The organism is Micromonospora sp. AMSO12t (assembly GCF_008806585.1).
GTDB lineage: Bacteria > Actinomycetota > Actinomycetes > Mycobacteriales > Micromonosporaceae > Micromonospora > Micromonospora reichwaldensis.
Genome location: NZ_WAAS01000001.1, coordinates 1 through 115,343, shown reverse-complemented (window position 1 = coordinate 115,343; position 115,343 = coordinate 1). Strand labels below are relative to the sequence as shown.

Sequence of the window (115,343 nt, the reverse complement as noted above, 5' to 3'; positions counted from 1 at the left end):
GCGGACCAGCCAGGCCTCGGTGATGTGGGTGAACATGGCCTCGGCCGCGCCGTCCGGGTCGTGCGCGGCGATGCGCTCGTAGATGCGCCGGTGGCCGCGGTTGGACGCCACGCACAGGGAGCGTTCGGTCCGGCCCATGTAGCGGGCGGTGTTGATGACTGGCTCTCCAGCGCCTGTACGACACCGCGAGCGATGCGGTTCCCGGACGCCTGCATGACCGTCGCTGATCGGTCGGCGATGAAGGTGCTCCAGTGGGCGCCCGGACTGCGATTGAGCATCAGGGAGCGCCACGGGCTGATTGTGTTTCCGCGGATCCACAAGGCGTCTTCAAGGTGGCAAAGGAAGGGCTTGTCCGGCTGCCGGTCGAGTGGTCGGTGATGCCCTGGTCCGGTTACGGGGAAATCCATGGACCATGACCCGCGATACCGTGAGCGCCGTGCGGACAGCGGTCGACTTCCAGGGAGTCGTGTGATGACGATGCGGGTGAAAGCCGTCCTGCTGGACCTGGACGGCACTCTGCTGGACCACAAGGGTGCCGCGGAGAAGGCGTTCCTCGCCGCCTGCCTGCAATGGCTTCCCGACCTCGACGAGGAGGCGCGGTACGAGGCTCACACGGAGTGGCAGCGGCTGGAGGCCGTCCACATGCGGGCGTACTTGGACAAGACAATGACCTTCCAGGAACAACGGCGGGCTAGGCTCCGCGGTGTGCTGTCCGCCTACGGCCGAGAAACCGGAGCCGTGAGCGACGACCAAGCCGATGACCTCTTCACGCTCTACCTGCGCCACTATGAGAATTCCTGGGCAGCGTATAGCGACGTCCCGGAGGTGATGCGTTTCCTCGGCGGGGCACCCGCCGGTGTGGCGGTGTTGAGCAACGGCGATCGCGCGCAGCAGGAAGCTAAACTGGCCTCGCTCCGTCTCCCCTCGACGCCACCGCTGTTCACGCCCTCCGACGTCAGTGCTTCGAAGCCGAATCCCACAAGCTTCCTCGGCGCCTGCGAGCGGATGGGCTGGGAACCCTCCGAGGTTCTGTACGTCGGTGACGATCTTCAGGGCGATGCCTTAGCCGCCGCCGCCGCGGGATTACGGGGATGCTGGCTGGACCGGCAGCAGACGTACGGGGCCGCGGCGCCCGAGGGCATCCTTCGCGTACACAGCCTGTTCGACCTTGCGACGGCCGACCTCTTCGACCGGAGCGCGGCCTAGCTGTGCTGTCCAGGGACGTGGCGGAGCAGTACCCGAAGTCGAGATGAAAGTGCTCCGGTTCGCCTCTGTCGGGGGCGGGCCGGCACTAAGGCGTGTTTCGTAAGAGGTTGTCTCACGTGGCAAGTCTCGCGAGCTTCTTGTAGCAGGTCAGGGCGGTGGCCATGGCCAGGCCTCGGCTCTGCCGGTCGTTGCGGACCACGTACGGGATCTTGAGACCACGAGTAGCCCATGGCAGGCTCATGCCGCATGATTGATGATTTCGCGAAAGCCAACCTGCACGGGAGACTGCGGCGGGACCGCAAGGCGCTGCTCTGGAAACTCGACGGCTTGTCCGAATACGACGCCCGCCGACCTTTGACAGCGACCGGGACCAACCTCCTCGGCCTGGTCAAACACGTGGCCACCGTCGAGGCCAGGTACTTCGGCGAGGTCTTCGACCGCCCTTCCCCGGAACCGCTGCCCCGGTGGCAGGACTCCAACGGCAGCGATCTGTGGGCGACCGAGGACGAGACCCGCGATCAGATCATCGCGTTCTACCGGCGCATGTGGGAACACTCGGACGCGACGATCACCGCGCTTCCCCTCGACGCCCCCGGCCACGTGCCGTGGTGGCCGGAGCCTTATGCCGACACGAACCTGTTCGCCATCATGGTCCATGTCCTCGGCGAGTCCATCCGGCATGCCGGGCACGCCGATATCCTGCGCGAGGGCCTCGACGGCCGGACCGGGTTGCGCGCCGAACACGAGAACCAGATCGACGAGGAAGCCCGTGCAGCCTACTGCGCGAAGATCGAGCAGGCCGCCAGGTCGGCTGACGAGGCGGCATGACCTGACCGACGGGCAGTGGGCTGTTCTGGCTCCGCTGCTGCCTCCCGCGCCAAAAACAGGTCGTCCGCTGAAGTGGGAGAAACGACAGCTCATTGATGGATCCGGTGGCGGATCCGCATCGGCGCCCCATGGCGGGATGTCCCGGCTGAGTCCGCGCCGTGGCCCACCGTCTACGGCCTGTTCCGCCGGTGGCAGCGGGACGGGACCTGAGGACAAGATCCTGTCGGCGTTGCAGACCGCGGGCGATGCGCAGGGCCGGATCGGTTGGACAGTGAGCGTGGACTCGATGACCAGCCGCGCCCACCAACACGCCGCCAGCGCACGCATCGACGGGCATCTGCAGAAGGAACCGCCAGGTGGCGTGCACGACGAGCCGGCCGATCATGCGCTGGGCCGCTCGCGGGGCGGGCTGACCACCTAGACTCACCTGGCTCGCGAGCAGGGGCAGAAGGTGCGCGATCCCGGCGAAGTCGCTGACGCTGAACCTCAACGGCCTGACCTTCCAGGGGTTGTGGCAGGGGAGCACGGCGCTGGCGAACGGTGCCGACCACACCGTCTCCGGCAACACGCTCACGCTCACCCCGGCCGCGCTCACCCGGCTGGCCGGCAACCGGGCGTACGGCGTCAACGCCAGCATCGAGGCCCGCTTCTCGGCGGGCGTGCCGTGGCGGATCGACGTCGTCACCTCCGACCCGCCGACCCAGGCTGCCGCGACGGGGACGACGCAGTCGTTCGCCGTCCCGACCCAGTTCCGCGGCGACCAACTGCCGCCATGGAGGCGAAGTACGCCGACGGCAGTCCCGCCGGACCGGCGGACTGGACCCCGTACGAGGAGTTCTGGCAGCACTTCCAGCCCGACTACGCCGCGTCGACGATCCTTCTCAAGCCCGAGTTCTTCGCCGAGGTCGACGATGGCGCCGTCACCCTCACGTTCCACTTCTGGAGCGGCGCGCGGACCACGTACCGCATCACCAAGACCGGCACCACGGTGACCGGCAGCACCCCCTGACGTCCGGCGGCGCCGCGGCCGGGCACGCCGCGGCGCCGCCGCCATCCTCATGACGCTCGTCGTGGCGATCTTCATCGGCGGCCTCATCCCACTCTCATCGTCGCTTCCGCCCTCGGTGACCACGCCCGCTGGCCGGCGGCGCGACGGAGTGCCCAGCCGCCCGCCGTCGTGCCCGCGTCAGCGAGGCTTTCGCCGGCGTGCGGCAACAGGCGGCGGGGTTGCCCGGACCGGGCCGGACTCGGTCGTGCTCACGTCGGCAGCGAGCTGATGGGCGGCAACCCGGTGCGGGAACCCGGGGACCGACAACTCCCTCGTTGCCAAACAGGCAGTTATGGCTGATCATGGCCTTGATCACTCGTCGACCGCTGGCAGCGGCTCCTTCCAGCCCTCGGGTTCGACCTCTTCGTGATGTCGGAGCCAAGGAGGAACCGAGTCCTTCCACTCCGTCGACAGCCACCTTCGACCAGGCGACCCGTTCCCGGTCGCTGTCAACTCCTGCACGCCGATCACCGCTTGCTGCGCCAGTTGGAGGCAGACCATGCCCTGCTCCTGTCAGCCTGGACGGCCGACGCCGAGCCGCTCCTGCCACGGCACGCCGCACCACCTGCGCGTCGCGACCAGGGCAGGGGGCGCCTGATGGGCTCCACCGGCCCGGTGTTCCTTTCCGACCCCGCCGCGGACTACCTGAGGGCGGTCGGAGCCGGCAAGCTGCCGGCCGACCTGCCAGCCGATCACGCGGTCGCGGTGCTGGGGCCGGAACTCGCGGCGCGGACCTTCCCGCGCCCGATGTTCGTCGCGGAGCGTGAGATCGCTTCGTTCTACGCCGACTTCGAGGTGTTGCTCGATGTCGTCGGCAGACTGCCCGATCTTCTCGCGGGCGGCAGCCTGGCCGCGTTCGGCGCGCTGACCGACGCGCCGGCGGCGATCCGCCCGATGCTCGTCGACACCGACCTGCCACGCCTCGTCCGGTACGGCCGCGCCGACCTGATCCACGACGGCACCGGCTTCAAGGTGATCGAGCTGGGTTTGAGCACCGCGGTCGGCGGGGTGCGGCGGGCACCTCTGGCTGCCGCGATCCTGGCCGACCCACGATTCAGTTCCTTCGCCGAGCGCCACGGACTACGTCACCTCGATTCCGTCACCGGCCTGGTCGACGTGTTGGACGCAGCGGCGCCGGAGCAGGAAGCCGGCAGGCCTGGCGAGCTCAGGGAGGTGCTGATGGTCGAGGCGACCGGCGCACTCGCGGAGTGGGCCGCCGCATGGCAGCCGATGGCCGAGCGGATCGAGACGCGCCCCTTCCGGACTCGGCTGGCAGAAATCGCCGATCTGTCGAAACCCGACGGGACCATCGCCGACGGTGTCGCCGGAGCCAGCGCGATCCTGCGGCTGTTCAACCTGGAGGAACTCGCCGCCGAGCCGGAACCGGCGATCGCCTGGCGGCGGCTGCACCCCGCAGCGGACGACACCATGCCGCCGGTGGTCACCGTACCGGCGCATGACGTGTTCAACAGCAAGTCCTGCCTCGCCCTGGTGCAGCTGCCCGCGGTGCAGGGCGCGCTGACCGAGGCCGAACGCGCTGCGTTGCGCCGGATCCTGCCCCAGGCGACCCGCATCGACGCGTCGTACGACCTGACCGGTCTGATCCGCGACAGGTCCGACAACATCCTCAAACCGACCACGCTGGCCCGGGGGGAGGGCACGGTGGCCGGCTGGACGGTTGACGACACGACGTGGCGCGCCGCGCTCACCACGGCGGCCAGGGACGGCAGGTACATCGTGCAGCGGCGGGTGGTGCCCCGGATCGAACCGGGCTACGACGAGCAGGGCGGCCCGGTGCGAGACTGGCACGCGGTGTGGGGGCTGCACTACGGACCGGCCGGGCTCACCGGTCTCACCTCCCGACTGGTCAGGGACCCGAGCACCGTCATCCGCGGCACCACCGAACGAGGCACCCTGCTCGCGCCGGTGCTCCTCAACTCCGGCTCTCAACCGCCGAGCGGTGACCGCCGTGGGACAGCCACCGCTGGAAGCTGACTCCCGCCGTTGTCGGGCCGCTGGCCGAGGCGCTGTCCGACGAGGACAGGGCCGGAGCGGCGGCGCTGGGCGTCCTCACGAGCGCTCGCTCCGGACGACGCCCTCCTGTTCGGCGATGAGCTCACAGACGTCCGCGACAGTCGGATTGCGGAAGAAGTCACGGAGCCTCAGGTCGACCGCCAATTCGACGTTGATCCTCGTCACGACCTCAGCCGCGAGCAGCGAGTGGCCACCGACGTCGAAGAAGTCGTCCGTCACCGAAACGGTATCGATGTCGAGACACTCGGCGAACAGGGCGCACATCGACTCCTCCAGCGACTTCCGCGCAAGTTGGTCCATGGGCATCAGATTCTCCAGAAGAAGTAGAAGGGACAAACTCGGACTCTGCCCGGCTGCTCGCCGCTGAGGCCACCACGCGGGCGGGCAGTCACCGAAGAGAAACGCACTCCACCCTGCCCGCTGAAGACATCGCCTTCCCGTTCACCATGCTCCGGACGGCCGAACTCAGCGCGCGAACCTCTTCTGCAGCAGTCCCGCACAGGCCGTCCGGTCGGTCTTGCCGCGATCGTTCACCGGAAGGCCGTCCAAGGCCGCGATGCGCGTAGGGATCATGTAGTCGGGCAGGTGGGGGCGAAGCAGTTTGCGTAGTTCACGTCCTGACGGAACGTCACCGGTGCAGGCGGCGGCGAGCTCGAGTTGCCCGTCCAGGTGCGCGACCGCGTGGACGATCGCGTCATCGACTCCTGCCCACATTCGCATGGCGCTTTCTATCTCGGGTAGCTCAATCCGGTATCCACGGATCTTGACCTGGTGGTCCAGGCGACCCAGGTGAACGAGGATTCCATTTTCGAGGGCGATCCGGTCGCCGGTGCGGTACCACGCCTCAGGCCCTGGTTCGGGGCGGTCGGACCCGGGTTGAGGAAGGGCGGGTTCGATGAACCGTCCCTCGTTGTCCTTGGCGTCGTGATAGCCGTGGAACCGCTGGGAGCCCCGCACCTGCAGCTCGCCGGATTCTGGATCGATCTGAAAGTCCAGATGCGGGTACACCGCGCCGATCGGCACTGTTCCGTTGGATGTCGCCGGCCAGGCGCCGCGTTCCTTCGGTAGGCGATATGACGTCATCGCAACCGTGAGCTCGGTCGGCCCGTAGAGGTTCTCCAACGTGCTGTTCGGCGCCGCCTCGGCCCATGCCTGCGCCTGGTTGAGCGTGAGCTGCTCCCCGCAGAACAGGCTCCAGCGCAGCGACGGCATGCATCCCGGAGACAGCAGCCGCGCTCGGGTGGCCATGGAAACCAGAGAGGGTACGCAGAACCAGTGCGTCAACCGGTGCTTGTTGACGAACTCGACCGGATCGTAGAGGTCGTCGGCCGACGGCACCACCAGAGCGGCACCGGATCCCCAGGTGACGAACATGTCGAAGACCGACAGGTCGAACGTCAGGCTGAACATCTGCGAGTGTCGGCAGCCTGGTTCCATCCCGTAGCGGGCGACGTTGAGATCGATGAACGGGTCCACGTTGCCGTGCCTGATCGGCACGCCCTTGGGCTGGCCCGTCGAGCCCGAGGTGAACAGCAGATAGGCGAGGTCGTCAGGATTGCCCGTCCAGTCGGGAAGGCTGTCCCGCGATGCCGATCCGGCAGTGGTGTCCGATGCCGACGGCGATTCGACGCGTACGACACGGGCCGGGAGCGCGTCCAGGAGTGCGGCGTCCGCCGTGTCGTCGGCGACGACGAAGTCCAGGCCGGCCGAGCGGGCGACCACGGCCAGGCGATCGGCAGGATGGGCAGGGTCGAGCGGCACGACGACACCGCCGATCCGCAGCCCCGCGAGGTAGGCCGCGTAGGTCTCGACGGTACGCGTGGACAGCAGGCCGATTCGCGGCCGGTCGACGCCCTCGGCGAGCAGGCGGTGGCCGATGCTGCGGGAGATCCCGTCGAGCTCGGCATAGCTGAACTGCCGTCCGTCGGCGATCAGCGCGGGCTCGTCTGGATACTTCTCGACGCTCCGGATGAACCAGTCATGCAGCATACGTTTCCTCCGGATCAGCTCCCTGGGTTGCCGAATCAACCACAGTCGGCGCAAAGTCGAAATCCTGCTCGCCCGGCGGCTCAAGGAAGTAGTTGATGTCCGCCATCAGTAGTCGCATCCGGTCGTGATCGGTGACCGTGAGCCACCGGTCATCGAGCAGGCTGCGGTTTCGACGCATGACGTCCTCGGAGAAGGGAAGCCCACCCGCGTCCAGATAGCGGACCGCGCCGGCACGATCCCGACACGGCATGACGTTCGACCTCGCGTGCCTGCTCGCGCTGAAGGGAACGTCCAGGGAGCCGCGTTCGAATGCCGAGGAGATTGCCAGTGGAAGATTGGCGGCGCCGAGCAGTGGACCCACGATCTCATCCACCTCGCGCTCGATCCAGTGTTGCTCCTCCTCCAGGGCGTCCTCGTCGAGCCGGATGGCGCGGACGAATGGGGCGTTCGCGATCCGTGCGAGGCGCATGCCATGAACGTTCGCCGAGGCGTCCGGGATGCCGTAACCCTCCTGGATCGTCTTCGTGACCACCTTCGCCGCGCCGCCGAGCCTCGCGGTCAGGGCTCCCGCGAATATGAGTTGCTCGGCACGGGCGCGGCTCTTCGGAAAGACACCCATGAACTCGTGGAGCACCGGATGGACGTCGACTGACGAGGGTAGGTAGCGGCTCGCGAGAGACCGGATCGCGCGCAGCGCGGCCACATCCTGCACCAGGTTGCCGGCCTGCGGATACGCGATCGACACGCAGGTCACTCCGGCACGGGTGGCCATGACCGCTTCCAACACGCTGATCGCGAGACTGACCGACGGCGGCACGAGCACGCCGGTGAGGCTGCCGAACAGTTCACGGTCGACGACCACGCCCGCCTGAGCCAGCTCGCCGCACCTCGCGTCGATCTCCGCGTACGCGTCCAACGAGGCCGCGAGCGGCACGTCCTTGCAGTACGGCAGGTTGTACGAAATCCCGCCGCCCTCGAAGGACGTTATTCCTGACGCGATCGTGGTTTCGAACAGTCGGTGCGGCAACGGAGAGCCATGGCGTACCTCCAGCGGGGCCGAGACCGCCTGGTTGAGGTCGCGTCCGCGCCGCCAACCATGCGTCACCAACGGGTAGCCGTTCATTTCCTCAGGGGCGTTGGACAACGACGACAGCGCCCTGTCGAACTGGTTGAGCCGCGTGTAGGAGTCGATCGTCAGACTCAGGATGTCGGGGTGGGCGCCTTCTTCGAGGGCGAGCAGCAGGGCGCGCATCTGCTCATGACCGCCGACACCGCATCGCGGCTGAACCGCCACCAGGCCCTGGGCCTGCGCCGCCCTCAGGACATCGGAGACAGTGGGCTTGTCCAGCCCTTTGATGAAGCCGATCGAATCGGCAGCCGATGGAAGCTCATCGGTGTCCATCGGCTGTCTCCTCGATGCGTGGCGCACCCGAGAATGCGGTCACCTCGCCGTCGGGTCGCCCCCGGAGTTGGTCGAGCACCGTGGGGATCGTGGACGGGTCGCGGAGGATGTGATCCACCCCCAGGGCGTAGAGGGCCGCCTCTTGGCTGATGTCGTCGGTCACGGCCACCGACAGGTTGCCCCCGACGATCACCGGGCAGGTGATCGCGCCGCGTTCCTTCGCCGCTGGCAGGTCGGCGAGATCCTGTCGTGCGTGTCCGTTGAGGCTGCCGACGAGCACCGCCTCCGCTTCAGGCCACCGGAGAAGTGCATCGCACATATCGGACACCGTCGTGCAGGCGCCGAGGTTCACCACGTTGAAGCCGCGGGACCTGAGCAAATAGGCTATGAGGTGGTTCGCGACGACGTGGGAATCGCTGGCCGCGACGCACAGGATGACGGTTCGCCTGCCGGGGCGGTAATCGCTTCTCATTCCTGACCGATTTCTATGTATCGAGGGGTCGACCGGTGCATCCGGCTGATTCGAGTCGAACATCGGTGCTGGACGGCAGCACCAAGCTCTATGGCCGTCTACGAGGGGTGGCGCTCCTCCACCAGCTGCACCCCCGAGAGCTGTGCTTTCGGGTCCCGCGCTCCGGCGGTGAGTAGCTGACGGAAGTGCAGAACCAACTCCTGTATCGCATCGCGGTCGAATATCTCGGTAGCGAACTCGGCGCGCAACGACCATCGTGTCGGCGAAACGGGGATCACCTCGACCATCAGGTCAAGCTTGGCAGTTCCGTTGTGAATGGACAGTTGTCGGACCTCCGTGCCGGCGAAGGTTACGGGGGCAGGCGTGACCGATTGAAGTGCGAAGGCGACCTGCGTGAAGGGCTGGCGGCTCCGGTCGCGGGGAGGGCTGAGCTCCTGCACGAGCCGAACGAAAGGCACGTCCGAGTTGCTGAACGCGCCGAGCGCCGATTGCCTCACCCGCTCCATCATCTCCACGAACGTCGGCGCGCCGCCGGTATGGACGCGCAGGACGACCGTGTTCATCAGGAGCCCCACGAGAGACTCCGTACCGGGATGATGGCGGCCCGCGACCGGCACGATCATCGCCACGTCGTCCTGGTCGGCGTATCGTGCCAGCAGTTCCTGGAACGCCGCGGCGACCGCCATGAAGAGCGTGCAGCCGTGATCCTCAGCCGTCGCACGGAGTTGGCCCATGAGGGGACCGGGCAGGTCGACCTCGACCCGATCGCCGCTCACCGGTCGCTGTTTCGGGCGCGGCCTGTCGGTGGGCAGGTCGAAGGGGACGTAGCCGGCGAGGGCTGAACGCCAGTAGTCCAGCTGGCGCGCCAGCCGTTCGCCGCTGAGCCATCGCTGGTACGACGCCGCGAACTCGGAGTACGTGACGTCGAGCGTCAGCAGTCGTGCCGGCCGTGATTCCACGATGCTGTCGTAGAGCTCGCTCAGCTCCTTGGTGAGGACACCGATCGACCAGTCGTCGCAGATGATGTGGTGCAGGCAGAACAGCAGAACATGCCTGTCAGGGCGAAGCCGAACCAGGCTGCCGCGCAGTAGGGGTGCGCGTTCGAGGTCGAAGGGTGTCCGCGCCACCAGGCGCATCTGCGCCTCCAGCACCGCTGGGTCATTCCCCGTCGCATCGACCTCGTCGAGGCTGACGCTCACGTCGGGATGCACCCGCAGGGTGGAGACGCCACGGCTTTCCGGGAAGGACGTGCGCAACACCTCGTGCCGGCTCACCAGGAGGTGCAACGCCTGGTTCAGCGCGGCCACGTCTATCTGCCCCGTGAGCTCGTACGCCAGGGGAACGTTGTATATCGGTAGTTCGGGATACACCTGGTGCAGGAGCCACTGACCGCTTTGGGTGGGGGACAGGCCGCCGGCCGGCTGGCCTGCCGAATCCTCGGCGGCGACGGCCGGCTGGGCGGGGCTTTCCACCCTTGTCGCCCGCGCCGCCAGTGCTGACAGGACCGGATGGGCAAAGATGTCATCCAACCCGATCCGGACATGCTCCGCCGATTCCAGAAGGTGGACCACGCGCATCGCCGCGAGGGAATCGCCACCAAGCGCGAAGAAGTCGTCTGCGGACTCCACCACGTCCACCCCGAGCACCGTCTGCCACGCCCGCGCAATCCGCTGCTCGTCGACACTGAGGGGGGCGGGTTCGTCGCCGACGCGGTCGGCGTGATCGGCAACCGCCTTTACGTCGATCTTGCCGTTCGGCGTGAGCCGCATCTTCTCCACGATGACGATGCTGGCCGGCACCATGTACGACGGCAGCGCGGCGGCGCACATCTCCTGGAGGTGTCGAGCGGTGACCGGTTCCACCAGCGGGCGAGGCTGCACGTGGGCCACCAGGCGACGCCGTCCGTCCGGACGACCGACCACGCCTACGACGGCCCGATCCACCCCCGGGTGGGTGTGCAGTACGTTCTCCACGTCACCGAGTTCGATCCGATGCCCGTTCACCTTCACCTGACGGTCCCGGCGCCCGACGATCTCCAGCGTCCCGTCCGCGCGGTATCGTCCGAGGTCCCCCGTCCGGTACAGGCGGGCGCCAGGGCGGCCGCCGAGGTGGTCGGGCACGAAGCGCTTAGCGGTGAGACCCGGGGACCTCACGTAGCCGCGGCCGACCCCGGAACCACCGAACACCACTTCGCCGACGACCCCGTACGGGACCGGTTGAAGATTCTCGTCGAGCACGTAGACGTCGATGTTGGGGTTGGGGCGCCCCAGAGGCGTGGTGCCTCGACCGCCTGCGGCGGCAACTGCGGTCGCATCCACGCAGCAACCGCCGACGGTGACCTCCGTGGCGCCGTACTGGCTCAGCACCGTCAGCCCCGCTGCCCGGGCCGCGAGGGACCTGACGACCTCCAGTCGCAGCGGTTCACCGCCGACGAACAGCGTCCTGGTGGCCAGTCCTCCGCCCCGCAGTCGAAGCTGCCCTTCGAGGACTTCGAGGTGCGACGGGGTGAGCCGGACGAAGTCGAAGTCGGCGTCGCCGGTGAGCGCGTCGACCACCTTGTCGATCCTCGCGCCGTCGGGCAGCAACACCACCTCCGCGCCCCTCATGAGGGGTACGAAGATGCACGGCACGGTGAAGTCGAAGCTCAGTCGGCTATGCACCAGGGTGCCCTGCCGATGGCCCGTGGGCAGCACGGAATCAGCCCACAGCAGGTAGTTCACGGCACTTCGGTGCTCGATCATCGAGCCTTTCGGCGTGCCGGTGGAGCCGGAGGTGAAGATGACGTACGCCAGATTGCGTGGGGCGGCGAGGGACTCCGGTCGGTCGCTCGGTTGTGCCCGCAGCTCGGTGGCATGCCGATCGACGTCCAGAACGGGAAGACCAGTCGGCACCAGAAGGTCAGCGGTGTCGGCATCCGTGATGGTCAGGCTGACACCGGCGGCCGCGAGAGTGGTCGCCGTCCGCTCCAGAGGCTGATCGCGGTCCTGCGGTACGTATGCTGCGCCAGCCTTGAGGATCGCCAGGATCGCGACGATCACTCTCGGCTCCCGCCCCAGGAGGATGCCTACCCGGCATTCCGGCCCGATCCCGCGCTGACGGAGCAGCCGAGCGAGTTTGTTGGCCTCACGCTCCAGCTCCCCATAGGTAAGCGTGGATTCACCACACGAGACCGCGAGGGCGTCCGGCACCTGATCCGCCTGCCTCTCGAACAGCTCGTGCAGGCACAGGTCGGGCGTACTGGCTGCCCTGCCCCGGCCCCACTGGCGGGTGATCGTGGCGGTCTCGTCGGACGTCAGCAGGGTGAGAAGACGAGCAGGGGTGTGCGGATCAGCGTATGCGCTGCCCAGGAGAGTCATCAGGTGAGTGACCATGCGGCGGGTGGTGTCGCGGTCGAACAATTCGGGGTCGTAGCTGAGCCGACCGTCGAGACCGGCGGAGGTCGCGGTCATCGTCAGTCTGATCTCCGCCCGGAAGGTGCTCCCATCGGCCACGGGAGACTCCAACGGCTCGCCGTGGACCGTCGTCCCCTCGCCGTACCAGGCAAACACCGCGCGTGCCGTCTGGGTCCGAGATCCGGCTCGGTGTCCGCCGTCGCCCGGTTGTTCTGCCGGATTGCCACGGAGGCACCCGAGCTCGGAGGCGTTTGCTCTGGCCAACGCGTCGAACCCCAGTGGCCCGGGATCGCCGCACTCGACGACGGTGCCTGGCTCCGTGGTGTGCTCGTGCGCCCTGGCTGACCCGACGGGCACACCCATGACACCCATGACGAATCGTCTCTGCCCGCTGTACCGGTGCAGCAGCAGGCGCCATGCGGTCTGGAGAACCACCCACCTGTCGGTCCCGACCCGACCAGCCAATGCGTCGACCTGTTCGGCCATGACTCCGGTGATGGCGAATGGCTCGTCCGCCCTACGGCTACCGGCAGCACGAGTACGCGGCCGGTCGGTTGGCAGTTCGAGGAGTGATTCGTCTCCTGGAACCCGGTCGGCTAACTCGGGCGATTGCTCAGTCACGGCCGCTCCTGTGGCAGAGATGGGTTGCGTTCTCTCCTCTGGCGTGGCGTGAAAGGAGAGGGATTGACCAGCAGGAGGAGGGATAACGGAGAGTGGGCAAGGGCGGGGGACGTGAGCCGCGCGGGGAGTGAATGCCGGGCCGGCAGCCCGCTCTAGACGCCACCAGGTCTGCAGGCATCAGCTGAGACCACCCATGCTGACCGTCTGGTCGAGGCCGCCGTCAGGATGGTCTGGAGGGCCACCCCACCCGGGATACCACGGACGGCCGAAGGTAAGACGTCGTGCATGCTTCGGCTCCTTGGGGGCAGCGCATAGACAGAGAATTAGTGATACTGTTGCGGAGCGGAATCGAGCGGCCACACGTCTGACGGTGTGCCTTCCGGCCCCTTGCGTCTGAAGACGGACAGATGCATGAATGGCTCCAGCCCTCGTGTGGATGGATGCCCGGGGAAAGGTATGCTGACCCGACGGCTTTCGCCGCGAGTAGGCGAGCGTTCATGTGATCGCAGCAAACAACCTCAAAAAATCAACTCACCATAAGGTGAGCGCCGCATCCGACTGCATGTATTAGTAGTCGGATGCCGCTTTACCATGTATTGCCCTCCTGGTGGGGGATCCTACGCACAGCGAGTGGATCAAAGCAACACCTTCGATCCTCACTTAGGGGTCGGTGGGCGGTGGGCACGCCGCAGGTCGACGCCGGCCTCACCAGGGCCGTCGCCGCGGCCCCCTCACCCTGTCCGTCGCCGTGACGACGACGGCGTCCTGCGCGGCGTCCTCGGCGACGGCACCCAGAGAATCTGCCGATCGCCACCGGTCTCACCATCGGGAAACTGGACCTTCTCGTCCGCAACGGCGAGGCGCCTCCGGTCGGCCGCAGAGCGAAGATGGCGAACTTCACCGGAGCAGAGCCGCGGAACGTTTCGGAGCGCCGCCCGGCGGTCCCGCCGCCCTGAGGTGGGCAGCGGCAGCAAGCTACCGAGGCCAGAAGCACTCATCCGCACATCGGCACGACCGTGCACTGCGCCGGGCGGCAGCCAACGCGCGGACAACGGCAGATCCGGATGCCGGAACACGGCGGCTTCAGGCATCCTCTCTGGGTGGATGCCAGCGGGGCCAGGATCGTTCTGGTGGATGATCTGCGTTCCTTCGTGGACGGCCGCAGTGCGGGAGTGGCCCGTAGCAGTGCGGCTGGGGTTCAGCTCCTCGACCGGTACCGGGGGCAGCGGTTGGACGAGTTGTGGCTGGACCATGACCTGGGCGGGGACGACACGATCTGGCCGGTCGTGGAGGTGCTGGAACGGGCCGCCTTCGAGGATCGCCGGTTCGACATCGGTGTCGTCTACGTCCACTCCGCCAACCCGGCTGGTGCCACGAAGATCGTCCAGGTTCTGCGGCGTTGGGGCTACCAGGTCCACGTCGCGTCGGGCTCGACGGACGTCGGCTATCTCGACGGGACCGCCAGCGCGAGCTGACCGGTCTGGGTGAACTCCGATCGGGTCATCGTTGTCGGCGACTTGATTACGGCATGCCTGCCCTTCGGCAACCCACCAGCTCGTTGGGACGCCGTGCGGCGATCGGATTGCGGCATGACAGTGCGTTGTCATGGCGCCCTGCCAGCATTTCCCGAACCCGTTCAGAACCGTCACTGTCAATCGGGCGCGTCAATCAGCCTGGCGAAGGAGACCACTTCGCACCGTGTCCAAGGGCTGTCGCTCGATGGCATGTGCAGTGGTGGTCCTCACGCGACGTTCCCGCCATGACGGCGTCGCGGCGCTGCTGGCCGGGCGCACCGATGGTGAACTGGCAGCGTTGTTGCGGGCCGCGTCACTCAAGGGCGTGGGCGTGGGCGGCAGCTCTTCGATCGCCGACGTCGACGGCGTGCCCGTGTTCGTCAAGCGGGTCCCGATCACCGACCGGGAGCTGGCTCATCCACACAGCACAGCGAACCTGTTCGGCATGCCAGTCCATTGGCAATACGGCATGTACCGCCTGGCTGGCCCGGGCTTCGGCGCGTGGCGCGAACTGGCCGCGAACCAGAGCGTCACTGAGGGCGTCCTCGCCGGCGAGGCGGAATCGTTCCCGTTGCTGCACCACTGGCGGGTGCTGCCCGGCCGCCCGCCGGTCGCGGCCGAGCACCTCGACATCGACGCCGTCGTCGCCCAGTTCGGCGGTAACCAGGCCGTGCGTGTGCGCTTTGAAGCGCTGGCGGGCGCCACCGCGAGCCTCGTGCTGTTCCTCGAACATCTCCCCGACGAGCTGCCTCGCTGGCTGAGCGACCCGGTCGGCAGAGCCGCGGCGGTCGAGCGGCAGCTGTTCGAGATGGTGGCGTTCCTGCGTAACCGCGAGATACTGCACTTGGACGGACACTTCGGCAACATCCGGGCCGACGAAGAGCGGCTTTACCTCGTCGACTTCGGGCTCGCCACCTCGCCGCGCTTCGACCTGTCGGACGCCGAGCGCGACTTCGCTGCCCGCAATGCCGGTCATGATGCCGACTATGCTTCCATGCGGCTGGTGAACTGGTTGGTCACCTCAGTATGCGGGGTGCCCGTGCCGGTCGGCAGCGGTCCCGTTGCACGCGACCAGTTTGTGCGCCGATGCGCGGCCGGCGATATCCCACCGGACCTGCCGCCGCCCATAGGGGAAATCATCGCCAGACATGCCCCCGCCGCCGCCCGGATGAACGACTTCTGCTGGCGCTTGTTCGACGGCGACCTTCAGGCCGAGTATCCCGGCAACGAGAATACAGTCCAGATCATTGCGGATCGGGCAGGTTGAGCAAGGGAACTAGGCACTCACATCGGCATGAGCGAGCACCGCGTCGGGTCGTGGAGGCGCGTCCGGCTGAGAGGGCTCGCGCGCACAGACGGGCCCCAACGCCTGGCTAGGATCCGTCAAGGCTGGCTGATCTTCAGCCGAGCGGGATAGCGCCGATAAGGCACATCCACGGTTAAGTATCGGTTTGTGTCGATTGCTGCGCATGAACCAAACCCAACGGCGCAGCAGGTCATCGTCGATGCCGTAGGCCGACTGGTGTGGGCCTCACCGGCACTACCGGGCTCGGCGCGCGACCTCACCGCCGCCCGCATTCACGGCATCACCGACGCGCTGACCAGCGCAGACGTGATGACCTTCGCCGACAAGGGCTACCAGGGCGCTCGCGGCAGCGTGCGCACACCCTTCAAGCGGCGACGCTTCCGACCGAAGCTGTCACGCCGACAGAAGGCGGTCAACCGGACACACGCACGCAACCGTGCTCGTGGCGAACGCGCCATCGCCACGCTCAAGACCTGGAAGATCCTGTCCAAGCTGCGCTGCTGCCCACGCCGCGCCACCGCCATCGTGCAGGCCATCCTCGTCCTGCACCACGTCGAAGCCAACCGCTACGCAGGATGAACATGGTTCATTCATGATGGTCATTGTTGCGCACTGTGATACTCATACAACCCTGCGCACTTCACGCTGTCAGGGATCGCAGAGACTAGGAGTCTGTCATGCTCGTCCCGACCATGCGGCGATCGGCGGCCCGAGCCGCCGTGATCCTGCTGGCCACGGCAGCGGCCACGGCCGTAATCGCCGGCCCGGCCTCGGCCCACCCGGCCCTGACCATCTCCGCCAGCCCCACCACCGTCACCGCCGGATCGACCGTCACTCTGACGATCACCGGAACCTCGAACGGCAACTACACCAACGCCCGCATCGAGGTTTCCGCCGGCTCCGGCACCGCCGGCACCACCGGCACGCTCACCTCGTTCACGTCTGGCCCCACCTGCGGCTCGGGCATCCCGTCCACACCCACCTGCTCAGAGATCACCAACAAGTACAAGCTCTACCCGATCAATCTCACCAACAACCAGGCGTTTTCCTACACCATCACCTTCACAGTCGACTCCGCCACAACGGCGGGCACGTTCAAGGGCAACGCCCAGTTCTACACCTCCAGCAACAGCACCATTGGCCTGACCACCGGCCCCACCATCACCGTCAACCCCGCCACGTCCGACCTGATCCTCACCAAGGGGCCTGTCAACCGCAGCGGCAACCAGCTCAATTTCAACTGGACCAGCGCCAACGTGGGACCGGTCGCCAGCACCAACCCGAACGTCTTCTCGGGCAGCGCCGACCCAGCCGGCTTCGCCAGCCAGGTCTCCAGTGCCTGCACCAGCGGTTTCGTCTCCGGACAGTCCTTCTCCTGCGGCCTGAACTTCGTCATTCCCGCAGGCGCGACCAACCAGCCAGGAAACGCCTTCTTCAACGTCAACCTGCTCGCGCTCGGCACCTACACGGTGTCCATCAGCCTGATCCCGGCCAACGAAGCCAACCCCGCCGACAACACCATCAGCTGGAACTGCACCGTGCTGACCGGTCTCATCATCACCTGCACCTGATCCCCGGATCCAACCCGCCATGGTTGCCCACGTAACCGAAGCGGCCACGTGGGCAACCATGGCCGGACCATGAGCTATCTTCCATCCTGCGTAGCGGCCCGCTTCGACGTGATGCACGACCAGGATGGCCTGCACGATCGCGGTGGCTTGGTGGGGGCAGCAGCGCAACTTGGTCAGGATTCTCCAGGTCTTGAGCGTGGCGATGGCCCGTTCGCCGCGAGCGCGGCCGGGCGTACGCGATCGGCAGAGGGCTGCCGGAGCGTCCGGCGACACCGGTCGAGGGTCCACGCGGGGATCCGCCGGCGATGCCAGGCGGCGGGATCGATCGGCTGGGCCGGCCGTGATCTGCGCGGTGCCCCCGACCGGCTCCGGATCGCCGAAGACCGCGTCGGCCTGGTCCTCGGCGCACCCGCTGTGTGTGACGCCGCTGGATCACTTCCATGTTGTCCCGGCACTGGCCGAGGACGTCCACGCCACCGGCCGGTCGGCGGTTTCCACGGCCCGTGCCGTTCGGGCAGATCCCGCCCCGGCGACCCGTCGCCGGGCTCCGCCCGCCGACCGCGAGGTCGGCTCGATCCGTCGTTGGTGACGGAGTGTAATCGATCTTGTGGGCGCTGGAGTGGCCCGCGGCGCGCAGGTGCCTGGTGATCTCGCTCGGCGACCGGGGCTGAGCTGCGAAGCCGTCGGCGTGTCCCAGCAGTCGGACGACTTCGAAGATGAAAGTGCTTCTTGATTCATTCGTAACATGCAGCTCACATTGTGGTGCTTGACACAGCCCGCGGCTGACACCATCATTGGAAACAACCAAGCGCTTGCTAGGTTCTGGGGAGGGGTGGCACCTCATTCCCGGCCGGAGCCTCGTGGGCGCGCGGCAGCCACCGGTCGGCCGTCCGGGCCGGCCGACCGACTTCGACGCGAGACGCACAACTACCTATCACTGACGACCGGCAAGGCAGGGATAGAAGTGGCCGTATCAAGAAGTGGCACCACCGGTCTGGCGACGGGCCTGGTTGCCCTGTTGCTGGCCGTCACCGGCTGTGGTGGAGGCGGCGGCAACGACAAGCCCACCGATGGGACCGCCTCCGGGTCCCCCATCATCATCGGGATGGACGAGGACAGCACCGGTCCGGGCGCGTCCTACAGCACGATCGCCGGCGAGACGATCCGGCTGGCCGTGCAGGACGTCAACGACAAGGGCGGGGTCCTCGGCCGTCCGCTACGCCTGGTCGTCGAGAACGACGAGAGCGATCCGACCAAGGTTCCCGCGGTGCTGCAGAAGCTCGCCGGACAGGGTGCCAAGGCACTGCTGCTGCAGAGCGGCAGCGCGGCGATCATGCAGGCCAAGTCGACGCTGACCCAGCTCGGGTTGCCGGCGATCGCACCGACCGGCGTCACCGCCACGCTGGTCGAGCCGCCCAACAACGAGCTGATCTACATGCTCGCCAACACCACCGCCGACTGGGCCGACGTCTACTGCGGCGCGTTCAAGGCGGCGAACATCAGCAAGCTGGGCGTGTTGACCGACGACACCACCACCATCGCCGCGCTCAACAAGTCGCTGCTGGGCGGGCTCGGCTGCGTCACGGTGGTGGCCACCGAGAAGGGCGCCGCCAACGCCTCCGACCTCTCCGCCCAGGTGGCCCGGCTGAAGAACGCCAACCCGGACGCCGTGCTGGTGACGAGCGTCGGCGGCGCCTTCGAGGTGCTCGCCCAGAACACCCTGGCCCGGCAGTTCTCCGGCAAGCCGCGGTTCTCGCTGGCGTCGATCGGCAACCAGCCCTCCTCCTGGAAACTGGCCAACGCCGGTGCGCTGGAGGGCCTGATCTTCATGGGCTCGATCAACCAGGAGAACCCCCGCACCAAGGCGCTCACCGAGCTGCTCAAGAAGAAGCACGGCAAGGACTACGAGGTCACCGCGTACGACGCGCAGGCCTGGGACTCGGTGCAGCTGCTGAAGCTGGCCATCGAGAAGGCCGGCAGCCCGGACGACCCGGCGAAGCTGAACACCGCGATCCAGAGCCTCACCGGCTACTCGGCCAGCTTCGGACAGCCGAACTTCACCCTGTCGTTCTCGGCGACGAAGCATCTCGGCGCGGATGGCCTGTGCGGGCTCTCCCTGATCGAGTTCGGTGCCGACAACAAGCCGAAGGGCCCCTGGTCCACCTTCCAGCCGCCCTGTTCCGGTTGATCCGGTGGAGGGGGCCGGCCGTCGAGGCCGGTCTCCTCCCGCCGTTCCCGAGGGAGTGACGATGACAGATCCCCAGCTCTGGCTCTCCGCGGTGGAGATGGGCTGTTTCTTCGGCATGCTGGCCCTGGCCTACTACCTTGTCCAGGTCGGTGCCGGTTTCTTCAACTTCGCCATCGGCCCGTACGCGATGATGGGCGGCCTCTGCACGAGTTGGCTGGTCATCGAGTACGACCTCGGCGTCTGGTCGGCCGCCGGCATAGCGGTGGCGGTCACCCTGCTGCTCGCGGCCGTCACCGAGCTGGGCGTCGTCCGGCCGGTGCAGCGGCGCAGCGGCGGCGGTGAGCTTCCCGCCCTGGTCGCGGTGGCCGCTGTGCTCTTCGCCATCCAGCAGTTCGCCGGGTACCTCTTCGGCCACCCGACGTTGCCGGGGCAGAACCTGGCCACCTTCGAACCGGTCACGGTCGGCGAGATCGTGGTCCAGCCCAGCTCGTTCCTGCTGATCGGCGTGACGCTGTTCGCCTTCGGCCTGGTCGCGGTCTGGATCAGATCAACCCGGACCGGCCGGATGTTGCGGGCGGTCGGGGACAGCAAACAGGCGGCGTCCCTGCTCGGCCTGCCGGTCAACCGGATCCGGCTGATCGCCTTCCTGCTGGCGGGCTTCCTCGCCGCGCTGGCCGGGCTGCTCTTCGCCCCCAAGGCCGGCGTGCACTCGCTCTCGGGACTGCACTGGTCGCTGTCCGGCTTCCTCGCCGTCGTGATCGGCGGCACGGGTTCGGTCTGGGCGCCTCTCTTCGGCGGGATGCTGCTCGGCCTGGCCGAGGTCTTCCTGCCCTATTACTTCGGGGGCCAGTCACACGTGTACGGGATGCTCCTGATCGCCCTGCTCTTCTTCGCCTTCCGTCCCCAGGGACTCTTCGTCCGGATGGTGCGCGCATGACCGGCACGGCGGCGCCTCGCATCGAGGGCCCGCCGAGGCGCCGCGACATCCGTCAGGTGCCCGGCATCGGCGGGCTCGCCCTCGGCGTCGCCGCGGCGGTGCTGATCCTGGCCTGGGTGGGCTCCGACGGCTACCGGCAGACGCTCGTCACCGCCAGTGTCACGTACGCGCTGATCGCCCTCGGCATGTACGTGCCGTACCTGATGGCGGGCTCGCTGTCGATGGCCTACAGCGCGTACGCCGGCATCGGTGGGTACGCCGTCGGCCTGATCTCGACCCGTACCGACCTGCCACTCCTGCTGGCCTGGATCGCGGGCCCGATCGTGGCGGCGCTCATCGCGGTCCTGTTGGGGCTCGCCACCCGGCGGCTGTCCGGGTTCTTCCTCGCGGCGGTGACCCTGCTCTTCGGGATGGCGTTCACCGCGTTCCTCATCGACGGCGAGGGGATCACCGGCGGCTCCGCCGGCCTGGGCAACCTGCGTCCGCTGCACCTGTTCGGCTGGACGCCGAGCCACTACCAGGTGGTGGTCGGCTCGGTGGTGGTGGTCTGCGTCGTCGCCTTCCTGCTGGACCGGTTGCGCCTGTCGCCGTGGGGCGTGATCGTGCGGACGATGCGGGACGCTCCCCGGGCGGTGGAGGCGGCCGGTGTCCGCGTACCGATGATGAACCTGGTCGCGCTGGCGCTCGGCGCGGCGATCGCCGCGGTCGGCGGCGGCCTGTTCACCTACTCGGCCGGCAGCGTCACGCCCGATACCTTCACGCTGAACATCGTCTTCCTGGCGATCTTCATGCCGCTGATCGGCGGCTCCGGCACCCCCTGGGGCGCGGTCGCCGGCGCCGTGCTCGCCGTCCAGCTGACCTTGAACTTCCCGGCCGTGCAGGCCAGCGGCACGTTGCTGCTCGCGCTGGGCGTGCTGGTCATCATGCTGGTCGCGCCGAAGGGCGTGATCGGCTACGCCGACGAGCTGAGACGGCGCGCGATCGCGTTGCCACGGAGGGGGCGTACCGGTGGATGAGACGGAGCTGCTGGTCGGCCGCGGCCTGACCAAGCGGTACGGCGGGGTGACCGCGCTGGCGGAGGTGTCCTTCGAGCTGCGTCCGGGCGAGATCCTCGGCCTGGTCGGGCCGAACGGAGCCGGCAAGACGACCCTGGTGGACCTGATCTCCGGCGCGCAGGCGGCCACCGCCGGCGAGCTGCTGCTGCGCGGTCGCAAGCTCACCGGTCCGGCGTCCCGGCGGGCTCGGGTCGGCCTCGGGCGGACCTTCCAGTACCCGCAGCTGGCGCTGCACCTGAGCGTGCGGGACAACCTGCTGCTCGGCCGGCACGCGCGACGGCACGGCACGCCCTGGCAGATGCTGGTCGGCGCGTTCGCCGGCGCAATGCGCCCGGAGCGCCCCGCCGACCGGGAGGCCGTCAGGCAACTGGCGGGGGAACTGGGCATCGAGGGGCTCGACCGGATGGCGGGTGACCTCACGTTGGGCGAGCAACGCCTCGTCGAGGTCGGCCGGGCCCTGGGCCAGGATCCGGTGGTCCTGCTGCTCGACGAGCCCTTCGCCGGGTCGGACGCCCAGGGTGTCGCCGGCATCGCCGAGGTCATCCGGACCGTCCAGCGGCGGGGGCACGCGGTGATCCTGGTCGACCACAACGTGGACCTGGTCGCCCGGCTGGTCGACCGGGTGCTGCTGCTCGACCGGGGCCGGGTCGCCTTCGACGGTGCTCCGGGGGAGTGCCTGGCCAGCCCGGAGATGCAGCGGGTCTACTTCGGCGCGCACGACGCCGACGACGACGGTGCGGAGGACGAGGGTGGGGCCCGGGACGAGGCGCCGGCCGGTGCCGGCCCGGCCGGGACCGACGCCGCGGCCGTGCCCGGCAACCAGGTGCGACGACAGGGGAGGGTGGAGGATGTCCGCTCATGAGTTGCGGGTGGAGGGGCTGAGCGTCCGGTACGGGCACGCCAGCGCCCTCTCCGCCGCGACGGTGACGGTGCCGGGCGGCACCATCACCGCGCTGGTCGGGCCGAACGGCGCGGGCAAGAGCAGCCTGCTGCTCGCCGCCTACGGCTCGGTGCCCGCCACCGGTCAGGTCCTGCTGGACGGCACCGACGTCAGCCGGCTGCGGCCGGCGGCCCGGGCCCGGGCGGGGATCGCGATCGTCCCACAGGGGCGGCAGCTCTTTCCGCACCTCGACGTCGTCGACAATCTCCAGGTGATGGCGGAACTGCTGCACCTGCCGCGCAGCGTCGTGCAGGGCGCGCTGGACCGCTTCCCGATCCTGCAGACCCGCCGCCGCAGCCTGGTCGGGGTGCTCTCCGGCGGCGAGCAGCAGATGCTGGTGGTGGCGCGGGCGCTGATGGGCTCGCCCCGGGTGCTGCTGCTGGACGAGATGACGACCGGGCTGGCCCCGCTGATCGTGCAGGAGCTCGGCCGGACGGTGACCGCGCTGGCCGCCGAGGGCGTGGCGGTGTTGCTCGCCGAGCCGGCCCTGGGGGTGCTGCGCCGGATCGTCGACCGTGGCTACGTACTCGTCCGGGGCGAGGTGGTGGCCTGTGAGGAGGGGGGCGGCCGTGCGTTGGACGACGCGTACCGCGCCGCTATGGGTGTGCAACGTCCTCGCGAGCTGCGCCCGGCGAGCTGACTCTCGCCGGGCGGGCGCCGCCCACGGGCGGCCACCCGGGTGGCCGCCCGTGGGCGGCGAGCAGTTGGCCGGTGACGAACCGGGCCCGGTCGCTGGCCAGGGCCCGGTCACTGCCGAGCAAGGGATTGGTGGGCTGTCGGCATGGGGTTCAAGCTCGGCGTGATGCCGGTGCTGGGTGGGCGCGGCGCGGCCGACCCCGGCGTCACCGCGGCCTTCGTGCGGCGGATCGAGGAACTGGGCTGCGAGTCGGTCTGGGCGGTGGAGCACCTGGTGGTGCCGGACACCTACCGGTCCGACTATCCCTACGACCCGAGCGGCCGGATGGGGCTGGGGCCCGCCGACGACATCCCCGACCCGCTGGAGTGGTTGACCTTCGCGGCGGCGCACACCAGCCGGCTGGTGCTCGGCACGGCCATGCTGATCCTTCCCCTGCACCACCCCGTCGGCCTGGCCAAGAGGCTGGCCACGCTGGACGTGCTCAGCGGCGGCCGGTTGATAGCCGGGGTCGGCGTGGGCTGGCTCCGCGAGGAGTACGACGCGGTCGGGGTGCCGTTCACCGGGCGGGGCCGGCTCGCCGACGAGTATCTCGACGTGCTGCGCGCCCTCTGGACCGGCGCACCGGCCAGCCACCAGGGCTCTGCCGTGCGCTTCGACGCGGTGCACAGCGCGCCACGGCCCACCCGACCGGGCGGGGTCCCCATCATGGTCGGCGGGCACAGCGTCGCGGCGGTGCGCCGCGCCGCCCGCTTCGCCACCGACTTCTATCCCCTCGGCGTGGACGTGCCGGCCCTGGCCCGGCTGCTGGACCGGCTCCGCGCCGAGTGCGCGGCGCTCGGCCGGGATCCGGTCGAGGTCGCGGTGACCGTACGGGGCCCGGGGACCCGGGCGGAGGCGGACGCCCTGCGTGAGCTGGGCGTGGCGCGGGTGGTCATCCGGGCCGACCCCCGGGACCCGGAACTGCTCGCCACGACGATCGACAGGTACCGGCGCGAGATCCTGGGAGAGTGACGGCGGTGCGGGGCGCGGCGAACGCCGGACCGTTGCTATTCAACCAAGCGCTTGCTAGGTTCGTTTCATGGACTTCGCCTTTCCGGCCGGTGAGACGGTTGTCGTCACCGGCGCCGGCAGCGGGATCGGCCGGGCGACCGCGTTGCTGGCCGCCGCCGCCGGTCTGCGGGTGGCCGCGTGGGACGTCCAGGACCGGGCGGTCGCCGGAACGGCGGACGAGATCGTCGCCGGTGGTGGCGCCGCCCTCGCGCTGACCGTCGACGTGGCCGATCCCGCGGCGGTACGGGCGGCGCTCGCCGCCAGCGGCCCCGCCCGTTACCTGGTCAACAACGCCGGCCCGGCGAGCAGCACCGACCTCGACTTCGACCGGGCACTCGCGCTCACCGTGGGCAGCGTGCGGACGGTCACCGACGCGTGGCTCGCCGGCCGCCCCGGCGCCGGAGCGGCGGTCGTCAACGTCGCCTCGGTCGCCGGGAACCTGGTCGGCACCGATTCCGCCTGGTACTGCGCGGGAAAGGCGGCGATCGCCGGTTACACCCGACACCTGGCCACCCGGCTCGCCCCGGCGGTACGGGCCAACGCGGTCGCGCCGGGACTGATCGACACCCCCCGTACCGCCGGCTTCGCCGCCACCGACCTCGGCCGCGACCTCGTCGCCCGCAACCCGATGGGGCGCCCCGGCCGGCCGGAGGAGGTCGCCCACGCGGTGCTCTTCCTGCTCGCGCCGCTCGCCGGCTATCTCAACGGCGTTCTGCTGCCGGTCGACGGCGGCTGGACGGTCACTCAGTGAGGAAGAACCGATGCCGGAAGCTGTCATCGTCGCCGCGGCCCGTTCACCGATCGGTCGCGCCGGCAAGGGCTCACTGGTCGGGATGCGCGCCGACGACCTCGTCACCGAGATCACCGGGGCGGCCCTGGCGCAGGTCCCCGCGCTGGATCCGCGGACCCTGGACGACGTCCTGCTGGGCTGCGCCCAGCCGGCCGGCGAGCAGGGCTACAACCTGGCCCGGATACTCGCCCTGCGGCTAGGTCTGGACGAGGTGCCCGGCACCGTCGTGCAGCGCTACTGCGCGTCCTCGGTGCAGACCACCAGGATGGCCCTGCACGCGATCAGGGCGGGGGAGGGGCACGCCTTCGTCTCCGCCGGCGTGGAGATGGTCTCCCGCTACGACCGGGGGAAAGCCGACGGCATGCCCGGCACCCACCACCCCCGCTACGCCGCCGCCGAGCAGCGCACCGCCGCTCTGACCCAGGACGGCGGGCAGTGGTCCGACCCGCGCTCCGCCGGGCTGGAGCCCGACGTCTACATCGCCATGGGGCACACCGCCGAGAACGTGGCCCAGCACTGCGGGGTCAGCCGCCAGGAGCAGGACGAATTCGCCGTACGCAGCCAGAACCTGGCCGAGCGGGCGATCGCCGACGGCTTCTTCGCCGCCGACATCACGCCGGTCACCCTGCCCGACGGCACCGTGGTCGACCGCGACGACGGCCCGCGCGCCGGGGTCACCCTGGAGAAGGTCGCCGCCCTGAAGCCGGTCTTCCGTCCCGACGGCACCGTCACCGCCGCCAACTGCTGCCCGCTCAACGACGGCGCCGCCGCCCTGGTGGTGCTCAGTGACGTACGCGCCCGCGAGCTCGGCCTGACCCCGTTGGCGCGGGTGGTCTCCACCGGGGTCTCCGCGCTCAGCCCGGAGATCATGGGCCTCGGTCCCGTGCAGGCCAGCCGACGTGCGCTGGCCCACGCCGGGCTCGCCATCGGCGACATCGACCTGGTGGAGATGAACGAGGCGTTCGCGGCCCAGGTGATCCCGAGCTACCGGATGCTGGGGGTCGACCCCGACCGGCTCAACGTCCACGGCGGAGCGATCGCGCTCGGCCACCCGTTCGGCATGACCGGGGCCCGGATGACCACCACCCTGGTCAACGGGCTGCGGTTCCGGGACCGGCAGTTCGGCCTGGTGACCATGTGCACGGCGGGCGGTCAGGGCATGGCGCTGATCATCGAGCGGCTCTCCTGATGCCCGGCGTGCTGGCCGGCAAGGCGGTCGTCGTCACCGGCGCCGGTCGGGGGCTGGGTGAGGCGTACGCCAGGCTCGCCGCCGCCGAGGGCGCCTCGGTCGTGGTCAACGACGTCGACACGACGGTCGCCGCGTCGGTGGCCGCCTCGATCGGGGCGCTGGCCGACGACTCGGACATCGCCACCTGGGCCGGTGCCGGCCGGTTGATCGACACCTGCCGCCAGGCGTACGGACGGATCGACGGGTTGGTCAACAACGCCGGGCTGTTCCGGCTGGCGGACCCTCGCGAGCAGGACCCCGACGAGTTCCGCCGGGTGGTGGAGGTGAACCTGCTCGGCACCGCCCACTGCGGACTGCACGCGATCCGGGCGATGCTGGCGCAGGGCTCCGGTTCGGTGGTGAACGTGACCTCCGGCGCGCAGGCCGGCACGGCGGCGCTCGCCGCGTACGGTGCGAGCAAGGGCGGAGTCGCCTCACTGACCTGGTGCTGGGCGGCGGACCTGGCCGGCACCGGGGTGCGGGTCAACGCGGTCTCGCCCAACGCGCACACGCGGATGGCGGAGGCGTTCGAGCGCCACCTGGGCGACCGGGCGCGGGGGCAGAACGTGGGCAAGTCCGCGGCCAGCAACGCCCCGGCCGTCATCCATCTGCTTTCCGACGCGGCGGCCGGCGTCTCCGGTCAGGTCGTCCGGATCGACGGCGACGAGTTGTCGCTGGTGACGCCACCCAGGCAGGCCGCCAGCGTGCGGATGTCGCGGTGGACGGTCGCCGCGGTGGCCGACGCGTTCGCCGGCGACCTCGGCCGGCACCGTTAGTCGCCGTGCCCGGTCGGTCAGTTCCTGGCGCGGTTGGTCAGGCCGTCCAGGAAGAGCGAGGTGCAGTCCTCGGCGAGGCGGGAGGTGGGGTGGTCGGCGCTGGGCTTGAACCAGCGTACGGACAACCACACGGCGTCCCGCATCAGTCGATAGAGGATCTTCGGGTCGACGTCGGCGCGGAAGGTGCCCTCGGCGAGGCCGGCCTCGATGACGGTCAGCCAGGCGGTCTGCACCTCCCGGCCGGCGTTGCGGAGATAGTCGAACCGGTCGAACTGCAACAGGTAGTTGACGTCGTTCTGGTAGATCTCCGTGGCGTGCGGGTGTGCCTCGACGACCTCCAGCGAGGCCACGATCAGGTCGTGCAGGCGCTGGCGGGCGTCTGTCTCCTGTGCCAGGACCTGCGCGTAGCGCTGCTGGAGGTCCCGGAGGAAGGACGAGACGATCTCGTCGACCATCGACTCCTTGGAGTCGAAGTGGTGGTAGAGGCTGCCGGAGAGGATGCCGACGTCGTCGGCGATCTGCCGGACCGTGGTCGCCGCCACCCCCTTGCTGGCGAACAGGGCGGCGGCGCTGCCGAGGATCGCCTCGCGCCGGACTCCAGGCTCTCGCGCCATGTTTTCTCGCAGACAGACTCGACGGAACAGGGTCTTGGTCGTTGGACGTCGGAAGGGCTTCCCGCCGGACGGCCCCCGAGAGTGTACCGGCGGCATCGACGGGTCGGATCGCTCCGGATCCAGGGTAGCGTAACCAACCAAGCGCTTGGTAAGTTTTAGCGCGCGCGGCCCTGAACATCGAGTCGTGCTGATCCAGCCGATGCGGGTGGGCCGACCGCGGACGGCAGGGCGACCGGCGGCGAGAAGGCGGCGATGGCTGACGAGCGGATGACCGAGGACGACGCGCTCGACCTCCAGGCGGTGAACCGCATGACCGTGGACGCGACCCCACCGGCCCCGGCCGACGAGGAGGCGGGCCGCGGCGCCGGCCGACGGTGGTGCGGCGGACCGATGAGGGGCCGGTACGAGGGCAGGATCGCGCTGGTCACCGGCGCCGCCGCAGGGCTGGGCCGGGCCACCGCGCGCCGGTTGGCGGCCGAGGGCGCCCGGGTGGCCTGCCTGGATCTGCACGCCGACGACGCGGGCCTCGGCCCGGCCGGCCTGGCACTCGCCGGGGACGTCCGGGACGAGGCGGCGGTCGGCGAGGCGGTGGACCGGACCCTCGCGTGGGGCGGCGGCCTGGACCTGGTGGTGACCGCGGCGGGGGTGGCCTCCTTCGGCCACACCACCGACGTCCCGCTCGCCGAGTGGGAGCGGATGCTGGCGGTCAACCTGACCGGCACCTTCCTGACCGCGCGGGCGGCCTTGCCGCACCTGGGCGCGGCCCGTGGCGCGCTGGTCACGGTCTCGTCGCTGGCGGGGGTGCGGGGATACCGCTACAGCGCCGCGTACTCGGCGGCCAAGGGCGGGGTGGTCGCGTTGACCCGGGCGCTCGCCGTCGAGTACGCCCCGGCGGGGGTCAGGGTCACCTGCGTCTGCCCCGGCTCGATCGACACCGGGCTGACCCGGAACCTGGCGCCGGTGCCGGCCGCCGACCCGAGGCTGCTGGCGCACGGCCGGGCACTGGTCGACCCGCCGGTGTCCCAACCCGAGGAGATCGCGGGCGCGATCGCCTATCTCGGTTCACCGGAGGCACGGTTCGCCACCGGTGCGGTGCTACGAATGGACGGTGGGGCAGGTGTCTGAGTTCTCCGCGGCGACGATCGAGCAGTACCACGCCGACGGTTCCTGGGACGCCGAGACGATCGCCGACCTGGTGGCCCGCAACGCCGTAGCCGCACCGGAGGCCGTGGCCTTCCACGCCCCGGAGGGGACGCTGACCTGGCGGGAGTACGACGAGGCGGCGACCCGGCTGGCCGGCGCGTACGTGCTCGCCGGCCTGCCGCCGGAGCGACCGCTGGCCGTCCTGCTCACCGGGGGCGCGCTCACGCACGTCGCGTACCTGGCCGCGCAGCGGGCGGGGCTGGTCACGCTGGGGCTGGGGCCCCGGGCGGGTGATGCCGAGATCAGCCACCTGCTGCGGCACACCGAGGCCGTCGCGCTGGTCAGCCGGGCCGTGCACCGGGGCCGGCCCGGTCCGGAGATCGCCCACGCCACCGGCGCGCCCGCACACCTGGAACTGGATCTGGTCGGCGGGCAGCCGGTGCTGCGCCGCGACGGCGTCGACCTGCCGATGCCGTCGGTGCCCGCCGCCGTCGACCTGCTGGAGGGTCGTGGCCTCGGCCCGGACGACCTGTTCTTCCTCAACTCCACCTCGGGCACCACCGGGCGACCCAAGTGCGTGCGGCAGACCATGAACGTGCGCAAGTACTTCGCCGCGCTGGCCGCCGACGCCGGCGCGTTCGGTCCGGACGAGGTGGTGCTCAGCGCGCTGCCCGCCCCGTACGGCTTCGGTCTCTGGAGCGCCCACGTCGTGCCGGCCCGGTACCGGTTCCCCACCGTCCTGGCCGCCGAGTTCGACCCGGCCGGGACGCTGGAGCTGATCGAGCGCCACCGGGTGACCGTCCTGGCGGCCGTGACCAGCCAGTTCATCATGTTGCTGAACCACGAGTCGTTCGCCCGGCGGGACCTCTCCTCGCTGCGGGTCCTCTTCACCGGCGGCGAGCGGGTGCCGGCGCACCGGGCGATGGAGTTCGAGGAGCGCACCGGCTGTGCCGTGCTCCAGTTCTACGGGTCCAACGAGGCCGGGCCGATCTCGGTGACCCGGGTGGCCGACCCCCGCCCGGCGCGGTTGGGCACCGCCGGACGGCCGGTGCCGGCGATGCGGGTACGTCTGCTCGGCCCGGACGGGGAAGACGTGCCCGACGGCCCGGGCCAGGTGGCGGTGAACGGTCCCGGCTGCGCCCCCGGGTACTTCCGTGACGAGCCAGCCAACCGGCTGCTCTTCCGCCCCGACGGCTGGTTGCGCACCGGTGACCTGGGGCGGCTGGACGAGGACGGGTATCTGTCGATCACCGGGCGCACGGCGGACTTCATCATCCGTGGCGGGCACAACGTCAGCGCCCCGGTGGTGGAGGAGGCCGTCGGCGGACACCCCCGCGTGGCCCAGGTCGCTGCGCTCGGCATGCCGGACGAGGTGCTGGGGGAGCGGGTCTGCGCCTTCGTGGTGACCCGCGACGGCGGCGAGCTGACCCTCGACGAGCTGCGGGTCCACCTGGATGCGACGGGCGTGTCCAAGGTCAACTGGCCGGAGCGGCTGGTCGGGTTGCCCGCCCTGCCGCTGGGTGTCGGTGGCAAGGTCGACAAGGCGGCCCTGCGGGCCCTGCTCTGACCGTTTCGCGGGCGAGGGGCGGGCCTGGCCCGGGTCGGGCGGCCTCGGCGTTGCCTGCCCCTCTCGGCTTGCTCCCGGCCGGCGCAGGCCGGGGTGACTCAGGCTTTCGTGGCCCGGATCAGGGTCTGGGTGACCTGGCCGTTTCCGATGACGCGGCCGGCGACGGAGGCGGTCACGTCGAAGGTGATCCACCGGCCGGCCACGGTGGCGACGGTCGCCGCCACGTCGACCCGGTCACCGCTCAGCGCCGGGGCGCGGTGGTGCACCCCGATCCAGGTGCCCACGGAGGAGGCGCCGGGAGCGAGGCGGGGGCGCAGGATGCCGGCGGCGGTGTCCTCCAGGAGCCCGATCAGGGCGGGGGTGGACAGCACCGGTGGCGAACCGGGCACGTGGTCGGTGAGCATGCCGGCGCCGACCTCGAACGATCGGTCGATCCGGTCGCCGGGCGCGACGGCGGCGGTCAGTAGGTCGACCGTCTCCGGGGTTCGCCAGATCTGCATCCCGCCTCCTTGACACGTCTCGTCGTACGGCCACAGAATGCCATAAACAAGCGCTTGTTTGGTAGGGGTGACGATGCAGGTGAACGAGGTCGCGGCTCTCTTCCCACCCGGAACGGCCCCGGTCGCCGGCAGCGCCCACGAGCGCTACGTCGCGCAGCGGCTGGCCGAGGTGGGTCGGTGGGGCGACGACACCCTGGTCGACCGGGTACGCCGGCACGCCGGCCTGATCGGCGGGCGGGCCGCCTTCGTCGCGGGGGCCGACCGGGTCACCTGGCAGGGCCTCGACGACCTCTCCGACCGGCTGGCCGCGGTGCTGCTGCGGCACGGTCTCGCGCGCGGCGAGCGGGTCGGCGTACTGCTCCCGGACGGCGTCGCGGTGCACGTGGCCTATCTGGCCGCGCTGAAGGCGGGAGTGGTGGTGGTCGCCGTCGGGCCGCGCGCCGGCCGGCTGGAGGTGCGGCACCTGCTCACCACCAGCGGCGCCACCGCGCTGATCAGCCATGCCGAGCACCGGGGCACGCCGGTCGCCGGGCTGGTCGAGGGTCTGCCGCTGCGGGTCCGGCTGGAGCTGCCGGCGACCGTGACGGAGGCGGGCTGGCCCGGCCCGACCGACGCCGAGCGGGCGCTGATCGCCGAGCGGACCCTGGGCCTCGGCGACATCCACCTGCTCAACGGCACGTCCGGCACCACGGGCATGCCCAAGTGCGTGGTGCACAACCAGAACCGGTGGATGTACTACCACCAGCTCGCCGTCGAGGCCGGCGCGCTCACCGGTGACGACGTCTTCCTCACCCTGATCCCCGCCCCGTACGGCTTCGCCCAGTGGACGGCCAACTTCACCCCCACCCTGCTCGGCGCGCCGACGGTGGTGATGCCCCGGTTCGACGCCACCGGGGCGCTGGAGCTCATCGAGCGGGAACGGGTGACCGTGCTCTGCTGCGTGAGCACGCAGTTCATCATGATGCTGAACGCCGACCCGGGCCGCTACGACCTCAGCTCGCTGCGGTGCATGTTCACCGGCGGGGAGGCGGTGCCCTTCGAGCGGGCCGCCGAGTTCGAGCGCCGTACCGGTGCCCGCGTACTCCAGTTCTTCGGCTCGAACGAGACCGGGGCGCTGTCGCGTACCACGATGGACGACGACATCGACGCGCGGCTGCGGACGGCGGGCCGGGTGATCGACGAGATGAACGTCCGGCTGTTCGCGGAGGACGGCACCGACGTCACCGCCGCCGGCGGCCCCGGCCAGGCGGCCTGCGCCGGCCCGGCGACCTGCCTCGGCTACTTCGCCGACCCGGCGGCCAACGAACGCCTCTTCACCCCCGACGGGTGGATGCTGACCGGGGACATCTGCACCAGCGACGCGGACGGCTACCTGCGGGTGGTCGACCGCAAGCAGGACTTCATCATCCGGGGCGGCAAGAACGTCAGCGCGGCGGCGGTGGAGGACCAGGTCGGCTCGCACCCGGCGGTCGCCATGGTGGCGGCGGTGGCGGTGCCCGATCCGACGTACGGCGAGCGGGTGTGCGCGGTGGTGGTCCCGCGTCCCGGTGCCACGCTCGACCTGGACGGGTTGCGCGCGCACCTCGCCGACCGGGGTGTCAGCAAGGAGAACTGGCCGGAGCGGTTGGAGATCGTCGACGACCTGCCGCGTGGCTCCGGTGGCAAGATCGCCAAGGCCGAGCTCCGCGCCCGGCTCCGCGCCGGTTGACCCCGCCCGCCGTCACGAGGCGCTCCGCAGCGACTCCCGGATGCGCGACCGCTGCACCTGGCCGGTGGCGGGAGTGCGCGGGATGGCCGGCAGCACGACCACCCGGCGCGGCTGCTTGAAACCGGCCAGCCGACCGGCGACGTGGCCGCGTACCGTGCCGACGTCCGGCGGGGTGGCGCCGGGCGCCAGCACCAGGACCGCGCAGACGACCTCGCCCCAACGGTCGTCGGGCAGGCCGACCACGGCCACGTCGACGACGCCGGCCAGGCCGCGCAGGGCCGCCTCCACCTCGACCGGCGAGACCGACTCGCCCCCGGTCCGGATCACCTCCCGGACCCGGCCGGTGAGGTGCAGGTAGCCCTCCTCGTCCAGGCGGCCCAGGTCGCCCGATCGGTAGACGCCGTCCGGCAGAGCGGCCGCCGTCTCGGCGGGCAACCGGTGGTAGCCCGACATCAGCGCCGGGCCCGTGACCAGCACCTCGCCGACCTGTCCGACGCCCTCGGCGGCCACCCAGAGGGCGCCCGGGAAGGCCGGCCGGCCGACGCTGCCCGGCTTCCGGGCCAGGTCCGCGTCCGGCAGCGCGCTCATCCGACCGGCCTCGGTGGAGCCGTACAGGATGGTCGTGGTGGTGCCGGGCAACCGGTCCTTGATCCGCGCGACCAGATCGGCCGGCAGGGCCGAGGTGCCGGTGTCGGCGTGCCGCAGCGAGGAGAGGTCGGCCCGCCGGTGCTCGCTGTCGAGCAGCCGCTCCCACACCGCCGGGATGCAGTAGAGCGCGGCCGGCCGTTCGGTGCGGACCACGTCGATCAGCCGGGCCGCGTCGGCCCGGGGCACCAGGTGCACGGCCGTCCGGTTCTGCCACGCCTCCAGCACGTAGTGCCAGCCGCCGTAGTGGTAGAGCGGGAAGCTGCACAACACGCCGCCCGGGCCGCGGATCGCGGCGGTGAAGGTGCCGCCGCCCGGCGCGGCGCGCAGCCAGCTGGCCCGGTGGCTGACCAGCGCGCCCTTCGGCTGACCGGTGCTGCCGCTGGTGAGGTAGATGATGTGCGGGTCGGTGTCGGCCAGCCGGTCGGCGCCCGCCGGCGCGGTGGCCGCCGCCCGGGCGGTGAGCGCGTCGAGGTCGGCACCGGCGCCCGGTGCCCCGCCGAGGCCGGCCAGCGGTGCTCCCGCCGGCGCGTCCGTCCGGTCGCTGACCAGGAGGCGGGGCTCCAGGTAGTCGAGCACGGCCTCGGTCTCGACGGGGGAGAGGCCCGGATTGAGCGGTACGAAGACCGCCCCGAGGCGGGCGCAGGCGACGAAACCGTCGAGGGTACGCAGGGTCGGCGCCGCCGACCAGGCCACCCGGTCGCCGGCCCGCACCCCCAGCCCGGCGAGGGCGTTCGCCGTGCGGTTCGCCTGCCGGTCCAGCTCGCCGAAGGTGATCCGTCGGCCGCACAGGGTGGCCGCCACGGCGGTCGGGGTCATCCGGGCGGTCAGCCGGACGATCTCGCCGATCAGCAGGCTCACGGCTGCCCCCAGCCGGCGCCGAGCCGGACCTGGGCGGGGTTGATCGCGCCGTACCTCGTCTTGTCCCGGGTCATCCGCACCGCCTCCGGAATGGCCTCGATGCCGGTCAGTTGATGCGTCACCAGGGACTCCACGTCGACGTCGGAGCGGGCCACCAGGCGCAGGGCCTGGGTGAAGACGGTTCCGGAGGGGGAGTATCCGCCGGCGCCGGAACGGGGATGCAGCAGGGAGACCGCCCGCTCGCGGAGCAGGCCGAGGGGCGCCGGCGCGCCGTCGGGCAGCACCGAGACGCCGACCACCCGGCCACCCCGGCGGGCGCAGCGGGCGGCCAGCTCCAGGGTGTCCACGCCGGACAGGCCGTGCCCCGGTGACCCGCCCGCGGTTTCGACGACCACGTCCGCGCCGACGCCCCCGGTCGCCGCCAGGATCGCCGTCAGCACCGGATGGTCCCCCTCGGTGCCGTCCGTCGTCGCGTCGATGACGAGGTCGGCGCCGAACCGCCGGGCCAGGGCGAGCTTGGCCGGGCTCCGGCCGCTGACCGCGACGAGGCCGGCGTTGCCCCGGCGGGCGACCTGGACGGCGAGCAGGCCCATCACGCCGGCGCCGAGGACCAGGACGCTCTCGCCCGGCGCGACGGCGGCCAGGGCGTGGGCGTGCAGCGCCCCGGCGAGCGGCTGGATCGCCGCGCCCGCGGTGGCGCTCACCCCCGCGGGGATCGGCACCACGGCGCTCTCGGGTACGACCACCCGCTCGGCCAGCGCCCCCGGGCGGGTGAAGCCCAGAAACTCGGGCCGGACGCAGGCGTCGGCGCGGTCGTGTCGGCAGGCGGCACAGCGCCCGCAGGTCAGCGTCTCGACGGCGGTGACCCGGTCACCCGGCCGGTAGTTCCGGACCCCGGCGCCGACCGCGCCGACCACCCCGCAGAACTCGTGCCCCCCGAAGCGGACCGGGCCGTCCGCCAGCGCCTCGGCCAGCCGTCGGTGCAGGGCGATCGGCTCACCGGCGATCAGCATGCACTCGGTGACGCTCGGCTGTACGCACGAGACGTCGATCAGCACCTCACCGGGGCCGACCTCCGGATCGGGCACCTCGTCGACCCGGAGGTCGCCGAAGCCGTGCAGGACGGCGGCGCGCATCGTGCTCCTTCCGACGGGCGGGGGTCGGGACGGCCCTTGCCTTGCCGATTGAATTTTGTATCTAATATCCAAACAAGGTCAAGGACTCAGCTGGGGAGGACCGCATGGAGCGTGAACTCGTGGTCACCGGCGTCGGCGGTCAGGGCATCCAGCTACTCGCCAAGACCCTCGCGCTCGCCGCCACCCGCGAAGGGCGGTACGCCATGCTGACCGCCGACTACGGCGGCGAGATGCGCGGCGGCCCCTCCCGGGCCGGCGTGGTGATCGGCGACGCGCCGCTGCGGAGCCTGCCGGTGCTCGCCGCCGCCTGGTCGGCAATCGTCGTCCACCACCGGTTCAGCGAGCCGGCCCTGGCGCGGCTGCGCCCCGGCGGGCCGGCGGTGGTGAACGTGCCGCTCGTCGACCCGGCGAGCCTGCCCGAGACGACCGTGTACCCGGTGGACGCCAGCGCCGTGGCGAAGTCCGTCGACGCGCCCCAGGCGATCGGGTTCGTGCTGCTCGGGGCGTACAACGCGGTCGCCCGGGCGGTCGACCCCGAGGCGCTGGTCGAGGCGATGACCGAGCTGCTGCCGCCGTACCGCCGGCAGCACGCCCCGGCCAACGCCCGGGCGCTCGCCGCCGGCGCCGCCGTGCCCGCGGTGGCGGTCGGCGCCCCGGTGGGGGTGACGTCGTGACCCGGGAGTTGCTGGAGGGCAGCGCGGCCATCGCGGCGGCGGCGATCACCGCCGGCTGCCGCTTCTTCGCCGGCTACCCGATGTCGCCGTTCACCGGCCTGCTCGAGAGCATGTCGCGCGAGCTGCCGGCGGCCGGTGGGGTGTGCGTCAACGCCGAGAGCGAGATCGAAGGGGTCAACATGGTGCTCGGCGCGGCGGCGGCCGGCGCCCGGGCCGCCACGGGTTCCTGCGGCCAGGGGATCGCCCTGATGCAGGAGACGATCGCCGAGGCGGCGCTCAACCAGACCCCGTTCGTCGTCTTCAACATGGCCCGCAACCAGCAGGACTACTTCCAGTGCACGCGCGGCGGCGGCTGGGGGGACTACCGGACGATCACCCTCGCGCCGAAGGACGTCACCGAGGCGGTCGCGCACACCCAACTGAGTTTCCACCTCGCCGAGCTGTACCGCGCCCCGGTGATCCTGTACGGCGACCCCCTGATCGCCCAGACCCGCGTCTCGGTCACCGTGGCGCCCCAGGACCACGGGCCGCTGCCGGAGCGGGACTGGGTGCTCGACGGCACGGGCGGCGGCACCGGCCGGTCCCGCCAGGTCTGGACCTGGGCGATGGGCAAGGCGACCGACCCGGGCCCCGGCCCGGACCGGCACTGGCGGGCGGTGGCCGACAAGTTCGACGCCATCGCCGCCACCGAGGCCCGGTTCGAGCAGGCGCACGTCGAGGACGCCGAGACGGTGGTGGTGGCCTTCGGCACCGCGGCGCTCTTCGTCGAGTACGTGGTCGAGCAGCTGCGCGCCGAGGGACACCGGATCGGGTGGTTCCGGCCGGTGACCCTGTGGCCGTTCCCCGGGGACGCGTTGGCCGCCGCCACCACCGGGGCCCGCCGGGTGCTCGTGTTCGAACTCAACGCCGGGCAGATGCTCGACGACGTCCGCATCCACGCCGCCGACCGCTCGGCCGTCCGGTTCATCGGCGGAGTCAGCATCGCCGAGTCCGGCCTCGCCTACGGCGACCTGATGGACGCGCCGGCGATCCGGGACCGGATCCTCGCCGCACTCACCGGAGGTGCCTCCGCATGACCCGGGAACAGATCGTCATCGACACGTCGGGCCCGCCCTCGGTGCCCGCCCGCAAGGTGGCCGACCCACGACCGTCGCTGCTCCTCGGCGAGCACTCGCTCTGCCCGGGCTGCGGCGAGCCGGTCGCGCTGCGGCTGCTGCTGGAGGTCCTTCAGGAACTCGACATCGTGCAGCGGACCATCGGGGTGGTGGGGCACGGCTGCTACGGCAGCTTCGTACGGATCATGGACGTCGACGTGCTCCAGTGCCTGCACGGCCGGGCGCCCTCCTGCGCCACCGGTATCAAGCGGGTCCGGCCGGAGTGCGCCGTGTTCACCATGCAGGGCGACGGCGACATGGCCAACGAGGGGCTCCAGGAGGTCCTGCACGCCGCCGCCCGGGGCGAGAAGATCACCTGCGTCATGCTCAACAACGGCGTCTTCGGCGACACCGGCGGCCAGCTCACCGCGACCACCGTGCTCGGCCAGCGGACCAAGACCAGCCTGGCCGGTCGGGACGCGGAGGCGCACGGATACCCCATCCCGGTGGCCGATCTGGTCGCGGGGTTGCAGGGCAGCGCCTACGTCGCCCGGGGCGCGGTCTCCACCGCCGGTGGGGTGGCCCAGACGAAACGGATGCTGCGCCGCGCCTTCGAGACGCAGCTCTCCGGTGCCGGGTTCAGCCTGGTGGAGATCCTCACCATGTGCCCCACGGGATGGTTCGTGCCGGCCGGCGAGGGCCCTGGTTATCTTGGCGGGTCGCTGGAGCAGAGCTATCCACTCGGGGAGTTGGTCACATGACGGCACTGGTACGGGCGAAGGCGGGTGAGGCCGTCGCCGGACACATTCTCGGGCTGCTCTTCGACGGCACGCTGCGCAGCGGTGACCGGATCGACCTCGACAGCATCGCCACCACCCTCGACGTCAGCCGGGTCCCGGTCCGGGAGGGGCTGATGCAGTTGGAGCGCGACGGCCTGGTGAGCATGCCGCACTACCGGGGCGCGTTCGTCTCCGCCTTCGACGCGGGCACGGTCCGCGAGGCGTTCGAGCTGTACGGCATGCTGAGCGCGCTGACCAGCAGCCGGGCGGCCACGTCCGGCGACGCCGGGCTGCGCGAGACGCTCGACAAGCTCATCGAGGCGCTGGGCGGCTGCGACCAGGTGGACGAGTTCGAGCGGCTGGCCCGGGAGTTCCGCAAGGTGGTCAACCTCGCCGCCGCCGGGCCGCACCTCAGGGCGCTGCTGCGTACCTTCAGCGGTCTGGTGCCGGTCGCGGCCAGGTTCTCGATCGAGGACGCGATGGACGAGGAACGGGCCGCGTTGCGCCGCGAACACGCGGCGCTGACGGCCGGCGATCCCGAGGCCGCCGCCGAGGCGAGCCTCGACCACGTGTTGATGACGGCCGAGAACGCGGTGCGGGCGCTGCAACGACGCGGCGTCTTCGCGGCGGAGGCCGCGCCGCCCGCCACCGGGGACCGGGCCCGACTGCTCGGCATCGTGCGGGCCACGACCGGAGGAGTACGCCCGTGACGGCACCGGAGAACGCGACGAGAAGCAGCCGGGGCACCCTGGTCATCGACGTCGAGAGCTGCAAGGGTTGCGAGCTGTGCGTCATCGCCTGCCCGCCCGAGGTGCTCGTGATGTCCGACGAGGTCAACGAGATGGGCTACCGGTTTCCGGAGCTGACACCGGGCTGCACCGGCTGCACCGCGTGCCAGATGGTCTGCCCCGACTTCGTCTTCTCGGTCTACCGGCTGACGCCGGCCAGGACGGACGGGGGGCCGGACCGCGCCGCCCGATGACGCTGCCGTCTTCGCCGCCGAGCAGGACCCCGTGACGCCCATATCGGTCACCTCGCGGGAGCGGCGTCCAGGCTCAGTTGGTACCAGCGCTCGGCGGTGATCAGGTGCAGCACCGGACCGCGGCCGACCACCGTCACGCGAGCCGGAAGCGCAGCCCCGTCCGGTAGAACCAGCTGGTATTCGCCGACGACGCGCATCACCTCGCCATTCAGTTCGCCCACGACGAACCGGTCATGCTGCTGCCCGTATCCACCGAGGAGTCCGATCCGAGTGCCGGCAACTCGCGGACGCCCGGCGTCGAACCGCGTCTCGGTGGTTTGCCCGAAGTGTCGTCCGGCGGTGGGTCTGGCCGCAATAGTGTCGCGTGTCTGAATAAGTTTGACGGTGCCGAGTCGTCGTACCGGGCTGCCACGATGCAGACGTGGATGACGCTTTGAGGGTGCTGAGGCGAGAGTTCGAGTCCGTGGAGGGGAGCTTCCTGCTCCGACTGCGCTGTGAACTCGTCTGGGACCGGGCGGCGTTCAGCCGGTTGGAGCAGGCGATGCGGGTGGGCTGTGAGCAGTACGAGAGTCATGACGACCTGCCGCGCTGGGTGGCTGAGGGGTTCTACGAGGTCTCACACTTCGTGGCGGAGTGGACCGCGCACCCGAACTTCCCTCGGCCGCAGCCGGCGCAGTACTACCAGGATTGCCTGGAGCGGTTGCGGGATCTGACGGAGTGGTTCTTTCGCGGGTGGCATGCCTACCAGGAGCCGCACGTTTGGCGTGATCTCTAACGTCACGCGGAAGGGGTGCGCTGGGCCTTGACGAGAATCTGGTCGGTGGTCTTGGTCCAGCGGAACGGCTGGCAGCGCTCGTTGTAGCCGTCGATGAACGCGCGGATGGCAGCGATCAGGTCGTACAGAGGCCGGGTGCCGCTTATACAGCGGTACCCGGCCTCTGTGGATCTACTGCCTCTCCGAAGGAGAAGGTCAGCAGATGACGTTCACGTTGCGGTCTGCCGGTCCACCAGCAGTGGTGGCGATGGGGGCGTCGTCGAACACGTGGAGCACATCCCCCGTAGAGAGCCAGATGTGTCAATGGGTGCGGCCGCGAGGTGAAGCTAGCTCGCATCGATTTAGTGGGTCAAGGGGTCCTGTAAAAGGAATCCTGAAACTTCGATCGGCGATTAATTCAAGAACTCTTGAATAAGGCCTGTCCGTCACATATCGTGCACACTGTGGACGAACAGCAACCCAGGCGAGTGGCCCAGGTGGGGGTCTTGAAGTCCTTCTCCCACCCGCTGCGCCTGCGCCTGTACTACGCACTCGCCAAGCGCGGCTCGGCGACTGCTACGAGCCTGGCCAAGGATGTGGGAACCACTGCTCAGCTGGCCTTCTACCATCTCTCGCGGATGGCCGAGTTGGGTGTGCTCGAGGAGGACGACGCGGCCCCCGCCCGAGGCCGGGAGCGCTACTGGAAGCGATCAACCCAGGGCCTCTCCTTCACTGCCGACAGTCTCGGATCCGACACGGTGAGTGACATGGAGGTCCTGCACCGTGGCCAGGCTGGCATCCACTTCGAGCATCTGCAGGAGTTCTTCGCGAGCGGTCCGGACGCCGAGGACGAGTTCCGCGCCGCCGCGTTCGGCTCCGACATAGTCCTCAACCTGAGCCGCGCCGAGGTGGATCTCCTGCGCGAGCAACTCACCGAGGTGCTCCTGCGCTTTCGGGACAACAGCCGTCCGACCGACAGCGCTGCCCCTGCCGCTGAAGAGGCGACGCGCAGCATGTTCGTGTTCGTCCATGCCTTCCCAATGAGGTGACCTCATGACCGAGGCCACAAAGACTTCATCCGCCGTCGTCACGCCGAACCAACCGCGCTGGCGGCTGCTCTGCTGGCTGACCGCCGAGCCGGTCTCCCTCATCGGAGACCAGATCTTCTTCCTGGCGATCGCGTGGACCGCCGTACAGGAAGCAGGTCCAGCCGGCGCCGGTCTGGTCCTCGCCGCCGGCGCCGTGCCCCGCGCACTCTTCATGCTCCTGGGCGGGACGCTCGTCGACCGCCTCGGCCCTCGACGCGTCGCCCTCAGCAGCGACATCCTGCGTGCCCTGCTCATGCTCGCGGCCGCCGTGATCGCCGCCGCCGGTGCAACGATCCTCCTGCTCCTGGCTCTCGCACTGATTTTCGGCGTCATCGACGCACTTTTCTATCCCGCAACCAACGCCCTCGCCCCACTCGTCGTAGCCCATGACCAACTCGTCCGAGTCCAGAACCTGCGCGCACTCGGCACCCGCGCCGCCGTCCTGATCGGCGCTCCTCTCGGCGGCCTCCTCCTGGCGATCGGAGGCCCGTCCACCTCCTTCACCGTCAACGCGGCCACCTTCGCCGTGTCGGCCGCAGCCCTGACAGCCCTACGCATCCGCCCCGTTGTGGCTCAGCATCAAGACGGTGCCGGTGGCGTCGTCCGTCAGGCGATGCAAGGGCTCCGCTACGCCCTCGGCAAGCCCGTGATACGCAACCTGCTCCTACTGGTCGCGCTGCTTGAGTTCGCGGTAAACGGGGTCATCAACACCGCGTTTCCAGCCCTCGCCGCCGAACGACAGTGGGGAGCTCAAGGCCTCGGATGGCTGATGGCGGCCCTTGGCGCCGGCGCCGCAGCAGCTGCACTAGTCCTCGTGATCATCCGACGCCTACCTGCACCAGGGCTCGTCGTCGCCGGCGCCGCCTGCACCGGCGCCATCGTCATGAGCCTCTTCCCCGCCGCAGTCGACCTACCGGCCACCCTTACGCTCTCGGTTGCCCTCGGCGCGGTCGGCGGTGCCGTCGCCGGGATCGTCCTACCGATCATCCAAGCCGACACACCCCCCGACATTCTCGGCCGCACCATGAGCCTGTTCGCCCTCGCCACCGTTGGCGTGTCCCCACTGTCCATCGCAGCCGCCGCACTCATCACCGACCAGGCAGGGTTACGAACCGCGTTCCTCGCCGCCGCCGCCCTCGCACTCGCCGGCGCTGCCGCCTGCATTACCAGCGGACCCGTGCGCAACATAACCCTGAAGGCGACGGCACGAGCGACCTGACCAACAAGGTCATGTCGCACAGTCAACCAGGCCTCGCCGCCGTCCACCCGGCCCGTCTGACCGGGTTGCGCAGGCTGGAGTGCCGATGTCGGTGGCCGCTCTGTACCCGTCCTTGCATCTCAACCTGGGTGAGTGTTACCGGAAGCTCGGCGACCTCGGCCGTGCCCGCGAGTGCCTCCAGCGTGCGCAAGCGGGGATCGGCGCGCTTGGCGATGACGCGTACGCGCAGCTGATCAAGGGCGGTCTGGATCGGCTGGCGCAGGAGTTGACCTCCACGTAGGGGCACGCTGCCGAAGAGGGCTTCTGGTAGCCGGTCGTATCGCTGGGCGGCGAGGTGGCCCCGAGCGGCCAAGGAGCCCGAACATCTCAGACGGGTGGCCGCGCCGAGCGGGTGTGGTCAGTTTGGTGGAGAAGGCGGGTGGTCGGTCTTTGCACCCGACTGCGGGACACGGCCTGATCCCGCTGAGCAGCACCAGATCCGCCGCCTGACGCCGTTCGCCGAATGCAAGCCTCCGCAGCTCGCTAATCTCCTGGTGGATGCTTGTTCCGTCAGCTGGAAAGCGAAAGATTCTAATGGCAGAGGAAATCATCCGCGCGGCTGTTCACCCGGCGATCGGTGTGGCGCGGGTAGGCAACAGCGACAGTGAGTATTTCATCGGCCCGGAGATGCCGGATCCTCCGCCTCGTGAACCGGGCTTCTACCGGGACCGGTCCGGGGCGATCAAACGTCAGGCCGCCCGGTTCCGGGTGTACGGGTACAACGCCAAAGGCCAAGTGGTCAAGGAGATCCTTCCCCAGGAGGGCACGTCCCTGCGCTGGAGCGTCGAGCTGGCCAACAAGAAGGCCGCCTGGTACCAGTTCCGGCTGGCGATGGACATCCCCGAAGCCGAGCAGGCCAAGAACGCCGAGCTGCGCAACGCCGACGTGCCGCGCGCCGAGCGTGACCGGCTGGAGATCAAGCCCGGTCCCCGCGAGGTCAGTGGTGTCAATGTCAGCACCGGTGCTGTCTTCGACACGGGAAAGTTCATGGGCATCCCCGTCTATCTCGGCGAGCTGCACACCGATGAGGAAGGGCGGCTGCTGGTCCTCGGCGGCAAGGGTGCCGCCGCTCCGTACGACAAGAAGTACGAGACGCTGAAGTCGTATGCCAACAACGATGGTTGGCACGACGACGTCTCCGACGGACCCGTGACCGCGAAAGTGACCATCGACGGCCGCGAGATACCGGTGGATCCGGCATGGGTCATCGTCGGACCGCCCGACTACGCGCCCGGCGTCAAGAGCGTGCGCACGTTGTACGACCTGCTGTTCGACATGCACGTCGCCAGCGGTGTGCTGCCCTTTCCCGAGGTGTCGTTCCACGAGCACATCGCGCCCGTATTGCGCCGGATGACCGAGCTTCAATGGGTCAACCACGGGTTCGCCACCCGGTTCGGCTGGGGCGGGGCCGACTACTTTCTCGACGACTCCGTCATGGCCAAGCTCGCCCGTCCCGATCAGCAGTACGCGGAGCTGCGCACCCAGATCTACACGGCGCTGCGCCACATCGACCGGGACGGGATCTCCCCGGTGCCGTGGCCATGGATCTACGGCGACGCCATGTCGGTGCCGCCCCGCTCGGTGCGCCACCACGTGACGTTGTCACCCGCCCAGTACCGCATGTTCCGCTACTGGGCGGCGGGCAGGTTCGTGCCGGGCGACCCGCCCGCCTCCGGCAGGCAGTTCCGTGACGTGGCACTGGATCTGCAACCGGAGACGCTCGACCGCGCGGCGCTCGACTTCTGCCTGGCCGACGCGTTCCACCCGGGTTGCGAGGTGACCTGGCCCATCCGGCATCCGTCGATGTACCAGGGCCGCTTCCGCATCCGGCACCGGCCCAGCGGCTGGCAGGAGCCGTTCTACGGGCCCTGGCTGACCCCGCAGACCGCGATGGCGGTGGACGGCCCGCTGTACGCCCAGGCTCCCGGCGACCTCATCCGCTGGATGGCCGTGCCGTGGCAGACCGACACCTCTGAGTGCCGTTCCGGCTACGCCAGTCAGGAGGAGATGGGCTTCACCGCCGGGTTCGACCCGTACCTGCCGACGTGGTGGCCCGCGACCGTGCCCAACCATGTGCTCACCGAAGCCGACTACCGCACGGTCATGGACACGCACCAGGACATCGAGGTGCGGCGCAAGGCATTCGAGCAGCGGGCGGTGTGGTTCCGGGCGCTGCACGGCGACGATGAGCAGCAGCACAAGCAGATGGTGGAGGTCTGGTCCAAGCTCGGCATCGTGGAGACCCGCGACGGCCCTGACGACGGCACCTTTCCCGCTGTCATGCGGGTGGAGTCCACGCCACTGCTCGACCTCGACCAGGTGCCGTACACCCGAAACCTGATCGCCCTGCACGTGCCCGAGACGGCCGACGGTGCAGGGGTCTCCGATGACGAGGTCGGATACGTCATCGAGCAGAGCCCGTTCGACTCCGACGAGGTGCTGGTGGGCCGCTTCGACAAGGTCAGCCCGTACCGGGACCAGCGGTGAGCGAAGGCGGCCCGCCGCCCGATTCCTGGTACGACGTCGTGGTGGCCGGCGGCGGTCCCGCCGGTACCGCCGCCACCGCGGCCCTGGTCTGCGCCGGCCGATCGGTTCTGCTCGCCGACGCCGGCCACCGCACGCCGCGGGCCGGGCAGGCCCTGCCCGGGGCGGCCCGCCGCATGCTGAACGAGCTTGGCCTGCCCACTCCGGACGCGGCCGGCGGCCACCAACGGTGCCTGGCCAACCTTTCGGCCTGGGACTCGGAAACCCTTGCCCGTGTCGACACGATTCTCGACCCGTATGGGCACGGCTGGCACCTGGACCGGCCGCTCTACGACCGCCAACTACGCGCGGCCACCGTGGCCGCCGGAGCCCGGGCCCTCGACGACACACGGGTCGCCGAGGCCGTGCGCGAGCCGGGCGGTGCGTGGACTCTGCGGCTGCGCACCGCAACGGGGGCCCGTCGGGTCAGGTGCGCGTGGCTGGTCGAGGCGACCGGCCGGGCCGGGGCCATCGCCCGTCGCCACGGCGGCCACTACCAGACCACCGACCGGCTCATCGGCGTCGAAGTCCGAGTTCCCGCAGCCGATCCGGTCCCGGCCGCCTCGCTGGTCGAGGCGGCGCCCGACGGGTGGTGGTACGCCGCGCCCGCTCCGAACGGGCACCGGGTGCTCACCTACTTCACCGATGCCGATCTGGCGCCGGCGGACCTGCACCGGCCGGTCCGGTACCGGGCGCTGCTGGCCAGGCTCCACCATGTGACGGCTCCTGTTCAGGATGTCGGAGAATGGTCCCCACCGCGGCGGGTCGCCGCCCACAGCAGCCATCTCACCCTCCCGTACGGCGACGGGTGGATCGCCGCTGGTGACGCCGCCATCGCCCTCGACCCTCTCTCCAGCCAGGGCATCCTCACCGCCCTCTACGCCGGGCTCGTCGCCGGCCGAGCCATCGACCGGCACCTCCGCGGCGAGCGTGACGCCCTACCGGAGTACGCCGCGAACCTTGCCAGGATCCGGGCGGCGTACCGCCGCCACCACCGCGACGCGTACAAGAGGGAACAGCGGTGGACCTCGCGCCCCTTCTGGCGCCGGCGCCGGTAGTCATCTCCGCGGCCACGGTCTTCGGGCAGCACGCCGGTGCCGCATCCGCCTACCGGCAGCTCCTCCAGGCGGCCCCGCGACCCACTCAGCTTCGAGATCATGGAGGATCAATGGTGATCAAGCGCGAAACCGACACTGCCGACGCCGTGCCCAGCGCCATGTTCCCCTGGATCATCGACTGCGGCAGCTGGGGTGCCCGCCGGCCGAAGCCCCCTGGGGTGGTGCTGCTCGAAGGCACCACCCGGAAGATCATCCTTCACCACACCGGGGAGCCGGCGCACAACACCACCGACTTCTCCCGCGAGCGGGCGGTGAGGTTGGCAAAGGACATCCAACGATTTCACCAGGACGAGAGGGGCTGGTCCGACTCCGGGCAGCACTTCACGGTCAGCCGGGGTGGTCATGTGCTGGAAGGACGGGCGTGCAGCCTCGAGACGCTGGAGACCGGCCTGGCCCAGGTCAGATCGGCGCACTGTCCCGGCCGTAACCACGACTCGATCGGCATCGAGAACGAGGGTTTCTACATCGAGGAGACCCCGACGCAGAAGCTGTGGGACTCGCTGGTGCGGCTCTGCGTCACGATCTGCCGGCAATACCAGCTCAGAGCGCACCACATCTTCGGCCACTGGGACTTCCGCAACACGCAATGTCCCGGCATCGGCTTCTACCGCCAGTTCCCGCAGCTGCGCCGCGAGGTGGCGGCCCAGCTCGGCACACAGATCGGGGAGGTCCCGGAGCGCACCTGGCCCGACATCTACGAGGTCGCCGAGGGTACGCCCGTCGGGGGCCCGGTGGTCACCGTCGCCCAGTACCTCCTGCGCAACGCCGGTTACCCCGTCCCGCTGACGGATGGCGGGCAGTGGTCCCCCGAGATGACGTCAGCCATCAAGGACTGGCAGCACAGGCACGGTCTTGCGGTCTCGCCGGACGGGACCATGACCGCCGGAACCTGGGAGACCCTCGCTCCTGAGCTGGACCAGCACGCCACTGGCGATGTGGTCAGGGCGCTGCAAGGCATCCTCATCGCCAAGGGATACCTGGGGGTCGGCGTCGACGGCCAGTTCGACGATGCCACCGAGAGTGCCGTCAAGGACCTGCAGAAGCTGCACGGCCTGCCCGCCAACGGCGAAGTGGACACCAGGACGTGGTGCGTCGTCACTGGCGGCGTGATCCGCGAAGCCTTCAGGGACGCCCTTCATTCGTAGCGCCCATGCGACAGGAACCAGGTTGCCTGGTCTCCGCACCTGCGGCAGCCTTCGCGACGTGATCGAGACGCGTGTGCTCACCGAGGGCGATTGGAAGACCTGGCGGGATCTGCGGCTCGCCGCGCTGGCGGAGGCGCCGTATGCCTTCGGTTCCCAACTGGCGGATTGGCAGGGTGACGGCGACCGGGAGGAACGCTGGCGCGGTCGGCTGGCCATTCCCGGCTCATACAACGTCGTGGCGACGCTCGACGGGCATCCCGTCGGCATGGCCAGCGGGGTGCCGACCGATCAGGATCGCGTTGTCGAGCTGATCTCGATGTACGTGGCGCCGGTGGGACGTGGCCAGAGTGTGGGCGACCTCCTCGTGCGGGCGGTCGAGCAGTGGGCTCGGCTGGTTGGCGCGAGGACTCTGCGCCTGGCCGTGGCGGAGGGCAACAGGAACGCCTGGGCGCTCTACCGGCGCAACGGCTTCCGTGACACGGGTGAGCTCGGCGACCTCATGCCCGACGGTCTGCGTAGGGAGCACATCATGGCCAAGGGGCTCACCGCTTAGCGGACCGGTCCGACGGGTCGGTGCCGTCGCGCCGGCGGCGTCAGGGGATGAGCCGGTCGAGCAGCTCGAACCGCTCGTACGGCTGGTCGTAGTCGCCGAAGTGCCCGTCGTCGCGCACGATCTGGGTGCCGCCGAGCCGCTCGAACATGGCGCGCCCCTGCCGGTCGTCGCAGCCGTACGGATCCTCCCGGGAGTTGATGAAGTAGATGTCGCGTACGTGCGACCGGATCGCGGCCCAGTCGTAGCCCTGCTGGAGGACCGGTTCCTCCTCGGTGTTGGGCCGGGTGCAGTATCCGGCGACCAGGATCGCCTGGGCGACGGTCACGTCCACGTGTTCCAGGAGCGCGAGCAGGAGGGCCGCGCCGCCGGAGTGGCCCACGAGGACCGTGTCCTCGTCGAAGCTGTGCCCGTTGAGCACCTTCGGCAGGAACGTGGCGATCGGCTCGACGTTGATGCCCGGGTGGTGCGGCACCTCGACGGCGTATCCCCGGGCCGCGAGCCGCCCTGCCAGCCAGGGATACCAGCACGCGTCCGGGTTGCCGCCGGTCCCGTGGAAGATGATCGCGCTGCGCCCCACCGTGCCCCCTTCGGATCGACGTCCTGATCACATCACCTCTACCGCTGCGCTTCGAAGTGCTCCTTCATCGCGGGGTAGTAGTCGTCGAAGTCCGGCGCCGGCTGGCCGTCATGGGAGGCGGTCAACGCGTCCAGGTAGTACTCCCAACCGGGTCCGACCTCGCCGACGCCCTCCGTGCCGGTCAGGTGCTGCGTGAACCGGAGCTCGGTCACGCCCGCGCTTTCGACCAGCACCAGGTCCAGATGCCAGCTGCCGTGCTCGTCCACCGCGGAAACCGCCAGCCGGTGCGGCGGTTCGCACGCGTCGATGGTCATGTCCATCCAGGGCTCGCCCTCCTCGTACGCCATCTGGACCTTGATCGTGCGTCCGGGCGCGGCGTCGCCCTGCCACGGGCCGAACCAGCGTGCGGTGCGCGCCGGATCGGTGAGGCTGGCCCAGACGTCGGCCACGGGAGCGCGGAACGTGCGGGTCAGCACGAGGTCGTCGCCGATCAGTCGGCCGGTGGGTGTGGGGCTCATGCGGTCTCCTTCTCCGATGGGTGCCGCTTGGCGGCCGTCTGCCGCTCGCGGCGGGTGCGGTAGACCTCGGTCTCCAGCGCGTCGAGGCGGTGCTGCCAGCCGGACGGGCGCATCAGCCGTCCCAGCCACCCGGTCAGCTCGTCGAGCGGCGCGGTGACCAGCGTGTAGACACGCCTGCGTCCGTCGGCCGTGTCGCGCACCAGGCCGGCCTCGCGTAACACGCGCAGGTGACGGCTGACGGCCGGCCGGCTGATCACGAACCGGTCGGCGATCTGGCCGGCCGAGAGCGGTTCGTCGCGCAGCATCAGCAGGATCTCCCGCCGAACCGGGTCGGCGATCGCGGCAGCCACCTCGTCCACGCCGAAAGGGTAACCAGGTTGTTACGCTTTTGGCAACGTCGCGCCCGTGGGGGATCGGTTCACGCGTTGTCGAGCACGAACGCCCGCATGAGTTCGGCGCACTCCGCCGCGTGCGTCTCCAACAGGAGGTGGCCACCGTCGTAGATGTGCGCGTCCAGGCGCTCGAGAACGCGGTGGTAGGCGAGGACCTCGTCGACGTCGAAGTACGCGTCGTGCCGTCCCCACAGCACGAGCACCGGCGGCTGGTGAGCGCGGTGGTACTCGGCGAGCTCATCGAAGCGGGCGACGTGGTTGGCGTAGTCGGTGAACAGCGCGAACTGCGCGTCGACGTTGCCGGGCCGGCTCATGCGCTCCCAGTCGAGGTGCCACGACTCGGGGGCGTGCAGGGCGCGCAGCCGTTCGGGCAGCCCGGCCAGGTACTGGTCGCGGGTACCGGCGAAGTTCAACCAGTCCGGCAGGTCGGCGCGCTTGGCGTCGGTCGGGTCGGCCCAGTAGGCCCGGGCGCTGTCCCACTGCTCGCCGAGGCCGTCCTGGTGCGCGTTGCCGCTCTGCACGATCAGGCCGCGGATGCGGGTCGGGGCGCGGGTGGCCAGGTGGTATCCCACCGGCGCGCCGAAGTCGTGCAGATAGACGAAGAGGCGCTCGATCCCGAGCTGGTCGAGAAGGTTCTCGATCGTCCAGGAGAGGTTCTCGAACGTGTAGTCGTAGTCGTCGACGGTTGGCGACGAGGACATCCCGAAGCCGGGCAGATCCGGCGCGATCACGTGCGCGACGTCGGCGAGTGTGGGCATGACCTCGCGGAACGTGTGCGACGAGGAGGGGAATCCGTGCAGCAGCAGTACCGCCGGCTGGCCGGGGCGCCCGGCCTCGCGGAAGAACACTTCCAGTCCGTCGACGTCGGCCCGTCGATGGCGGACCTTCTGGACGGCCCGCATCGCCTCCTCCTCCCGGCTGCCCCGGCGAGGGGCAGCATGCCGACATCGGCTCTGAGCCTGGCGAGTGTGGTGCCGGTGGTCACCGTCGCGTCCGGCTACGGCCGCGAGGATCAGATGTACGCCCAACAGCAGCCGGACACCGACACCGCCCAGCCCATCGTGCCGGACCCGAACCGACGTTGCCCGGCCAACTCGACATCCGTCTCCGGTTCCGCCGCGATCCGCGCGGCCCGCGATCTCTAGCCGGGAGGCGCCGCGATGCCGAGGGCCCCGGTGAGCTCGACGATTCCGTCCCCGAACGGACCCGGGCGCTCCTCAAGTGCGCTCGCGAGTCGATCGGGGCCGGCGACGAGGCCCGCCTTCTCGGCCCATCGCAGCAGTCCGGCGGCGGCCTGGCTGTTGAGCGGCTCGAACCTGTCGTCGTCGTCGACGAGAGCCCGGACGACCTCCTCGTTGAGGTAGAACTCGACGGCCTCGCCGGCGGGGTCGGCCGCCGTGGCGAAGGCGCAGTCGCTGTCGAAGACCGACAGCGCGATGGCCGGTGCCGTCGTCTCCAGCGCGAGGTCGTTGGCCAGGTCGTCGACGCACGCCAGTTCGTCGAGCCGCGTGTCGCCGGTGCGGGCGATGATGACAAGACCGGAGTAGCCCACGATCATCCCTGCCGTTCGGTGAGGCGCTGGCTGGCGAGTGCCAGGGCGTCGGCGGCCAGCGAGTCGGGGCTGTGGTCGTGCCAGCCCGCGGTCTCGGCCGTGACCGCGTCCACGTCGCCGCGCTGAGCGTGCGCGTAGGCGCGGATGACGCCGCCACTCCAACTTCCGTCCGGCCAGCGGCCGGCCTTCCACCGCCCGGAGGCGAGCTGCTCGGCGCGGGCCCGGGCGGATCGGTCGCGGTCTGCCTCGATGGCGGCGAGCATCGCGTCGAAGTCGCCCAGCCAGCTCTTCATGCGGGGCAGGTTCTCCGCCAGCCAGGTCCGCACGATGGTGGCGGCGCGTTCCGCGTCGGCTTCCGTGGCCAGCGAGAACGTGTGGTCGGGCAGCTCCGCGGTGTCGTCGGTCGCCACCAGTCGGTGGTGCCAGACGCTGTGGTGCGGCATGGTGTCACGGCGCGGATCGTTCTCTCCGAAGTAGTACCGCAGGTGCGGGGCGAGCAGCACTCCGACGTTGATGAAGAATTCGACCTCTCCCCTCAGCGCGGTGGTGCGCTGGATGTCGAGGGCGATGCCGTTGCCATCCGGGTCGAAGTACCGGAAGACCGGCCCGCGGCGGATGAAGCCGGCGGCTGCCAGGTCGGCTTCGATGAGTTCGACGAACCGTCGTAGCAAGGCGTTCACGAGGCGGCACGGTACAGCGCGTCCCCGACAGGCCGCAGATCGTCGACCGACCTCCTGCACGCCGAGACCGGGACGAAGATCGACCTCGGCGCGATGCCCCCGGAGAGTGTTGCTCGATGCCGAGCAGCGTGGGCGCGGCTCACCGGACGTCGGACGTGCGTCGTCCACGGCAACCCAACAACCCTGGCAACGTCCGCATGACCGCGAGCAGGTCGCGCTGATCGACTGGGACGAGTCGTACGTCGACGTCCCCGACCTCGTGCTGCCCGGCAACGCCGCCGGCCTCGACGACGGCGCGCTCGACATCACCGGGCAGGCGTCGGCCGCCTGGGAAGCCGCCGTCGCTGGGACGACGAGTACGCGGTCAGGCGGCTCGCCGAGGTTCGAGCGGTCTGAGAACGCGTTCGAGGAGTGGGGTCATTGGCGGCCGAGTGCGCACAGTTCCACAGGGCGTGGACCGAAGAGGGATCGCCGAACGGCATGCGCCGGCAGCCCGACGAGCCGGGCTGTCCCACAGGCAGAGGCTGCGGCCACGGCGCAGCGATAGCCTGCCGTCATGGTGAGCGCCGAACTGGATGAGTTGATCGTCGTGGACGCCGAGTCGCTGCGGGCGTGGTTGTCGGCCAACCACGCCACGTCGCCCGGTGTCTGGCTCGCCCTGACCAGGAAGGGCGGCACGGTCACGACGCTGACCTGGCAGCAGGCGGTCGACGAGGCCCTGTGTTTCGGCTGGATCGATGGGCAGGCTCGTAAGCGGGATCAGGAGACCTCCTGGATCCGGTTCACCCCGCGCCGGCCTCGCAGTTCCTGGTCGCAACGCAACGTCGCCCACGTGGCGCGGCTGGAGGAGCAGGGGCGGATGCTGCCCTCCGGCCGGGCCGCGGTGGAAGCCGCGAAGGCGGACGGGCGGTGGGCGGCCGCCTACGCCCCGCCGTCGGAAGCCGAGGTGCCGGACGACCTCCTCGCCGCCATCGCTGCCGACCCCGCCGCCCAGGCCATGTTCGACGTACTCACCAAGACCAACCGGTTCGCTCTCATCCACCGTGTCAACGGGGTCAAACGGGCGCAGACCCGCGAGCGGAAGATCGGCGAGTTCGTCGCCATGCTGGCCCGTCACGAGACGATCTACCCGCAGAAGGCCAAGCCTCCGCCCACGCCGTGATCGGCATTTCATGATCATGGACACTGATCTGGCCACGAACGGTGCTGGGACGGGCTGGCGCCACGTGTCGGTCAGCTGGCGAGCTGGTCGCGGCGGCGGGTGAGGTAGGCCCGCTCCGCGACGCCGGACACCGCGACGAACCGCAGGATGAGCGCCAGCATCCACCATCTACGCACGTGTGACCCCCTGACCGGCTTGCACCAGCCCCATGTCGCGAAGGTGCCTGCTGTTGGATCGCTCCAACGCGACTGATGCGGAGTTCTCCAGCCGACCAGCCCTCGCTGTCACGGATACGAAGGGTGGGGATTCCGAGCAGGCCATGGGGTCACAGGCGCGACGCTGACGAACCACACAAGGCAGAAACTGCTCATGGTTACCGGTGGAGGCGGGGGTCACCCATTCCTGTCGGGCTATGCGACGGCCGGCCATCTGTTCGCCGAGCGGCTGCGCGCCCGCGCAGGCGAGGTTGCGATCGGCCGCAGGGTGGCTCGTCTGGCGCCGGGAGGGAGCTGGCAGGTGGGTCGAGGCGGCCCGGACGCCGTTCGAGTCCGACGCCAAGGCGGTGGTGGCCACGATGCGGGCCCGTGGCGACAGGGGCGACTACGAGGTCTCCGAATGGTCCTGATCGCGGGCCCCGCCGGGCCGTCCGCACCGCCTGCCGGGGCCAGGGTGCGGCCCTGGCCCCGGCAGGCGGTTAGGCGGAACTTTCGGGCGGGCTCATCTTGCCGGCCAGTTTGCGCAGGTCGTCGAGGAACACAGCCGGGAGTAGCGGCTTGCCGTCCTTGCCGATCGGCGACGGAGCCAGCGGCACCAGCAGGTCGACCAGCGGCGAATGCAACCAGAGCGCCATCACATACAGGGCGGACACGCGGAGCAGGCGCAGTTCGAAGCTCGCCGCCGCTACCTGGGGCAGCCGGTTGGCGATCTTCAGCGCCTTGTCGGTGGCGGCGACGAACGGCCCCTCGGTGAACTGCGCCACCTCGTGTGTGCCGTCCGGCTTCTCGGCGGTCTCGGCGCTGGCGATGAGCTGGCCGCCGTCGACGACCAGGAACCGCCAGCCGACCGGCTGCGCCTGGTCGAGGCCGCCGCCGGCGGTGACGACGTCCAGTCCGAGGGTGAAGACCTGGTGCGGGGTGTTCAGATCGAGGTTCTCCTTGCGGGCCTGGCGTAGGGCCTTGGTGGAGAATCGACCGCTGTCGGCGAGGGCGTTCAGCTTCGCGCGGACCTTGTCGGGTACGCCCTGCGGGTCGGGCATGTGCACCGGCATTCCGTAGCTCCTCAGGCCTGCGTCTTGTAGGTGTGGGTCCAGCTACCACTGCCCTGGTACCGGTTCCGGAAGGCCTCGTACGTCACGTCCGAGTCCCCGTACCACGGGTCCCCGACGCTCACGTACTCCACGCCGTCGGCGACGTAGCGTCCCCGTACCACGAGGATGTGCCCCCCGCCGCCGGCCCAGGCCGTGTTTATCGCGAACGGCCGGGACTTGGCCAACTCGGCTCCGACCTGGGCCGGGGTCAGCACGCCGACCAAGCGCTCACGAAGGTGCCCGACCCGCTGCATCGGCCCCTCCGGCCAGGAACCCTGGTTGCACGGCCAGTTCGCGCCGGCGTCGCCACAGCAGTTGTTCACCCCGCGCTCCGCGTTGACCAGCGAGCACTGGGTCCAGTTCGTGTTCGCGTTGTAGAACGCGGCGATGCTGACCGCGCTCGCCGCCCAGCACCACTGGGTCTGCACCTGGGGCTGCATGGCGAAGTTCAGCCGCTGGTCGACCATGTTGATGAAGAACTTCTCGTGCGACCCGCCGTTGGCGTTGTACTGACAGTTCACCGTGCCGCCACCGTTGCCGTTGTTGGCGGTGAACCCGGAAGCTTCCATACGCAGGTACACGTTCGGGAAGGCTGCCGACTCGAACGACATCGACCCGTCCGCCTGCGCCTTGGCCTTGAACCGCTCGTAGGCGCTGGGCGGGCTGCCGGCCGGGGTGAACTGGCAGTTCACCGTTCCGCCACCGTTGACGGTCTGCGAGGTGACACCGGTGCCGTCCATCCGCACGTACACGTTCGGAAAGAACACCGACTCGAACGAGTACGTGCCGTCAGTTTGCCTGCGGACCCTGAACCGCTCGAAGTCGCCGACCGGGGTGTACTGGCAGTTGACGTACCCACCGCCGGTGGAGGTGGCGGCGGTCACGCCACCACCGGCCAGTCGCAGGAACACGTTGGGAAATGCCGTCGACCGGATCGTCACCGGGGTGTCGTCGAGCGAGGCGAGGTCGGGCACGGACAAGGGCATGTAGCCTTTCTCCTTTCGATTGTGGTGTTCCCGGGCAGGGCGCATCCGCGTTCGGAGAGCACGGCAAAGGGCAACTCGTTCTTACTGTGGCGGCGGCCCGAATTGGCGCACGGGAGGCGAACAGATCCATTCGGATCTGCGCGCGGAAATGAGGCAACTTGCGGAGTGGAAGTGAGCCGATCGGTCCGATCCAGTATTCGTCACGCTCGGCATTCACGCAAGGTGCGCAACCAACTACCTCTCGTGATCGCGCGGGGTGCGGCCCGTGATGACCCGATTGAAGATAATGCTTGTTTCCGTCCTGGTGAGGCCCGGTGTCGCGTAATTTAGGTCAGTATTCGCCCTTGTTGGCGTGGGTTTCAAGGACCTCGACATTGACCCAACGGGTCTTGTCAAAATCTCGCTGGCGGGGTTGATCCAGGTGAGCCGGGCCGGGACGAGGTCCGGATCCGGGCGAAGCCTTCCTGCTGCGTCCCGCGCCGCCGTACCCAGCAGCCGCTGCATCGCCTGCGGATCGTCGTGACCCGCCCGTTCCGCGAGGGGCCAGCAGGTCTTGCGTTCTATGCCCGACAGCTGCCCTTCCACGAACTGCGCCGCCGCCGCGCGCGGCCCGGCCCGCACGAACCGGTCAGCAACACGTGTCACGGCCTCGTCCAGGATGACCCGCCACCCGGCGGGGTCTACGCTGCGGCACACGGCCGCCGCACGATCTTCGGTTGTCCTCAGGAGCCATCGATGATCAACGCGGTGGCCGTCTTCATGCCCGCGCCACGCCCAACGCCGGAGCCAAGTGACGTTGGAGTACCAAGCAGACCAGTGCTGGTGGAGCACTGGTGCGCCGCGACCGTGAACGAACGCCAGCTCCTGCTCGTCGAACTGCGGGTGTCGCGCGCTGGGCCGGTGAACGACGGCAAGGAGGAGTACGCCCTACCCGCCGTATCGCCGTCCCACAATGCCTCGATCGCCAAGACCGGCTCGATGAGCCGTGCCGCCGGCACGGGCGGTGGAAGGGAAGTCGTCGCCGTCCGGGGGGTCGGAACGCCATGCCCGACCGTACGGTCGGTAGTCGCGGGTGATGCTTCCAGTTAGCGCCATCGACGGAGCCTGGAATTCCGCTTGAAGGGGCCACGTGCAGACAGGCACTGTCCCGTGTCGGCTGACGAGGGGATGGGGCCGACCAAATCCCCTGACACCTTCCGAGTTTCCACGCGCCAATGGCACTCGTTCGTCTTGGCCGTGAGCCTGCCAGCAGTATCAATGGCCGTGGGTGGCCCCGGCCGGGGGGAAAGCTCCCACCATCGTCAGGGTGCCCAGGCGGGTGCTTCGGAGCCGGGTGCCGGGACGAACAAATGCGACCCGTATCAGACATAGCGCGCGAAATGCAGTCCCTTGCGAGGCATGAGGCGCGCGGCTAATCTCGCCCCATCGAAGACCGCGCATTGACACGAACTGCCGATTCACGCTCCGTTGCCTGCACGAGTTCGTAATCGCTCCACGGGGGAGTTGGGCTCATGTCTGCTGACGGCAAGCGTCGAATTCGTCCAGTGCCGCCGATCGCGCCTTCCTTGTGAATCGTCGCACCCACCACAGGTGACTGTCCTTCATTCGAGGCGGTCCGATCCGCAGGCGATGTCACGCGCCCCAGGGCGCGGATTCGGGTTGCAGTCCGGCCGTGCAACTCCGTAACGGGGGTCTTCAGTTGCAGCTCGTTCCCGAGGGCTCCGCCCTGATGTCAGGACGGTTGTCCAGCGGTCCGTCCCGGCAGGTGCATGACGAAATCCTCCGACCGCAGTTCGACTTCGACATGACTCACCTGCTTCCTCACTATCTCGCTGTGGAAGTGGTTCTCCTGCTCGAGTACGAGCGGATGGGAGTCATCACCGGCGATCAACGACGAGACATCGCGGACAGACTTTGCAGGATCGACGAGTCCACGCTCAGCGCGGACCCCGCCACCAACATGTCCGACACGTCGATGGCCATCGAGCAGTGGGTGCATGGTCAGTTGGTCGAGCCGGTCCCGGCCTGGCACGTCGACCGCAGTCGTAACGACTCTCAGGCGACCGCACACGCTCTCGCGGCACGCGAGTGGTTGGGTGGGGCGGCGGAGGACCTGCTGGGCCTCGGCGAGGCTGTCCATCGACTCGCCAACGGCACGACCGACCTGCTGATGCCGGGATACACCCACCTCCAGGCGGCCCAGGTGATCACTCCCGGCTTCTACCTGGCCGCCCTCTCCCAGCAGATTCTGCACAACCTGCGCCGTTGGCTCGCCACCTATGACGGCAACGACCTCTCACCGCTCGGCGCGGGCTCGATGGCCGGCCAACAGTTGCCCTGGGACCGTCACCGCATGGCGCACCTGCTCGGCTTCGCGGGACCGGTTCCGCACGCCCTGACCGCCGTGGCGTCCCGGTCGCTGGCCTTGGAGATGATGGCGGAATTCTCCATTCTGGGTGCCGAACTGAGCCGCTTCGTCACCGATCTCATGACCTGGGGCAGCAACGAGTACGCCTTCATCGACCTGCCTGACGAGCTTTCCGGCATCTCGGCGGCGATGCCGCAGAAGAAGAACTTCCCGATCCTGGAGCGGATCCGCGGAAAGCTGGCGCATCTCGGCGCCTTCGGTGTGGACATCGTCCTCGCCCAACGCTCGACGCCCTATTCCAACATGGTGGAGGTGTCCAAGGAGGCGACCGCGAACCTCCATGTCTCCGTCGCCACCACGCGGACGGCCCTGCGGCTCTTCTCGACCGTCGTCGACAACCTGCGTTTCCGGTCCGACCGGATGCGGGAAGCCTGCCGGCGGGAGTATCTGGGCGCGTTCGCACTGGCGAACGACCTGACCCTCAACGACGGGATCCCCTGGCGCGACTCCCAGATCGTCGTCGGGCAGTACATCGCCGCCGCCATTTCCGCCGACATCCCGCCCCATCCCGGAGACCCCGGGCTGTTGGTCGAGGTCGCCGGCCGGCACGGATACCAGGTCTCCGACGCCGCACGCGTGCTCGCCGACGCCTTCGACATCGAGAAGGCGATTCGTGGAAAGCGGTCGACGGGCTCGGTCAATCCGCAGGCGTTGGCCGACCTGCTCGCCAGCCAGGCGGACGAGTTCCGGCTCCTCCGGCAGCGGTGGGACGACCGTCGTGCGCGGCGAGGTTCCGCTCGGGCGCTGCTCGGGCGTCGATGAGCGTCGAATCGGGGGAAGAATGACGATCTTGAGCGGAGCAGCCCGGGTGGGCGCGAGCGACGTCGGCACCCACGGACGATCGGGGGCCAGCGCGTGATCTTCCAGAGTGTCGTCGACGCCATCGGGCACACGCCGTTGATCAGGCTGAGGATGGATGTCGACCCGCGCGTCGAGGTGTACGCCAAACTCGAACTCCAGAACCTCTTCGCGATGAAGGACCGGGTCGCCCGCTACGTGATCCTCGAGGCCAGACGGCTGGGCGTGCTCCGACCGGGCGCGCCGATCGTCGAGAGTTCCTCCGGCACGATGGCGCTGGGAGTCGCCCTCGTCGGCACCGCCCTGGGCCATCCGGTGCACGTCGTCACCGACCCCCGGATCGACCCCGTGACGCTCGCCAAGCTGCGCGCCCTGGGCTGCCAGGTGCACGTCGTCGACCGGATGTCCAGCCAGGGCTGGCAGGGTGCCCGCCTCGAACGGCTGCACGAGCTCCTCGAAGCCCTGCCGGGTGCGTTCTTTCCCGAGCAGTACCGCAATCCGGACAACCCGGGTGCGTACCGGTCCCTGGCCGGGGAGCTGCTGGGGGACCTCACCTCCTTCGACGTCCTGGTCGGGGCGGTCGGCACCGGTGGATCGCTGTGCGGCTCGGCCCGGGCGCTGCGACGCACGCTGCCCGAGCTGCGGGTGGTGGGGGTGGACTGCGTGGGCAGCGTGCTGTTCGGTCAGCCGGACGTGCCCACCAGGCTGCAGGGCGGGCTCGGCAACAGCCTCGAGCCCGCCAACCTGGACCGTCGCCAGATCGACGAGGTGCACTGGCTCAACGACCGGGAGGCGTTCGGCGCCACCCGTGACCTGGCCCGCGAGCAGCAGATCTTCGGCGGCAACACGTCGGGCTCGGTCTACCAGGTGTTGAAGGACGTGGCTCGCCGGGCGGAGCCGGGAACCCGGATCGTCGGCATCTTCCCCGATCGCGGCGACCGGTACGCGCAGACCGTCTACGACGACGGATGGGCCGCCGACCGCCTGCACGAGATGGACGCGGCGGACCGGCCGCGTCCGATCAGCCCCGGCGAGGTCGCCATGAGCTGGTCGCGGACGGACGACGTCCCGCGCACGGACGGCGAGCGGTACCTGTTGTTCCTGGAGGCGAACACGAGCGGGACCGGCGTGCTCGCCCTGAGCGTCGCACGACGGATGGGGCTGCGTCCGGTGCTGCTCACCGACCGTCCCGACCGTTACCCGGGGCTCGCCGACACCGACTGCGAGGTCCTCGTCTGCGAGACGCACGACCTGCCGGCCCTGCGCTCGCTCATCCAGGGCAGGTTCCGTCGTGAACAGCTCGCCGGGGTGACGACGACGAGCGACTTCTACACCGTGCTCGCCGCCGAACTGGCCGACTGGCTGGGACTGCCGGGCAACCCGCCGGCGGCCGTGGCCGCCTGTCGGAACAAGGCCCTGCTGCGGGAGGCGCTGCGGGACAGCGGGATCCGGCAACCCCGCTTCGTCGCGGTGACGGACCCGGCGCGGGCCGCTGCCGCGGTGCGCGAGGTCGGACTGCCGTGCGTGGTGAAGCCCGCGGACGACTCCGGATCCAACGCCGTGCTGCTCTGCGCCACCGTCGAGGAGGCGACCGCGCACGTGGCGGCGGTCCTGGCGATGCGCGTCAACGTCCGGGGCATGCCGACCGCCCGCTGCGCACTGGTCGAGGAGTACGTGCGGGGTGCCGAGTTCAGCGTCGAGGTGTTCGGCGAGAGCACTGGGAACCGCTGTCTCGGGATCACCGAGAAGCGGGTGACCGGCGGGCCGTACTTCGCGGAGCTCGGTCACGTCTTTCCCGCGGACCTGCCGGCGGATCAGGCGACCGAGATGGTGGATGCCGTCCTGCGGGCGCTCGCCACGGTCGGGATGTCACACGGGGCGACCCACACCGAGGTGCGCCTCACGCCGTCCGGCCCGGCCATCATCGAGATCAATCCCCGCCCGGCTGGCGGGATGATCCCCGAGCTCTACCGCCTCGCCACCGGCTCCGACCTGCTCGCCGCGCAGCTGGCCGCGGCCGTCGGGGGACCGACCCGGCTCTCCTCGACCACCCACGGGTACGCCGCGATCGAGTTCCTGGTGGCTTCCCGACCCGGGACGCTCCGGGGCACCGTGGGCGGGGCGGAGATCGAGCGCCTCGACGGCGTCGAACAGGTGACCGTGACGGCGTCCCCCGGCACCTCCGTGCGACCACCGCGAAACGGCTACGACCGCCTGGGGTACGTCATCGCCACGGGCTCCAGCAGAGCGGAGGTCGTCCGCCGGATCCGTACCGCCGTGGACCAGGTCCAGCTGCTGGTCGACGAGGACAGCCCGGACGCCGTCAGCGACGAAGCGTCCCTGGCCCCGGCCCACTGAGGGACGACCATGACGCACACCTCGCTCATCGCGGCCCTGTCGGCCTGGGCGGACACCCGAGCGGACGACCCCGCGCTGACCTTCGTCGACAGCGCCGGGGCGACGACCAGCACCACGTACGGGCAGCTCGACGAGGGCGCTCGTACCGTGGCCGGCCACCTGCGGTCGATCGCCGAACCGGGTGACCGGGCGCTGCTGCTCTTCCCACCCGGCCTCGACTACGTCACGGCCTTCCTCGGCTGCCTCTACGCCAACGTGGTCGCGGTGCCGCTCTACCCGCCGGGCCCCAACGCGCGCCTCGACCGCGTCACCACCGTCGTGCGCGACTGCGGAGCCACCCACGCGCTGACCACCGCGAAGCTGGTCGAAGCGCTGTCGGGGCTGGCGGCCGAGCCGGGCGGACCGGCGGTGCACCCGATCGAGGCGGTGCGGGCGCACGCCGCTCCGGTGGGCCCCCACCGGCCGGCGCCGGACGACCTCGCCTTCCTCCAGTACACCTCCGGATCGACGGGCGATCCCAAGGGGGTCATGGTCGGCCACGGCAACCTCACCGACAACCACCGGGCCATCGCGGCCGGCTTCGGGATCAACGCCGACGACGTGGTGCTCAGCTGGCTGCCGATGTACCACGACATGGGTCTCATCGGCACCACGTTGCTGCCGCTGTTCATGGGCGTACCGGCGGTCCTGCTCGACACGTTCGCGTTCGTCCGGAATCCGCTGCGGTGGCCGGCGGAGGTGTCCCGGTTCAGGGCGACCCTCTCCGGTGGACCCAACTTCGCCTATCAGCTCCTGGCGGACCGCTTCGACGCCGGGCTGCTCGACGGGATCGACCTCAGCTCGTGGCGGGTCGCCTTCAACGGCGCGGAGCCGGTGGACAGGCGGACGATGGACGCGTTCTCCGCCGCGTACGCGCCGCTCGGTTTCGACCGCCGCGCGTTCTATCCGTGCTACGGACTGGCGGAGGCGACGCTCTTCGTCAGCGGCCCCGAGGCGTCGGCCGGCTACCGCGCCGGCACCTTCGACCGGCACGCCCTCGAGACGGGCCGGCTGACCGGGGCGACCGGAGCAGCGGGGACGGACGCGGTCACGCTGGTCTCCTGCGGCACCCCGCCACCGGGTACGACGGTCGCCGTGCGCCGTGCGGACGGCGCACCCTGCGCGGCGGGCGAGGTCGGCGAGATCTGCGTGAGTTCCGGCGGGGTGGCCGCCGGGTACTGGGGCAGGTCCGACTCCGCCGCGACGTTCGCCGCCACCGTCGGCGGCCAGCAGGGGACGTTCCTGCGCACCGGGGACCTCGGCGCGATGTACGACGGCGAGCTCTACGTCGCGGGGCGCCAGAAGGATCTGATCATCCGCGCGGGTCGCAACTACCACCCGCACGACATCGAGGCCGTCGCCACCGCGGGCGACGAGCACCTGCGCCAGGGCGGCGCCGCGGCGTTCCAGCCGGAGACCGGCGACCAGCGGGTGGCACTGGTGGTCGAGGCCTCCCGCAGCGGGCTGGCGCGGCTGCTCGCGGACCCCGCGCTGCTCGCGTCGCTGACCGGCGGGCTGCGGCGTCGGGTGGCCACCGAGTGCGGGTTGGACCTCGACGACGTGGTCGTCGTCATGCCCGGCGCGATACCGAAGACCTCCAGCGGGAAGGTCCGCCGGCGTGCCACCAGGGAGCAGTTCGTCGGCGGGCGGCTCAAGCGCGTCGTGCCGGCGGTCCCGTCCGTGGCGCCCGAGCGGGCCGCCGCCGACACCCACCCCGGCGACCGGTCCACTGCGGTGGAACAGCTCGTCCGGCGGTACGCGAACCTCGAAGGGGCCGAGTGGGACCCGTCGCTGCCGCTGGCGGCGCTGGGACTCGGTTCGCTGCGACTGATCGAACTCAAGGCGGCGGTCGAGCGGTTGGTGGACGGCACCCTGGACACCGAGCTGTTCTTCGGCGACCGGTCGGTGGCCGAGCTGGTCGCCGCCGCCGCGAGCCCCGGCCCGGCCGCCGTGCCGCTGCCGGCGGAGACCGGCGCGGTGAGCCCCGCCTCGGCCGGCCAGGTCGAGCTGCACTTCTACGACGAGGTGTCCCGCGGCAACCGGGCGAACAGCCTGGCGATCGCCCTGCGCGTCTCCGGCCGCGTCGAGGAGGACCTGCTGCGGGCCGCGATCGACGAGTCCGTCGCTCGGCACCCCGCGCTGCGCACGACGCTCGGACCGCTCGGATCCGGCGTCCAGACCGTGCACGAGCAGGGCACGGTCGACTGGGAGTGCCGGGCCTTCCCGGACGGCCCCGACGAGGCGGTACGCGCCTACCTGCACGAGCGGGCCTACCGCCCCTTCGACCTGGTGAAGGGCCCGTTGGTGCGGGCCGGGGTGGCGTACCCGCCGGACGGCACGGTGCTTCTCGTGGCGTGTCATCACGCGGTCGTCGACCACTGGTCGCTTCAGCTCCTGCTCGCCGAGATCCTGCCCCGGATCACGGGCGGCGACGCCCCGCCGGTCACGGCGGGACCGGGCGCGGCGGACGCCACCGACTGGGCCCGGCTACAGCAGCAGGCGCGACTCGATCCCGACCGGCGCGACCGGGTCACGGCCCTGGCGGAGAGGTGGCGGCCACTGCGTGACCTCGTACTCTTTCCGCAACGACCTGCTGGCGGCGGGTCGGCACGACGACGGCCGGACCCGGACCGGCACCGGGCCGGCTGGATCGACTTCGAGGCCGACCCGGACGTCGTACGGACCCTCCACCGGCACGCGGCGCGGCGCGGCTTCACCCCGTTCGTCTCCCTGCTGGCCGCCTACGTTCAAGCCCTGCACGAGGTGACCGGCCAGCCCAGGATCGTGATCGGCGCGCCGCACCACGGGCGCACCGACCAGCGCTTCGCCGGCACCGTCGGCTACCTGGTCAACATGGTGCCCGTCCTCGGTGACCTGACCGACCGGCCCGATCCGTCGGCACTCGAGGAACGCCTGTGGCGGGAACTGCGGGCGGCGCTGTCGACGGCGGACGTGCCCTTCAGCGACCTGGTCCGGGCACTCGCCGCGGATCGGCACGGCCAGAATCCGCTCTTCCAGGCGACGTTGACGCTCCAGCAGCCGGTGGACGGCGGCGACGTCGGACTGTCCGTGCCCTGGAGCCGCCGGCGGCGACGGATCGGGTCCCACGACGTCGAGACGGTCGACGTGCCGCCCGTGGACGTCGCCTTCGCGACGAGCCTCTACGGCGCCCTCGACGCGGGCGGACTCGCGTTCCGCCTCGTCCACCAACGCACCCTCGTGTCCGCGGAGACGGCTGCCGAGGTGTGCCGGCGGTTCTCCGAGAACCTCGCCCGGCTGGTCCGACGGCCGTCCGCACCACTCGCTCACGACCCGGTTCGACTCAGCTAAGGCGGAGATGATGACTGCTTCCGATGGTGCCGTCGGTAATCTGGTGGAGTCGTTCGACGAGGTCGTCCGACGTGACCCGGACAGCATCGCGGTGTGCTGCGGCGACCGGCGGATGTCGTACGCCGAGGTGGCCGCCCGCTCGACGGCGCTCGCCGCGGCGATCAGGGCGCGGGTCGACGACCCGTCGCGTCCGGTGCTGCTGCTCCTGCCGCGTTCGGTGGACATGGTGGTCGCGAGCCTGGCCGTGCTGCGGGTCGGCGCGGCGTACGTGCCGGTCGACCCGTCCACCCCCGCCGCCCGGCTGAGAATGATCGTGGCGGACGCGGCGCCCTCGGTGGTGTTGACGACTTCCGAGCTGGCGGAGCTGCTGCCGCCGGACACCCCGGTGATGGGGCCGCAGGACGTCACGGAGGACCGCAGCGACGACACCGGCGGGCGGTGCCCCGCGGCGTGGGACACCCGCGCCTACGTGATCTACACCTCGGGCACCACCGGGCGGCCGAAGGGCGTGGAGGTCAGCCACGGCAACGTGCTGCGCCTGATCCGGGCCACCCAGCCGCAGTTCGGCTTCGGCGCCGGGGACGTCTGGACGATGTTCCACTCGTTCGCCTTCGACTTCTCCGTCTGGGAGATGTGGGGCGTGCTGCTGTCCGGTGGCCGGTTGGTCGTCGTGGGACAGGACGTCGCACGGGACCCGGTGGCCTTCCGGGCGTTGCTCGCCGACGAACAGGTGACGATGCTCAGCCAGACCCCCACCGCCTTCAACAGCCTGGTGGCGCACGAGGTCTCCCGGCCCGACAGGCTGCCGCTGAAGTGGGTGGTCTTCGGCGGCGAGGCGCTGCGCTTCGGTGACCTCCGGCCCTGGGTGGACAGGTACGGCGACCAGCAGCCGCAGCTGGTCAACATGTACGGCATCACGGAGACGACGGTCCACTCCTCGTACCGCAGGGTCCTGGCGGCCGATCTGACGAGCACGGCCAGCCTCATCGGCTGTCCGCTGGCGGACCTCGGTTTCCTGCTCTGGGACGAGCAGGGCCGGCCGGTGGCCCCGGGCCAGACCGGCGAGATCATCGTGACCGGACCGGGGGTGGCCACCGGATACCTGGGCCAGCCCGGAGCGACCGCTGAGCGGTTCCTCGACCTGACCGTCGACGGCAGGCCCGTGCGGGGATACCGGTCCGGTGACCTCGCGCGGCTGACCCCCGCCGGGGAGTACGAGTACCTGGGGCGGGCCGACGACCAGGTCAAGATCCGTGGGCACCGGGTCGAGCTCGGGGAGATCCACGCGGCGCTGAGCGCGGTACCCGGCGTCGAGCAGGTCGCGGTGACCGTCCGCCGGGCGCGCCCGCAGCGCAATCCGGTGGTGAAGCAGGAGGCGGTGTCCGGGCGGATCTCCTCGGTCCGCAGTCTCGTCCGGGCCGGGCAGCCGGCGTCGGGCGCCGGCAACGACCGGACGCAGATCGTCGCGTACGTGACCCACGACCCCGGCTGCGCGCTGGGCGAGATCCCGGAACTGCTGCGGGCGGGCCTGCCGTCGTACATGCTTCCGGCGTTCGTCGTCCCGGTGCCGGAGATCCCCGTGAACGCCAACGGGAAGGTCGACTTCACGCTCCTGCCCGCACCCACCCCGGCCAACCAGCTCCGGGCGCCGATGGCCACGGAGGCGGTCGCCGACGCCTCGACGGCGACGGTGGAACGGGCGATCTGCGCGCTGTTCGAGGAGGTGCTCGGCGTCGAGGGGGTGGGACCCGACGACTCCTTCTTCGGCATCGGCGGGGACTCCATCATCGCGGTGCAGCTGCGTGCGGCGGCGGCGAACCGCGGGATGACGCTGGACCTGGCCGACGTCTACGAGCTGAAGACGCCCCGTGCGCTGGCCGCGTACGCGGTCACCACGGACGAGTCGACCGACCCGCCGGTCGAGCCGTTCAGCCTCATCGACCCGGCGGACCGGGCGCACCTGCCGGCCGGCACGGTCGACGCCTACCCGTTGGCCACCCTCCAGGCCGGCGTGCTGTTCCACAGCGCGTACGCCGAGGGCGTCAACATGTACTGCGACATCTTCATGTTCCGGTTGCGCGCCAGGTTCGACCACGACGCCATGAGCCGCGCGCTCGCGCGGGTGACCGAGCGCCACGAGATCCTGCGGACGTCGTTCCACCTGTCCGGCTTCTCGCAACCGCTCCAGGTCGTCCACGCGCAGGCCCGGACCCCGCTGAACGTGACGGACCTGAGCCGGTTCGACGAGGACCGGCAGCTGGCCGAGTTCGAGGCCTGGCAACGTCGGGAGATGAGCAACCCGTACGACTGGGCGCAGCCGCCACTGGTGCGGTTCACGGCGCACCTGCTCGGCCCGGACGAGTTCATGTTCTCCATGAGCTTCCACGACACGATGTTCGACGGGTGGAGCGAGACGTCGCTGCTCGCGGAGATCCTCGTCGACTACTGGCAGGACCTGCAGGGCATCGCGTCGCACGACCGTGCCCTGCCCGTGCGCCGGTACGCCGACTTCATCGCCGAGGAACAGGCCGTGCTCCGCGACGAGGCGGTGCGGGAGTTCTGGCGGCAGGAACTGGCCGACGTCGAGCCGAGCCTGCTGCCCCGCCTCGCCCGGGGCTCCGGCGCCGTCCACGAGGGGCGGATGGGCTTCCTCAGCGTGGACCTCCCGGCGGAACTCTCCGACCGCCTGCACCAGCTCGCCGCCGCCTGCGGGGTGTCGGTCAAACACGTGGTGATGGCCGTCCAGGCGCGGGTGGTGATGGCGCTCACGGGACGCGACGACGTCGTGCTGGGCGTCGCCGCCAACGGGCGGATCGAGGAGGAGGGCGGCACCGAGGTCATCGGCCTGCACCTCAACCTCGTACCCTTCCGGTTCCGGCCGCGGGGTCGCACCTGGCGCGACCTGATCGCGGCGACCAGCGACAAGGAGCGGGAACTGCTGCCGGTGCGGCGCTTCCCGCACGCCGAGATGCTCCGTCTCGCCGGCGTGCCCGAGCTGACCGACATCATGTTCAACTACACCCACTTCCACGGCTACGAACGGCTCGCCCACGCCACCGGCATCGAGGTGGTCGACGGCTTCGGCTACATCCAGACGAACTTCACCCTGCGGGCCGAGTTCAACAAGGACCCGTTCAGTCGACTGCTCACGCTCGACCTCGAAGCGAACATGGAGCGGATCTCGGAGGACCAGCTCCACGAGGTGGCGGACATCTTCCTGCGGGCGCTGACCAGCGTCGTCGACCAGCCCGACGACGAGCCGACGCAGGTCGCGCTGCTCGGTGAGCAGCGGTACCGGGCGTTGGTGGAGATCTCGCGCGGGCCGGTCGAGCCGGCGACGGCCACGGGCTTCCTCGAACGGATGGCCCATTCGGTGCGGACGTTCCCCGACGAGGTGGCCGCCGTCTGCCGCGGCCGCGAGATCACCTACCGGGAGCTCGCCGCGCACGTCGAGCGGGCGGCCGGATGGTTGCGTGACCGGCAGGTGGGCCACGGCACCGTGGTCGGCCTGGCCAGCGGCCGGAACATCGACTACCTCGTCGTCACCCTCGCCATCCTCCGCCTCGGCGCGGTGTACCTGCCGCTGCCGCAGGGCCCGGCCGCACGCGTCGCCCGCATGGTCGGGCGGGCGGAGGCGAGGCTGGTGGTGTGCGACGAGACGCACCGCGCCGCGTTGGCCGCGATCGGTGAGGTCGAGCTGGTCGATCTGGCGGACGTCCTCGCCGCCGCCGGCACGCCGGCCGGGCTCGGCCCCGCACCGGGCGGTCGGGACAGCGCGTACGTCCTCTTCACCTCGGGATCCACGGGCGACCCCAAGGGCGCCCTGATCCGGCACGACGGCATGCTCAACCACATCGACGCCAAGATCCAGCAACTGGACCTGCGGCCCGGCGACCGGCTGGCCCAGGACGCCGCCGCCACCTTCGACATCTCCGTCTGGCAACTCCTCGCGCCGCTCGCCGTCGGCGCCACGACCGTGATCTACCCGGACGAGATCGGCCAGGACGCGGCGTCGCTGCTGCGGGCCGTGGCCGAGGACGGGGTCACCGTGCTGGAGGTGACGCCCTCCGTGCTCAACATCATGTGCGCCGAACTCGCGTTCTACGGCGTCGACGCGTTCCCCCCGTTCCGCCTGCGCTGGGTCGCCTCGCAGGCGGAGACCCTGACCCCGCAGTCCGCCAACACGTTCCGCCGGCTGCTGCCCGGGGTGGGACTGCTGAACATGTGGGGGGCGACCGAGACGTCCGACGACGTCCTGCACCACCTCGTCGCGGCGGACGTCGACGAGCGGGACGCCTCCGTCCCCCTCGGACGGCCCGCGCGCAACACCGCCCTGTACGTGCTGGACGGCGCCCGGGAGCCGGTGCCCACCGGCACGCCGGGTGAGCTGTACGCCGGCGGCGTCTGCGTCGGCGGCGGCTACGTCAACGACCCCGACCGGACCGCCGCGGTCTTCGTCGGCGACCCCTTCGCCGGCGACGGGGACGGGGACGGGGACGGGGACGGCATCATGTACCGCACCGGTGACCGTGGCCGCCGGTTGGCGGACGGCTCGGTGGAGTTTCTCGGCCGGACCGACAACCAGCTCAAGATCAGAGGGAACCGGGTCGAACTGGACGAGGTCAGTCGGGCCCTCGCCGGCGTCGAGGGCGTCCAGGAGAGCGTCGTGATCGTCCGGCAGTCCGCCGACGGCGGCAAGCAACTCGCGGGCTTCTTCGTACCGGAGGTGGTCTCCGGCGGCGCCGGCGGTGCGACTGAGGGCTCCCTGGTCCGCCGGGACCTGCGGCCCGAGGAGGTGCGCTCCGGGCTCAGCCAGGTCCTGCCACGCAACGCCATCCCGGACTTCCTCGTCCGCGTCGACCAGTTGCCGCGGACGAGCCACGGCAAGGTCGACACCCGCGCGCTGGCGGCGACGGCCCTGTCCCCGGTCGACGAACCGACCGAGGCGAGCTCCGCCCCGATGACCCCGACGGAGGAGGCCGTCGCCGAGATCTGGGCCTCCGTGCTCGCCGGTCGCCGGCCCGGGCCCCAGGTCAGCTTCTTCGACCTGGGCGGCCACTCCCTGCACGCGACGCAGGTCCTCGCCCGGCTGGGGGACCGCCTCGGGGTCCGCCTGCCGATCCGGGAGCTGTTCGAGAACCCGACGCTGCGGGGTTTCGCCGCCCGGGTCGAGGCGGCGCTGACCGACGACCGGGAGTCGGAGGTGCCGATCCCGGCGAGGCCCGCCGGCCTGCGGGAGTTCCCGCTGTCCATGGCGCAGTCGAGCCTCTGGTACCTCGACCAGATCGACTCCGACGGCGCCTACACCGACGGGTACCTCCTGCATCTGCGCGGTGACCTCGACGTGACGGCGCTGCGGGCGGCCGTCGACCGGCTCGTCGCGCGGCACGAGGTGTTGTCCAGCCGGATCGTCGAACGCGACGGCGTGCCGTTGCTGGTCGTGGACCCCGATGCGAAGCCGCGCCTGCGGGTCCGGGAGGTCACCGACGCGGTGGTCGCGGAGGGGGACACCGAGGCGATGCTGGAGTACGTCCGGCAGCGGGCGACGCGACGCATCGACCTCGGTGGCGTGCTGACCCGGGCCACCCTGTACCGCTTCGCCGACCGGGACCACGTGCTCGAATGGACGAGTCACCACGTGGTCACCGACGGCTGGTCCAACGAGCTGATCCTGCGGGAGATCGCGGAGTCGTACGCGGCCCACCGGGCGGGTCGGGAGGCGGACCTGGCCCCGCTCCCGATCCAGTACGGCGACTACTCCCGCTGGCAGCAGGACTACCTCGAATCGGCGCCGGCCCGACGCGACGGCGACTTCTGGCGGTCCTACCTGAAGGGCTACGACGGGGAACTCGCCCTCGCGACCGACCTGGAGCGGACCGAGGACCGCGCGCGGGCCGCGGGCCGGCGCCGCCGGGAGTGGGACGAGTCCTTCTCCGCCGAGGTGCGGGCGTTCGCGCAGCAGCACAACGTGACCCTCTTCATGGTCGTGCACGCCGTCAGCGCGGTGCTGATGGCCAAGCTCGCCCAGCAGTCGGACGTGGTGATCGGCGCGGCCGTCGCCGGTCGGCACCCGGCCGAGACGAGGGACCTCGTCGGCTTCTTCGCCAACACCGTGCCGTTCCGCTACCAGGTCGACCCGGAGCACAGCGCGCGGGCCGTCGTCGCATCGGTCCGGGACAGCGCCCTGAACGCCCTGGACCACCAGAGCCTGCCTTTGCAGAAGATCGTGGACCTCGTGGGAGCACCCCGTCGACCCGGGGTGAACCCCTTGGTGCAGGTCGTGGTCTCCGTCGCCCGGTCGATGCACGGTGTCGCCGCGCTGCCGGGCCTGGACACGAGCGTGACCCCGCTGGGCGCGCAGACGAGTCGCTTCGACCTGTTGCTGCACTTCACCGACGAGGACCGGATCGGGCTGACCATCGAGTACGACCGGTCGCTGTTCACCCCGGAGGCCGTCGACCGGCTGGCCGGGGCGGCCGACCGGCTGCTGAGGTTCTTCCTGGGCAGCCCGGACCGGCCGGTGGAGGAGGCGACGCTCGTCGACGACAAGGACCGCGGGGCGCTCGGGGAGATCTGGCGGGAGGCGAGCGGCCAGTCCCTGGAGATCGACCACCGCGCGACGGCGACGCTCATCGACTCCCCGCACTGGGGCGCGTACGTGTCGCGGGTCGAAGCGGCAGGGCTGATCGTCCCGCTGGTGCTCGCCCTGTGAGGACCAGCGGGACGAAACCTGGGGAGAGATGCTCATGACGTCGACCGATCGCGCGCTACGGCTGCGTCGGCGGCTCGCCGGACGCCGCGAGGTGTCCACACCGGAGGTCGGCCCGGCCGCCACCGCACCGGTCACCGCCGACAACCTCGTCGCCGCCTTCGACGAGGTCGTCGGACGGCACCCCGACCGGGTCGCCGTCCGCTGCGACCGGCAGGCCCTGACGTACCGGGAACTGGCCGCCGCCTCCCGGGCCCTGGCCGGCCGGATCGCGACTGTCGCGCCGCCCGGTCGGCCGGTCGGCGTGCTGCTGCCGCGCTCGGCGCGGATGATCGTGGCGGCGCTGGCGGTGCTCCGCACGGGGGCCGCGTACCTGCCGCTCGACCCGGAGGCGCCCGCCGTCCGTACCGGCACGATCGTCGGTGACGCGGCGCCGTCCCTCGTGATCACCACGGGTGCGCTGGCCGGCTCCCTGCCCGCGACGGCCGCGGCTGTCCTGCTCGACGCGCCGGACAACGGCGGGGAGCAGCCGGACCCGTCCGCCGCACCGGCCCGCCCGATCGCGCCCACCGACCGGGCGTACGTCATCCACACCTCGGGCACGACCGGCCGTCCCAAGGGCATCGAGGTCTCCCACGCCAACGTCCTGCGCCTGATCGGCACCACGCAGCCACTGTTCGGGTTCGGGCCGGGCGACGTGTGGACCATGGCCCACTCGTTCGCCTTCGACTTCTCGGTGTGGGAGATGTGGGGGGCGCTGCTCACCGGCGGGTGTGTGGTCGTCGTCGAGGGCGAGGTCATGCGGGACCCGGTGGCCCTGCGGCGCCTGCTGCGGGCGGAGCGGGTCACGATGCTCAGCCAGACGCCCACCGCCTTCAGTGCGCTGGCGGCCCAGGAGGACGAGTACGACGACCGGCTGCCGCTGCGGTGGGTGGTCTTCGGCGGTGAGGCGCTCCGGTTCGCGGACCTGCGGCCGTGGGTCGCCAAGTACGGCGACGCCGGGCCCGAACTGGTCAACATGTACGGGATCACCGAGACCACCGTCCACGCGTCGTACCGCCGGATCCTCGCCCCCGACCTCGCCGGCACGACCAGCCTGATCGGCGCGCCACTTCCCGACCTCGACTTCCTGCTGTGGGACGAGGACGACCAGCCGGTCGCCGACGGTGGGATCGGGCAGATCATCGTCACGGGCGCGGGCGTGGCCCTCGGATACCTGGGGCAGCCGGAACTCACCGCGCAGCGGTTCGTCACCGTCACCGACGCGCAGGGCCGGGCCGTACGCGGATACCGCTCCGGGGACCTCGCCCGGCGGACGCCCTCCGGCGAGTACGAGTACCACGGGCGCAACGACGACCAGGTCAAGATCCGCGGCTACCGCCTGGAGCTGGGGGAGGTGCACGCCGCCCTGCTCGCCCTGCCCGGGGTACGGCAGGCCGCGGTGGTGCCGCACACCGCACCCGGCACGGGAACGCGGCTGGTGGCGTACGTCGTCGGCGACGCCGGCCCGGCGCAGCTGCGCTCCCGGCTGGAGGACCGGCTTCCGGCGTACGCCGTTCCGTCCGCGTTCGTCGCCGTCGACGCGCTGCCGCGCACCGCCAACGGCAAACTCGACCGGGCAGCCCTGCCCGATCCCGGCCCCGTCCTGACGCCACACGTGCCCGCGGGCGTCGACGACGTCACGCGGTCCCTGCTGACGATCCTGGCCGAGCTGCTGCCCGGCACCGAGGTCGAACCGGACACCGACTTCTTCCGGCAGGGCGGGAACTCCCTGCTGGCGACCCGCCTGCTGGCCGCCGTACGCCGGCAGTTCGGTGTCGTCGTCCCGCTGCGCGACTTCCTGCGGGCGCCGACGGTACGGGCGGTGGCGGGCGCGGTCCGCCGGGCCCGGCAGGCCGGCTCGGGTGCGGCGTCCCGCCGCCCGGTCGACCTGTTGCCGCTGGGGGACTCCGCGGCGGGCCGGGCGCCCGTGGTGGCGCTGCCCGGCGTCTTCGGGATCGCAGCCTCGATGGCGCGGCTGTCGACGCACGTCCGGGGCCGCCCGTTCCACGCCCTGCACACCCGGGACCTCCTCCGGGCCCAGGACGGCACGCCGTCCTCCGCCGTGGCCGCGCAGGCGTGCCTGACCGAGCTGCTGCCCGTCGTCGATCCCGGGGTCCACCTCGTCGGACACTCCCTGGGTGGGGCGATGGCGCTGCACCTCGCCCACGCGGTACGGGCGGCCGGCCACCAGGTGCGGAGCATCACCCTGCTCGACGCGCCGAGCCCACGCTGTCTCCACCAGCGACTCTCCGAGGAGCACCGGGCCCAGCTGGTCGCCTTCCTCTCCGACGTGGCCCTCGCGTTTCCCGAGCACACCCGCCGGTGGCGCGAGCTCTCCCCGCAGTCCGCAGCCGGGATGGCCGACACGGAACTGCTGCGGTGGGCCGCCTCCACCGCGGCACCCGCGCTGGCTGCCACGATCGGCGGGCTCGCCCACGCCTTCGAGGACTACCGGACGATGGGACGGATCATGGCAGAGCCCGCGCCTGCACTGGCCGTGCCCGCGCTGCTCCTGGTGGCGGGCCTGGAGAGGTCCACCGACGACGGCGGGCACACCGAGGGCTGGCACCTGGTGCTGCCGAACCTGACCGAGACGGTGGTGGCCACCAGCCACGAAGGCATGCTGCGTGAGCCCGGAGCGGCGACCGTCGCCGAGGCAATGACCGAATTCCAGCGCCAGCAGGACAAGACGGAAGGAAATCCGAGTTGACCCGGGAACCGGCTGCGAGCGCAGCGTTCCGCCCACCGCGACTGGCCAGGATCCTCGTCGGCGGTTCCGGCGTGATGAGCCTGGCCAACGGCGTGACGATTCCCTTCCTCACCATCTACCTCCGCAACGAACTCGGCCTGTCCGTCTCGGCGGTCGGCCTGGTCATCGGCTCCTCCGTGCTCTTCGGCATCTCCGGTGGGTTCCTCGGCGGCGCGCTCTCCGACATCGTGGGCCGCCGCCGGGTCCTGCTCTCCTGCCTGCTGGTGGTGATCGGCAGCTTCGTCGGGTTCTACTTCGCCCGCGACGCCGCGACGGCGTTCGCCTTCAACGCGTCCATGGCGTTCGCCACCAGTGCCTTCAGCCCGGTCGCGAAGGTACTCATCAGCGACCTGCTCCCCGTCGCGCTGCGGGTGAAGTGGTTCTCCTACCAGTACCTCGCGATCAACGCCGGCTACGCCGTCGGTCCGCTGATCGGCGTGGCCCTCGGGCTCACCGGCGCCCGGCTCTCGTTCCCCGCCGCCGCCGGCGTGTACCTGGTCTACCTCGCCGTCCTCTGGGCGGCCACGCGGCAACTGCCACGGCCGTCCACGGGGGACGGCGGGCTGACGACGCTCGGCCGCAGCACGGGCGCCATCGTCCGGGGACTGGGCGAATCGGCCCGGGCGGTGATGTCGGACCGCCGCCTGCTCCTCCTGCTCATCGGCGCGATCCTGTTGGAGACGGTGCACAGCAGGATCTCGGTGCTGCTCGCCCAGAACTTCGTCATCGACTTCGCCGACAGCGCCCGGGTGCTCGCCGCGGTCATGACCACCAACGCGGTGGCGGTGATCGTTCTCCAGCTCTTCGCCGCCGGCTACGTGCAGCGCTACAACCCGCTGAACGCCATCACCCTCGGTGGGATCCTCACCTTCGTGGGGATGGCCGGCTTCGCGATCTCCGAGCAGATGTGGCACTACATCGTGGCGATGGTGGTGTTCACCGTCGCCGAGACCCTGATCGTGCCGTCGGAGTTCGCCCTCGTCGACCGCATCGCGCCCGAGGAACGGCGCGGGGCCTACTTCGGCGCACAGACCTTCGCGCAGGTCGGCGGGTTCACCGGACCGTTCCTCGGCAGTCTCGTCCTCGCGTCCTTCGGCGGGCCGGTCATGTTCCTCGCCATCGGCTCCCTGGCGTTGGTGAGCGTCGCGCTCTACCTGCTGGTCGGCCGGCGCATCCCCGACCTGAGCCGCCACGACACCCTCCCGGAGGCGGAGACCGAAAAGGCGTCATGAGAGCCGCGGCGGGCATCCTGCGCCTGGCCGCCTGGCCGAGCAGTCGGGCGCTCCGGCGCACCCGGGTACTTTCCGTGGCGGCCCTGCACGGGACCGTCGACATCGACCGGGACGAACGCGGCATCCCGTGGATCCGGGCGGGCGACGAGCGCGATCTCTACGTGGGCGTCGGGGTCGCGATGGCGTACGACCGGCTGTGGCAGATGGACGTCCTGCGCCGGCGGGCGACCGGACGACTGGCGGAGGTGTTCGGCGCTCGTGCCGCCGGTTCGGACGTCCTCGCCCGTACCCTCGCCTTCGAACGGGCCGCCCACCAGAGCGAGGCGCTGCTCTCACCGCCTGCCCGCGCCAACCTCGCGGCCTTCGCGCACGGGGTCGACACCGCGGTACGCCGGATGCGGCGCCGCGGGCAGCTCCCGCCCGAATTCCACCTCCTGAGGTACCGGCCGGGCCCGTGGTCGGTCGGCGACTCGCTGGCCGTCGTCAAGCAGCTCGGCTTCCACCTGGGCCGCAACCTGCAGCAGGAGGTCTTCCGTAGCCGGCTGCTGGCGGAGCGACCGGACCTCGTCCACAGCTTCCTGGCGCCGAAGTACCCGCCCGGCGGCAGCGTCACCATCAGGGCCGGCGCCCCGGCGGGGCCGGCGGCACGGCGCGGCGACACCGCGCTGCTCTCCGCGGCCGGCGCCGCCCACCTCGGCGACCTCTTCGCGGGCCGGCAGGGGAGCGGCTCGAACGCGTGGGCGGTGTCCCCGGCCAGGTCCGCCACCGGCTTCGCCGCGCTGGCCAACGACCCGCACATCCTGTTCACCCAGCCGAGCCTCTGGTACCAGCTGGGACTGGACCTCGACGGCGAACGCGCGTACGGGGTGACGGTGCCGGGCGTGCCCGGACTGGTGATCGGCGCCAACCCGGATCTCGCGTGGGGGGTGACCAACTCCACCATCGACACCCAGGACCTGGCCGTGGGGGAGCGGCCGGACCCGACGGGAGAGCCACGGTGGTCGCAGACCAGCGTCGTCCGGGTGCGCGGCGGGACCGAGATCTCCGTGTGCGCCGCAGGCGGTACGGGATACGTCGACCTGCCGGGCCCGCGCGGTGCGGAAGCCGAGCCGGTGGCCCTCTACTGGAGTGGTCTGCACCCGTCCACCGAGGCCGAGAGCTGCCAGCGGATGTGGCGGGCGCGCGACTACCCGGCGTTCCGCGAAACCCTGCGGGGCTTCGGTGTGCCCGTGCTCAACCTCGTCGTCGCGACCCGGGACGGGACGGTCGCGCTGCGGACGGCCGGAATCGTGCCCCGCCGAGACCGTCGGGAGGGCCTCGCCCCGGCCGGCGCGGCAGAGGTGGCCGCTCGCTGGAGCACCACGCTCGGGTTCGACGAGCTACCGGAGGTCGTCGATCCGCCAGCGGGCTTCGTGGTCAGCGCCAACCACCAGATCCTGCCCGACGGGGTCGCCCCGCACCTGGGCAGCGACTGGGGCGGACCGTACCGGGCCGACCGGATCGAGGAACTGCTGACGGCGACGCCGACGGCCCGCCCGGACGACTTCGGCGCGTGGCAGATGGACCTGCGCAACGGCAGGGCACAGCGCATCCTGCCCACCCTGCTGAAGGCACTCGACGAGCATCCACCGGAGTCGCCACTGGCCGTGTTCGGCCATCAGTCGTTGGCCACCTGGGACGGCAGGGACGACGCCGATCAGGCCGCACCTCTGGTCTTCGGGGCGCTGGCCCGCGTGTTGACCGAGCGCTGGATCACCAGCCGGCTCGGTGCGGCCGTCGCCGACGCCATGACCGATGTGACCCTCCAGGTGGATCACCTGGTGATGGACGCGGACGCCCGCCGGCGGCTCGGCGAGACGGAGGAAATGCCGGTCGTCGTGGCCGACGCCCTCACCGAGGCGGCGCGTCGACTCGCCGACAGATTCGGCGACGACCCCACCGGCTGGCGTTACGGCAGGTCGAACCGGATCGCGGACCAGCATCCCCTGGCCGCGGCGTCGGACACGCTGCGTTCGCTGTACGGATCGCCCCCGACCCCGGTAAGCGGCGGCGGGCAGAGCGTCTGCCTGATGTATCCCGACCGCCACGGCCAGGTGGTCGAGGGCGCGCCCTGGCGCTTCGTCGTGGAGTTCGGCCCCTCCGGCAGCACCCGCATCCGCGACGTGCTCCGCCACGGCAGCTCGGGACATCCCCTCTCGCCGCACTACACGGACCAGACGCCGGCGCACGCCGAGGGGCGGCTGTACGAGGTACGCCTCGACAGCCCGCCGGAGGTGCGCAGCCGCCTGACCCTGGCGCCCCGGACGGCGGGGCGGTCGCATCGCGCACGGTGAAGGTGTGGCCGCCGACCCGGTCGTGTCGTCAGCGGGGACCGTGCAGGAGCGCGCCGTGCAGTACGGCGGACGGGTCGGCGCCGAGGTCGAGTGGGTCCGGGGTAGCGTCGGCGGCGGCGAGGAGGTCGCCGAGGGTGGCGATCATGGCGCCGTTGTCGGTGCAGAGCCGTGGTGAGGGGACACGCAGCCGTACGCCCGCCGTGCGGCAGCGTTGTTCGGCGAGTGCGCGCACGCGGCTGTTGGCGGCGACGCCGCCGACGAGCAGGAGGGTGTCGGCGTGGTGGTCGCGGCAGGCGGCGAGGGCCTTGCGGGTGAGGGTGTCGGCGACGGCCTCCTGGAAGGAGGCGGCGACGTCGGCCACCGGAACTGGTTGGTCGCGGCGTTGTTCGACCCAGCGGGCCACCGCGGTCTTGAGGCCGGAGAAGGAGAACCGGTAGGGCGGGTCGTGTGGGCCGGTCATCGGCCGGGGGAAGGCGATCGCGGCGGGGTCGCCGGTGCGGGCGATCCGGTCGATCGCCGGGCCGCCGGGGTAGGGCAGGCCGAGCAGGCGGGCGACCTTGTCGAATGCCTCCCCGGCGGCGTCGTCGACGGTGTCGCCGAGGTGGACGACCGGGTCACGGGCGAGGTCACCGAGGAGCAGCAGGCTGGTGTGGCCGCCGGAGACGATCAGTGCGACGCAGCGGGCGGGCAGGGGCCCGTGTTCGAGGATGTCGACGGCGGCGTGGCCGGCGAGGTGGTGTACGCCGTAGAGGGGCACGCCGAGGGTGAGGGCGTAGGCCTTGCCGGCGGCGAGGCCGACCTGTACGGCGGTGGCGAGGCCTGGGCCGGCGGTCGCGGCGACGGCGTCGATGTCGGCGAAGCCGATACCGGCGCGGTCGAGGGCGTGTGTGACCATCGGGGTGATGGCGTGCAGGTGGGCGCGGGCGGCGATCTCGGGTACGACGCCGCCGAAGCGGGCGTGCTCTTCCATGCTGGTTGCCAGGGCGTCGCCGAGCAGGACACCGTCGGCGACGATGCCGACGCCGGTCTCGTCGCAGGACGTCTCGATGCCGAGGACGATCGGCATGGTCAGGTGCCGTCGGGGGTGCCGACGCCGACGCCGGGGTGTTCGGCGCTGGCGGCCAGGATCTGCTTACGTTGCTTGATGGGGAGCCGGTCGACGTAGGCGAGGCCGTCGAGGTGGTCGACCTCGTGCTGGAAGCAGCGGGCGAGGGTGCCGGTGCCCTCCAGGCGGATCGGCTCGCCGTGCAGGTCGACTCCGGTGACGGCGGCGGTGGCGGAGCGGGCCAGGTCGGCCTGTTGTCCCGGGACGGACAGACATCCCTCGGAGTCGGTCACGAGTTCCCGGTGCTCGGGTAGGTGCAGCACCGGGTTGATCACGTGGGCGACGGTGTGGGTACCGGTGGCGTCGGGGCAGTCGACGACGAAGATCCGGGCGTCGACGCCGATCTGGTTCGCGGCCAGACCCACGCCGTGGGCGGCGTACATGCTGGCGAACATGTCGTCGACGAGCGTGGCGAGCGCGTCGTCGAAGACGGTCACCGGGGCGCACCGGCGGTGCAGCACCGGGGCGCCGTAGCGCGTGATCGGCCTCGGGGTGCCGGCATGCGTTTCCATAGTCGCCCATATTATGCAACTGCACATGAGTGGCAGTAAGGCTGGGCCGGTTGGTGGGGCATGGCCAGGTGCCAGGGCTGGACGGCGCCATCGGAGATCGGCGAGGCCGCTGCGGTTGCCCACGTCGGTTTCCGAGGGCTCGACGGGCGTGCCGTCGTGACCGGTGCCGGCATCGTGGCGGGCCGTGGACCAGCGGATTCGGCCTCAGCGAGCCGTCGTCCGGCACCGCGTACACCGTCCGTAGACGACGACGCCCGCGAGGTGCCCGCTGGGGTCCGCCTCGATGCCGGCGGCTTGCGCGGCGGCGACGCTCGCCGCGACCGCCTCGGCCGGCAGTTGTCGTATGTCGCCGCAGCCTGCGCAGACGGCGTGGTGGTGCGCGTCGTCGGCGAGACCGAAGGTGATCGTCCTGCCGATGGGCACGGTGTGCGCGATGCCGAGTTCGACCAGTTGCGCCAGGACCCGGTGCACCGTGGAAAGCTCCACGGCCAGGCCGCGGGCGAGTAGCGCGTGGTGCAGCTGGGAAGCGGTGAGGTGCCCCTGGTCGCCAACCGCACGGGCGAGCTCGTCAAGTACTCCCCGACGTGGTGCGGTGTTGCGCAGGCCCGCACGACGCAGGCGCCTCACCGCGGCGTCCACCCGGTCGGCTCCCGATGTGCTCAATCGCCACTCCTCAGCGCGTACGCACTCCTCATGTTGCAAGATAGTGGCAACAACCTAGCCTTGGCAGCAACAGAGGAGGTCTGATGGCGGTCTACAACCTGCCGGATTTGCCCTACGACTACGGCGCACTGGAGCCGGCCATGTCGGGGCAGATCCTGGAGCTGCACCACGACAAGCACCACGCCGCGTACGTCAAGGGTGCGAACGACGGCCTGGACCAGCTCGCCGAGGCCCGCGACAAGGGCGACTTCTCGAAGCTTGTTGGCCTGGAGAAGACGTTCGCCTTCAACCTGTCGGGTCACGTGCTGCACACCATCTTCTGGGGCAACCTGTCCCCGGACGGCGGCGACCGCCCGGACGGGGAGCTGGCCGCCGCGATCGATGAGCACTTCGGCTCGTTCGACGCGTTCGCCGGGCAGCTCTCCGCCGCCACGAAGAGCGTGCAGGGCTCCGGATGGGGAGTCCTGGCCTGGGAGCCGCTGGGCCAGCGGCTGATCGTGGAGCAGGTGTACGACCATCACGGCAACATCGGGCAGGGCTCCACGCCGCTGCTGGTCTTCGACGCCTGGGAGCACGCCTACTACCTGCAGTACAAGAACGTGCGGCCCGACTACGTGGACCGGCTGTGGAACCTGGTCAACTGGTCGGACGTAATCGCCCGATTCGACGCCGCCCGCGCCACGACGCCGAAGATCTGATCGGCGTGACCGAGCCCGCCCCGGCTGCGGCGGAGCTGCTCCAACGGGCCGCCGGGGTCATCGCGGCCAAGCACCGCGGTGATCTCGGCGGCGCCGAGGAACTGCTCGCCGCCTTCGGCACCGAGCAGGCCAGGACCCTCGGTTTCTACCTGCTGGCAGACCTGAGCCTCGGGCTGCTCCGGGCGCAGAGCGGCCAGTCCATGGACGACCTCGTACGAGAGCTGTCCCTGCTCGTCGCCGCCACCGCCACACCACCCGAGACCTGACCCGGCTGGTCCATCGGTCGGTGTCGCCGGCACGCCATGCCGGCGACACCGACCGGATCACCGCAACCGTCGCCCGGGGTGCGTGAGCGACTGCGGGGTACCTGAAACACTCTCGCTCTGTTGCCAATAAGCTGTAGCTGCACATCATGGGCAACAAGGGGGCGTTGGTGCGGACGGCGGAGATCAAGCGGCGTTTCCTGGCGCACTTCGAGACCAACGGGCACACGGTGGTGCCGTCGGCGCCGCTGCCGGCGATAGCGGACCCGAACCTGCTGTTCATCAACGCCGGCATGGTGCAGTTCGTCCCCTACTTCCTCGGCCAGCGGGCCGCGCCGTACCGGGCCGCGACGTCGGTGCAGAAGTGCATCCGGACGCCGGACATCGACGAGGTCGGCAAGACGTCACGGCACGGCACGTTCTTCCAGATGAACGGCAACTTCTCGTTCGGCGACTACTTCAAGGCCGGCGCGATTCCGCTGGCGTGGGAGTTGTCCACCACGCCGGTCGAGCAGGGCGGTTTCGGGCTGGACCCGCAGCGGATCTGGGCGACGGTCTACCTGGACGACGACGAGGCGTACGACCTGTGGCTCGCCACCGGCGTGCCGGCGGAGCGGATCGTGCGCCGCGGCAAGGCGGACAACTTCTGGTCGATGGGCATCCCCGGTCCGGCCGGCCCCTGCTCCGAGCTGTACTACGACCGCGGCCCCGCCTACGGCGCCGAGGGCGGCCCGGAGGTCGACGAGGACCGGTACCTGGAATTCTGGAACCTCGTGTTCATGCAGTACGAGATCGCCGACGTGGCGTCGAAGACCGACTTCCGCATCGTCGGCGACCTGCCAAACAAGAACATCGACACCGGCATGGGCCTGGAGCGCATCGCCTCGATCCTGCAGGGCGTGGACAACCTCTACGAGATCGACGAGGTCCGCCCCATCCTGGCCAGAGCCGCCGACCTCACCGGCAAGCAGTACGGCGTGCACTCCGGGCAGGCCGCCACCCAGTCCCACCCCGACGACGTACGCCTGCGGGTCATCGCCGACCACGTGCGGACCTCGCTCATGCTGATCGGTGACGGGGTGACCCCGTCCAACGAGGGCCGCGGGTACGTGCTGCGCCGGATCATGCGCCGCGCCATCCGCGCCATGCGGCTGCTCGGCTGGCACGACAAGGCTCTACCCGAACTGCTGCCCGTCGCCCGCGACTGCATGGCCCCGTCGTACCCCGAACTCGCCACCGACTTCGACCGGATCTCCTCGGCCGCCTACGCCGAGGAGGACACCTTCCTCGGCACGCTGCGCGCCGGCACCACCATCCTCGACACCGCGATCACGGAAACCAAGAAGGCCGGGCGCTCCGCACTGCCCGCCGACAAGGCCTTCCAACTGCACGACACGTACGGCTTCCCGATCGACCTCACTCTCGAAATCGCCAACGAGCAGGGCCTGACCGTGGACGCCGACGGCTTCCGGGCGCTCATGACCGAGCAACGCGCCCGCGCGAAGGCCGACGCGAAGGCCCGCAAGACCGGCCACGCCGACCTGTCGGCGTACCGGTCGGTGCTCGACGCGAACGGGCCCACGCAGTGGCTGGCCTACGAGACGCTCGACACCGACTCCCGGGTCGTCGCGCTCTGGTCCGGCGGCGCGGCGGTCGATGCCGCCCACGCCGGCGACATCGTCACGGTCGCCCTGGACCAGACGCCGTTCTACGCCGAGAGCGGCGGCCAGGACTCCGACGCAGGCGCAATCACCGGCCCGAACCTGCGCGCCGAGATCATCGACGTGCAGCGACCGGTCAAGGGCCTGATCGCGCACACCGTCCGGATCCTCGACGGCAGCCTCACCGTCGGCGACGCGGTGCACGCCGCAGTCGACCCCGAATGGCGCGTCGGCGCCCGGCAGGCGCACTCCGGCACGCACGTCGTGCATGCCGCGCTGCGGCAGGTGCTCGGGCCGAACGCGTTGCAGTCCGGCTCGTACAACCGGCCCGGATACCTGCGCCTGGACTTCGCCTGGCGCGGCGGCCTCTCCGACGCCACCCGCAGCGAGATCGAGGAGGTCTCGAACCTGGCGATCCGCCGCGACCTGCCCGTCGACGTCCGCTACCTGCCGCTGGAACAGGCCCGCACCGAAGGCGCCCTGGCCCTGTTCGGCGAAACCTACGACGAGACCGTGCGGGTCGTCGAGATCGGCGGCGCATGGTCGCGTGAGCTGTGCGGCGGCACCCACGTCGACCACTCCGCGCAGATCGGCTCCCTCGCCGTCACCGGCGAATCGTCGGTCGGCGCCGGCCAACGCCGCATCGAAGCCGTCACCGGAATCGAGGCGTTCCGCTACCTCGCCCGCGAACGCGACCTCGTCACCCAACTCGCAGCCCAGCTCAAAGCCCGCCCCGACGAACTGCCCGACCGCATCACCACCCTGCTGGCACGACTCAAGCAGACCGAACGCGACGCCGACGACCTACGCGGCCGGCTCATCGACCTGGACGCCGACACCTACGCCGCCAACGCCACCGACCTCGACGGCATCGCGTACGCCGGCATCACCACCACCGGCGACGCGCGCCGCCTCGCCGAGAAGGTCCGCGACCGCCTCGGCCGCCGCCCCGGCGTCGTCGGCGTCGTCGCTGGCGCGAGCATCGTCGTCACCGTCACCCCCGCCGGCGTGCAACGCGGCCTGTCCGCCAACGACCTGATCAAACACCTCCTGGCCGGAAAAGGCGGCGGCAACGCCGCGTCCGCCCAGGGCAAGGCCAACGCGGAACCGACGGAACTGCTCGACCAGCTGCGGGACCTCACCCGCGCGGCATGACACCCGACGCCGCCGACTGACCACCACACCCACCACCCCCGGGGGTGCCGCCACCCAGGCCGAGCACCACCGCCGAAAGGAACCCATGAGCGCCGGCACCGTGGTTCGTTCCCCCGACGGTAGCGACATCGTGCTCGGCGAGGTCGGCCAGCGGGTCCTGCTCGCCAACTCCCGGGTACGGGTCTGGGAGGTGGCCCTCGCTCCAGGCGAGTGCCAGCCCTGGCACCTGCACCGCAACCCGTACCTCGTGCTCTGCCTCGACACCTCGGCCTGCCGCATGGACTGGCTCGACGGCAGCCCGCCCCGGCACATCAACGAACAGGTGGGCGGTGCTATCTACCGGCCCGTCTCCCCGGTCCACATGCTCACCAACCAGGGCCACAGCCTCTACCGCAACCGCCTCGTCGAACTGCTCGACCTCGGCGAGGAAGCCTCGGGAGAAGCACCGTACGCACTGCCCGACACGACCGACGGCTGGCCCGGGGAACCGGCCCACGGCATGGCCCTGACGACGGTGCTGGACACCGACGGGGTGCGCGTCCAGCGCCTCACGACTCCGCCCGACGACGAACACACCTGCCGCGCGGAGTCGGTGCCCCTGCTCGTCGTCGACCTGGCCGGCGGCGCGGACGCCGACACACCGCCACGGCCCGCAGTGCGCTACCTGCATCCCGGCGAGACCCACAACATCCGGAACCCGAACCGCACACCGATCGACACCCAGATCGTGGAGCTACGTTACCTGCGGGCCCTGCCCGCCGGGCAGTAGCGGCAACCGCAGCACGACCGGGACCGGTGACGGTACCGGGAGCGCAGATCCGCTGCGTACACCGACTCGCGCCACGCCGTGCCCTGCTCGACGGCGCGGAGAAAGGCTTAACGACGCTCGCACTGTCCGAGTCTTGACACCAGCGGAGCCCGATACCTTAATATCCAAGATCCCAGATGCATGCGGGCTCGCTGGTTCGCCGCCGAAGGGGTTGGTCGGCCCGTCCCGAACCAGTGACCACCCGAACGTGGGCAGAAGTCGCAATCGGTGGTCTCCTCGGTGCGGATTGTTTCCGGTCGTCATTCATCGCGAGCAAGGGGCCGAATGCGGACACTCGACGAAACACTGCCGGGCGACGGGGCGGAGTCGCGTGGCATCGGCCGCCGCCATCTGCTTGGTCTGGTCACCGCCACACTGGCAGCCGGCATCATTCCGGAGGCGTGGCTCGCGGAAGCCGCGTACGGCGCGACGCCGAGATGGAACCGGCCGTTCGACAAGTGGGTGCCGATCACATCCTCGTACGGGATGCGGACAGACCCGATCACCGGCGTGTCCAGGATGCACAACGGCACGGACTACAGCTACTCGGGAATCCTCGGCTATCCGATCCGTGCGATCGCGGCGGGCACCGTGACCAGCGTGTCGTACAGCGCGGGCGGCCTTGGGCACAACGCCACCATCACGCACGCCGATGGTTGGCGGAGTGTCTACGGGCACATGCGGGAGGCTCCCCGAGTCGGGACGGGCGTGCAGGTCGCCGCCGGGCAGCACGTCGGCAACGTCGGATCCACCGGCCACTCCACCGGCCCGCACCTGCATCTCGAGATCTTCCAGCCGAACGGTCAGCGCGTTAACCCCGAGTCGGTTCTGACGGGTGCCCCATACGCCGGGGCGCCCGGAACTCCCCCTGAGATCGTCACTAAGGATGGACTGATGTACCTCATCTGGAGCACCGGCGGCACCGGTTACCTGGTCACCCCCAACCGGGTCATCGGTCTGCGGTCGATGGCGCACTACAACCTGTTCAAGCGGATCATCAACTCGAACCAGGCCGCCGCCCAGCCTGAGGTCTTCAACGCACTGGAGATCGACCAGATCAACGCGTACCTCAACGGGACCGTGCCTGCCTGATCCACCCGGCGGTGGCCTCGGAGACGCCTGCGCGGTCTGACGGCGCGGCCTCACCTCAGGTGCCGGGCGAAGAACTGGTTCCCGGCGTCCCCCTCGAAGTGCGGGACGCCGGTGTGCCCGCCCATGTTGGCGTGCAGCGTCTTCTCCCTGGTGCCGAAGGCGTCGAACAGGTCCAGGGCCGCCTGCCGGTCGTTTCCTTCGTCGTCCCACTGGAGCAGGACCTGCAGCGGAATGGTGACCTGTCGGGCCTCCTCGAACATGGTGCGGGGCACGAAACTCCCGGCGAACAGGAGGGCGGCCGAGATGCGCGGCTCGACCACCGCCAGCCGGATGCCGATGGAGATCACCCCTCCCGCGTACCCGACCGGGCCGCCGATCCCGGGCAGCGGAAGGAGGGCGTCCAGGGCGGCCCGCCATTCCGGGACCGACTTCTCGACCAGTGGGAGGACGAGCCGATCAACGAGCTCGTCGTCGACCGGCTCGCCGGCCTCCAGCGCCCGGTGCAGGTCGGCGCGGGTCTCCTCGGCGGCGGCGGAACGGGGCCGGTCACCGCTCCAGGGGAGCTCGAGGGTGGCTGCGGCGAAGCCCTCCGCCACGCAGTGCCGGGCCCGCGCCATCAGTCGGGGGTACAACCTGTGCAGCCCGCCGGGGTGGCCCATCAGAATCAGCGGGGCCGGTGCGGAGCCGGATCCCGGCGTCCACAGGATGCCGGGGATCTCACCGAGGGTGAACTGACGTTCGAGGACATCGTCGTCGAGGCGCTGTTCGGAAGTGAATCGCATGGTCGTGCCCTTCGGGAGTGCTCGTGAGCGGCGCTCCCGGACGACCTATCGCCCGACCGTGACCCCGGAGGGGAGCACCCATGTCGATACTGCATTCACGGGTACCACCTCCTCGTTCTCTCGCACGGCCGTTGGCAGAGTAGCGGTGCTCGCCGTGGCCCGCCAACGGGTTTCCGCGGACGCGCGACAGCCGGGTGTGCAGCACGTCGCTGCTGACCGCGGTGGGGCGGCGAGGGCACGGGCGGGACGACGCCGCGCCTGTGCTGTCAACCTCGCCGCCCCACGCGGTCAGTACTTGACGTACGCGGTGACGGCGCGGTGGTCCGAGTACGCCCCGCCGGTCATCGACTCGGTGACGGTGGCGACGTTGCTGAAGCCGTTGCCACTCTTGACCAGCAGGAAGTCGATACGCCGGCTGTTCAGGGTGTCGTAGGCCGAGGAGCAGTTGCGGCTGCCGCACTTCTCGGCGATCGGGTCGCGGTAGCCGTAGCTCTTGCCGTCGTTCCACCATCCCGCGTCGTCGGGCTCCGCGTTGGCGTCGCCGGCGACGATCTTGAGGTCGCCGCCGAGGCGGCCCATCGCCTCGTCGGCCTCCTTGATGTTCTCGTCCGCGCACTTGGGGCCGTGCCAGGTGTTGGTGGGCCAGTGGATCGAGGCTACCGAGACGTCCTGGTTGGCGACGTTGTCGTGCAGCCGGATGCCGATGTTGTGGACCCGGTCCTGGCTGCTTCTGGTGGGTTCGAGGTTCTGGCATCCGCCGGTGCCCGCGTCGTAGTTCGCGGGGGCGTCGGAGCGCCAGCGGGTGGCGGCCTCGTAGGTGAACCGGTCGGAGCGGTAGATGACCGCGTTGGTCTGCTGGTTCTTCATCTTGCCGCAGGTGCTGGTGTAGCCCATCGAGCCCGGGTTCGCGATCGCGATCTGTCCGGCGTAGGTGCCGGGCAGTTCGTCCGAGAGGCGCTTGGTCAGGGTGTTGAGCTGCGTCTGGTTCGAGACCTGCTGCACGGTGAAGATGTCCGGGCTCAGTGGGCGGCCCTTGAGGTAGGTGATCAGCCGGTCCCAGATGTGGCCGTCGGCGCAGGAGCTCGGCAGCCAGTTCTCGATGTTGTTGTTGTAGACCACCAGATGGCTCGGCGAGGTGTTCACGGCGGCCTGGGCGGCGGTGGCGCCGGTGAGGCCGACCGCCGCGGTCGTGAGGGCCGTGGTGAGCACGGCGACGGCGCCGCGTACGAGGCGGTTGTTACGGATGGACAACTTTCCTCCTGATCGGATGGAGACACTCGGCGCAACTGCGCCAGCGCCGATGAGGCTCGGCGCTCGCCACTGTCAGAGCGTCCGTTGGTATTCCTCCCAGGTCCGCTTGGGGCTGACCGCAGGACCGTCGTCGCGCCCGCGATTCGCCAGGCCGTTGAGGCCGAGGTAGTAGTCGCCGGCCTGGTGCTGCGCGCCGGTCGACTGGTCGGTGTCCGCCAGCGCGATGGCGTGGATGTGGTACGGCCAGTCGCCCTGGGACGGCGTACGCAGCCAGGCGGCGAACCCGACCGTGCGCAGACGGCGCAGCACCTCGGTTCGGGTGGCCGACGACAGGCCGTTCACGGAGAGGTCGAGGGCGCCACCGCCGTCGTGGGTGCCCGCCGACGCGCCCACGCCGGTGTTGTAGGACCCCTGCGTGATGGTGAGTTGGCGCCCGAGCAGGCGTTCGGCCTCGAGGAGCATGGATCTGGTACGGGTGTTGACGCGTACGTCACGCAGGCTCACCACGGTGCCGGGCGAGATCGCCTTGACCACGGTGTAGCGCCCCTCGCCCAGCAGCCGCAGCGACGACGGGCCGGGCAGGCCGGTCGCGTCGAGGCCGGTATAGCCGAGGGACCGTTGGTACGCCGCATATGCGGCGATCGTGCTGGTGCCGAAGTGTCCGTCCACGTAGGTGGCCGACAGGTGTCCTCTGGCCTCTAGGGCGCGCTCGACCAGCAGGACGCTGTCCTTGGCGCCTGTCGTGATGGCGGTGTCCGCCCGGCGCGGATCGATCTGGGCGGCCTTGATGAGCGCCTCCATGTCGACCTGGGGCAGCGCGGCGGAGACGGGGCGGGCCAACGGCCCGGCGGCGGCCGCGGCGGCGCCGGCGGCGACGAGCAGGCTTCTTCTCGTGATCACGTTTTCTCCGTCGGTGGGTGGGGTGCGGCCGGTCGGCAGCGTGAAACGCCGGGGATGAACCGGCCCGTGCCGATCCGGTCCCAGACGTTGCTGGTGTCGTACGCGTTGCCGAGGTCGGTCACTACATCGACCGTGCCGGCGTGCTCGCGGCGAAGAGCCCGTCGACCGCGGCGGGGAGGGCGACCGCGAGCAGCCGCAGGGGGACGTGCCGTCAACTGGTCTCCTGTCGAGGGCGAGCGATGATCCGTGACCGCGATCACCGGTTCGGTCGCCCGACTATCAGGGACGACGGCGCCTTCGTCAAGATGTTCATCGATGGAGAGCTGGTCCGCGCTGCGTGTGGCGGTGGTGGCCGCCGAGCCGGTCCGCGGGCGGGAGGGTCGGACGACGCTGTCGAGCTGAGTCGTCTGTGACATCAGGCGCCGTCTGGGCCACCGCGCACCGGCCGGCGGCGAGTCGTCTGCGACATCAGCTCGACAGCGTCGCACGTGCGGATCCTCCGCCGACGGACACCAGGGCGGAGCGTTGGAGTTCGTCGCGAATCCGGATCTCGGTCCGAAGCGCCGGTTGCGCCAGCGGTCACCCGATCAACGTTCTGAGACGAGGCACCAGCCTCATGGCGGAGACATCGGTGCGTGCCCCGGGAGGTTCCGGCAGCGACCGCGGCGAACCCGGCGCCAGCAGCCCGAACGGCAATCGCTGCGACTGACTGTCGGCCGCAGCCGCATGGCGCCGGCCGGAGCCGGCGCCATGGTGGTGGAGCGGCTCCGGTCTACCAGTTGCAGTTGGCGGCCGGGATCCAGCCGTCCTGCCCCGGCGCCTCGGCCCCGTGGCCGTAGTACCAGGTCTGGATGTCACTGCCGCCGTAGATCGAGTGAACGCGGAAGCCTCGCCCGGGGCTCAGGGTGCGTAGCGTGCTGCCCCAGGGCTGGTCGCGCAGCCAGGTGGTCTGGTTGGTCACGCAGATGTCACCAGGGCTGTCGCTGGCGGCGGCCGGCGCGGACACCACCGCCGATCCCGCGGCGACGACGGCCATGACCGCCAGCACGCGTACAACGTTACGCCTCATGCGCTTCCTCTCGATCGGGTGCCTTGCGAGGCATCGACTATGCCCAACGCCTCTGACATGACAAGTCGGGCATCCCGAGCGGTAGGTCCGGGTCCAGCCGATGCGTTGGTGGACGACTTCCCGGCTGCCGGAGGTGGTGCTGATGCGTACCGTATGGAGCCGGCCGCCGGCCCTACCTGCGGGTGCTGCGGCCGGAGCGCCGGGGCTGGGCGCGGGCGACCCACCAGCCGAGCAGGACGATGAGGAGCGTGACCCCGAGCTTGATCGACAGGCTCCAGATCAACGCCGTGCCGTTGCGGTACCAGTCCCACCAGAGAACTCCGCCCAGTGCGAGCAGCACGACGAGCGCCGCTGCGACCAGGCGCAGACCGACCGGCCTGGTCCGGGGCGAGAGCAGGGCGGCGGCCGAGAACCCGGCCAGTAGCAGGAGGACCGCGAGCAGGGCCAGCGCGATCGGCACTGCGGGCACCAGCAGGGATACGGCCAGCAGCACAGCGCCGGCCGCGACGGCGATCTCCACTGCCCGCGTGCCCATCGCGCTGCGGCGGGTGAGCAGGGCCACCATCGCCCAGACGGCGAGTGCGTAGCCGCGGAAGGCGGAGAGCACCACGGCCAGTGGCCTGGTGCGCGCCGTGTCGCCGGCGACGTTGGCGAGGACGGTGGCGGTGTGCGACGTGGTTCGGGCAAAAGTGTCGCTGCCGACGTCACCATCGATGCGTTCGCCGCCGATCTGGGCTGCCTCGTCCCACAGCCGCCACAGATCCTGGGCCGGCATCTCCCGGCCGGCCTTCAGGTCGGCGGCGTCGAAGGACGCCAGCCAGGCGGTGCTCGTCCTGGCCCGATCGGTGCCCTCGGCGCGTACCGCGGCGGCGAGGCCGGGCAGGTCCTCTCTGAGCACCGAGGTCTGGATCGGTCGGGCGATGGCTCTGGTGCAGGCGCTCAACGAGCGGGCGTCCGCGTTGCCGAGGATCTGTTGCGCCTCGCGTTCGCACGCCGCGCGGTCCCGCGCCCACTGGTCGGCCAGCCATCCGCGGTCGGGCGACCGGTCGGGGACCGCGCACCGCTCGAACGCCTCCATCAGCCGGTCCACCGCCTCGGCCTGGGCCGGCCGTGGCCCGGCACAGGTCGCTGATCCGGGTGCCAGCAGACACTGCCGTAGTCGCTCCGGCGCCAGCAGGATCCGGATGAGCTGTTCGACCGCGTCCATTCGGCCGTGCAACCAGTCGTTGAGGCGCCACGAGCCGCGGTAGAAGGCGCCGAAGTGGTGCAGCTGGATGCCGGTCAGCAGGTCCGGGTGCAGCGAGGAGACCTTGGCGAGCTCCACCTCCTGCTCCGGGTCCTGACTGGCGCTGGTGAAGGCGAGCTGTACGACGTCGAGCCGCAACATGTTCCGCAGGACGGTCTCGTCGGCGGACCGCATCGGGACGAGGAACCGGTGGAGTGCGGTGAGCCGCCCCGTCCACTCGCCATCCGGATCGAGCACGTCGTTGCCTGCCTCGCTGACCGTCCGCAGGGCGGGGGCGACCTCGTGAAGGCTCCGGGCCAGTTCGAGCGCCTGCCGGTGAAGTCGGGCTCGTCGCACGCCGTCACCGGGGACGGGCAGGGCGTCCCACGCCGTCAACGCGGCGGCGAGCCAGCGTTCGAGCTCGGGCAGGTTGTCGGCCGTCCGGTTCAGCGAGCCCCGGCGCCTGGGCATCGGATCGATGCCGTACCGCGCCGGTCCCGTTGGCGCGGCCGACCAGTAGCGGTTGAGGTCGGTGCGGTCTGCGTGGATCTCCTCCAGGGTGGCGGCTGCCTGTTCGCGGCAGCGCACGATCCTCGTTCGCTCCGGCGTACCGAGGTGGGCCAGCCACACCGATCGTTTGAGCAGGTCGACGGTCATGTCTGCCAGGCGCTGGACGGTGGTCTGTCCCCAGTCCCAGCCGGCTCCGGTTCTCCCGAGCGCTTCCGCGAGGGGGCCCTCGGGGACGAACGACATCCGTTGTCGCCGAAGCGCGGCGAGCAGTTCGTGCCCGCTCCACTGCTCGGCGGGTCGGCCGCGCTGTCCCATCGCCAGCAGGGGAGCGATCGTGGTGGCCGCGTTCTCGACGCGCACCTCCAGGTACGCCGGCCACGCCCCGTCGGAAAGCTGCTCGGCGACGCCGATCATCGCCGTCGCGAACCGGTCCCGGGCCCGGCGGCGCATCCGCACCGTGGTGTTGCGGCCGCGGATCTCGGTGAGTTCCCGGGAGACGGAGTCGGTGGCCCGCAGTCGGGTGAGGACTCCGAGCAGCACCTCGCGGGCCGACGGGAGCGGCATCCCCGGGCCGGCGGCGTCCGCATGCGGGGCTGCCGGCGAGTCGGCCGCGGGGGAGGGACAGAGCTGCTCGCCCGGATCCGGGGCGACGTACGCGAGAACCCGGCGCACCTGGAAGCCGGCGGTCTGCCGGTACACCGCCTCCAGGGCTGGGCGGATCGGCTTGTTGAGCAGCACTCCGCCGTCCACCACGTGCTGCGCGTCGCGGAAGTTCGATCGACCCGCCGCGGACTCCCACCGCAGGTCGCTGCCGGGATCTCCGGGGCGCACCCGTACGAAGTGCGGCTCGAAGGCACCCGGGAACGACGACGTGCACCGCGCCGCGGCGGCCAACTCGTCGAGCACGGCGTCGGCGGCGAGGTCACCACTGACCGGTCGGCCGTCGCGGTAGCCGGCCCGGAGGTCGGCGAACCGGAAGGTGGCGTCGTGATCGGTCTCGGTGATCCCGACACCCAGGTCGTCGGTGAACGTCGTGGACCTGCCCTGCCAGAGCGTCCCGGTCAGCACCAGCTCGATCGGCACCCGTTCATCGTCGGTCCGGGCCGAAGGCGATCCGGTGGTCGAGACGACCTTCTCCAGCGCGTCCCGCACCTTCGGAAGGAAGTAGTCGTCCCCCTTCAGCAAGGATCGTGGACGGCGCGTCAACGGGTCGCGCAACAACCGGTCCAGGCTGCCGTGCTCGTGCCACAGGTCCCGCATGACGGACAGGTCCCCGCCCCTGGCCAGGCCAAGCGCGAGGAAGGCGCCGTTGAGACCGCCCGCCGAGGTGCCCGAGATGACATCGACGCGAACGTCCGCCCGGAGCAGATCCAGCAGCGACGCGTACGGCGACTCCGGGTCCGTGCGTGCCGCGGCCAGGCGGGAGACCTCGAGGGTGACGCCGCTGATCCACACCGCCAGGCTGACTCCACCAGTCATCACCACGGCAAGGCGGATGTCCTGCCGGTCGGCTCTGTCGCTGGAGGACGCCGGCCGCGGCGGCTCCTGGTCCTCGCCAGTCTGCGCCACTGCTACCCGGCGGTGAGGGCAGGCGAGGGCATGATCGCTTGGGTGGATCGTCCGTACATGTCCGACATGGTATGTCGGGTCGGCGGTTCCGCGAAGCACGACCACGTATCCGGATTTGGGTCGGGCTCGTTGGTCGTGCCATCGGATGTCGTCGAGGGCGCACGCCTCGGCTCATGCGTCGGAACAGGAATGGTGGCCTGACGTGGGGCGTGGCACGTGCACCAGGGGCTGACGAGTGCGCAGGTCGCTGAACGGGTCGCGAAGGGCTCGGTCAACACGACCGCCCGCCGGAGCAGCCGCACGTTCGGCCAGATCCTGCGCGCCAATCTGCTGACGCGGTTCAACGCGATCATCGCGGTGCTCTGCGGTCTGATCCTGGTCTTCGGCCAGCCGGTCGACGCGCTCTTCGGCTCGGTGATCGTGGTCAACAGCGCAGTCGGCGTGATCCAGGAACTGCGGGCGAAGCGGACCCTGGACCGGCTCACCCTGCTCACCGAGGCGCCGGTGCGTGTCCTGCGCGACGGCCGTGAGGTTTCGATCCGGCCGGGTGAGGTGGTCGTCGACGACCTCGTACTGCTGGGGCCCGGGGAGAAGGTGCCGGTGGACGGGGCGGTCCGGGAGGCCGACGGGGTCGAGATCGACGAGTCGCTGTTGACCGGCGAGGCGGACCCGGTCGAGAAGCGGCGCGGCGACAAGGTCCAGTCGGGCACCTTCGTGGCCGCGGGCAGCTGCCTGCTCGCGGCGACCGGGGTCGGCGAGAAGGCGTACGCGGCTCGGCTTGCCGCCGAGGCCAGCCGCTTCGAGTTGACGGACTCCGAACTCATGACGGCCATCAACCGGTTGCTCCGGCTGGTCACCTGGATCATCGTGCCGATCGGCGGGCTGCTGGTCGTGCGGCTGTTCACCAGCGGGGCCAGCGTCTCCGACGCCGTGGTGGGCAGCGTTGCGGGAGTCGTACCGATGATCCCCGAAGGGCTCGTGCTGATGACGAGCGTCGCTTTCGCGGTGGGTGTGATCCGGCTCGGCCGGCGCCGGTGCCTCGTACAGGAACTGCCGGCGGTGGAGGTGCTGGCCCGCGTCGACACGCTCTGCATCGACAAGACCGGCACGCTCACCGAGCCCGGCATGGCATTGCGCGAGGTGCGGCCGTACGACGGCGTTTCCCCCGGTGTCGCGCGGGCGGCGCTCGCGGCGCTCGCCCGCGCGGAGGCGAAGCCCAACCAGACCATGCGGGCCATCGGAGACAGCCTCTCCGCCGACGGCTGGCACGCGGCCGAGACCGTGCCGTTCTCCTCGGCACGCAAGTTCTCGGGCGCGTCCTTCCCGGAGCACGGCACCTGGCTCGTCGGTGCGCCCGACGTGCTGCTGCCCGACGACGACCCGGCCCGACGCGAGGCCCAGGATCTCGCCGCGACGGGTCGACGGGTGCTGGCCCTCGTGCGGTCGGCCACGCTGGCCAGCCGCGACCGCAGGACCGCCGCCCTCGTCGTTCTCGAACAGCGGATACGGGCCGACGCCCCGGACATGATCCGGTACTTCGCCGCCCAGGGCGTCGACGTCAAGGTGATCTCCGGCGACGACCCGGCCGCGGTGGGCGCGATCGCGCGGCAGGTCGGCATCCCGTCGGCTGATGCGCCAGCCGACGCGCGCTCGCTGCCGCAGGAGCCGGACGCGCTCGCCGACGCCGTCGCCGGCCACACCGTCTTCGGCCGGGCGACACCGCAACGGAAGCGGGAGTTCGTGGCCGCCCTGCACGCGCGGGGTCGCACCGTGGCGATGACGGGCGACGGGGTCAACGACGCGCTCGCGCTCAAGGACTCCGACCTGGGCGTCGCCATGGGCTCCGGTAGCCCTGCCACCCGGGCGGTCGCGCAGGTGGTCCTCCTCGGCGACAACTTCACCGCGCTGCCGCACGTGCTCGCCGAGGGACGCCGGGTGCTGGCCAACATCGAACATGTCGCGAACCTGTTCCTCACCAAGACCGTGTACGCGGCGCTGCTCGCGCTGCTCGTAGGCATCGCCCAGGTGCCGTTTCCGTTCCTGCCCCGGCACATCACCCTCGTCGGGACCCTGACGATCGGCGTGCCCGGCTTCTTCCTCGCGCTCGCCCCGAACAGCGGACGGGCGCGACCGGGTTTCGTTCCCCGCGTCCTGCGGTTCGCCGTTCCCGCCGGTGCCGTGGCCGCTTCGATGACGTTCGCCGCGTACGCCGTCGCGCGGTCGAACACGGCGTCGAGCCTGCGGGCGGACCGCTCCACTGCCACGCTCACCCTGTTCCTCGTCGCGTTCGCGGCGCTCGTCGTCATCGCCCGGCCGTACACCCGGTGGCGGCTTGGCCTGTTGGCGGTGATGGCCGGCTGCTTCGCGGCCGTGGCCGTGCTGCCCGGAACGCGGCAGGTCGCCGACCTCACCTTTCCCGAACCGCGCGACACCCTCGCCGGGCTGGGACTCGCCGTGCTCGGCGCCGCCGTCCTCGTCGTGCTGCTGCGGCTCGACCGCTGGCTGACGAGGGTCGGCTGAGCGAACTGCCTTCCGACGTCCAAGGACGAGGCCAGCCAGGGCGGTCCGGGCAGGCGCGGAGAGGAACGCGGGTGCTCAGGCGGCGGGGTGCGCGAGCGTCACGGCGATCGCCGGTCCGAATGCGACGCTGAGCAGGTAGGCGAGGTTGAACAGACCCAGGGCCTCGGCCCGACGCGAGGCGGCTACCACTCCGGTCGCCTGCAGGGCGAGTGCGCCCTGGCCGGTCGCGGCGGCCAGCGAGCCGAGCGTCATCGCCGCGAGCAGCAGCGGTACGGCGGTGGTGACCGCCGCCAGCAGCGACGCGGCGGCGCCGGTGACGAGCAACGCGGCGGCCGCGACGCGGCGGGGCACCCGCACGGACGCCGCGACGAGGAACCCGGAACAGAAGCCGCCGAGCAGGTACGGCGCCAGCAGAACGAGCCCGCTGCGGGTGCCGTCCCATCCCGCGTGCTCCCGCAGCAGGTCCGGCGCGGCGTAGAGCAGGGCGAAGTTCACCACCCCCAGCACGAAGGCCGACGCGCACGCCGCGAGGAACCGGCCGTTGCGTGCCACCACGGCGGGCAGGAAGCCCTCCGGACGGATCTTTATCCAGGCCACCAGCGCGAGCAGCAGCGCGACGGTGACCGGGGCGGCCACCAGCGGACGGTGCGGAATGAGGACGGCCGCGGTGACCAGCAAGGACAACAGAACCATGCCGAGGGGGTCGAACGACGCCGGCGCCGCGTCCGGCGAGGTGGTGCCGCGGCAAGCGGCGGGCACCGCGAGCACCGCCAGCAGCGGCAACGCCAGCGCCGCCTGCCACGAGAAGAGGTCGGCGACCAGCGCGCCGGTCAGCGGGCCGGTGGCCCCGACGACCGCCAGCGACGCGGTGACCACCCCCATCTGCCGGGCCGAGTCGGCCAGCTTCATCGCCGTCACGGTGAGGCCGGCGGACCCCAGTGCCTGCACCGCCGCGCCGGCCACCAACGCCGGCACGCTCGGCACCAGCACGAGCAGGAGCGTCCCCGCGCCCAGCAGCACGGCCGAGACGGTCAGGACCGCCCGCACGCCGCTCCGGGCCAGCAGCGCCGCCAACAGCGGCGTCCCCAACGCGATCCCCCAGCCGAAGGCCGTCACGCCGGCGGCCGCGGCCTGTTCGTCGGTACGCGTCGCGCGCGCCACGTCGTCGAGGATCAGGGCCGGTGCGGCGATCCCGTACGACAGCGGGCCGGCCAGCAGGGCGAGCCAGGGTGTGGCCATCCGCGCTGGTGCGAACGGCCGGTGACCGTGAGCGGCCCGGGGCTCTTGCAGACGATCCATCTCATTCCTCCGGTGTCGGCTCGGATCAGCCTGCCCGGGGTCGCTCACCACCGGCTGACGGCCGGCTGACGTACGCGTCGGAGCCGCGACCCGGTGGGCGGACCGACGGCCGACGGACGTTCGCGGGGCGGGACGGTCGACTGGCTAGTGTGAAAGTCGTGATGTTCGGGGTGCTGGGCGAGATCGCGGTCTGGACGTCGGACGGCAGGCCCGTCACCGTGCCCGGCCTGAAGGTTCGTGCTCTCCTGGCTGACCTGCTGGTGCACGAGGGACGCCCGGTCTCCGCCGACCGGCTGATCGAGGATCTCTGGGGTGACGAGGCGCCGGGCAAGGCGCTGGGGGCACTGCAGACCAAGGTGTCGCAGTTGCGCCGCGCGCTGGGGGCGGGTGAGGCGGGTGGCCGCGCGCTGGTCGAGTCCGGCGATGCCGGCTACCGGCTGCGGGCGTCGTCGGAGTCGGTCGACGCCGGTCGCTTCGCCGCGCTGGTGGCGCGTTCGCGCGCGCAGCGGGAGCCGGCGGGGCGGGCGGCGACGCTGACGGAAGCCCTGTCGCTGTGGCGCGGTTCCCCGTACGCCGACTTCAGGGACGAGCGGTTCGTGCGCCAGACGGCCGAGCGGCTCGACGAACAGCGCCTGGCCGCGCTGGAGGACCTGGCCGAGGCCCGGCTCGATCTCGGTGAGCACCACCTGCTCGCCGGTGAGCTGGCCGACCTGGTCGCACGCCACCCGTGGCGTGAGCGGCTACGGGCCGCGCACCTGCGCGCCCTGTACGGCTCGGGACGGCAGCGTGAGGCCCTGTCCGCGTACGAGCAGTTCCGTCGGCAGGTGCGCGACGAACTCGGCATCGATCCCGGCCAGGAGTTGGCCGAGCTGCATCGGGCGATCCTGCGCCAGGACCCCGCCCTGCGGCCGCCGGCACCGCCGTCGACTCCGGCCCGAACCAACCTGCCGGCCCCTGTGTCACCCGGTCCGTACGGCGGACTGATCGGGCGTGAGACGGCCGTCGAGGCGGTACGGGAGCGGCTCACGAGCGAGCGGCTGGTGACCCTGACCGGGATGGGCGGGGTGGGGAAGAGCCGGTTGGCACTCGAGGCCGCCCGGGTGCTGGCCGACACGTTCCCCGCCGGGGTGTGGCTCGTCGAGCTGGCCGGCCAGCCGCACTGCGGCGGCCAGGCGACCTGCACCGAGCTCGTCGAGATGGTGGCGGCGACCCTGGAGATCCGGGACGACAGCCCGCCCGGCCTGCCCGGTGAGCGACCACGCGAGCCGATGGACCGGCTGGTCGCCGCGCTGCGGGACCGGCGGATGCTGCTGCTGCTCGACAACTGCGAACACGTGGTGGCGCCGATCGCTGAACTGACCGAGAGCCTGCTCGGCGCCGCGGCCGACCTGCGCATCCTGGCGACGAGCCGCGAACCGCTCGGGATCCCCGGCGAGGTCGTCCTTCCGGTGCCGCCGCTGGCCCTGCCGGAACCGGGAGCCACCGCCGAGCAGATCGCCGACGCCCCGGCGGTCCGGCTCTTCGCAGCCCGCGCCCGCGCCACCGAGCCGGGGTTCACCGTCGACGCGCGGAACACGGACACGATCGCCACCATCTGCCGGCGCCTCGACGGCGTACCGCTGGCGCTGGAACTGGCCGCGTCCCGGCTGCCCGTGCTCGACCCGGGCGAGCTGGCGGCGCGGCTCGACGACCGTTTCCGGCTGCTGTCGTCCGGCCGGCGCACCGCGCCCGCGCGTCAGCAGGGACTGCGCGCGATGATCGACTGGAGCTGGGAGTTGCTGTCGCCTCCCGAACGCGCGGTGCTGCGCCGGCTGGCGGTCTTCGCCGACGGCGCCACCCTGGCTGCCGCCGAGCAGGTGTGCCCGGGCGGGCAGGTGGCGTCGGACGAGGTCCTCGACGTGCTGGCCCGCCTGATCGACCGCTCGCTGGTCATGGTGCGGCACGGCGAGAGCCCGCGACGCTACCGGCTGCCGGAGACGGTGGCCGCCTACGGTCTCGAACAGCTCGACAGCGCCGGCGAACTGCGCGCGACCCGTCGCCGCCACGCCGCGTGTTTCGCGCGTCTCGCCGAGCAGGCCGCAGGGCGGCTACGTGGGCGCGAGCAGAGTCGCGCGCTGCGCGAACTCGACGCCGAGAACGCGAACCTGCGGGCGGCACTCGACGTCGCCGCCACCGACGGTCAGGCCCGCGTGGGCTTGGCGCTCGCCACCTCGTTGTGCTGGTACCGGCTGCTGCGGGGCCGGTTCGGGGAGATGAGCCGGTCCCTGCGGACGGCGTTGGACATCGTCGGGGGCAGCGCGGACGACGTCGCACCGGACGCCCTGCGGCGACACGCGGACATGTGGCTGACCGCCCTCGCCACCCGCGACGGTGATCCGACCGCTCCCCGGCAGCGGATCCTGGAGCGCTACCGGGACGCCGACGGGCCGGAGAAGGCGTTCGCGCAGTGGTTGTTCGCCTCCATGATGCTCGGCTCCGGAGATCCGGGGGAGGCCGCCGACCTGGTCGACGCGGCGCTGGCGGCGTTCCGTGCCGACGGGGACCAGTGGGGCATCGCGGCCGCCTGCGCCACCCGGGCGGACCTCGTGCTCGTACACCGCAGCGACCTGCCCGCCGCGCAGCGTGACTGCGAGACCAGCCGGTCGCTGTTCGGTCAGCTGGGCGACCGCTGGGGGCAGGTGCATCCGACGAGCCTGTTGGGGACCCTGGCCGAGATCCACGGCGACTACGACCTGGCCGCCGCGCACTACCGGGAGGCGCTGCGCACCGCCGAGCACCTGCGGCTGTGGACGTCGGTGTCCCGGCAGCTGGCCTGCATCGGTCGGCTCGCCCTGCTGCGCGGCGACCTCGACGAGGCCGCCGCCAGCCACGACCGCGCGCTACAGGTCGCGCGGGAACAGTCGAGCCGATCCGCCGCCGCCTTCGCCGGCACGGGCCTGGCGATGATCGCGCGACGGCGGGGCGACCTCGACGCCGCCGAGGCCCAGCAGCACGACCTGCTCGACTGGAACCGGCACGCCGGCTACCTGCCAGGCTGCGCGCTCGCGCTGGCCGAGTTGGGGTTCATCGCGGAGCACCGCGGCGACGCCGTCCTCGCCGAGCGCCGACACCGTGAGTCGCTCGACGCGGCGCGCGCCGCCGGAGACCACCGGGCGGTCGCCCTGGCCCTCGAGGGACTGGCCGGGGCCACCAGCCTCGGCGGTGACCAGCGCCGTGCCGCGCGGCTGCTCGGCGCGGCCCGCACGCTGCGCGAGGTCGCCGGAGCGCCGCTGCCCCCAGGCGAACGGCACGACGTCCAGCGCGTGACCGGCCGCCTCCGGGATGCGCTCGGCGGCGGGGAACTCGCTGCCGAGATGAGCCGTGGCGCACAGCTCGACCTCGACGACGCGGCGCTCAGCGGCCTCGGTCAGGGGACGGTCAGCAGACGGTAAGCCTGCCCGGCACGGTTGACCGAGAACCGAGCCGACCAGGAGGCAACCGTGCAGACCGATGCCAGGATCGCCGTCATCTACTACTCCGCCACGGGCACCGTGCACCGGCTCGCGCAGGCGTTCGTCGACGGAGCGGCCGACGCCGGCGCGGAGGTCCGCCTGCGCCGGGTGGCGGAGTTGGCGCCGGAGCAGGTCGTCGTCGCCAAACCGCAGTGGCGGGCTCACCTGGACGCCACCGCCGACATCCCGCTCGCCACCCTCGACGACCTCCGGTGGGCCGACGGGTACGCCTTCGGCACGCCGACCCGGTTCGGGAACGTCTGCTCCCAGCTGCGCCAGTTCCTCGACACCACGACCGCCCCGTGGCAGGCGGAGGAACTGGCCGACAAGCCGGCGACCGGCTTCACCGCCACCTACGAGGAACACGGTGGGCAGGAGGCGACCCTGCTCAGCCTCTACCAGACCTTCCACCACTGGGGGTCGGTCATCCTGCCCACCGGCTACCTGAACTACGACACCGCGCACGCCGCCGGCGGAAACCCGTACGGCGTCAGCCTCGTGGAGAGCCGCGCCGGCGGGGATCCCGGGTACGCCCGGGCCGTCCTCGATACGGCCCGCTTCCAGGGCGCGCGCCTCACCCGCATGGCAGCCGCCGTCGCCGCCGTCCGCGCGGAGCGCCGGCCCGGGTAGCAGCCCGACGACGGGAGCAGTACGGCGTGCGGACGACATCGTGCGTAGCCGCGTCCGCGGCGAGCACTCCGCCACCTGACGCACCAGGACCACCTGGATGAAGGACGAGAGGAAATCATGCTGACAACGACCACAGCCGATCCGACCAACCGGGCCAGCCAGGTCACCGTGCTCGGCCTCGGTGACATGGGATCGGCGATCGCCAGGACGTTCCTCGACCGCGGACACCGCACGACGGTCTGGAACCGGACCGCGAGCAAGGCCCTGCCGCTGGTCGACGCCGGCGCCACGGCCGCCGCGACCGCCGCGGAGGCGGCGGCCGCGAGTCCGCTCGTCGTGGTGTGTCTGCTCGACGGCGCAGCGGTCGACGAGGTGCTCGGTTCCGTGGACGCCGCAGTCGCGGGCAAGGTCCTGGTGAACCTGACGAGCGGCTCTCCTCAGCAGGCCCGGGCCAACGATCGCTGGGCGAGAGCGCGCGGCGCCGAGTACCTCGACGGCAAGATCATGGGAGACCCGCCCTACGTCGGTACGCCGCACGTCATGTTCCCGTACAGCGGTTCCCGCACCGCCTTCGAGGCGCACGGGCCGATGCTGCGGGAGTTGGGCACCGTCGTCTACCACGGGGAGGAGGCCGGCTCGGCCGCCGTGGAGTTCATGGCGCAGGTCGCGATGGGCTACGAGATCCTCATCGGGTTCCTGCACACGCTCAGGCTGGTGCAGGCGGAAGGGGTCGACGTGGCGGAGTTCGCGGAGCGTGTCGCCAACAACGTGGCCGCGCTGGCACCGCTGTTGACCTCGATCGGCAACGCGGTCAGGGCCGGCGACTACCCGCCGGATCTCGGCCCGCTCAACGTCCAGGCCGCGCTGATGGACGACCTGATCAGCCATCGGGAGTCCATCGGCGTGGAGGCCGTGCGGATGCGGGAGGTCGAGGGCCTGATGGACCGCCGGATCGCTGACGGCTTCGGCGCTCAGGGATTCTCGAGCCTGTTCGAGCTGTTGGCGAAGGCCTGACGGCGGTTCCCCAGCGCCCGGGGAGCCGCCACGGCCCGCCGTGTCGTTCCACGTGGGGCGTGCGTCCACGGCCTGGGCGGGGGCATCCTGACGCCGGGCTGGGGTGAGGTCTCCGGTAAGGGCTGTTCGGCGGGAACAGGCCCGAACCGGAGACCTCGCGGCTACGCCTTGGCGCCGGCCTTCTTGGCGGTGGCGGACTGGCCGACCGCCTGGGTGAACACCGGGAGGTAGCCGAGGGACTGCCCGGTCGCCATCGGGTGGTACGAGTTCGACAGGTTCAGGATGTCGACGGAGTGGATCCACTTGTTACCGCTGCAGATCTGGTGTCCGACGAAGATGCTGCGTACGTCGGCGAAGGTGAACCCGGCGCGGGCCGCGGCGGCGGCGATCAGGTTGTCGGCCAGGTTGATGCCCTCGTTGACCTTCGCGCGGGCCGCCTCGCCGATTCCGAGGCAGACCGTGCCGAGCTGGTAGAAGACCGGGTAGCTCAGCACCACGACCTTCGCGTTCGGGGCCTTGCTGCGGATCGCGGCGTAGGCCCGGTCGAGCAGGCCGGGGAGGTTCGCCCGGGCCTGCACCTGGGCCGCGTCCACCGCGGCGATGCAGGCGCTGGAGCCCTGGAGGGCGCAGGTGCTCATGATGGTGCCGAACCCGGCGTCGTTGCCGCCGATGGTGATGCTGACCAGGGTGGTCTGTGCACTGAGCGCGGCGACCTGCGAGTTGATCACATCGGTCGTCTTGGCGCCCCCGCAGGCCACCGACTTGTAGGAGGCCGGCGCGTTGGCCGCCGCCCAGAGGGCGGAGAACGCCTTGGTGCTGCGCTTGCAGGCGCCGCTCTCCGAGGTGTAGCTGCCGGCGCCGACACCTGAGGCGTACGAGTCCCCGAGCGCCACGTAGTGATGGCCGGCGGCCTGCGCCGGGCTGGCCAGCCCAAGTACCGCGAGTGTCGCGGAGAGGACGCCTGCGAGCAGGCTCAGCGTTCGGGTTCTGGTCATGTACCCCTCCAAGGTCCACCGGTTGGTGAACGATTAATAGCACTACATCGATGTTTAGGGATAGGTGCAGATCGAATCGATGTGGTGATCGGGTGGAACTAAGGGGTGGCTCGGCGCGGGGCCGGGCCCGCCCGGCCCATGACGCCGGATCCGGTGGCCCGGCCGTCGGTGCCGCGATGGAGCCGGGGGAGGCGTCGCGGTGCGCGGCGCCAGCCCGATGGTCGTCGACCGACACCGGTTTTTTCGATGTTGCGGCCGCGTCCCGCCATCCGGTCGTGGTGAGTGGTGGGAGCCGACGGGTGGGTCGCGGGCGGGGCTTGCTGACCTGCCAAGTCGCGGCGAATAGCGACTAATCGCCGCAGGCGCCACTCGTCGGGCTCTCCGGACCCAAGGTATGAGAAGTGGCCGAGTCAGGCCAACCGTCACTCTTGCAATCAATATGAGATCTATGAATAGATCGAACGCCTCCGGTCGGGTGAGCCTCACCAACCGATCGGGTGCCCGGGGCTACCTGACAGGCAGCCCGTGCTCAGCTCCATGGAGGTACCACATGCGACACTCCGGGTCTTCGATGCGCCGCATCACCGCACTGTCGGTGGCCGGCGCGCTGGTCGTCGGCACCTTGACCAGCAGTCCCGCCCAGGCAGCACCCGCGACGCCCGCTTCCCCCGACCAGGCCACCGCGCTCGCCGCCGCACTCGGCGACCGCTCCGGCGGGGCGTACGCCGGAGCCGACGGCGCCATGGTCGTCACCGTGACCGACGACGCCGCTGCCCGCAAGGTCCGCGCGGCCGGCGCGACCCCGAAGCTCGTCGCCCGAGGTGCGAAGGACCTCGCCCGGGCCACCGCCGCGCTGGACAGCGCCGCGCGGGTGCCCGGCACCGCCTGGTGGACCGACCCGGCGACCAACCAGGTCGTGGTCTCCGTCGACAGCACGGTCACCGGCGCGAAGCTGGACCGCGTCGAGGCCGTCGCGGCGCGGCTCGGCGGTACCGTCCGCATCCAGCGGGAGGCCGGCACCCTCAGCACCCGGGCTGCCGGTGGCGAGGCCATCTACGCCGAGGGCGGCGGTCGCTGCTCGCTCGGCTTCAACGTCCGCAGCGGCGACACCCACTACTTCCTCACCGCCGGGCACTGCACCGACATCACCGCCAACTGGTACGCCGACTCCGCGCAGGGCAACCTGCTCGGCACCGGCGGCACCGGCAGCTTCCCCGGTAACGACTACGGCATCGTGCAGCACACCAACCCGGCCGCCGCCGACGGCAGCGTCTACCTCTACGACGGCACCACCCGCGACATCACCGGCGCGGCCGACGCCTTCGTCGGGCAGTCGGTACAGCGCTCCGGCAGCACCACCGGCCTGCACGGCGGCGCGGTCGAGGCCACCAACGCCACGGTGAACTACGCCGAGGGCAGCGTCAGCGGGCTGATCCGCACCACGGTCTGCGCCGAGCCGGGCGACAGCGGCGGCGCGCTCTTCAGTGGAAGTACCGCCCTGGGCCTGACCTCGGGTGGCAGCGGCAACTGCTCCTCCGGCGGAACCACCTACTTCCAGCCGGTCACCGAGGCGCTGAGCGTATACGGAGTGGAGATCGTCTGACAGGCGCCACAGCAGCGGGGCCGCCGGACACCGGCGGCCCCGCTGCTGTTCTCAGGCCGCCGATCCGGCCGACGGGTGCGGCTGGAACGGGAAGCGGCCGCGGCGCCACTGCCAGTGGCGGCCGGCCTTCAGGTGGTCGACGACCGCGCGCTGGAGCACGGTGTGGCGCGGCAGTTCGTCGAGCGGCGTGGTCAGGGTGCGGAACACGAACCGCAGCACCTCGACGTCGGCGTCCAGCCCCTCCGGATCCGGATCCTCGTGGGGCTCCAGCTCGAACCTCCGCTGGAACCGGGCGATGTGGGAGTCCTCGGGCAGGTATTCCAGCAACTGCGGATCCAGCAGCCACGAGCCGCAGGAGAACGCCGTGTGACGCTCGTCGGGGAAGTGGCGCGGGAAGAACGCCCGGGCCTCGTCGAGCGACGCCGTGACCGACTCCGGGGTCAGCGGCCCCGACTCGGGGATGTGCAGGGCGATGCCGGTGTCGCCGCGCTGGTGTTGCAGCCGGCCCAGCTCGTAGAGGCCGCCGCGGGCGTGCAGGGTCAGCCAGCTCTGCATGACCGGCCAGCCCTCGCGGCGCATCCGCCGGTCGATCGCGAGGTTGCGGCCCAGGTCCGCGAGGGTCGCCCACGACACGGCGTCGGCGATGCCGTGGTCGCGGTGGTATCCCCTGACGACGTCGACCAGGGCCAGGTACGCGTACACGTAGAGATGCTGCCAGGCGGGGCCCCGCTCGCGCGGCAGCGCCGGACCGGGCGGCAGCCAGCCGTGGCCCCCGAGATCGGCGCGGACCAGGGCGATCGACCGGTCGAGCAGCCAGCGCAGCTCCGGCGTCCACAGCGGAGAGTCGGGGTCGGGCCAGCCCGCCATGATCTCGGCGGCGTCGTCCGGCCGCACCGCGAGCCGGTCGAGGAGCGCGGGCGCGTCGGCCCTGGCGGGCAGCGGCGCCGACGGCCGGTCGCCGGCGAGCCGGTGCAGGCGGTCGATGTCCTCGACGGGTACGCCGAGCCGGGCGGCGGTGTCGTCCAGATCCACGCGGACGACCCTACCGGCCGGTCGGCGTCCTCCCCGGCCCGTGCCGCTCGGGCCGGGCGGCGCGCGTCCGCAGTGCCCGCGCGCCGGGCCGGAACTGTCACCACCCGGTGACAGCAATCGACCTTGTCATATATTTACAGAACCGTATACCGTGCCGTTGGTAAGTTCCGGACCCGGACGAAGGGCGGGCGCATGGCAGCCAGTGGGGCGCCGGTGACGCATCGGGCGATCGACCAGGGTCGGTTCATGCTCGATGGCTCACTCGACCTCAGCGCACCGTTCACCTCGGTGGCCGACGTGACCATCGGCGGCCGACTGCACGAGTTCACGGCCGGCTCGGTCGGGCTCGCGGACGACGTGGCCCGGACGCTCGGCGTCGAGACGTTCGACGAGGAACTCACCTACCAGGGCGGCACGCTGGCGACCGCGCGCATCCGGTCCTACGACCCGCAGATCCAGTTGGCCGAGGAGCGGCTCGTGGCGGTCTGGCGGGGACGGCGACACTGCTTCTTCACCGAGATGTACGGCGCGTCGACCACCGATCTGCTCGGGGCGTTGCGGACCCTGCGCGTCGAGGAGCACGACGACGGGCTGGCCCTGCGCCCGGCCTCGAAGACCGGGGCCGAGTTCGCCGAACCCGCCACCGTCCTCAAGGAGATCCCCGGGCTCGGCCTGCTGGAGATCGCACCGCTCACCAAGCAGCGTGCCGGACAGCTGCCATCCTGGCGCGGCCTGCAGACGCGGGCGGGCGAGCTCTTCCGGGACGTCCTGCCCGACGGGCAGCCCTACTTCGTGCTGGCCGCGGCGGACGCCTGGCTCAGCCTGGTGCCGTTCGGCGACACGGCCGTGGAGCAGGTGCCCACCCTGGTCGACCGGCTCCGCGTCCAGACGGTCCGGTAGGTCGGGATGTCCGGGCTGCTGGCGGGCGTGGCCACGTACACCGTCCTGTTCACCCTGCTCGTCAGCACCGCCGAGCACCTGTCACGGCCGGCGGCGCTCGCCCGGGCCCTGGCCGCGCACCGGGTGCTTCCGGCTCCGGTCGCGGTCGCCGTCGTCGCCATCGCCGGCGAAGGACTGCTCGCCGGTGCCGGGATCGTGGCGCTGCTCCACCCCGCCGGCGAGCGCCTGCTCGTCGCCGTCCTCGTCGGCAGCGGCGCGCTACTCGCCCTCTACGCCGGCTACGGCCTGTACGTGCGGTCGACCGGGCGCGCCGGATCGTGCGGATGCTCCCGGGTGGAACTGCCGATGACCGGTTGGGTGGTGGCACGGGCGGCGATCCTCGCCGGGCTGGCACTGCTCGCGCTGTCGCTGTCCGGCTCGATCGTCGCGCCGGACCGGGCCGACGCCGCACTCGCCGTCGTGCTGCTGGCCGCCGCCACGTTCACCACGCTGCTGTGGCACCTGCCCGCCGCGATGTACGAGCCGGCGACGGCGACAGCCGGGCGGCGCACGACCCGCCGGTCCATCGGCACGACAGAGGGAGGCCTTGCCGGATGAGCTTCCAGACCAGCGCACTGATCCTGAGCTGGATCGCGATCCTCCTGCTGGCCTTCACGGTCTCGGGACTGGTACGCCAGGTGCACGCGCTGTCGAGCGGGGCGGTTCAGCGCCGTCCCGAGTCGGTCGGTCTGCGGCCGGGCGCACCAGCCCCCGGATTCGCCCGGCTGGCGCCGGCGGCCCCGACGGTTCCGCTGGTGCTGCTCTTCCTGGAGCCCGACTGCGGGACGTGCACCGAGGTGCTGGCCGAGGCGGGCGAGCACGCCCGTCCCGGCCTGGAGTTCCGGGTCCTCTACCGGGAGGACCCCCCGGCGCGGGCGGCGGAGCTCCCGATCACCGTGCTCGGTGGGCAGGCGGAACTGTTCGAGCGGTACGACGCCCTCGCCACGCCGTTCGCCACCGTCGTCGACGCGGCCGGGCGGGTGCTCCGCGCCGAGCCGATCGGCTCCCGGGCGGCACTGCACCGCCTGCTCGACGAAGTCGACAGCCGACCCGGCGGCCCCGCACCGGCGGTCGCCACGAATCAGGGAGATCGGGCATGACCGGTATCGACACGGTGCCCTGGTTGCGCGGGGACGACCCGGGGACCGGGGCCGCCGTCCGGCGGGTGCCGGTGCAGCCGGGCGGCCGGCGCGCGGGTTGGGCGCTGTCGCGACGCACCCTGCTCCGGGCGGGCACCGCGGTGGGGATGGCCGCGCTCAGCGTGTTCCCGGCGGCCCGCCGCGCGTACGCCGACGGCTACACGATCTATGCCGGGTGTCCGACGTACGCCAGCGACCACAACTGCTCACCGGGGTGCGGCCCGAGCACGATCTTCGCCGACTCCTGCAACACCAGCGGGACGTACGCCGGATTCCACAAGAACGACGGCGTCACCTGGATCCTGCGGCCCAACCAGTGCTACGGCGGCACCTACGACGGCTGGCTGTGGGCCTACAACGGGGCGTGCGGCGCCTGCGCCTGCTCGGTCGAACGCCGGTGCCACGACGGGTACAAGAAGACCAGCTCGGGCTGGGTGAAGTCGATCTGCCGCTGGAACACCAAGTGCGGATGCCTGGGCGCGGCCACCTGGCCCACCACCCAGCGGAGCAACACGGGGGTGAACGTCTACACCGTGCAGCACCTGCTGACCGCCCGCGGGCACGCGACCGAGATCGACGGGATCTTCGGTGGCGACACGGAGGCGAAGGTGAAGAGCTTCCAGGCGGCGGCCGGCCTCGGGGCCACCGGTGTCGTCAACGCGACCACCTGGCCGAAGCTCGTGAGCACGGTCCGCTCCGGGAACAGCGGCCACGCCGTCAGCGCGGTGCAGCGCCAGCTGAACAGGCGCGGCTACGCGCTGGTGGTCGACGGGGCCTTCGGCCCGGCCACAGACAGTGCGGCGCGCGACTTCCAGCGGCAGAACGGGCTCACGGTCGACGGGGTCGTCGGGGTGAACTCCTGGCGGACGCTGACCGGCGCCGCCGTATGACCCGGACACTGCCAGGGCACGCCCGGGCGGCACTACGCCGGGCCGGTGACCCTCTCGTACCCCTGCTGCTGCTCGTCGTCGGTGCGCTCGCCGCCGCCGCGTACGGGCACGTGCTCACCTGGGCGATGATCGGAGGGCTCGCGGGTTACACGCTCTCCGGCTCCGTTTGAACGCACAACAGCGCGCACGCGCTGGCCTCGCCCGGGTGGCGGGATCGAGATCGGCAGGGCGTCGTCCTCACCCTGTTCGTCGTGGGGTTGATCGTCGGTGGCCTGCTCAGCGGATCGGTGTTGGGGTTGCTCTCCGGCCTGTCCGCTCCCGTGCCCGTCCCGTGGCGGTACGCGGGCATCGTGGCGGTGGCGGTGCTGGGGCTGCTCCGCGAGGTGGGTCTGGTGCCGATCCGGCTGCCGCAGAACGCCCGGCAGGTGCCGCAGGACGTGCTCCAGCGCAGCCTGCGGCGTGGGGCGCTGCAGTTCGGCTTCGAGATGGGCACCGGGGTGCGCACCTACGTCTCGGCGAGCGCTCCGTACGTGCTGGCGGTCGCTCTGCTCCTCGGTGGCCAGCGCCTGCACGTCGCGATGCTCGCCGGGATCGGATTCGGTGTCGGACGCGCGATGACCCCGCTGGCCCGCCGCGCCGCCGGCACCGGCGACACGTGGGACGCCGACCTGCGGGTACGGATCCGGACGATCACCGTCACGGCGGGCGTCGTGCTCGTGATCGCCCTCGGCCTGCTGGCCGTGCGGCAGTTCTGACCGCGGCGCGACGCCACGACGCCGTCCACCGCGACGGTCGGCCGCACAGACCGTGCACGTGTCGTGCCGGCCGAGGCCTGCGCGGATGTCGCCCCGACCCTGCCGGGTGGCGCACCCGGCGGGGGATCACCGTCCCGCTGCGCCCTCGTCCGGCCACGTCCCGGACAGGTGCCTGCTGGCCGGCGTCGGCGGCTACGGGAACCCGGGGACCGAGCGGAGCCGGGCGCGGACGAGGTCGATGTCGGGGTGACCGAGGTCGGACAGGGCGCACAGGGCGTCAGCCCAGGCGGCGTTGGCTCGTCCCGCCTCGTCGGCGGCCAGCAGGGCGTCGCCCAGTCGCACGAGGGTCTCGGCCCGGAGGTTGGGCCCGCGTCGACGGCGTCCCCCAGGTCCTGGACAACACGCTCAGGGAGCAGGTCGGAAAGGCCCCGGAACTGGCGCGGGCCCGCGCCCGGTGGCTCTCGTGCATGGCCGAAGCGGGCTACCCGTACCCCGATCCGGAGGCCGCGGCCGAGGACCTGTCGCGTGCGTACCGGCAGGACGGCGACTCCGCCTCCCTGCGCCGCCGGGAGATCGCCGTGGCCACCGCCGACGACGAGTGCGCGCTGCGGGCCCACGTGCCCGCGACGGAGCTCGCGCTACGTCGGGACGGGGCTCAGTCCCTGCCCGCCGCCCGGCGGCGCGAGCTGACCGACCTGGGCGCGGTGCACTGCGCCGCCTACCGGAGGGCGCAGCCTGTGGTCGGGGACCTGGCGCACGCCCAGCCGTGCCTGTCGAGCCCGGAGGGCGGCCGGTAGCGCCGGGAACCGGCGGGTGGGTGAACGTCGCGTGGTGCCGGGCCGGCGCCGTGGTGCCGGCCCGGTGCGACGTGTCCCGCCGCGGCGCGGCGAAGGGCCCGACCGTCGTCGCGGTCGGCCGCGTCCGCCGGCCGTCGGTGCCGGCCGAGCCCGGGCGAGGGTCACGCGAGGGTGTGATGACCCGCCTTGACGACCTGGTCGTACTCACTGCGCCGGGCGTCGTAGGCGGCCTCCAGGAACGTCTCCGAGTCCGGGCCCACCGGCAGCCGAAGTGGCGGCGACTCCAGCTGGCTGAGCCGCCAGACCACGTCCGCGAAGAGCTCGGGGGAGTTCACCTCGATCTTGGTGTTCATGCTGCGCAGCGCGCCGAGCAGGCCGTCGCTGACCGCCGTGTACTCCGGGATCCGCTGCTCCGGCATCACCAGGTTGCCGCTGTATCCGGTGGCGAAGCCGCCCGGCTGGAGGATGGTGACCTTCACCCCGAGGTGCCCGGCCTCGGCGGCCAGCGACTCGGCCGCTCCCTCCACCGCGAACTTGCTCGCCGTGTACGCGGCCAGCCCGGGGAAGGGAACCATGCCGGCGACCGAGCTGACGAAGACCGCGTGCCCGTGGCGCTGCGCCCGCCACAACGGCAGCACGGCCCGGGTGAGCCGCCACGGCCCGAACACGTTGGTGTCGAACTGCGCGGCGAGTTCCGCGTCGGAGACCTCCTCGAAGGTGCCGAACTGGCCGTAGGCGGCGTTGTTGACCAGGACGTCGACCCCGCCGAAGGCGTCCACCGCCCGCTCGACCGCCGCCACGCACTGCGCCGGATCCCGTACGTCCAGCGCGGCGGCCACCACGTTGCCCGGATGCCGGGCCACCAACGCGCCGAGGGTCTCCGGCCGCCGGGCCGTCGCCAGCACCTGCTCCCCCTCGGCCGCGAGCCGGGCCGCGAGGGCCTGACCGAGTCCGCTCGAACACCCCGTGACCAACCAACGCTTCGCCATCGCTCTCGACCCGCCCAATCCGAAGGGTTACCTGTCGGGTGCAGAGTGTCAGATCCGTTGGCGAGGGTGAAGGGACCTCGGCTGTCGCCAACCGGATTCGTCGGGTACCCGGCGCACCGCCGGCTGCTGGCCGAGGGGGCGACGGCCGGTTGGCCCAGCCCTCCGGGGCGGTCGCCGCGACCTGTCCCTGCCGGATCTTGATGGTGGGATCGGCCGGTATCCTGGATCGGGTACGGAGTGTGACCATATATCCGCTATTCCGAGGGGTGACCATGTCCGATCACGCGTCCGGCCGCATCGAGGTCACCCCCCTGCGGGAACTGCTCGACGGGCCGTGGGCCGAGGTCCGCAACGCGCACCGGGAGCAGCTCGACGCGCGCTTCCTCCCCGTATACGGCGAGACCGGTGACCAGGCGCGCGAGCGGATCACCCGGTTGATCGCCGAACTTCCCGTCAAGCTGGGCATCGCGTCGGCCTTCCCCACCGAGTACGGCGGCAGATCCGATGTCGGCGGCTCGATCGTGGCCTGCGAGATGCTGGCACAGGTCGACCTGTCGCTGATGGTCAAGGCGGGCGTGCAGTGGGGCCTGTTCGGCGGCGCCGTCGACGCCCTCGGCACCCGGCGGCACCACGACGCCTACCTGCGGGACATCGTCTCGGGCAAGATCCTCGGCTGTTTCGCGATGACCGAGACCGGCCACGGCTCGGACGTCCAGCAGCTGCGCACCACCTGCACGTACGACCCGCGGACGCAGACCTTCGACCTGCACACCCCGCACGAGGCGGCCCGCAAGGACTACATCGGCAACGCGGCCCGGGACGGGCGGATGGCCGTGGTCTTCGCGCAGCTGATCACCGAGGGGCGGCGGCACGGCGTACACGGGTGGCTGGTGTCGATCCGCGACGCGCAGGGCAACCCGCTGCCGGGCGTGACCATCGGCGACGCCGGGCCCAAGGCCGGCCTGCTCGGTGTCGACAACGGGCGGCTCAGCTTCGACCACGTGCGGGTGCCGCGGGACATGCTGCTGGACCGGTACGGTCAGGTCGCGGAGGACGGGACGTACTCCAGCCCGATCGAGGACGACTCCCGGCGTTTCTTCACCATGCTCGGCACCCTGGTCCGCGGCCGGGTGAGCGTGGGCGGCGCCGCGGCGGCGGCGACCAAGTCGGCGCTGACCATCGCGGTGCGCTACGGCGACATCCGCCGCCAGTTCGACACGCCCGACGCGGACCGGGAGGTGCTGCTCAACGACTACCTGGCCCACCAGCGCAAGCTGCTGCCCGCCCTGGCCACCACGTACGCGCTGCACTTCGCCCAGGCCGAGCTGGTCGCCGCGCTGCACGAGGTGCAGGGCGGCGACGGGCAGGTCGACGCGCACCGGCAGCGGGAGCTGGAGTCCCGGGCGGCCGGTCTCAAGGCCGCACAGACCTGGCACGCCACCCGCACCATCCAGATGTGCCGCGAGGCGTGCGGCGGCGCCGGCTACCTGGCCGAGAACCGGCTGCCCAGCCTCAAGGCCGACACCGACGTCTTCACCACCTTCGAGGGCGACAACACGGTGCTGCTTCAGCTGGTGGCCAAGGGGCTGCTCACCGGCTACCGGGACGAGTTCGGCTCGTTGGACGGCTGGGGGCGCGCCTCCTTCGTCGCCGAACAGGTCCGCGAGATGGTGCTCGAGCGCACCGCCGCGCGGTCGGTCATCGAGCGGCTGATCAGTGCCGTGCCCGGCCGCGACGAGGAGGTCGCCGTCACCGATCGTGGCTGGCAGCTCAAGGTCTTCGAGGACCGCGAGAGGCACCTCCTCGACGGCGTGGTCCGCCGCCTGCGCAACGGCGCGGCGACGAAGAAGGACCGCCCCTTCGACATCTTCAACGACGTGCAGGACCATGTCCTCGCCGTCGCCGCCGCGCACGTCGACCGGGTCACCCTGGAGGCGTTCGTCGCCGGCATCGAGGACGCGACGGACCCAGTGGTCCGGGCGCTGCTCTCCCGGGTCTGCGACCTGTACGCGCTCACCGTCATCGAGGCACACAAGGGATGGTTCCTGGAACACGGCCGCCTCACGCCGGCCCGCGCCAAGGCGATCACCGGCGTGGTGAACGGCCTGCTCAAGGAGCTGCGCCCGCACATGCGGACGCTCGTGGACGGGTTCGCCATCCCGGAAGCCTGGCTGCACTGCGCAGTCCTGCGCGAGGAACCCCGCAGGCAGGAGGACATGGCCGCCCACGACGCCGCCGGGCGAGGCCGGTGACGAGAACCACCCGCGACGACCGCGCGCACGAGAGGGCTGCCGCGCCTGGCCCAGGGCGACGGTGACCGGGTTGCCCCAGCGCGTCGCCGTGCGGCTGCGGTCGTCGCTACGTCGCCATCGAGCCCGCCGGGTGCCCGGGCGCGCTTCGAGGTGCCGCGTAGGGTGCGTCGGGCGCGAGCCCGCCGTGTCCGGTACCGATCGGCGTCGTCTTGGCGATGCGGTCCTGCTGGGCGGCGGTGATCCGGCGGATCAGCACGATGAGCGAGGCGCCGGCGATCAGGCAGGCGACGGTGGGGACCAGCCGGGGGCCGAGCGAGTCCTGGTAGTAGCGGACGTACGTGGCAAACTCCGTGTCGCTGCGGGGCCACGGGGTCAGCCGGTCGTACCGCTGGTTCTCGAGGCGGAGCAGGATCCGGTCTCCGACGCTGAACGTCAGCCATGCGGCCCACCAGAGCCCGACCAACGCTGGCGTGGCACGTCGCCAGAGGCTGTCGCGGGCGACGTTGGCGATCACCCGGGCCGGCACGACGAAGTTGGCGAAGGGGACCAGCCAGCCGGCGATGGCCCAGCCGGAGTTCAGTGTCGGCAGGGCCCCCGGGAACGCCTCCAGGTTCCTGCGCGCGCGCCAGGTCCAGATGATCAGTAGCACCGCGGCGGTCAGCATCGCCGAGAGGTGGAGCAGGGTGAGCAGCACCTCGGCGGCCACCGCGCCGAGTAGCAGATCGCGGTCGCCGCGTTCGGCGGCGGCGCGGGCCAGCTGGACGCCGAACACGGGGAACAGCCCGCTGGGCAGGTAGAGCAGGCTGGCCACGCCGACGGCGACGGCGGCAGCCGTGCCCAGGCGGCGCAGGGGATGGATGGGCACTCCCGGAGCGACCGCCGGTTGGCCCAGTGGAGTCTTGCAGCGCCGGCACTCGTTGAAGGCCGGGGACGTGGCGTCCCCGCAGGTCTTGCAGATCAAGGTGACCGTCCAGGATGGCGGCGAGAGGTGACGCGCGCAGACTAGACGATCATGGCTGGAGGCGTTGGCCCGCACGACCAGGCCAGGCAGATGCGTCGATGCGTACCGAGTGGGGAACGTTACGTCTTGACGAACGACATGTTATCGCTCACAGTCGATGGCTGAGGCCGACGACGCGTAGCTTTCCGGGCGAGCTGGCTTGTCGACCTTGAATCAGGCGTGCGCCTGGGCGCAAGCAGGTCTTGTTAGCGCTAACTGCTTGCCGCTCGTGCCCGGCCACGCGTCGCGGTGCGCCCATCTTCGGGCATCCCGCTGGCATCTCTCAGCCGAGGAGGATCATGTCTGTCTTCGATAGGTCTCCATCTCCCACGCCGCCGCCGTCGCGGCGGCGCCGGTGGTTGCCGCGGGTCGTCGCCGCTGGGGTGGCCCTGCTGGTCGGTGGCGTCGCCGCGGCGGTGGTGTCGTCGGCACCCGCCGCCGCGGCGACGGTCGACACCAGCGCGTGGTACGTGTTGGTCAACCGCAACAGCGGCAAGGCCCTGGATGTGTACAACCTGGCCACGAACGACGGCGCGCGGATCGTGCAGTGGGCGCGCAACGACGGCAACCAGCAGCAGTGGCAGTTCGTGGACTCCGGCGGTGGCTACTACCGGTTGAAGTCGCGGCTGTCCGGCAAGGTGCTCGACGTCTACAACTTCTCGACCGCCAACGGTGCCAGCATCGTGCAGTGGGCCGACAGCAACGGGTCCAACCAGCAGTTCCGGCTGGCCGACTCCGCCGGTGGCTACGTCCGTCTGATCAACCGGAACAGCAACAAGGCGGTGGAGGTGCAGGGCGCCTCGACCGCCGACGGCGGGAACGTCGTGCAGTACGACGACTGGAACGGCAACAACCAGCAGTGGCAACTGGTCCGCGTCGACGGCGGGGGCAACCCCACCACGCCACCGCCCGGCACGTGTGCGCTGCCGTCGACGTACCGCTGGTCGTCGACGGGCGCGCTGGCGCAACCGAGGGCGGGATGGGTCTCGCTGAAGGACTTCACCCACGCCCCCTACAACGGCCGGCAACTCGTCTACGCGACCACGCACGACACGGGAACGACGTGGGGCTCGATGAACTTCGGCCTCTTCACGAACTGGTCCGACATGGCCTCGGCCAGCCAGAACCAGATGCCCTTCTCCGCCGTCGCGCCCTCACTGTTCTACTTCGCCCCCAGGAACATCTGGGTGCTCGCCTACCAGTGGGGCGGACCCGCCTTCTCCTACCGGACGTCGAGCGACCCCACCAACGTGAACAGCTGGTCGTCGCCGCAGACGCTCTTCACCGGCAGCATCTCCGGCTCCGGCACCGGGCCGATCGATCAGGCGATAATCGGTGACGACACCAACATGTACCTCTTCTTCGCCGGGGACAACGGGAAGATCTACCGGGCCAGCATGCCCATCGGGAACTTCCCGGGCAACTTCGGCTCGACCTACACGACCATCATGAGCGACACGACGAACAACCTGTTCGAGGCGGTCCAGGTCTACAAGCTCCAGGGCCAGAACCGGTACCTCATGCTCGTCGAGGCGATCGGCACGCAGGGCCGCTACTTCCGCTCGTTCACGGCCACCAGCCTGGGCGGTACGTGGACGCCGCAGGCCGCCACCGAGAGCAACCCGTTCGCGGGCAAGGCCAACAGCGGCGCCACCTGGACCAACGACATCAGCCACGGCGAGTTGATCCGCAGCAACGCCGATCAGACCATGACCGTCGATCCCTGCAACCTGCAGTTGCTCTACCAGGGCCGTTCCCCCAGTTCCGGCGGCGACTACGGCCGCCTGCCGTACCGCCCGGGTCTGCTGACCCTGCAACGCTGACGACGGGCACCGGATCCCCCGGATGTCGTAGACGTCCGGGGGACACCGGCGGGGGAGTGTCGATCCACACCTTCCCGCCAAGCCCATCAGGCTCGGCGTGTCGGGCCAGACCGGTTACACCCTTACTCGGACAGTCCCCGGGCACGCCCCCCTGAGAAGGGTGCGGCCCCTCCGTTGCCGGAGGGGCCGCACCCGGTTTTGGTCAATCTCCAGGGCATGGGCCCTGCGTCGTAGCGGTCAGACCACCGTGCAGGCGACGCCGTTGAGGGTGAAGGCAGTCGGCTCGGCGGTGTTGCCGCTGGTGTTGGCCTGAAAGCCGATGTTGATGGTGGCCCCGGGGGCGATCGCGGCGTTGTAGTCGACGTTACGGGCGCTCACCTGGCCGCTGGACGGCGAGTAGGTGGCACCCCAGCCCGAGGTGATCGACTGGCCCGAGGGCAGGTTGAAGGCCAACGTCCAGCCGTTGATCGCCGAGGTGCCGGTGTTGGTGATGTCGATGCTGGCCGTGAAGCCGGAGCCCCAGGAGTTCATCGTGTAGGCGACCCGGGGTCCCGTGCCCCCACCCGGGGGCGGGGTGACGGTGGGCGTGGGGGTC

The 115,343-nt window shown here is 71.0% G+C and carries 95 protein-coding genes and 4 pseudogenes (1 of these 99 running past the window's edge); 63 read left to right on the top strand and 36 right to left on the bottom strand.

What is annotated here, in order from left to right; genetic code table 11:
- A protein-coding gene (locus F6X68_RS00480; protein WP_255474674.1) for an FCD domain-containing protein crosses the window boundary here: on the bottom strand, positions 1 to 111 show its 5' portion. The gene continues 39 nt to the left of window position 1, outside the view; only the first 111 of its 150 coding nucleotides appear in the window; it begins with the start codon at positions 109 to 111; its stop codon lies off the left edge, out of view.
- Between the two features lie 360 nt (positions 112 to 471).
- Between F6X68_RS00480 and F6X68_RS00475 the strand changes: the two genes are divergently transcribed.
- The gene (locus tag F6X68_RS00475; protein WP_192581209.1) at positions 472 to 1,206 is read left to right on the top strand and encodes an HAD family hydrolase; all 735 of its coding nucleotides are present in this window, start codon (positions 472 to 474) and stop codon (positions 1,204 to 1,206) included.
- Between the two features lie 112 nt (positions 1,207 to 1,318).
- Here F6X68_RS00475 and F6X68_RS34590 read toward each other — a convergent pair whose 3' ends face one another.
- Positions 1,319 to 1,447 (bottom strand): hypothetical protein, encoded by a 129-nt coding sequence (locus tag F6X68_RS34590; RefSeq protein WP_255474673.1) that lies wholly within the window; start codon positions 1,445 to 1,447, stop codon positions 1,319 to 1,321.
- A gap of 5 nt (positions 1,448 to 1,452) precedes the next feature.
- On the opposite strand from F6X68_RS34590, the gene F6X68_RS00470 reads away from it, so the two are divergent.
- From F6X68_RS00470 to F6X68_RS00455, 4 genes and pseudogenes are all read left to right on the top strand, one after another.
- Positions 1,453 to 2,034 (top strand): DinB family protein, encoded by a 582-nt coding sequence (locus F6X68_RS00470; protein WP_151452336.1) that lies wholly within the window; start codon positions 1,453 to 1,455, stop codon positions 2,032 to 2,034.
- Positions 2,018 to 2,452: pseudogene (locus tag F6X68_RS00465) on the top strand (transposase); the annotation flags it as partial. The gene F6X68_RS00470 and the pseudogene F6X68_RS00465, both read left to right, overlap by 17 nt.
- A 91-nt stretch (positions 2,453 to 2,543) precedes the next feature.
- Positions 2,544 to 3,043, top strand: a pseudogene (locus F6X68_RS00460) (X2-like carbohydrate binding domain-containing protein).
- A 636-nt stretch (positions 3,044 to 3,679) separates the two neighbouring features.
- Entirely contained in the window at positions 3,680 to 5,077 is a 1,398-nt protein-coding gene (locus F6X68_RS00455; protein WP_151452335.1) for a hypothetical protein, read from the top strand.
- A gap of 75 nt (positions 5,078 to 5,152) precedes the next feature.
- Here the strand turns inward: F6X68_RS00455 and F6X68_RS00450 are convergent, their stop codons facing one another.
- From F6X68_RS00450 to F6X68_RS00430, 5 genes are all read right to left on the bottom strand, one after another.
- Positions 5,153 to 5,422 (bottom strand): phosphopantetheine-binding protein, encoded by a 270-nt coding sequence (locus F6X68_RS00450; RefSeq protein WP_151452334.1) that lies wholly within the window; start codon positions 5,420 to 5,422, stop codon positions 5,153 to 5,155.
- 159 nt (positions 5,423 to 5,581) lie between these two features.
- Positions 5,582 to 7,105: an AMP-binding protein gene (locus F6X68_RS00445; RefSeq protein ID WP_151452333.1), complete on the bottom strand. Its 1,524-nt coding sequence runs from the start codon at positions 7,103 to 7,105 to the stop codon at positions 5,582 to 5,584.
- The gene (locus F6X68_RS00440) at positions 7,095 to 8,507 is read right to left on the bottom strand and encodes a methylaspartate mutase (RefSeq protein ID WP_151452332.1); all 1,413 of its coding nucleotides are present in this window, start codon (positions 8,505 to 8,507) and stop codon (positions 7,095 to 7,097) included. Before F6X68_RS00440 ends, F6X68_RS00445 begins: the two co-directional genes overlap by 11 nt.
- On the bottom strand, positions 8,494 to 8,979 hold the full coding sequence (locus tag F6X68_RS00435) for a cobalamin-dependent protein (RefSeq protein WP_151452331.1): 486 nt from the start codon (positions 8,977 to 8,979) through the stop codon (positions 8,494 to 8,496). The genes F6X68_RS00440 and F6X68_RS00435 overlap by 14 nt, the downstream gene beginning before the upstream one ends.
- Before the next feature lie 98 nt (positions 8,980 to 9,077).
- A complete protein-coding gene (locus F6X68_RS00430; RefSeq protein WP_151452330.1) occupies positions 9,078 to 12,857 on the bottom strand; it encodes a non-ribosomal peptide synthetase in 3,780 nt (1,259 codons plus the stop codon).
- 1,235 nt (positions 12,858 to 14,092) lie between these two features.
- Between F6X68_RS00430 and F6X68_RS00425 the strand changes: the two genes are divergently transcribed.
- The 4 genes and pseudogenes from F6X68_RS00425 (at position 14,093) to F6X68_RS33335 (ending at position 17,383) form a co-directional block, all read left to right on the top strand.
- Positions 14,093 to 14,467 (top strand): cyclic-phosphate processing receiver domain-containing protein, encoded by a 375-nt coding sequence (locus tag F6X68_RS00425; RefSeq protein WP_225851859.1) that lies wholly within the window; start codon positions 14,093 to 14,095, stop codon positions 14,465 to 14,467.
- Between the two features lie 256 nt (positions 14,468 to 14,723).
- Positions 14,724 to 15,773, top strand: a complete 1,050-nt coding sequence (locus F6X68_RS00420; protein ID WP_225851857.1) for an aminoglycoside phosphotransferase family protein — start codon at positions 14,724 to 14,726, stop codon at positions 15,771 to 15,773.
- Between the two features lie 225 nt (positions 15,774 to 15,998).
- Positions 15,999 to 16,391 (top strand): annotated as a pseudogene (locus tag F6X68_RS00415) (transposase family protein); the annotation flags it as partial.
- 98 nt (positions 16,392 to 16,489) lie between these two features.
- A complete protein-coding gene (locus F6X68_RS33335; RefSeq protein WP_192581214.1) occupies positions 16,490 to 17,383 on the top strand; it encodes a hypothetical protein in 894 nt (297 codons plus the stop codon).
- 84 nt (positions 17,384 to 17,467) lie between these two features.
- On the opposite strand, the pseudogene F6X68_RS00410 reads toward F6X68_RS33335, so the two are convergent.
- Positions 17,468 to 17,608, bottom strand: a pseudogene (locus F6X68_RS00410) (IS5/IS1182 family transposase); the annotation flags it as partial.
- Between the two features lie 520 nt (positions 17,609 to 18,128).
- Between F6X68_RS00410 and F6X68_RS00405 the strand changes: the two are divergent.
- The 9 genes from F6X68_RS00405 to F6X68_RS00365 all read left to right on the top strand — a co-directional run bounded on the left by F6X68_RS00405 (position 18,129) and on the right by F6X68_RS00365 (position 26,984).
- On the top strand, positions 18,129 to 19,571 hold the full coding sequence (locus F6X68_RS00405; RefSeq protein ID WP_225851855.1) for an ABC transporter substrate-binding protein: 1,443 nt from the start codon (positions 18,129 to 18,131) through the stop codon (positions 19,569 to 19,571).
- Positions 19,572 to 19,632: 61 nt separating this feature from the next.
- On the top strand, positions 19,633 to 20,508 hold the full coding sequence (locus F6X68_RS00400) for a branched-chain amino acid ABC transporter permease (RefSeq protein ID WP_151452327.1): 876 nt from the start codon (positions 19,633 to 19,635) through the stop codon (positions 20,506 to 20,508).
- A complete protein-coding gene (locus F6X68_RS00395; protein WP_151452326.1) occupies positions 20,505 to 21,524 on the top strand; it encodes a branched-chain amino acid ABC transporter permease in 1,020 nt (339 codons plus the stop codon). Before F6X68_RS00400 ends, F6X68_RS00395 begins: the two co-directional genes overlap by 4 nt.
- Complete coding sequence (locus tag F6X68_RS00390; RefSeq protein ID WP_225851853.1) at positions 21,517 to 22,425, top strand: ABC transporter ATP-binding protein; 909 nt, start codon at positions 21,517 to 21,519, stop codon at positions 22,423 to 22,425. Before F6X68_RS00395 ends, F6X68_RS00390 begins: the two co-directional genes overlap by 8 nt.
- Positions 22,412 to 23,143, top strand: coding sequence for an ABC transporter ATP-binding protein (locus F6X68_RS00385; RefSeq protein ID WP_151452325.1), 732 nt, complete (start codon positions 22,412 to 22,414; stop codon positions 23,141 to 23,143). Before F6X68_RS00390 ends, F6X68_RS00385 begins: the two co-directional genes overlap by 14 nt.
- A gap of 141 nt (positions 23,144 to 23,284) precedes the next feature.
- Entirely contained in the window at positions 23,285 to 24,151 is an 867-nt protein-coding gene (locus tag F6X68_RS00380; protein ID WP_151452324.1) for an LLM class F420-dependent oxidoreductase, read from the top strand.
- A gap of 67 nt (positions 24,152 to 24,218) precedes the next feature.
- Positions 24,219 to 24,941, top strand: coding sequence for an SDR family NAD(P)-dependent oxidoreductase (locus tag F6X68_RS00375; protein ID WP_151452323.1), 723 nt, complete (start codon positions 24,219 to 24,221; stop codon positions 24,939 to 24,941).
- A 10-nt stretch (positions 24,942 to 24,951) separates the two neighbouring features.
- Entirely contained in the window at positions 24,952 to 26,169 is a 1,218-nt protein-coding gene (locus F6X68_RS00370) for an acetyl-CoA C-acetyltransferase (RefSeq protein ID WP_151452322.1), read from the top strand.
- Positions 26,169 to 26,984: an SDR family NAD(P)-dependent oxidoreductase gene (locus F6X68_RS00365; protein WP_151452321.1), complete on the top strand. Its 816-nt coding sequence runs from the start codon at positions 26,169 to 26,171 to the stop codon at positions 26,982 to 26,984. The genes F6X68_RS00370 and F6X68_RS00365 overlap by 1 nt, the downstream gene beginning before the upstream one ends.
- 17 nt (positions 26,985 to 27,001) lie before the next feature.
- Here F6X68_RS00365 and F6X68_RS00360 read toward each other — a convergent pair whose 3' ends face one another.
- A complete protein-coding gene (locus F6X68_RS00360; protein ID WP_151452320.1) occupies positions 27,002 to 27,598 on the bottom strand; it encodes a TetR/AcrR family transcriptional regulator in 597 nt (198 codons plus the stop codon).
- A gap of 252 nt (positions 27,599 to 27,850) precedes the next feature.
- Here F6X68_RS00360 and F6X68_RS00355 point away from each other — a divergent pair, with 252 nt between their 5' ends.
- Positions 27,851 to 28,723 carry an SDR family NAD(P)-dependent oxidoreductase gene (locus F6X68_RS00355; protein WP_225851851.1) on the top strand — a complete coding sequence of 291 codons (873 nt, stop codon included), beginning with the start codon at positions 27,851 to 27,853 and terminating at the stop codon, positions 28,721 to 28,723.
- Positions 28,716 to 30,308, top strand: a complete 1,593-nt coding sequence (locus tag F6X68_RS00350) for a class I adenylate-forming enzyme family protein (protein ID WP_151452319.1) — start codon at positions 28,716 to 28,718, stop codon at positions 30,306 to 30,308. The genes F6X68_RS00355 and F6X68_RS00350 overlap by 8 nt, the downstream gene beginning before the upstream one ends.
- A gap of 98 nt (positions 30,309 to 30,406) precedes the next feature.
- Here F6X68_RS00350 and F6X68_RS00345 read toward each other — a convergent pair whose 3' ends face one another.
- The gene (locus tag F6X68_RS00345; RefSeq protein ID WP_151452318.1) at positions 30,407 to 30,808 is read right to left on the bottom strand and encodes a thioesterase family protein; all 402 of its coding nucleotides are present in this window, start codon (positions 30,806 to 30,808) and stop codon (positions 30,407 to 30,409) included.
- 73 nt (positions 30,809 to 30,881) lie between these two features.
- Between F6X68_RS00345 and F6X68_RS00340 the strand changes: the two genes are divergently transcribed.
- Entirely contained in the window at positions 30,882 to 32,516 is a 1,635-nt protein-coding gene (locus F6X68_RS00340) for a class I adenylate-forming enzyme family protein (RefSeq protein ID WP_151452317.1), read from the top strand.
- Positions 32,517 to 32,528: 12 nt separating this feature from the next.
- Here the strand turns inward: F6X68_RS00340 and F6X68_RS00335 are convergent, their stop codons facing one another.
- Entirely contained in the window at positions 32,529 to 34,022 is a 1,494-nt protein-coding gene (locus tag F6X68_RS00335) for a class I adenylate-forming enzyme family protein (RefSeq protein ID WP_151452316.1), read from the bottom strand.
- On the bottom strand, positions 34,019 to 35,158 hold the full coding sequence (locus tag F6X68_RS00330; protein WP_151452315.1) for a zinc-binding dehydrogenase: 1,140 nt from the start codon (positions 35,156 to 35,158) through the stop codon (positions 34,019 to 34,021). Before F6X68_RS00330 ends, F6X68_RS00335 begins: the two co-directional genes overlap by 4 nt.
- Before the next feature lie 104 nt (positions 35,159 to 35,262).
- Here F6X68_RS00330 and F6X68_RS00325 point away from each other — a divergent pair, with 104 nt between their 5' ends.
- From F6X68_RS00325 to F6X68_RS00305, 5 genes are read left to right on the top strand one after another with little or no spacing between them, the layout of a single operon-like run.
- Complete coding sequence (locus F6X68_RS00325) at positions 35,263 to 35,832, top strand: 2-oxoacid:acceptor oxidoreductase family protein (protein ID WP_151452314.1); 570 nt, start codon at positions 35,263 to 35,265, stop codon at positions 35,830 to 35,832.
- On the top strand, positions 35,829 to 36,908 hold the full coding sequence (locus tag F6X68_RS00320) for a hypothetical protein (protein WP_151452313.1): 1,080 nt from the start codon (positions 35,829 to 35,831) through the stop codon (positions 36,906 to 36,908). Before F6X68_RS00325 ends, F6X68_RS00320 begins: the two co-directional genes overlap by 4 nt.
- Positions 36,905 to 37,687 carry a thiamine pyrophosphate-dependent enzyme gene (locus F6X68_RS00315; RefSeq protein WP_151452312.1) on the top strand — a complete coding sequence of 261 codons (783 nt, stop codon included), beginning with the start codon at positions 36,905 to 36,907 and terminating at the stop codon, positions 37,685 to 37,687. Before F6X68_RS00320 ends, F6X68_RS00315 begins: the two co-directional genes overlap by 4 nt.
- Positions 37,684 to 38,415, top strand: coding sequence for a GntR family transcriptional regulator (locus tag F6X68_RS00310; RefSeq protein ID WP_192581208.1), 732 nt, complete (start codon positions 37,684 to 37,686; stop codon positions 38,413 to 38,415). Before F6X68_RS00315 ends, F6X68_RS00310 begins: the two co-directional genes overlap by 4 nt.
- Entirely contained in the window at positions 38,412 to 38,687 is a 276-nt protein-coding gene (locus F6X68_RS00305; RefSeq protein ID WP_151452310.1) for a ferredoxin family protein, read from the top strand. Before F6X68_RS00310 ends, F6X68_RS00305 begins: the two co-directional genes overlap by 4 nt.
- A 47-nt stretch (positions 38,688 to 38,734) precedes the next feature.
- On the opposite strand, the gene F6X68_RS33330 is transcribed toward F6X68_RS00305, so the two are convergent.
- The gene (locus tag F6X68_RS33330) at positions 38,735 to 38,908 is read right to left on the bottom strand and encodes a hypothetical protein (RefSeq protein ID WP_192581207.1); all 174 of its coding nucleotides are present in this window, start codon (positions 38,906 to 38,908) and stop codon (positions 38,735 to 38,737) included.
- A 218-nt stretch (positions 38,909 to 39,126) separates the two neighbouring features.
- Here F6X68_RS33330 and F6X68_RS00300 point away from each other — a divergent pair, with 218 nt between their 5' ends.
- From F6X68_RS00300 to F6X68_RS00265, 8 genes are all read left to right on the top strand, one after another.
- Complete coding sequence (locus tag F6X68_RS00300; RefSeq protein WP_225851849.1) at positions 39,127 to 39,462, top strand: hypothetical protein; 336 nt, start codon at positions 39,127 to 39,129, stop codon at positions 39,460 to 39,462.
- A 443-nt stretch (positions 39,463 to 39,905) separates the two neighbouring features.
- Positions 39,906 to 40,490: a winged helix-turn-helix domain-containing protein gene (locus F6X68_RS00295; protein ID WP_151452308.1), complete on the top strand. Its 585-nt coding sequence runs from the start codon at positions 39,906 to 39,908 to the stop codon at positions 40,488 to 40,490.
- A 4-nt stretch (positions 40,491 to 40,494) separates the two neighbouring features.
- Positions 40,495 to 41,748, top strand: a complete 1,254-nt coding sequence (locus tag F6X68_RS00290) for an MFS transporter (RefSeq protein WP_151452307.1) — start codon at positions 40,495 to 40,497, stop codon at positions 41,746 to 41,748.
- An 85-nt stretch (positions 41,749 to 41,833) separates the two neighbouring features.
- A complete protein-coding gene (locus F6X68_RS00285; protein ID WP_225851847.1) occupies positions 41,834 to 42,028 on the top strand; it encodes a tetratricopeptide repeat protein in 195 nt (64 codons plus the stop codon).
- A 257-nt stretch (positions 42,029 to 42,285) separates the two neighbouring features.
- Positions 42,286 to 44,274, top strand: coding sequence for a LodA/GoxA family CTQ-dependent oxidase (locus F6X68_RS00280; RefSeq protein ID WP_225851846.1), 1,989 nt, complete (start codon positions 42,286 to 42,288; stop codon positions 44,272 to 44,274).
- Positions 44,271 to 45,368, top strand: a complete 1,098-nt coding sequence (locus F6X68_RS00275) for an FAD-dependent monooxygenase (protein ID WP_151452306.1) — start codon at positions 44,271 to 44,273, stop codon at positions 45,366 to 45,368. Before F6X68_RS00280 ends, F6X68_RS00275 begins: the two co-directional genes overlap by 4 nt.
- 110 nt (positions 45,369 to 45,478) lie before the next feature.
- The gene (locus tag F6X68_RS00270; protein ID WP_151452305.1) at positions 45,479 to 46,573 is read left to right on the top strand and encodes an N-acetylmuramoyl-L-alanine amidase; all 1,095 of its coding nucleotides are present in this window, start codon (positions 45,479 to 45,481) and stop codon (positions 46,571 to 46,573) included.
- Between the two features lie 58 nt (positions 46,574 to 46,631).
- Positions 46,632 to 47,126, top strand: a complete 495-nt coding sequence (locus F6X68_RS00265; RefSeq protein ID WP_151452304.1) for a GNAT family N-acetyltransferase — start codon at positions 46,632 to 46,634, stop codon at positions 47,124 to 47,126.
- 40 nt (positions 47,127 to 47,166) lie between these two features.
- On the opposite strand, the gene F6X68_RS00260 is transcribed toward F6X68_RS00265, so the two are convergent.
- From F6X68_RS00260 to F6X68_RS00245, 4 genes are read right to left on the bottom strand one after another with little or no spacing between them, the layout of a single operon-like run.
- Complete coding sequence (locus tag F6X68_RS00260) at positions 47,167 to 47,703, bottom strand: alpha/beta hydrolase (RefSeq protein WP_151452303.1); 537 nt, start codon at positions 47,701 to 47,703, stop codon at positions 47,167 to 47,169.
- A 38-nt stretch (positions 47,704 to 47,741) separates the two neighbouring features.
- A complete protein-coding gene (locus F6X68_RS00255; RefSeq protein ID WP_151452302.1) occupies positions 47,742 to 48,221 on the bottom strand; it encodes an SRPBCC family protein in 480 nt (159 codons plus the stop codon).
- On the bottom strand, positions 48,218 to 48,580 hold the full coding sequence (locus tag F6X68_RS00250; protein ID WP_151452301.1) for a metalloregulator ArsR/SmtB family transcription factor: 363 nt from the start codon (positions 48,578 to 48,580) through the stop codon (positions 48,218 to 48,220). The genes F6X68_RS00255 and F6X68_RS00250 overlap by 4 nt, the downstream gene beginning before the upstream one ends.
- 59 nt (positions 48,581 to 48,639) lie before the next feature.
- A complete protein-coding gene (locus F6X68_RS00245; RefSeq protein WP_151452300.1) occupies positions 48,640 to 49,515 on the bottom strand; it encodes an alpha/beta fold hydrolase in 876 nt (291 codons plus the stop codon).
- Positions 49,516 to 49,581: 66 nt separating this feature from the next.
- Between F6X68_RS00245 and F6X68_RS33325 the strand changes: the two genes are divergently transcribed.
- Complete coding sequence (locus F6X68_RS33325) at positions 49,582 to 49,758, top strand: hypothetical protein (protein WP_192581206.1); 177 nt, start codon at positions 49,582 to 49,584, stop codon at positions 49,756 to 49,758.
- Here the strand turns inward: F6X68_RS33325 and F6X68_RS00240 are convergent.
- Together F6X68_RS00240 and F6X68_RS00235 are read right to left on the bottom strand one after the other, a co-directional pair.
- A complete protein-coding gene (locus F6X68_RS00240) occupies positions 49,755 to 50,165 on the bottom strand; it encodes a hypothetical protein (RefSeq protein WP_151452299.1) in 411 nt (136 codons plus the stop codon). The two genes, F6X68_RS33325 and F6X68_RS00240, sit on opposite strands and share 4 nt — an antisense overlap.
- 2 nt (positions 50,166 to 50,167) lie before the next feature.
- On the bottom strand, positions 50,168 to 50,845 hold the full coding sequence (locus F6X68_RS00235) for a hypothetical protein (protein WP_151452298.1): 678 nt from the start codon (positions 50,843 to 50,845) through the stop codon (positions 50,168 to 50,170).
- Positions 50,846 to 51,401: 556 nt separating this feature from the next.
- Here F6X68_RS00235 and F6X68_RS00225 point away from each other — a divergent pair.
- Positions 51,402 to 52,007: a YdeI family protein gene (locus F6X68_RS00225; RefSeq protein WP_151452297.1), complete on the top strand. Its 606-nt coding sequence runs from the start codon at positions 51,402 to 51,404 to the stop codon at positions 52,005 to 52,007.
- 694 nt (positions 52,008 to 52,701) lie between these two features.
- Here the strand turns inward: F6X68_RS00225 and F6X68_RS00220 are convergent.
- Both F6X68_RS00220 and F6X68_RS33320 read right to left on the bottom strand, forming a co-directional pair.
- On the bottom strand, positions 52,702 to 53,274 hold the full coding sequence (locus F6X68_RS00220) for a hypothetical protein (RefSeq protein ID WP_151452296.1): 573 nt from the start codon (positions 53,272 to 53,274) through the stop codon (positions 52,702 to 52,704).
- An 11-nt stretch (positions 53,275 to 53,285) separates the two neighbouring features.
- On the bottom strand, positions 53,286 to 54,299 hold the full coding sequence (locus F6X68_RS33320; RefSeq protein WP_192581205.1) for a papain-like cysteine protease family protein: 1,014 nt from the start codon (positions 54,297 to 54,299) through the stop codon (positions 53,286 to 53,288).
- A gap of 816 nt (positions 54,300 to 55,115) precedes the next feature.
- On the opposite strand from F6X68_RS33320, the gene F6X68_RS00205 reads away from it, so the two are divergent.
- The 8 genes from F6X68_RS00205 (at position 55,116) to F6X68_RS00170 (ending at position 76,317) form a co-directional block, all read left to right on the top strand.
- Positions 55,116 to 55,388: a hypothetical protein gene (locus F6X68_RS00205; RefSeq protein WP_151452295.1), complete on the top strand. Its 273-nt coding sequence runs from the start codon at positions 55,116 to 55,118 to the stop codon at positions 55,386 to 55,388.
- Between the two features lie 676 nt (positions 55,389 to 56,064).
- Positions 56,065 to 57,489, top strand: a complete 1,425-nt coding sequence (locus tag F6X68_RS00200) for an argininosuccinate lyase (RefSeq protein WP_225851845.1) — start codon at positions 56,065 to 56,067, stop codon at positions 57,487 to 57,489.
- A 93-nt stretch (positions 57,490 to 57,582) separates the two neighbouring features.
- Positions 57,583 to 59,883 (top strand): pyridoxal-phosphate dependent enzyme, encoded by a 2,301-nt coding sequence (locus F6X68_RS00195; protein ID WP_151452294.1) that lies wholly within the window; start codon positions 57,583 to 57,585, stop codon positions 59,881 to 59,883.
- Between the two features lie 9 nt (positions 59,884 to 59,892).
- Positions 59,893 to 63,252: a fatty acyl-AMP ligase gene (locus F6X68_RS00190; protein WP_151452293.1), complete on the top strand. Its 3,360-nt coding sequence runs from the start codon at positions 59,893 to 59,895 to the stop codon at positions 63,250 to 63,252.
- 10 nt (positions 63,253 to 63,262) lie between these two features.
- Positions 63,263 to 69,964 (top strand): non-ribosomal peptide synthetase, encoded by a 6,702-nt coding sequence (locus tag F6X68_RS00185; protein ID WP_192581204.1) that lies wholly within the window; start codon positions 63,263 to 63,265, stop codon positions 69,962 to 69,964.
- A 34-nt stretch (positions 69,965 to 69,998) separates the two neighbouring features.
- Complete coding sequence (locus tag F6X68_RS00180; protein WP_192581203.1) at positions 69,999 to 72,713, top strand: amino acid adenylation domain-containing protein; 2,715 nt, start codon at positions 69,999 to 70,001, stop codon at positions 72,711 to 72,713.
- Entirely contained in the window at positions 72,710 to 73,984 is a 1,275-nt protein-coding gene (locus F6X68_RS00175; protein WP_225851844.1) for an MFS transporter, read from the top strand. Before F6X68_RS00180 ends, F6X68_RS00175 begins: the two co-directional genes overlap by 4 nt.
- Positions 73,981 to 76,317, top strand: coding sequence for a penicillin acylase family protein (locus tag F6X68_RS00170; protein WP_151452290.1), 2,337 nt, complete (start codon positions 73,981 to 73,983; stop codon positions 76,315 to 76,317). Before F6X68_RS00175 ends, F6X68_RS00170 begins: the two co-directional genes overlap by 4 nt.
- A 28-nt stretch (positions 76,318 to 76,345) precedes the next feature.
- On the opposite strand, the gene tsaD is transcribed toward F6X68_RS00170, so the two are convergent.
- The 3 genes from tsaD to F6X68_RS00155 all read right to left on the bottom strand — a co-directional run bounded on the left by tsaD (position 76,346) and on the right by F6X68_RS00155 (position 78,573).
- Entirely contained in the window at positions 76,346 to 77,383 is a 1,038-nt protein-coding gene (gene tsaD / locus F6X68_RS00165) for a tRNA (adenosine(37)-N6)-threonylcarbamoyltransferase complex transferase subunit TsaD (RefSeq protein WP_151452289.1), read from the bottom strand.
- A 2-nt stretch (positions 77,384 to 77,385) separates the two neighbouring features.
- Positions 77,386 to 77,934, bottom strand: a complete 549-nt coding sequence (gene def, locus F6X68_RS00160; protein WP_151452288.1) for a peptide deformylase — start codon at positions 77,932 to 77,934, stop codon at positions 77,386 to 77,388.
- A 204-nt stretch (positions 77,935 to 78,138) separates the two neighbouring features.
- Positions 78,139 to 78,573, bottom strand: a complete 435-nt coding sequence (locus tag F6X68_RS00155; RefSeq protein ID WP_192581202.1) for a Fur family transcriptional regulator — start codon at positions 78,571 to 78,573, stop codon at positions 78,139 to 78,141.
- A gap of 107 nt (positions 78,574 to 78,680) precedes the next feature.
- Between F6X68_RS00155 and F6X68_RS00150 the strand changes: the two genes are divergently transcribed.
- The 5 genes from F6X68_RS00150 to F6X68_RS34705 all read left to right on the top strand — a co-directional run bounded on the left by F6X68_RS00150 (position 78,681) and on the right by F6X68_RS34705 (position 84,274).
- A complete protein-coding gene (locus F6X68_RS00150) occupies positions 78,681 to 79,295 on the top strand; it encodes a superoxide dismutase (protein WP_151452286.1) in 615 nt (204 codons plus the stop codon).
- Between the two features lie 5 nt (positions 79,296 to 79,300).
- Entirely contained in the window at positions 79,301 to 79,561 is a 261-nt protein-coding gene (locus F6X68_RS00145) for a superoxide dismutase (protein ID WP_151452285.1), read from the top strand.
- A 167-nt stretch (positions 79,562 to 79,728) separates the two neighbouring features.
- A complete protein-coding gene (gene alaS / locus F6X68_RS00140; protein WP_151452373.1) occupies positions 79,729 to 82,374 on the top strand; it encodes an alanine--tRNA ligase in 2,646 nt (881 codons plus the stop codon).
- A gap of 85 nt (positions 82,375 to 82,459) precedes the next feature.
- Positions 82,460 to 83,143, top strand: coding sequence for a hypothetical protein (locus F6X68_RS00135; RefSeq protein WP_192581201.1), 684 nt, complete (start codon positions 82,460 to 82,462; stop codon positions 83,141 to 83,143).
- Positions 83,144 to 83,467: 324 nt separating this feature from the next.
- Positions 83,468 to 84,274 carry a M23 family metallopeptidase gene (locus F6X68_RS34705; protein ID WP_151452284.1) on the top strand — a complete coding sequence of 269 codons (807 nt, stop codon included), beginning with the start codon at positions 83,468 to 83,470 and terminating at the stop codon, positions 84,272 to 84,274.
- Between the two features lie 50 nt (positions 84,275 to 84,324).
- On the opposite strand, the gene F6X68_RS00125 is transcribed toward F6X68_RS34705, so the two are convergent.
- From F6X68_RS00125 to F6X68_RS00100, 5 genes are all read right to left on the bottom strand, one after another.
- Entirely contained in the window at positions 84,325 to 85,056 is a 732-nt protein-coding gene (locus F6X68_RS00125; RefSeq protein WP_151452283.1) for an alpha/beta hydrolase, read from the bottom strand.
- Between the two features lie 288 nt (positions 85,057 to 85,344).
- The gene (locus tag F6X68_RS00115) at positions 85,345 to 86,307 is read right to left on the bottom strand and encodes a hypothetical protein (protein WP_151452281.1); all 963 of its coding nucleotides are present in this window, start codon (positions 86,305 to 86,307) and stop codon (positions 85,345 to 85,347) included.
- 72 nt (positions 86,308 to 86,379) lie between these two features.
- Positions 86,380 to 87,207, bottom strand: coding sequence for a peptidoglycan-binding domain-containing protein (locus tag F6X68_RS00110; RefSeq protein WP_151452280.1), 828 nt, complete (start codon positions 87,205 to 87,207; stop codon positions 86,380 to 86,382).
- A 772-nt stretch (positions 87,208 to 87,979) separates the two neighbouring features.
- A complete protein-coding gene (locus tag F6X68_RS00105; RefSeq protein WP_151452279.1) occupies positions 87,980 to 88,276 on the bottom strand; it encodes a hypothetical protein in 297 nt (98 codons plus the stop codon).
- 172 nt (positions 88,277 to 88,448) lie between these two features.
- A complete protein-coding gene (locus F6X68_RS00100; protein ID WP_151452278.1) occupies positions 88,449 to 91,496 on the bottom strand; it encodes a patatin-like protein in 3,048 nt (1,015 codons plus the stop codon).
- A gap of 300 nt (positions 91,497 to 91,796) precedes the next feature.
- Here F6X68_RS00100 and F6X68_RS00095 point away from each other — a divergent pair, with 300 nt between their 5' ends.
- Positions 91,797 to 94,100, top strand: a complete 2,304-nt coding sequence (locus F6X68_RS00095) for an HAD-IC family P-type ATPase (RefSeq protein ID WP_151452277.1) — start codon at positions 91,797 to 91,799, stop codon at positions 94,098 to 94,100.
- Positions 94,101 to 94,175: 75 nt separating this feature from the next.
- On the opposite strand, the gene F6X68_RS00090 is transcribed toward F6X68_RS00095, so the two are convergent.
- Complete coding sequence (locus F6X68_RS00090) at positions 94,176 to 95,339, bottom strand: MFS transporter (RefSeq protein ID WP_225851842.1); 1,164 nt, start codon at positions 95,337 to 95,339, stop codon at positions 94,176 to 94,178.
- A gap of 218 nt (positions 95,340 to 95,557) precedes the next feature.
- Here F6X68_RS00090 and F6X68_RS00085 point away from each other — a divergent pair, with 218 nt between their 5' ends.
- From F6X68_RS00085 to F6X68_RS00075, 3 genes are all read left to right on the top strand, one after another.
- Entirely contained in the window at positions 95,558 to 98,830 is a 3,273-nt protein-coding gene (locus tag F6X68_RS00085) for a BTAD domain-containing putative transcriptional regulator (RefSeq protein WP_370518889.1), read from the top strand.
- A gap of 48 nt (positions 98,831 to 98,878) precedes the next feature.
- A complete protein-coding gene (wrbA, locus tag F6X68_RS00080) occupies positions 98,879 to 99,520 on the top strand; it encodes an NAD(P)H:quinone oxidoreductase (protein ID WP_151452275.1) in 642 nt (213 codons plus the stop codon).
- A gap of 117 nt (positions 99,521 to 99,637) precedes the next feature.
- Positions 99,638 to 100,534 carry an NAD(P)-dependent oxidoreductase gene (locus F6X68_RS00075; RefSeq protein WP_151452274.1) on the top strand — a complete coding sequence of 299 codons (897 nt, stop codon included), beginning with the start codon at positions 99,638 to 99,640 and terminating at the stop codon, positions 100,532 to 100,534.
- A gap of 161 nt (positions 100,535 to 100,695) precedes the next feature.
- Here F6X68_RS00075 and F6X68_RS00070 read toward each other — a convergent pair whose 3' ends face one another.
- A complete protein-coding gene (locus tag F6X68_RS00070) occupies positions 100,696 to 101,529 on the bottom strand; it encodes an SGNH/GDSL hydrolase family protein (RefSeq protein WP_151452273.1) in 834 nt (277 codons plus the stop codon).
- Between the two features lie 550 nt (positions 101,530 to 102,079).
- On the opposite strand from F6X68_RS00070, the gene F6X68_RS00065 reads away from it, so the two are divergent.
- Positions 102,080 to 103,132 carry a S1 family peptidase gene (locus tag F6X68_RS00065; protein WP_151452272.1) on the top strand — a complete coding sequence of 351 codons (1,053 nt, stop codon included), beginning with the start codon at positions 102,080 to 102,082 and terminating at the stop codon, positions 103,130 to 103,132.
- Between the two features lie 51 nt (positions 103,133 to 103,183).
- Here the strand turns inward: F6X68_RS00065 and F6X68_RS00060 are convergent, their stop codons facing one another.
- Positions 103,184 to 104,164: an acyltransferase domain-containing protein gene (locus F6X68_RS00060; RefSeq protein ID WP_151452271.1), complete on the bottom strand. Its 981-nt coding sequence runs from the start codon at positions 104,162 to 104,164 to the stop codon at positions 103,184 to 103,186.
- A 246-nt stretch (positions 104,165 to 104,410) separates the two neighbouring features.
- On the opposite strand from F6X68_RS00060, the gene F6X68_RS00055 reads away from it, so the two are divergent.
- From F6X68_RS00055 to F6X68_RS00035, 6 genes are all read left to right on the top strand, one after another.
- Positions 104,411 to 105,064 carry a hypothetical protein gene (locus F6X68_RS00055; RefSeq protein ID WP_225851839.1) on the top strand — a complete coding sequence of 218 codons (654 nt, stop codon included), beginning with the start codon at positions 104,411 to 104,413 and terminating at the stop codon, positions 105,062 to 105,064.
- Between the two features lie 6 nt (positions 105,065 to 105,070).
- Positions 105,071 to 105,661: a MauE/DoxX family redox-associated membrane protein gene (locus tag F6X68_RS00050; protein ID WP_151452269.1), complete on the top strand. Its 591-nt coding sequence runs from the start codon at positions 105,071 to 105,073 to the stop codon at positions 105,659 to 105,661.
- Positions 105,658 to 106,203, top strand: coding sequence for a hypothetical protein (locus F6X68_RS00045; protein WP_151452268.1), 546 nt, complete (start codon positions 105,658 to 105,660; stop codon positions 106,201 to 106,203). Before F6X68_RS00050 ends, F6X68_RS00045 begins: the two co-directional genes overlap by 4 nt.
- Entirely contained in the window at positions 106,200 to 107,132 is a 933-nt protein-coding gene (locus F6X68_RS00040) for a peptidoglycan-binding protein (protein ID WP_151452267.1), read from the top strand. The genes F6X68_RS00045 and F6X68_RS00040 overlap by 4 nt, the downstream gene beginning before the upstream one ends.
- Positions 107,129 to 107,302, top strand: coding sequence for a hypothetical protein (locus F6X68_RS33315; protein ID WP_192581199.1), 174 nt, complete (start codon positions 107,129 to 107,131; stop codon positions 107,300 to 107,302). Before F6X68_RS00040 ends, F6X68_RS33315 begins: the two co-directional genes overlap by 4 nt.
- 81 nt (positions 107,303 to 107,383) lie before the next feature.
- Positions 107,384 to 107,887 carry a hypothetical protein gene (locus F6X68_RS00035; protein WP_225851837.1) on the top strand — a complete coding sequence of 168 codons (504 nt, stop codon included), beginning with the start codon at positions 107,384 to 107,386 and terminating at the stop codon, positions 107,885 to 107,887.
- 192 nt (positions 107,888 to 108,079) lie between these two features.
- Here F6X68_RS00035 and F6X68_RS33310 read toward each other — a convergent pair whose 3' ends face one another.
- Complete coding sequence (locus F6X68_RS33310) at positions 108,080 to 108,229, bottom strand: hypothetical protein (protein ID WP_192581198.1); 150 nt, start codon at positions 108,227 to 108,229, stop codon at positions 108,080 to 108,082.
- Positions 108,230 to 108,354: 125 nt separating this feature from the next.
- Here F6X68_RS33310 and F6X68_RS00030 point away from each other — a divergent pair, with 125 nt between their 5' ends.
- Entirely contained in the window at positions 108,355 to 108,684 is a 330-nt protein-coding gene (locus F6X68_RS00030) for a hypothetical protein (RefSeq protein WP_151452266.1), read from the top strand.
- Positions 108,685 to 108,845: 161 nt separating this feature from the next.
- On the opposite strand, the gene F6X68_RS00025 is transcribed toward F6X68_RS00030, so the two are convergent.
- Entirely contained in the window at positions 108,846 to 109,673 is an 828-nt protein-coding gene (locus F6X68_RS00025) for an SDR family oxidoreductase (protein WP_151452265.1), read from the bottom strand.
- Positions 109,674 to 109,945: 272 nt separating this feature from the next.
- Between F6X68_RS00025 and F6X68_RS00020 the strand changes: the two genes are divergently transcribed.
- On the top strand, positions 109,946 to 111,925 hold the full coding sequence (locus F6X68_RS00020; protein ID WP_151452264.1) for an acyl-CoA dehydrogenase: 1,980 nt from the start codon (positions 109,946 to 109,948) through the stop codon (positions 111,923 to 111,925).
- A 106-nt stretch (positions 111,926 to 112,031) separates the two neighbouring features.
- On the opposite strand, the gene F6X68_RS00015 is transcribed toward F6X68_RS00020, so the two are convergent.
- Positions 112,032 to 112,790 (bottom strand): DUF4328 domain-containing protein, encoded by a 759-nt coding sequence (locus tag F6X68_RS00015; protein ID WP_225851835.1) that lies wholly within the window; start codon positions 112,788 to 112,790, stop codon positions 112,032 to 112,034.
- A 434-nt stretch (positions 112,791 to 113,224) separates the two neighbouring features.
- Between F6X68_RS00015 and F6X68_RS00010 the strand changes: the two genes are divergently transcribed.
- Positions 113,225 to 114,748, top strand: coding sequence for a non-reducing end alpha-L-arabinofuranosidase family hydrolase (locus F6X68_RS00010; RefSeq protein WP_151452262.1), 1,524 nt, complete (start codon positions 113,225 to 113,227; stop codon positions 114,746 to 114,748).
- A gap of 237 nt (positions 114,749 to 114,985) precedes the next feature.
- Here F6X68_RS00010 and F6X68_RS00005 read toward each other — a convergent pair.
- The coding region (locus tag F6X68_RS00005; RefSeq protein ID WP_192581197.1) for a cellulose binding domain-containing protein at positions 114,986 to 115,343 on the bottom strand (358 nt) is incomplete at its 5' end.

Excerpts from the sequence above, each read along its gene's own strand:
- F6X68_RS00340 (WP_151452317.1), top strand. The coding sequence starts at position 30,882 with ATGCAGGTGAACGAGGTCGCGGCTCTCTTCCCACCCGGAACGGCCCCG.
- F6X68_RS00325 (WP_151452314.1), top strand. The coding sequence starts at position 35,263 with ATGGAGCGTGAACTCGTGGTCACCGGCGTCGGCGGTCAGGGCATCCAG.
- F6X68_RS00380 (WP_151452324.1), top strand. The coding sequence starts at position 23,285 with ATGGGGTTCAAGCTCGGCGTGATGCCGGTGCTGGGTGGGCGCGGCGCG.
- F6X68_RS00475 (WP_192581209.1), top strand. The coding sequence starts at position 472 with ATGACGATGCGGGTGAAAGCCGTCCTGCTGGACCTGGACGGCACTCTG.
- def (WP_151452288.1), bottom strand. The coding sequence starts at position 77,934 with ATGGAAACGCATGCCGGCACCCCGAGGCCGATCACGCGCTACGGCGCC.
- F6X68_RS00370 (WP_151452322.1), top strand. The coding sequence starts at position 24,952 with ATGCCGGAAGCTGTCATCGTCGCCGCGGCCCGTTCACCGATCGGTCGC.
- F6X68_RS34590 (WP_255474673.1), bottom strand. The coding sequence starts at position 1,447 with ATGAGCCTGCCATGGGCTACTCGTGGTCTCAAGATCCCGTACGTGGTC.
- F6X68_RS00185 (WP_192581204.1), top strand. The coding sequence starts at position 63,263 with ATGACTGCTTCCGATGGTGCCGTCGGTAATCTGGTGGAGTCGTTCGAC.
- F6X68_RS00180 (WP_192581203.1), top strand. The coding sequence starts at position 69,999 with ATGACGTCGACCGATCGCGCGCTACGGCTGCGTCGGCGGCTCGCCGGA.
- F6X68_RS00315 (WP_151452312.1), top strand. The coding sequence starts at position 36,905 with ATGACCCGGGAACAGATCGTCATCGACACGTCGGGCCCGCCCTCGGTG.
- F6X68_RS00395 (WP_151452326.1), top strand. The coding sequence starts at position 20,505 with ATGACCGGCACGGCGGCGCCTCGCATCGAGGGCCCGCCGAGGCGCCGC.
- F6X68_RS00010 (WP_151452262.1), top strand. The coding sequence starts at position 113,225 with ATGTCTGTCTTCGATAGGTCTCCATCTCCCACGCCGCCGCCGTCGCGG.
- F6X68_RS00400 (WP_151452327.1), top strand. The coding sequence starts at position 19,633 with ATGACAGATCCCCAGCTCTGGCTCTCCGCGGTGGAGATGGGCTGTTTC.
- F6X68_RS00330 (WP_151452315.1), bottom strand. The coding sequence starts at position 35,158 with ATGCGCGCCGCCGTCCTGCACGGCTTCGGCGACCTCCGGGTCGACGAG.
- F6X68_RS00375 (WP_151452323.1), top strand. The coding sequence starts at position 24,219 with ATGGACTTCGCCTTTCCGGCCGGTGAGACGGTTGTCGTCACCGGCGCC.
- F6X68_RS00285 (WP_225851847.1), top strand. The coding sequence starts at position 41,834 with ATGTCGGTGGCCGCTCTGTACCCGTCCTTGCATCTCAACCTGGGTGAG.
- F6X68_RS33315 (WP_192581199.1), top strand. The coding sequence starts at position 107,129 with ATGACCCGGACACTGCCAGGGCACGCCCGGGCGGCACTACGCCGGGCC.
- tsaD (WP_151452289.1), bottom strand. The coding sequence starts at position 77,383 with ATGCCGATCGTCCTCGGCATCGAGACGTCCTGCGACGAGACCGGCGTC.
- F6X68_RS00270 (WP_151452305.1), top strand. The coding sequence starts at position 45,479 with ATGGTGATCAAGCGCGAAACCGACACTGCCGACGCCGTGCCCAGCGCC.
- F6X68_RS33335 (WP_192581214.1), top strand. The coding sequence starts at position 16,490 with ATGCTCGTCCCGACCATGCGGCGATCGGCGGCCCGAGCCGCCGTGATC.
- F6X68_RS00405 (WP_225851855.1), top strand. The coding sequence starts at position 18,129 with ATGCAGCTCACATTGTGGTGCTTGACACAGCCCGCGGCTGACACCATC.
- F6X68_RS00055 (WP_225851839.1), top strand. The coding sequence starts at position 104,411 with ATGCTCGATGGCTCACTCGACCTCAGCGCACCGTTCACCTCGGTGGCC.
- F6X68_RS00170 (WP_151452290.1), top strand. The coding sequence starts at position 73,981 with ATGAGAGCCGCGGCGGGCATCCTGCGCCTGGCCGCCTGGCCGAGCAGT.
- F6X68_RS00045 (WP_151452268.1), top strand. The coding sequence starts at position 105,658 with ATGAGCTTCCAGACCAGCGCACTGATCCTGAGCTGGATCGCGATCCTC.
- F6X68_RS00065 (WP_151452272.1), top strand. The coding sequence starts at position 102,080 with ATGCGACACTCCGGGTCTTCGATGCGCCGCATCACCGCACTGTCGGTG.
- F6X68_RS00255 (WP_151452302.1), bottom strand. The coding sequence starts at position 48,221 with ATGAGCCCCACACCCACCGGCCGACTGATCGGCGACGACCTCGTGCTG.
- F6X68_RS00355 (WP_225851851.1), top strand. The coding sequence starts at position 27,851 with ATGGCTGACGAGCGGATGACCGAGGACGACGCGCTCGACCTCCAGGCG.
- F6X68_RS00470 (WP_151452336.1), top strand. The coding sequence starts at position 1,453 with ATGATTGATGATTTCGCGAAAGCCAACCTGCACGGGAGACTGCGGCGG.
- F6X68_RS00050 (WP_151452269.1), top strand. The coding sequence starts at position 105,071 with ATGTCCGGGCTGCTGGCGGGCGTGGCCACGTACACCGTCCTGTTCACC.
- F6X68_RS00090 (WP_225851842.1), bottom strand. The coding sequence starts at position 95,339 with ATGGCCACACCCTGGCTCGCCCTGCTGGCCGGCCCGCTGTCGTACGGG.
- F6X68_RS00450 (WP_151452334.1), bottom strand. The coding sequence starts at position 5,422 with ATGCCCATGGACCAACTTGCGCGGAAGTCGCTGGAGGAGTCGATGTGC.
- F6X68_RS00135 (WP_192581201.1), top strand. The coding sequence starts at position 82,460 with ATGAGCGCCGGCACCGTGGTTCGTTCCCCCGACGGTAGCGACATCGTG.
- F6X68_RS00455 (WP_151452335.1), top strand. The coding sequence starts at position 3,680 with ATGGGCTCCACCGGCCCGGTGTTCCTTTCCGACCCCGCCGCGGACTAC.
- F6X68_RS00125 (WP_151452283.1), bottom strand. The coding sequence starts at position 85,056 with ATGCGATTCACTTCCGAACAGCGCCTCGACGACGATGTCCTCGAACGT.
- F6X68_RS00150 (WP_151452286.1), top strand. The coding sequence starts at position 78,681 with ATGGCGGTCTACAACCTGCCGGATTTGCCCTACGACTACGGCGCACTG.
- F6X68_RS00360 (WP_151452320.1), bottom strand. The coding sequence starts at position 27,598 with ATGGCGCGAGAGCCTGGAGTCCGGCGCGAGGCGATCCTCGGCAGCGCC.
- F6X68_RS00025 (WP_151452265.1), bottom strand. The coding sequence starts at position 109,673 with ATGGCGAAGCGTTGGTTGGTCACGGGGTGTTCGAGCGGACTCGGTCAG.
- F6X68_RS00040 (WP_151452267.1), top strand. The coding sequence starts at position 106,200 with ATGACCGGTATCGACACGGTGCCCTGGTTGCGCGGGGACGACCCGGGG.
- F6X68_RS00020 (WP_151452264.1), top strand. The coding sequence starts at position 109,946 with ATGTCCGATCACGCGTCCGGCCGCATCGAGGTCACCCCCCTGCGGGAA.
- F6X68_RS00105 (WP_151452279.1), bottom strand. The coding sequence starts at position 88,276 with ATGAGGCGTAACGTTGTACGCGTGCTGGCGGTCATGGCCGTCGTCGCC.
- F6X68_RS00435 (WP_151452331.1), bottom strand. The coding sequence starts at position 8,979 with ATGAGAAGCGATTACCGCCCCGGCAGGCGAACCGTCATCCTGTGCGTC.
- F6X68_RS00225 (WP_151452297.1), top strand. The coding sequence starts at position 51,402 with ATGGTGAGCGCCGAACTGGATGAGTTGATCGTCGTGGACGCCGAGTCG.
- F6X68_RS33320 (WP_192581205.1), bottom strand. The coding sequence starts at position 54,299 with ATGCCCTTGTCCGTGCCCGACCTCGCCTCGCTCGACGACACCCCGGTG.
- F6X68_RS00445 (WP_151452333.1), bottom strand. The coding sequence starts at position 7,105 with ATGCTGCATGACTGGTTCATCCGGAGCGTCGAGAAGTATCCAGACGAG.
- F6X68_RS00075 (WP_151452274.1), top strand. The coding sequence starts at position 99,638 with ATGCTGACAACGACCACAGCCGATCCGACCAACCGGGCCAGCCAGGTC.
- F6X68_RS00030 (WP_151452266.1), top strand. The coding sequence starts at position 108,355 with ATGGCCGAAGCGGGCTACCCGTACCCCGATCCGGAGGCCGCGGCCGAG.
- F6X68_RS00345 (WP_151452318.1), bottom strand. The coding sequence starts at position 30,808 with ATGCAGATCTGGCGAACCCCGGAGACGGTCGACCTACTGACCGCCGCC.
- F6X68_RS00220 (WP_151452296.1), bottom strand. The coding sequence starts at position 53,274 with ATGCCGGTGCACATGCCCGACCCGCAGGGCGTACCCGACAAGGTCCGC.
- F6X68_RS00245 (WP_151452300.1), bottom strand. The coding sequence starts at position 49,515 with ATGCGGGCCGTCCAGAAGGTCCGCCATCGACGGGCCGACGTCGACGGA.
- F6X68_RS00190 (WP_151452293.1), top strand. The coding sequence starts at position 59,893 with ATGACGCACACCTCGCTCATCGCGGCCCTGTCGGCCTGGGCGGACACC.
- F6X68_RS00430 (WP_151452330.1), bottom strand. The coding sequence starts at position 12,857 with ATGGCCGAACAGGTCGACGCATTGGCTGGTCGGGTCGGGACCGACAGG.
- F6X68_RS00280 (WP_225851846.1), top strand. The coding sequence starts at position 42,286 with ATGCTTGTTCCGTCAGCTGGAAAGCGAAAGATTCTAATGGCAGAGGAA.
- F6X68_RS34705 (WP_151452284.1), top strand. The coding sequence starts at position 83,468 with ATGCGGACACTCGACGAAACACTGCCGGGCGACGGGGCGGAGTCGCGT.
- F6X68_RS00290 (WP_151452307.1), top strand. The coding sequence starts at position 40,495 with ATGACCGAGGCCACAAAGACTTCATCCGCCGTCGTCACGCCGAACCAA.
- F6X68_RS00310 (WP_192581208.1), top strand. The coding sequence starts at position 37,684 with ATGACGGCACTGGTACGGGCGAAGGCGGGTGAGGCCGTCGCCGGACAC.
- F6X68_RS00385 (WP_151452325.1), top strand. The coding sequence starts at position 22,412 with ATGTCCGCTCATGAGTTGCGGGTGGAGGGGCTGAGCGTCCGGTACGGG.
- F6X68_RS00070 (WP_151452273.1), bottom strand. The coding sequence starts at position 101,529 with ATGACCAGAACCCGAACGCTGAGCCTGCTCGCAGGCGTCCTCTCCGCG.
- F6X68_RS00440 (WP_151452332.1), bottom strand. The coding sequence starts at position 8,507 with ATGGACACCGATGAGCTTCCATCGGCTGCCGATTCGATCGGCTTCATC.
- F6X68_RS00365 (WP_151452321.1), top strand. The coding sequence starts at position 26,169 with ATGCCCGGCGTGCTGGCCGGCAAGGCGGTCGTCGTCACCGGCGCCGGT.